Origin of the sequence: Streptomyces sp. Pv4-95 (assembly GCF_045782725.1) — a bacterium.
In the GTDB taxonomy this organism is placed as follows: Bacteria; Actinomycetota; Actinomycetes; order Streptomycetales; family Streptomycetaceae; genus Streptomyces.
In genome coordinates, this window is record NZ_CP127172.1 from 3,891,603 (window position 1) to 4,006,945 (window position 115,343).

General features: G+C 71.4%; 100 protein-coding genes, 3 tRNA genes and 1 other RNA gene (2 of these 104 cut by a window edge). 48 read left to right on the forward strand and 56 right to left on the reverse strand.

Features of this window, described 5'->3' with window-relative positions:
* The 4 genes from QOM21_RS17075 to QOM21_RS17090 form a co-directional block, all read right to left on the reverse strand.
* On the reverse strand, window positions 1–1,824 hold the 5' portion of the coding sequence (locus tag QOM21_RS17075; protein WP_407555705.1) for a hypothetical protein. It extends 225 nt beyond the left edge of the window; the window shows 1,824 of its 2,049 coding nt (coding positions 1–1,824); its start codon is at window positions 1,822–1,824; its stop codon lies off the left edge, out of view.
* 406 nt (window positions 1,825–2,230) lie between these two features.
* On the reverse strand, window positions 2,231–3,361 hold the full coding sequence (locus QOM21_RS17080) for a CapA family protein (protein WP_407551064.1): 1,131 nt from the start codon (window positions 3,359–3,361) through the stop codon (window positions 2,231–2,233).
* A gap of 141 nt (window positions 3,362–3,502) precedes the next feature.
* Window positions 3,503–4,582, reverse strand: coding sequence for a hypothetical protein (locus QOM21_RS17085; protein WP_407551066.1), 1,080 nt, complete (start codon window positions 4,580–4,582; stop codon window positions 3,503–3,505).
* A gap of 210 nt (window positions 4,583–4,792) precedes the next feature.
* Complete coding sequence (locus tag QOM21_RS17090) at window positions 4,793–5,626, reverse strand: class I SAM-dependent methyltransferase (RefSeq protein WP_407551068.1); 834 nt, start codon at window positions 5,624–5,626, stop codon at window positions 4,793–4,795.
* Between the two features lie 68 nt (window positions 5,627–5,694).
* Between QOM21_RS17090 and QOM21_RS17095 the strand changes: the two genes are divergently transcribed.
* Window positions 5,695–7,620 carry a S9 family peptidase gene (locus QOM21_RS17095; RefSeq protein WP_407551070.1) on the forward strand — a complete coding sequence of 642 codons (1,926 nt, stop codon included), beginning with the start codon at window positions 5,695–5,697 and terminating at the stop codon, window positions 7,618–7,620.
* 151 nt (window positions 7,621–7,771) lie between these two features.
* On the opposite strand, the gene QOM21_RS17100 is transcribed toward QOM21_RS17095, so the two are convergent.
* The 10 genes from QOM21_RS17100 to ffs form a co-directional block, all read right to left on the reverse strand.
* Window positions 7,772–8,614, reverse strand: a complete 843-nt coding sequence (locus QOM21_RS17100) for an SURF1 family protein (protein WP_407551072.1) — start codon at window positions 8,612–8,614, stop codon at window positions 7,772–7,774.
* Between the two features lie 88 nt (window positions 8,615–8,702).
* Window positions 8,703–9,539: a hypothetical protein gene (locus tag QOM21_RS17105; RefSeq protein ID WP_407551074.1), complete on the reverse strand. Its 837-nt coding sequence runs from the start codon at window positions 9,537–9,539 to the stop codon at window positions 8,703–8,705.
* Window positions 9,540–10,393: 854 nt separating this feature from the next.
* Complete coding sequence (locus QOM21_RS17110) at window positions 10,394–11,056, reverse strand: SigE family RNA polymerase sigma factor (RefSeq protein WP_407551076.1); 663 nt, start codon at window positions 11,054–11,056, stop codon at window positions 10,394–10,396.
* Window positions 11,057–11,428: 372 nt separating this feature from the next.
* A complete protein-coding gene (locus tag QOM21_RS17115) occupies window positions 11,429–12,544 on the reverse strand; it encodes an aspartate-semialdehyde dehydrogenase (RefSeq protein WP_407551077.1) in 1,116 nt (371 codons plus the stop codon).
* A complete protein-coding gene (locus QOM21_RS17120) occupies window positions 12,541–13,812 on the reverse strand; it encodes an aspartate kinase (protein WP_393893260.1) in 1,272 nt (423 codons plus the stop codon). Before QOM21_RS17120 ends, QOM21_RS17115 begins: the two co-directional genes overlap by 4 nt.
* A 529-nt stretch (window positions 13,813–14,341) precedes the next feature.
* The gene (locus QOM21_RS17125; RefSeq protein WP_393892868.1) at window positions 14,342–15,001 is read right to left on the reverse strand and encodes a DUF5063 domain-containing protein; all 660 of its coding nucleotides are present in this window, start codon (window positions 14,999–15,001) and stop codon (window positions 14,342–14,344) included.
* Window positions 14,994–15,593, reverse strand: a complete 600-nt coding sequence (gene recR / locus QOM21_RS17130) for a recombination mediator RecR (RefSeq protein ID WP_006604196.1) — start codon at window positions 15,591–15,593, stop codon at window positions 14,994–14,996. Before recR ends, QOM21_RS17125 begins: the two co-directional genes overlap by 8 nt.
* 51 nt (window positions 15,594–15,644) lie before the next feature.
* Window positions 15,645–16,004, reverse strand: a complete 360-nt coding sequence (locus tag QOM21_RS17135; RefSeq protein ID WP_398560500.1) for a YbaB/EbfC family nucleoid-associated protein — start codon at window positions 16,002–16,004, stop codon at window positions 15,645–15,647.
* A gap of 318 nt (window positions 16,005–16,322) precedes the next feature.
* Window positions 16,323–18,971 carry a DNA polymerase III subunit gamma and tau gene (locus QOM21_RS17140; protein WP_407551081.1) on the reverse strand — a complete coding sequence of 883 codons (2,649 nt, stop codon included), beginning with the start codon at window positions 18,969–18,971 and terminating at the stop codon, window positions 16,323–16,325.
* Window positions 18,972–19,017: 46 nt separating this feature from the next.
* Window positions 19,018–19,116, reverse strand: an RNA gene (ffs, locus tag QOM21_RS17145) — signal recognition particle sRNA small type.
* Between the two features lie 131 nt (window positions 19,117–19,247).
* Between ffs and QOM21_RS17150 the strand changes: the two genes are divergently transcribed.
* Window positions 19,248–19,332 (forward strand) — tRNA-Ser (locus QOM21_RS17150).
* A 476-nt stretch (window positions 19,333–19,808) separates the two neighbouring features.
* The gene (locus QOM21_RS17155) at window positions 19,809–21,866 is read left to right on the forward strand and encodes a TerD family protein (protein WP_407551083.1); all 2,058 of its coding nucleotides are present in this window, start codon (window positions 19,809–19,811) and stop codon (window positions 21,864–21,866) included.
* A gap of 18 nt (window positions 21,867–21,884) precedes the next feature.
* On the opposite strand, the gene QOM21_RS17160 is transcribed toward QOM21_RS17155, so the two are convergent.
* The 5 genes from QOM21_RS17160 to QOM21_RS17180 form a co-directional block, all read right to left on the reverse strand.
* Window positions 21,885–23,201, reverse strand: a complete 1,317-nt coding sequence (locus QOM21_RS17160) for an LCP family protein (RefSeq protein WP_407551085.1) — start codon at window positions 23,199–23,201, stop codon at window positions 21,885–21,887.
* A 322-nt stretch (window positions 23,202–23,523) separates the two neighbouring features.
* Entirely contained in the window at window positions 23,524–25,620 is a 2,097-nt protein-coding gene (locus QOM21_RS17165; protein ID WP_407551087.1) for a bifunctional polysaccharide deacetylase/glycosyltransferase family 2 protein, read from the reverse strand.
* Window positions 25,621–26,403: 783 nt separating this feature from the next.
* Complete coding sequence (locus QOM21_RS17170; RefSeq protein WP_407551089.1) at window positions 26,404–26,793, reverse strand: SCO5918 family protein; 390 nt, start codon at window positions 26,791–26,793, stop codon at window positions 26,404–26,406.
* A gap of 114 nt (window positions 26,794–26,907) precedes the next feature.
* Window positions 26,908–28,443, reverse strand: a complete 1,536-nt coding sequence (locus QOM21_RS17175) for a DEAD/DEAH box helicase (RefSeq protein ID WP_407551091.1) — start codon at window positions 28,441–28,443, stop codon at window positions 26,908–26,910.
* 340 nt (window positions 28,444–28,783) lie between these two features.
* On the reverse strand, window positions 28,784–28,987 hold the full coding sequence (locus QOM21_RS17180) for a cold-shock protein (protein WP_030072012.1): 204 nt from the start codon (window positions 28,985–28,987) through the stop codon (window positions 28,784–28,786).
* A gap of 1,067 nt (window positions 28,988–30,054) precedes the next feature.
* Between QOM21_RS17180 and QOM21_RS17185 the strand changes: the two genes are divergently transcribed.
* Window positions 30,055–30,414, forward strand: a complete 360-nt coding sequence (locus tag QOM21_RS17185) for a MerR family transcriptional regulator (protein WP_407551092.1) — start codon at window positions 30,055–30,057, stop codon at window positions 30,412–30,414.
* A gap of 259 nt (window positions 30,415–30,673) precedes the next feature.
* Window positions 30,674–31,090, forward strand: coding sequence for an ATP-binding protein (locus tag QOM21_RS17190; protein ID WP_407551094.1), 417 nt, complete (start codon window positions 30,674–30,676; stop codon window positions 31,088–31,090).
* Between the two features lie 82 nt (window positions 31,091–31,172).
* Here the strand turns inward: QOM21_RS17190 and QOM21_RS17195 are convergent, their stop codons facing one another.
* Window positions 31,173–32,126: a hypothetical protein gene (locus QOM21_RS17195; protein ID WP_407551096.1), complete on the reverse strand. Its 954-nt coding sequence runs from the start codon at window positions 32,124–32,126 to the stop codon at window positions 31,173–31,175.
* An 86-nt stretch (window positions 32,127–32,212) separates the two neighbouring features.
* Complete coding sequence (locus tag QOM21_RS17200; RefSeq protein ID WP_407551098.1) at window positions 32,213–33,685, reverse strand: amino acid permease; 1,473 nt, start codon at window positions 33,683–33,685, stop codon at window positions 32,213–32,215.
* 631 nt (window positions 33,686–34,316) lie between these two features.
* Between QOM21_RS17200 and QOM21_RS17205 the strand changes: the two genes are divergently transcribed.
* Window positions 34,317–35,840 (forward strand): NAD-binding protein, encoded by a 1,524-nt coding sequence (locus QOM21_RS17205; RefSeq protein ID WP_407551099.1) that lies wholly within the window; start codon window positions 34,317–34,319, stop codon window positions 35,838–35,840.
* 13 nt (window positions 35,841–35,853) lie between these two features.
* Here QOM21_RS17205 and QOM21_RS17210 read toward each other — a convergent pair whose 3' ends face one another.
* Both QOM21_RS17210 and QOM21_RS17215 read right to left on the reverse strand, forming a co-directional pair.
* A complete protein-coding gene (locus QOM21_RS17210; protein ID WP_407551101.1) occupies window positions 35,854–38,340 on the reverse strand; it encodes a SpoIIE family protein phosphatase in 2,487 nt (828 codons plus the stop codon).
* Between the two features lie 112 nt (window positions 38,341–38,452).
* A complete protein-coding gene (locus QOM21_RS17215; RefSeq protein WP_407551103.1) occupies window positions 38,453–40,090 on the reverse strand; it encodes a helix-turn-helix domain-containing protein in 1,638 nt (545 codons plus the stop codon).
* A 613-nt stretch (window positions 40,091–40,703) separates the two neighbouring features.
* Here QOM21_RS17215 and QOM21_RS17220 point away from each other — a divergent pair.
* Window positions 40,704–41,495, forward strand: a complete 792-nt coding sequence (locus QOM21_RS17220; protein ID WP_407551104.1) for a hypothetical protein — start codon at window positions 40,704–40,706, stop codon at window positions 41,493–41,495.
* Between the two features lie 42 nt (window positions 41,496–41,537).
* Here the strand turns inward: QOM21_RS17220 and QOM21_RS17225 are convergent, their stop codons facing one another.
* Window positions 41,538–42,323 (reverse strand): Fpg/Nei family DNA glycosylase, encoded by a 786-nt coding sequence (locus QOM21_RS17225; protein ID WP_407551106.1) that lies wholly within the window; start codon window positions 42,321–42,323, stop codon window positions 41,538–41,540.
* Window positions 42,324–42,496: 173 nt separating this feature from the next.
* Complete coding sequence (locus QOM21_RS17230; protein ID WP_407551107.1) at window positions 42,497–43,273, reverse strand: E3 ubiquitin ligase family protein; 777 nt, start codon at window positions 43,271–43,273, stop codon at window positions 42,497–42,499.
* A 228-nt stretch (window positions 43,274–43,501) separates the two neighbouring features.
* Here QOM21_RS17230 and QOM21_RS17235 point away from each other — a divergent pair, with 228 nt between their 5' ends.
* The gene (locus QOM21_RS17235; RefSeq protein WP_407551109.1) at window positions 43,502–44,227 is read left to right on the forward strand and encodes a flavodoxin family protein; all 726 of its coding nucleotides are present in this window, start codon (window positions 43,502–43,504) and stop codon (window positions 44,225–44,227) included.
* Between the two features lie 48 nt (window positions 44,228–44,275).
* Here QOM21_RS17235 and QOM21_RS17240 read toward each other — a convergent pair whose 3' ends face one another.
* The 3 genes from QOM21_RS17240 to QOM21_RS17250 form a co-directional block, all read right to left on the reverse strand.
* The gene (locus QOM21_RS17240) at window positions 44,276–46,525 is read right to left on the reverse strand and encodes a terpene synthase family protein (RefSeq protein WP_407551111.1); all 2,250 of its coding nucleotides are present in this window, start codon (window positions 46,523–46,525) and stop codon (window positions 44,276–44,278) included.
* A gap of 101 nt (window positions 46,526–46,626) precedes the next feature.
* Entirely contained in the window at window positions 46,627–47,541 is a 915-nt protein-coding gene (locus tag QOM21_RS17245) for a RimK family alpha-L-glutamate ligase (protein ID WP_407551113.1), read from the reverse strand.
* Window positions 47,538–48,428 (reverse strand): RimK family alpha-L-glutamate ligase, encoded by an 891-nt coding sequence (locus QOM21_RS17250; protein ID WP_407551115.1) that lies wholly within the window; start codon window positions 48,426–48,428, stop codon window positions 47,538–47,540. Before QOM21_RS17250 ends, QOM21_RS17245 begins: the two co-directional genes overlap by 4 nt.
* 527 nt (window positions 48,429–48,955) lie before the next feature.
* On the opposite strand from QOM21_RS17250, the gene QOM21_RS17255 reads away from it, so the two are divergent.
* Window positions 48,956–50,695: an amidohydrolase family protein gene (locus QOM21_RS17255; RefSeq protein ID WP_407551117.1), complete on the forward strand. Its 1,740-nt coding sequence runs from the start codon at window positions 48,956–48,958 to the stop codon at window positions 50,693–50,695.
* A 76-nt stretch (window positions 50,696–50,771) separates the two neighbouring features.
* Here the strand turns inward: QOM21_RS17255 and QOM21_RS17260 are convergent, their stop codons facing one another.
* On the reverse strand, window positions 50,772–52,415 hold the full coding sequence (locus QOM21_RS17260; RefSeq protein ID WP_407551119.1) for an MFS transporter: 1,644 nt from the start codon (window positions 52,413–52,415) through the stop codon (window positions 50,772–50,774).
* Window positions 52,415–53,197 (reverse strand): GntR family transcriptional regulator, encoded by a 783-nt coding sequence (locus tag QOM21_RS17265; protein ID WP_407551120.1) that lies wholly within the window; start codon window positions 53,195–53,197, stop codon window positions 52,415–52,417. The genes QOM21_RS17260 and QOM21_RS17265 overlap by 1 nt, the downstream gene beginning before the upstream one ends.
* A gap of 363 nt (window positions 53,198–53,560) precedes the next feature.
* On the opposite strand from QOM21_RS17265, the gene QOM21_RS17270 reads away from it, so the two are divergent.
* The 3 genes from QOM21_RS17270 to rocD all read left to right on the forward strand — a co-directional run bounded on the left by QOM21_RS17270 (window position 53,561) and on the right by rocD (window position 56,431).
* Window positions 53,561–54,067: an Lrp/AsnC family transcriptional regulator gene (locus QOM21_RS17270; RefSeq protein ID WP_407551122.1), complete on the forward strand. Its 507-nt coding sequence runs from the start codon at window positions 53,561–53,563 to the stop codon at window positions 54,065–54,067.
* Window positions 54,068–54,326: 259 nt separating this feature from the next.
* Window positions 54,327–55,169, forward strand: coding sequence for a dimethylargininase (ddaH, locus tag QOM21_RS17275; RefSeq protein WP_407551124.1), 843 nt, complete (start codon window positions 54,327–54,329; stop codon window positions 55,167–55,169).
* Window positions 55,169–56,431 carry an ornithine--oxo-acid transaminase gene (gene rocD, locus QOM21_RS17280; RefSeq protein ID WP_407551126.1) on the forward strand — a complete coding sequence of 421 codons (1,263 nt, stop codon included), beginning with the start codon at window positions 55,169–55,171 and terminating at the stop codon, window positions 56,429–56,431. Before ddaH ends, rocD begins: the two co-directional genes overlap by 1 nt.
* Window positions 56,432–56,525: 94 nt before the next feature.
* On the opposite strand, the gene QOM21_RS17285 is transcribed toward rocD, so the two are convergent.
* From QOM21_RS17285 to QOM21_RS17295, 3 genes are all read right to left on the reverse strand, one after another.
* Window positions 56,526–58,058, reverse strand: coding sequence for a SulP family inorganic anion transporter (locus QOM21_RS17285; RefSeq protein WP_407551128.1), 1,533 nt, complete (start codon window positions 58,056–58,058; stop codon window positions 56,526–56,528).
* Between the two features lie 72 nt (window positions 58,059–58,130).
* Window positions 58,131–58,739, reverse strand: coding sequence for a carbonic anhydrase (locus tag QOM21_RS17290; RefSeq protein ID WP_407551130.1), 609 nt, complete (start codon window positions 58,737–58,739; stop codon window positions 58,131–58,133).
* A 260-nt stretch (window positions 58,740–58,999) separates the two neighbouring features.
* Window positions 59,000–59,875, reverse strand: a complete 876-nt coding sequence (locus QOM21_RS17295; protein WP_407551132.1) for a helix-turn-helix domain-containing protein — start codon at window positions 59,873–59,875, stop codon at window positions 59,000–59,002.
* Between the two features lie 126 nt (window positions 59,876–60,001).
* Between QOM21_RS17295 and QOM21_RS17300 the strand changes: the two genes are divergently transcribed.
* The 3 genes from QOM21_RS17300 (at window position 60,002) to QOM21_RS17310 (ending at window position 62,665) form a co-directional block, all read left to right on the forward strand.
* Window positions 60,002–61,057 carry an NAD(P)-dependent alcohol dehydrogenase gene (locus QOM21_RS17300; protein ID WP_407551134.1) on the forward strand — a complete coding sequence of 352 codons (1,056 nt, stop codon included), beginning with the start codon at window positions 60,002–60,004 and terminating at the stop codon, window positions 61,055–61,057.
* Between the two features lie 201 nt (window positions 61,058–61,258).
* Window positions 61,259–61,429, forward strand: coding sequence for a 50S ribosomal protein L32 (gene rpmF, locus QOM21_RS17305; protein WP_398554011.1), 171 nt, complete (start codon window positions 61,259–61,261; stop codon window positions 61,427–61,429).
* Window positions 61,430–61,435: 6 nt separating this feature from the next.
* On the forward strand, window positions 61,436–62,665 hold the full coding sequence (locus tag QOM21_RS17310) for a GTP-binding protein (protein ID WP_407551137.1): 1,230 nt from the start codon (window positions 61,436–61,438) through the stop codon (window positions 62,663–62,665).
* Here QOM21_RS17310 and QOM21_RS17315 read toward each other — a convergent pair.
* Together QOM21_RS17315 and QOM21_RS17320 are read right to left on the reverse strand one after the other, a co-directional pair.
* Window positions 62,662–63,573 carry an alpha/beta fold hydrolase gene (locus QOM21_RS17315; protein WP_407551139.1) on the reverse strand — a complete coding sequence of 304 codons (912 nt, stop codon included), beginning with the start codon at window positions 63,571–63,573 and terminating at the stop codon, window positions 62,662–62,664. The two genes, QOM21_RS17310 and QOM21_RS17315, sit on opposite strands and share 4 nt — an antisense overlap.
* Window positions 63,574–63,711: 138 nt before the next feature.
* Complete coding sequence (locus tag QOM21_RS17320; RefSeq protein ID WP_407551141.1) at window positions 63,712–65,334, reverse strand: apolipoprotein N-acyltransferase; 1,623 nt, start codon at window positions 65,332–65,334, stop codon at window positions 63,712–63,714.
* Window positions 65,335–65,631: 297 nt separating this feature from the next.
* Between QOM21_RS17320 and QOM21_RS17325 the strand changes: the two genes are divergently transcribed.
* From QOM21_RS17325 to QOM21_RS17335, 3 genes are all read left to right on the forward strand, one after another.
* Window positions 65,632–66,276 (forward strand): DUF4232 domain-containing protein, encoded by a 645-nt coding sequence (locus tag QOM21_RS17325; protein WP_407551143.1) that lies wholly within the window; start codon window positions 65,632–65,634, stop codon window positions 66,274–66,276.
* A 248-nt stretch (window positions 66,277–66,524) separates the two neighbouring features.
* Window positions 66,525–66,821, forward strand: coding sequence for a type II toxin-antitoxin system VapB family antitoxin (locus tag QOM21_RS17330; RefSeq protein WP_030084955.1), 297 nt, complete (start codon window positions 66,525–66,527; stop codon window positions 66,819–66,821).
* Window positions 66,822–66,948: 127 nt separating this feature from the next.
* Window positions 66,949–67,602 carry a LytR C-terminal domain-containing protein gene (locus QOM21_RS17335; protein WP_407551145.1) on the forward strand — a complete coding sequence of 218 codons (654 nt, stop codon included), beginning with the start codon at window positions 66,949–66,951 and terminating at the stop codon, window positions 67,600–67,602.
* A 141-nt stretch (window positions 67,603–67,743) separates the two neighbouring features.
* Here the strand turns inward: QOM21_RS17335 and upp are convergent, their stop codons facing one another.
* Together upp and QOM21_RS17345 are read right to left on the reverse strand one after the other, a co-directional pair.
* The gene (upp, locus tag QOM21_RS17340) at window positions 67,744–68,379 is read right to left on the reverse strand and encodes a uracil phosphoribosyltransferase (protein ID WP_398554016.1); all 636 of its coding nucleotides are present in this window, start codon (window positions 68,377–68,379) and stop codon (window positions 67,744–67,746) included.
* A 127-nt stretch (window positions 68,380–68,506) separates the two neighbouring features.
* Complete coding sequence (locus tag QOM21_RS17345; RefSeq protein ID WP_407555706.1) at window positions 68,507–69,904, reverse strand: recombinase family protein; 1,398 nt, start codon at window positions 69,902–69,904, stop codon at window positions 68,507–68,509.
* Window positions 69,905–70,162: 258 nt separating this feature from the next.
* Here QOM21_RS17345 and QOM21_RS17350 point away from each other — a divergent pair, with 258 nt between their 5' ends.
* The 5 genes from QOM21_RS17350 to QOM21_RS17370 all read left to right on the forward strand — a co-directional run bounded on the left by QOM21_RS17350 (window position 70,163) and on the right by QOM21_RS17370 (window position 72,565).
* Window positions 70,163–70,369 carry a hypothetical protein gene (locus QOM21_RS17350; RefSeq protein WP_407556026.1) on the forward strand — a complete coding sequence of 69 codons (207 nt, stop codon included), beginning with the start codon at window positions 70,163–70,165 and terminating at the stop codon, window positions 70,367–70,369.
* 190 nt (window positions 70,370–70,559) lie between these two features.
* On the forward strand, window positions 70,560–71,108 hold the full coding sequence (locus tag QOM21_RS17355) for a hypothetical protein (RefSeq protein ID WP_407551147.1): 549 nt from the start codon (window positions 70,560–70,562) through the stop codon (window positions 71,106–71,108).
* 134 nt (window positions 71,109–71,242) lie between these two features.
* Window positions 71,243–71,743 (forward strand): tRNA adenosine(34) deaminase TadA, encoded by a 501-nt coding sequence (tadA, locus tag QOM21_RS17360; RefSeq protein WP_407551149.1) that lies wholly within the window; start codon window positions 71,243–71,245, stop codon window positions 71,741–71,743.
* A gap of 68 nt (window positions 71,744–71,811) precedes the next feature.
* Window positions 71,812–71,898 (forward strand) — tRNA-Ser (locus QOM21_RS17365).
* Window positions 71,899–72,013: 115 nt separating this feature from the next.
* Window positions 72,014–72,565 (forward strand): hypothetical protein, encoded by a 552-nt coding sequence (locus QOM21_RS17370; RefSeq protein ID WP_407551151.1) that lies wholly within the window; start codon window positions 72,014–72,016, stop codon window positions 72,563–72,565.
* Between the two features lie 54 nt (window positions 72,566–72,619).
* Here QOM21_RS17370 and QOM21_RS17375 read toward each other — a convergent pair whose 3' ends face one another.
* Complete coding sequence (locus QOM21_RS17375) at window positions 72,620–73,114, reverse strand: hypothetical protein (RefSeq protein WP_407551153.1); 495 nt, start codon at window positions 73,112–73,114, stop codon at window positions 72,620–72,622.
* 802 nt (window positions 73,115–73,916) lie between these two features.
* On the opposite strand from QOM21_RS17375, the gene QOM21_RS17380 reads away from it, so the two are divergent.
* From QOM21_RS17380 to QOM21_RS17405, 6 genes are all read left to right on the forward strand, one after another.
* Entirely contained in the window at window positions 73,917–74,081 is a 165-nt protein-coding gene (locus QOM21_RS17380) for a hypothetical protein (protein WP_393892909.1), read from the forward strand.
* 64 nt (window positions 74,082–74,145) lie between these two features.
* The gene (locus QOM21_RS17385) at window positions 74,146–74,439 is read left to right on the forward strand and encodes a Dabb family protein (RefSeq protein WP_407551155.1); all 294 of its coding nucleotides are present in this window, start codon (window positions 74,146–74,148) and stop codon (window positions 74,437–74,439) included.
* A 361-nt stretch (window positions 74,440–74,800) separates the two neighbouring features.
* A complete protein-coding gene (locus QOM21_RS17390; RefSeq protein WP_393892911.1) occupies window positions 74,801–75,610 on the forward strand; it encodes an RNA polymerase sigma factor SigF in 810 nt (269 codons plus the stop codon).
* Window positions 75,611–75,800: 190 nt separating this feature from the next.
* Entirely contained in the window at window positions 75,801–76,637 is an 837-nt protein-coding gene (locus tag QOM21_RS17395) for an RNA polymerase sigma factor SigF (protein WP_393892912.1), read from the forward strand.
* Window positions 76,638–76,764: 127 nt separating this feature from the next.
* Window positions 76,765–77,559: a hypothetical protein gene (locus QOM21_RS17400; protein WP_407551158.1), complete on the forward strand. Its 795-nt coding sequence runs from the start codon at window positions 76,765–76,767 to the stop codon at window positions 77,557–77,559.
* 126 nt (window positions 77,560–77,685) lie between these two features.
* Entirely contained in the window at window positions 77,686–78,159 is a 474-nt protein-coding gene (locus QOM21_RS17405) for a VOC family protein (protein ID WP_407551160.1), read from the forward strand.
* Window positions 78,160–78,283: 124 nt separating this feature from the next.
* Here QOM21_RS17405 and QOM21_RS17410 read toward each other — a convergent pair whose 3' ends face one another.
* Window positions 78,284–79,231 carry an endonuclease/exonuclease/phosphatase family protein gene (locus tag QOM21_RS17410; protein WP_407551161.1) on the reverse strand — a complete coding sequence of 316 codons (948 nt, stop codon included), beginning with the start codon at window positions 79,229–79,231 and terminating at the stop codon, window positions 78,284–78,286.
* 664 nt (window positions 79,232–79,895) lie between these two features.
* On the opposite strand from QOM21_RS17410, the gene QOM21_RS17415 reads away from it, so the two are divergent.
* A complete protein-coding gene (locus tag QOM21_RS17415) occupies window positions 79,896–80,246 on the forward strand; it encodes a hypothetical protein (RefSeq protein WP_407551163.1) in 351 nt (116 codons plus the stop codon).
* 316 nt (window positions 80,247–80,562) lie between these two features.
* Here QOM21_RS17415 and QOM21_RS17420 read toward each other — a convergent pair whose 3' ends face one another.
* Complete coding sequence (locus QOM21_RS17420; protein ID WP_407551164.1) at window positions 80,563–80,838, reverse strand: GntR family transcriptional regulator; 276 nt, start codon at window positions 80,836–80,838, stop codon at window positions 80,563–80,565.
* A gap of 381 nt (window positions 80,839–81,219) precedes the next feature.
* Here QOM21_RS17420 and QOM21_RS17425 point away from each other — a divergent pair, with 381 nt between their 5' ends.
* Window positions 81,220–81,498, forward strand: a complete 279-nt coding sequence (locus QOM21_RS17425) for a hypothetical protein (RefSeq protein ID WP_393892917.1) — start codon at window positions 81,220–81,222, stop codon at window positions 81,496–81,498.
* A 147-nt stretch (window positions 81,499–81,645) separates the two neighbouring features.
* Here QOM21_RS17425 and QOM21_RS17430 read toward each other — a convergent pair whose 3' ends face one another.
* The gene (locus QOM21_RS17430) at window positions 81,646–81,864 is read right to left on the reverse strand and encodes a hypothetical protein (RefSeq protein WP_407551166.1); all 219 of its coding nucleotides are present in this window, start codon (window positions 81,862–81,864) and stop codon (window positions 81,646–81,648) included.
* Window positions 81,865–82,141: 277 nt separating this feature from the next.
* On the opposite strand from QOM21_RS17430, the gene QOM21_RS17435 reads away from it, so the two are divergent.
* From QOM21_RS17435 to QOM21_RS17445, 3 genes are all read left to right on the forward strand, one after another.
* Window positions 82,142–82,615, forward strand: a complete 474-nt coding sequence (locus tag QOM21_RS17435) for a MarR family winged helix-turn-helix transcriptional regulator (protein WP_393892919.1) — start codon at window positions 82,142–82,144, stop codon at window positions 82,613–82,615.
* 11 nt (window positions 82,616–82,626) lie between these two features.
* On the forward strand, window positions 82,627–85,221 hold the full coding sequence (locus QOM21_RS17440; protein ID WP_407551168.1) for an MFS transporter: 2,595 nt from the start codon (window positions 82,627–82,629) through the stop codon (window positions 85,219–85,221).
* Window positions 85,222–85,437: 216 nt separating this feature from the next.
* Window positions 85,438–86,280, forward strand: coding sequence for a YceI family protein (locus QOM21_RS17445; protein WP_407551170.1), 843 nt, complete (start codon window positions 85,438–85,440; stop codon window positions 86,278–86,280).
* 112 nt (window positions 86,281–86,392) lie between these two features.
* Here QOM21_RS17445 and QOM21_RS17450 read toward each other — a convergent pair whose 3' ends face one another.
* The 6 genes from QOM21_RS17450 to QOM21_RS17475 all read right to left on the reverse strand — a co-directional run bounded on the left by QOM21_RS17450 (window position 86,393) and on the right by QOM21_RS17475 (window position 95,216).
* A complete protein-coding gene (locus tag QOM21_RS17450; RefSeq protein ID WP_407551171.1) occupies window positions 86,393–87,163 on the reverse strand; it encodes a TetR/AcrR family transcriptional regulator in 771 nt (256 codons plus the stop codon).
* A 70-nt stretch (window positions 87,164–87,233) separates the two neighbouring features.
* On the reverse strand, window positions 87,234–88,784 hold the full coding sequence (locus QOM21_RS17455; protein ID WP_407551173.1) for an MFS transporter: 1,551 nt from the start codon (window positions 88,782–88,784) through the stop codon (window positions 87,234–87,236).
* A 245-nt stretch (window positions 88,785–89,029) separates the two neighbouring features.
* Window positions 89,030–91,309, reverse strand: a complete 2,280-nt coding sequence (locus tag QOM21_RS17460; protein ID WP_407551175.1) for a glycosyltransferase family 39 protein — start codon at window positions 91,307–91,309, stop codon at window positions 89,030–89,032.
* Entirely contained in the window at window positions 91,306–92,658 is a 1,353-nt protein-coding gene (locus QOM21_RS17465) for a glycosyltransferase (protein ID WP_407551176.1), read from the reverse strand. Before QOM21_RS17465 ends, QOM21_RS17460 begins: the two co-directional genes overlap by 4 nt.
* Before the next feature lie 25 nt (window positions 92,659–92,683).
* On the reverse strand, window positions 92,684–94,213 hold the full coding sequence (locus QOM21_RS17470; RefSeq protein ID WP_407551178.1) for a sensor histidine kinase: 1,530 nt from the start codon (window positions 94,211–94,213) through the stop codon (window positions 92,684–92,686).
* A gap of 301 nt (window positions 94,214–94,514) precedes the next feature.
* Window positions 94,515–95,216, reverse strand: coding sequence for a response regulator transcription factor (locus QOM21_RS17475; RefSeq protein ID WP_407555707.1), 702 nt, complete (start codon window positions 95,214–95,216; stop codon window positions 94,515–94,517).
* An 843-nt stretch (window positions 95,217–96,059) separates the two neighbouring features.
* On the opposite strand from QOM21_RS17475, the gene QOM21_RS17480 reads away from it, so the two are divergent.
* Window positions 96,060–96,605, forward strand: coding sequence for an NADPH-dependent FMN reductase (locus QOM21_RS17480; protein ID WP_407551180.1), 546 nt, complete (start codon window positions 96,060–96,062; stop codon window positions 96,603–96,605).
* A 75-nt stretch (window positions 96,606–96,680) separates the two neighbouring features.
* Here QOM21_RS17480 and QOM21_RS17485 read toward each other — a convergent pair whose 3' ends face one another.
* From QOM21_RS17485 to QOM21_RS17495, 3 genes are all read right to left on the reverse strand, one after another.
* Window positions 96,681–97,556 (reverse strand): amidohydrolase family protein, encoded by an 876-nt coding sequence (locus QOM21_RS17485; RefSeq protein ID WP_407551182.1) that lies wholly within the window; start codon window positions 97,554–97,556, stop codon window positions 96,681–96,683.
* A gap of 254 nt (window positions 97,557–97,810) precedes the next feature.
* Window positions 97,811–98,797: a DUF2797 domain-containing protein gene (locus QOM21_RS17490; protein WP_407551183.1), complete on the reverse strand. Its 987-nt coding sequence runs from the start codon at window positions 98,795–98,797 to the stop codon at window positions 97,811–97,813.
* A gap of 128 nt (window positions 98,798–98,925) precedes the next feature.
* Window positions 98,926–99,987, reverse strand: a complete 1,062-nt coding sequence (locus tag QOM21_RS17495; protein WP_407551185.1) for a GlxA family transcriptional regulator — start codon at window positions 99,985–99,987, stop codon at window positions 98,926–98,928.
* A 71-nt stretch (window positions 99,988–100,058) separates the two neighbouring features.
* On the opposite strand from QOM21_RS17495, the gene QOM21_RS17500 reads away from it, so the two are divergent.
* Window positions 100,059–100,859, forward strand: a complete 801-nt coding sequence (locus QOM21_RS17500; RefSeq protein ID WP_407551186.1) for an NAD(P)H-dependent oxidoreductase — start codon at window positions 100,059–100,061, stop codon at window positions 100,857–100,859.
* A gap of 77 nt (window positions 100,860–100,936) precedes the next feature.
* Here the strand turns inward: QOM21_RS17500 and QOM21_RS17505 are convergent.
* Window positions 100,937–101,010: transfer RNA gene (locus QOM21_RS17505), tRNA-Met, on the reverse strand.
* Window positions 101,011–101,092: 82 nt separating this feature from the next.
* Here QOM21_RS17505 and QOM21_RS17510 point away from each other — a divergent pair.
* Window positions 101,093–101,593, forward strand: coding sequence for a hypothetical protein (locus QOM21_RS17510; RefSeq protein ID WP_407551189.1), 501 nt, complete (start codon window positions 101,093–101,095; stop codon window positions 101,591–101,593).
* A 64-nt stretch (window positions 101,594–101,657) separates the two neighbouring features.
* On the opposite strand, the gene QOM21_RS17515 is transcribed toward QOM21_RS17510, so the two are convergent.
* The 5 genes from QOM21_RS17515 to QOM21_RS17535 all read right to left on the reverse strand — a co-directional run bounded on the left by QOM21_RS17515 (window position 101,658) and on the right by QOM21_RS17535 (window position 106,734).
* Window positions 101,658–102,098, reverse strand: coding sequence for a GNAT family N-acetyltransferase (locus QOM21_RS17515; protein WP_407551191.1), 441 nt, complete (start codon window positions 102,096–102,098; stop codon window positions 101,658–101,660).
* A 114-nt stretch (window positions 102,099–102,212) separates the two neighbouring features.
* Window positions 102,213–103,472, reverse strand: coding sequence for a PP2C family protein-serine/threonine phosphatase (locus QOM21_RS17520; protein ID WP_407551192.1), 1,260 nt, complete (start codon window positions 103,470–103,472; stop codon window positions 102,213–102,215).
* 548 nt (window positions 103,473–104,020) lie between these two features.
* Window positions 104,021–105,016, reverse strand: a complete 996-nt coding sequence (locus tag QOM21_RS17525; RefSeq protein WP_407551194.1) for a response regulator — start codon at window positions 105,014–105,016, stop codon at window positions 104,021–104,023.
* A 3-nt stretch (window positions 105,017–105,019) separates the two neighbouring features.
* A complete protein-coding gene (locus tag QOM21_RS17530) occupies window positions 105,020–105,973 on the reverse strand; it encodes an ATP-binding protein (RefSeq protein WP_407551196.1) in 954 nt (317 codons plus the stop codon).
* 281 nt (window positions 105,974–106,254) lie between these two features.
* Entirely contained in the window at window positions 106,255–106,734 is a 480-nt protein-coding gene (locus QOM21_RS17535) for an NUDIX hydrolase (RefSeq protein ID WP_407551198.1), read from the reverse strand.
* A gap of 16 nt (window positions 106,735–106,750) precedes the next feature.
* Between QOM21_RS17535 and QOM21_RS17540 the strand changes: the two genes are divergently transcribed.
* The 11 genes from QOM21_RS17540 to QOM21_RS17590 form a co-directional block, all read left to right on the forward strand.
* Window positions 106,751–107,530: a GntR family transcriptional regulator gene (locus tag QOM21_RS17540; protein WP_407551200.1), complete on the forward strand. Its 780-nt coding sequence runs from the start codon at window positions 106,751–106,753 to the stop codon at window positions 107,528–107,530.
* Between the two features lie 460 nt (window positions 107,531–107,990).
* Entirely contained in the window at window positions 107,991–108,461 is a 471-nt protein-coding gene (locus tag QOM21_RS17545) for a transcriptional regulator (protein ID WP_407551201.1), read from the forward strand.
* An 83-nt stretch (window positions 108,462–108,544) separates the two neighbouring features.
* Window positions 108,545–108,802 (forward strand): DUF6284 family protein, encoded by a 258-nt coding sequence (locus tag QOM21_RS17550; protein ID WP_407551203.1) that lies wholly within the window; start codon window positions 108,545–108,547, stop codon window positions 108,800–108,802.
* Complete coding sequence (locus QOM21_RS17555) at window positions 108,799–109,659, forward strand: protein spdB (protein WP_407551205.1); 861 nt, start codon at window positions 108,799–108,801, stop codon at window positions 109,657–109,659. The genes QOM21_RS17550 and QOM21_RS17555 overlap by 4 nt, the downstream gene beginning before the upstream one ends.
* 53 nt (window positions 109,660–109,712) lie before the next feature.
* Complete coding sequence (locus QOM21_RS17560) at window positions 109,713–110,030, forward strand: hypothetical protein (RefSeq protein ID WP_407551207.1); 318 nt, start codon at window positions 109,713–109,715, stop codon at window positions 110,028–110,030.
* Between the two features lie 2 nt (window positions 110,031–110,032).
* A complete protein-coding gene (locus QOM21_RS17565) occupies window positions 110,033–110,194 on the forward strand; it encodes a pRL2-8 (protein ID WP_407551208.1) in 162 nt (53 codons plus the stop codon).
* Between the two features lie 144 nt (window positions 110,195–110,338).
* The gene (locus tag QOM21_RS17570) at window positions 110,339–112,456 is read left to right on the forward strand and encodes an FtsK/SpoIIIE domain-containing protein (protein WP_407551210.1); all 2,118 of its coding nucleotides are present in this window, start codon (window positions 110,339–110,341) and stop codon (window positions 112,454–112,456) included.
* A gap of 203 nt (window positions 112,457–112,659) precedes the next feature.
* Window positions 112,660–113,127 carry a hypothetical protein gene (locus QOM21_RS17575; RefSeq protein ID WP_407551212.1) on the forward strand — a complete coding sequence of 156 codons (468 nt, stop codon included), beginning with the start codon at window positions 112,660–112,662 and terminating at the stop codon, window positions 113,125–113,127.
* 17 nt (window positions 113,128–113,144) lie between these two features.
* A complete protein-coding gene (locus tag QOM21_RS17580; protein WP_407551213.1) occupies window positions 113,145–113,399 on the forward strand; it encodes a hypothetical protein in 255 nt (84 codons plus the stop codon).
* Window positions 113,400–113,488: 89 nt separating this feature from the next.
* Window positions 113,489–114,388 (forward strand): bifunctional DNA primase/polymerase, encoded by a 900-nt coding sequence (locus tag QOM21_RS17585; protein WP_407551215.1) that lies wholly within the window; start codon window positions 113,489–113,491, stop codon window positions 114,386–114,388.
* 3 nt (window positions 114,389–114,391) lie between these two features.
* On the forward strand, window positions 114,392–115,343 hold the 5' portion of the coding sequence (locus QOM21_RS17590) for an ATP-binding protein (RefSeq protein WP_407550579.1). Its footprint extends 524 nt past the window's final position; 952 of the gene's 1,476 nt are visible here — the first part of the coding sequence; it begins with the start codon at window positions 114,392–114,394; its stop codon lies off the right edge, out of view.

Genomic DNA, 115,343 nt, shown 5'->3' on the forward strand with positions numbered 1-115,343 from the left:
GTCCAGGAGGGCGGGGACGCCGTCGGCGTCGGGGGTGAGGATGGTGGCCGCGCGGACGGTGGGGAAATGCGCGCGGAAGTCGTCCTCGCTCATGCCGGTGGTGTTGGCCACCGCGTAGGGCTTCTCACTGCTGAGGTAGTCCGACACGACGCTGGAGACATCACTGATCAGCACATCGGCCTGGTTGAAGCAGGTGAAGATCGCCGGACGCGCGGTGGTGATGATGCGGTGCTCCCACTGCGGGAAAGACGCCCAGTAGGCCCCCTCCCACGCGGTGACGGCATCGGCCACCGCCGCCGCACGCCCCTCCTGCGGAGTGCCCTGCAACCGCATCCGCTCCAGCTCATCCGCGCTACGACGGAACGCCGACGTCGTCAGCGCATTGAGCTCCTCGGTACGCAGCGCCAGCTCGGCAGCGGTCTCCGGCCCCGGCAGGGCACCACTGCGGCGGGCATTGGCCTCGGCGATCATGGCCTGGATCCGGGCATTGGCCGCACCGGCCCGCGGATCGACCGAACCCGTCATCGGATGCGGCTTGTACAGCAGCCGCACACCCTCATCGGCCAGCAACGCCCGCACGATGTTCTCACCGGCCAGAATCACCGACGTGTTGCCGGGATTGCCGTCCCAGCCCTCCCACGTCGGCGCATACAACACCGAGGTGTACCGCCCGCTCGGCGGACCCTGATAGGGCTCGATCGGCGCCAGCTGAGGCCGCCCGACCTCCACCACATCCTTGTCCTCGACACCGATATCGGCCAGCTGATAGCGCTCACGAGCAGCCGGACCGGCCACCCACACCTCGTCATACGCCTTCGCATACGGATTGCACGACGACAGCTTGTCGCTCTCCCCGTGATTGGTGAACGCATGCTTGATCGACGGAATCCGCAGGATCTGCGACGTCTTCCCCGAATTCGCCGGATGCAGCAGCACCTTCAGCGTCGTGTGCTCCAACCGCATCAGATGCGCGACCTTCGGCAGACACACGATCGGAATGTCCGTCGCATCGATCTTCTGCACCATGAACCGCTCACGCAGCACAATGATCGGCTTACCGTCCAGACCGGCCAGCGTCCCCAGCCACATATTCGCCTGATACGCCGACGACGAACCCCCGGAGAAATACATCCCCACCGTCGGCTCATACGCAGCCAGCCACTCATCCAGCCACACAAGCGCCCGCTGCTCACTCATCACACGGTGCTTGGGCAGCAGCCACGTGCCCAGGTAGAGGGTGCCGCCCGCGGACAGCACCAGCGACACCGTCAGACCGATACCGCCCCAGTAGGCGTCGGTCGTGATCGCGGTCAGCATCATGCCCAGCGTGCTCGGCACCGAAAACCGCAACAGCCGACGACCCGTCTGCCGCGACAGGATCCGCGGCGGCGCATCCGACAGACCCAACGCCGACGCATCGATGTTCCGCGTCACAAACGGCAGACTCCGCGTCCTGCGCACCAGCACCGCCACCGCCTGACACACGAAATGCGTCCCGTAGAAGAGAAGGAACGCGATCAGTATCAGGGCCTGGCCGGGCAGGAGATCGAGGATGCCGGCCCGCAGAAGTCCGACCAGCGTCAGCATGTCCCGCAGCAGCTGCCGCGTCGTCACCTCGACCGCGATCTTGTCGCGGGGCACGGTGACCCCGTCCACCTGTTCCTGCCGGTAGAGGTCGACCGCCAGGCCCGCCACCGCAGTGCAGACCAGCAGCGCGATGTGCGGAAGCAGCGCCGCGAAGGACTGGGTGACGAACAGCGCCGGGAGCAACAGCGGGGCTGCACGCTGCGCGGCTCGGTGCAGAGCGGATCCGGCGGACGACACGTGGCGGGCTCCAAGCGGGAGACGTCGGGTGGGGTCGGGGAACCACACCAGGCGAGGGACACGGCGGGAATGCGATGCGGCATGAGCCGGCAGAACCAAGGTGACGCGGATGAAGCGGGATATTACTGGCTTCCACTGTGGGCCGCGCCGTGCCTGCACGAATGGCCCGGCGCGCACCACGAATCCTCGCCCACGGTCCCCGCCGGCAGGTCCGTTGTCCACAGCCGGACGACAGTGGTCGGAAAAGTTCGGACGGGCTGGGGATGAGGCCGCGAAGCCGATCGGGAAGGGTGATGAACCGTGCCGCACGGCCACTCCACGGCCCTCAGCCGGCGGCTCCCGCCCCCGGATAACGGCGGCTCCCGCAGCCGCCCGGGAAACCGGCACCCCGGACAACGAAGCACCGCTACGCGAACGCGTCCCCCACCCACTCCCGCACTGACAGCGTGCCGCCGCTCGCCAGGTCGACGCGGGCGTGGAAGTCGCGACTGATGCGGTCCAGGACCGCTCCCAGCCATGCGGAGTCCTCTCCCGAGGCGTGCCGCAGCCGCATCCGCCGGGCCTGCAGCGGGATGATCCGCAACTCGTGGAGCCGGCCGGTGGCGGGCTCCACGGAGACGAGATACAGCGGCCGCAGGTCGTCCCGGTAGTGCTCGTAGCCGGTGATGCCCTCGTAGTCGTCGATGAAGTCGCCGCACCCGTGAAGCACCGGCTTCCCCCGGTAGATCTCCAGGGGGCGCGGGTGGTGCGAGGAGTGCCCGTGCACGACGTCCACGCCGCCGTCGATCAGGGCATGTGCGAAGCGCACCTGGTCACGGGGGACGTCGTAGCCCCAGTTGGAGCCCCAGTGGACGGAGGCCACCACGACATCGCCCGGTCGCTTCACCTGGCGTACCCGGCCGACCACCTCGGCCGCGGCGCTCTGCGACGGCTCGGGCACGACGTAGACCCCTGACCGCTCCCCCGTCGCGGCCCACTCGTTCGGGATGCCACTGGACGGCATCCCGAACGAGAACACCACGACCCGGCGGCCGCCCTCGACGGGAACGATCGCGGGGCGTCGCGCCTCCGAGGCGTCCGCGCCCGCCCCTGCCGTCCGCAGCCCCGCGCCCGCCAGGGTGCCGAGCGTTTCCGCCAGGCCGCGACGGCCGAAGTCGAGGACGTGATTGTTGGCCAGGGCGCAGACGTCGGGGCGGGCGGCCGCCAGGCAGGGGACGTTCGCGGGGTTCATGCGGTAGTGGACTTCTTTGCCGGCGGCGAAGTCGTCGTTCTGCGTGACGCCGGTCTCCAGGTTGACCACGCGGACGTCCGGCGCGGCGTCGTCGAGCACCGCCAGCGCGTCGCCCCACGGCCAGGAGAAGTCCGCCGGACGAGGAACGACCCCGTTCGCCGCCTCCGCCAGCTCGACATACGCCCGGGCGTCCCGGATGTAGCCCTCCCGCAACGCCGGGTCGCCGGGATACGGGAGGATCTGGTCGACGCCGCGGCCGAGCATCACATCGCCGCAGAGGAACATCGTGACCACGTCACTGCCCACTCCTCCAGATTACGGCCGGAGGGCCGGGCACTCCGGGGCATGCGCCCCAGCCAGCCTGCCTCCTCGGTGGACCTGGCCGCCTTCCGCCGCGACGCAAACGGCCCGGGCCCCCTCAGGGACCCGGGCCGCCGGCGGTACTTGCTACTTGGCGCCGTCGGTCTCCACGCGCCAGGTGACCGGCTGCCCGCTCTCACCATGTCCCTGGAAGACGACCGCCACCGGGGGCTCGCCCTTGGCCAGCATGTGGATGGAGCACTCGGTCACGGTCGCGCCGGGCTTGACCATGTCGTCGGGCGTGGCCTCGGGGCACTGGCTCACCCCGGGACCGCCGATGTCGATCAGCACCATCTTCCGCGACTCCTGGCCGGCGGCGGTCCGCAGCACCACGCCGTCGTTCATGCTCGGAAGCACGTCGTGCTTGCCGGTGTTCTTGTACTGCATGGTCACGTAGTACGGGATGAGCTTCTTCTCGTCCGCGTCCAGGTCGAACCGGCTGAGATCGGCGATCGAGCCCGCGCGCACGCCCTTGGGCGTGATGTGCAGGGACACGGGGTGCTTGTCGCTGTCCTCCGTGGCGGAGTCCGCGGACCTGCCCGCGGGCAGAATCCCGGTGGCCCCGCCCCCCTTGCCGCCGCCGACCTGCCACAGCAGCGTCTCGCTCTCCGCGTCCTTGTAGGAGACGGTCGCCGGCTGCTGGTCCTTGCCCAGCATGAAGATCTGGCAGACGGTGGTGGTCGCGCCGGCGGCCAGCTTCTCCGCACCGCTCTCGCGGCACGCGGCGGGCAGCCCCGAGCCGGTGGCCATCGGGTTGCTCTGGAAGAGCGAGATCTGCTCGGCCGGGCGGCCGTCCGCCCCGTTGATCGAGAAGTTCCTCGCCGGGTCCACTCCGCTCACCGTGGTCTTGCCGGTGTTGGTGTAGGAGAAGGTGAGGTAGTACGGCACCATCCCCTTCAGGTCGTCGTCCAGCCTGATGTGCACGAGGTCGGATTCCGCACCGCGGGCCAGCCGCGTGGGCGTGATCCGCAGGGGGTGGACCTTGTCGTCGGTGCCCGTCCAGGTCGCCGGGTGAGGAGCGGTCTTCATGGGCAGCGGCTTGGCGGCGGCCACGGCAGCGGACGCGCCCGGCGACACCTTCTTCTGGTCCGAGCCCGCGCATCCCACCGCCAGCAGCAGGATCGCGCTCATACCCGCGGCACCGGCCAGACGTCTGCGCATCCGCATGGAAACCCCCGTGATTCTCTGCCGCGTGAGCCTCCACCCGGCAGTTGTCAGCGGCGCCCGCGAAGCGGACACCGGTCGGCCCTTCCGGCCGGAACGGTCGGAAGAGTAGCCGCCCCGGAGTACGCCGTGGGCGGCGGCCCCCGGACGGACGGGCCCGGCACCGGGCCGCTGTCCGCCTGCGCCCGCCTCGGCACGCGGTCCGTCCGGCCTTCAGCGCAGCCGCGTCGCCTTCAGCGAGTACATCAGCGGGATGCGGGGGCGGTCGGCGGGGAGGCGGTAGTAGCCGTCGCCCGCACGGCGCAGCGCGGCGAAGCGCTGGAACATCGTCATGTCGTGTTCGTGCAGGAACTCGATGTGCAGACCGGCGCCGGCCAGGGCCGAGACGACATCGCCGAGCGGGTGCTGCCATTCGATGCTGCGGTTGTGGACCGTGGGCGCGTCGAAGTCCGTGTAGCTGCCGGGGGTTTCGTCCACCCAGGCGTCCCGGTTGAAGTAGTCGTACGTGACGCGCGAGGCGGTTTCGTCGTCCAGGACATCGCTCAGCGGGTGGAACTCGGCGAGGTAGAGGAAGCCACCGGGAGCGACGAGTGCGGCGGCGGTCTCGGCCCAGCGGACCAGATCCGGGAGCCAGTTCAGGGCCCCTATACCGGTGTAGACGATGTCGTAGGACGAGTCGGGGACGGCTTCGGCGGCGTCGTAGACGTCCGCGGCGACGAACGACGCGCGGTCCTGGCCGTAGCCGAGTTCGGCGGCCGGCTCCCGCGCGGCCTCGATGGCCGGTTCGGAGAAGTCCAGGCCCACGACCTGTGCCGCGCCGCGGTGCGCCCAGGACAGCGTGTCCTGCCCGAAGTGGCACTGGAGGTGAAGGAGGCTGCGGCCGGTGACATCGCCGACCTCCGCGATCTCGAAGTCGCGGATCACGTCCCGGGCCCGGCGGAAGGCGGCCCGGTCGTAATAATCGCTCGCGGTGTGGAGGGGGACCCGTTCGTCCCACCTCGCGCGGTTGGTCTCGCGCCAGTCGTCGGGGCCGTTGGGACTTCGCATGCGGCGAAGTTATCCACAGCCTGATGGCCGCGCCAACGCTCTTGCGGCGCACGGCGCAGAATGGGCCCATGACTGACGAGACCCAAGGCACTGACCAGGCAAACGATCCGCACCACCGCCCCGACCCCGCGGCTTCCGCCGGGCCCTCCGACGCCGCCGGCGCGACCACGTCCACCGAGGCCGTGCCGGATTGGGAGAAGAGGTTCCGAGCACCGCGGATCGGACTGCCGGACTGGGCGGAGGACGCTCCGGACCGTTCCTTGTTCGTCTCGAACGCCACCGGCACCTTCGAGCTCTACGCCTGGGACCGTGCGACGGGTGGGCAGCGGCAGGCCACGGACCGTCCGAACGGCACCACGGACGGCACCCTCTCCCCTGACGGCGAGTGGATCTGGTGGTTCTCCGACACCGACGGCGACGAGTTCGGTGTCTGGATGCGGCAGCCGTTCGCGGGCGGCGCGGACGAGCCGGCGGCTCCGGGTCTTGCCGCCGCCTATCCGGCGGGGCTGGCGATCGGCCGGGACGGCACCGCGGTCGTCGGACGCTCCACGGACGACGAGGGCTCGACGGTCCATGTCGTACGGCCGGGGCAGCCGGCGGTGGAGATCTACCGCCACCGCGAGTCCGCGGGCGTCGGCGACCTCTCGCACGACGGCTCGCTGATCGCGATCGAGCACACCGAGCACGGCGACGCGATGCACTCCGCGATCCGCGTCGTGCGGGCGGACGGCTCGACGGTCGCGGAGCTGGACGACACCAACGGCGGGACCGAGGAGCTGGGCCTGTCGGTGATGGGCTTCGCGCCGGTGGACGGCGACGCCCGGCTGCTGGTGGGGCACCAGCGACGGGGCCGCTGGGAGCCGATGATCTGGGATCCGGTGACGGGCGTGGAGACGTCCCTGGAGATCGACCTGCCCGGCGATGTGGGCGCCGACTGGTATCCGGACGGCTCGGCGCTCCTGGTGGAGCACGAGTACCACGCCCGCAGCGAGCTGTGGCGCTACGAGCTGGGTGCGCCGGGCCGCGGCGCCGGTGCGGCCGCTGCCGAGGGCCGGGCACTGACACGGGTCGAGACCCCCGCCGGCACCGTGTCCGGTGCCACCGCCCGGCCCGACGGCACGGTGGAGTTCCTGTGGTCCTCGGCGGCGCAGCCCCCCGAGGTGCGCTCGACGAGCGGCAAGGTCGTGCTGGATCCGCCCGGTATGAAGGCCCCCGGGTCGGTTCCGGTGACCGATGCCTGGGTGGAGGGTCCCGGCGGCCGGATCCACGCGCTGGTGCAGAAGCCCGAGGGCGCCGGGCCTTTCCCCACGGTGTTCGACATCCACGGCGGGCCGACGTGGCACGACAGCGACGCGTTCGCCTCGTCGCCTGCGGCGTGGGTGGACCACGGCTTCGCGGTCGTCCGCGTCAACTACCGCGGCTCGACCGGCTACGGCCGCGCCTGGACGGATGCGTTGAAGCACCGGGTCGGGCTGATCGAGCTGGAGGACATCGCCGCGGTCCGCGAGTGGGCGGTGGAGTCCGGGCTGGCCGATCCGGAGCGCCTGGTGCTCGCGGGCGGATCGTGGGGCGGCTATCTGACGCTGCTGGGGCTGGGCATGCAGCCGGAGGCGTGGGCGGTGGGCCTGGCGGCGGTGCCCGTCGCCGACTACGTCACGGCCTACAACGACGAGATGGAAGCCCTCAAGGCGATGGACCGGACCCTGCTGGGCGGGACGCCGGAGGAGGTCCCGGAGCGCTTCGAGGCGTCGTCACCGCTGACGTATGTCGACGCGGTGCGGGCCCCGGTCTACCTCTCCGCCGGGGTCAACGATCCGCGCTGCCCCATTCAGCAGGTGGAGAACTACGTCCAGCGGCTGGAGCAGCGTCGCCACCCCCACGAGGTCTACCGCTACGACGCCGGGCACGGCTCGCTCGTCGTGGAGGAGCGCATCAAGCAGGTGCGCCTGGAGCTCGACTTCGCACGGCGTTACGTGGGCGGCAAGGCGAAGTGACGGGGGGACTGCGGAGGCAGTGATCTGCCGGGGGGGGGGAGTGAGAGGTGGAGCGAGGTGACGGGCTGACCGGACGGTTCCGGACCGTGTCCGCGAAGTGCAGCGGCGGGCGTGCCCGGCCAGTGGGCCGGGCGGGGCTCCGCGGACCGGTCTAGGACCCGCCAGGGGCGGCGGGTGCGGGCTCCGGCTCCGCGCCCGCGTCCTCCTCCGGCAGGATGCCCAGCGCCGCGTCCTTGGCGGTCTCGGCCTCCCGGCGGAAGAGCCGGAACCACATGAAGACGACGAAGCCCGCGAAGACGAACCACTCGCCGGTGTAGCCGAGGTTCTGGAAGGCCTTCAGGTCCAGCCCGCTGCCCTCCACCGCCACCGGCGGAACGGCGCGCAGCGGGGCCTGGGCGTCCGCGAGCGTGATCCACGCGTCGTAGACCTCGTACGGCACGATATTGACCAGCGACGCCGCGCTGATCATGCCGAGCTGTCCGCGCGGCAGGCCGCCGTCGGCCCGCACACCGTCGGTCCCCTGGTGCTCGGACGCCTGGAGCGCTCCGGTCACCGTCACCTCGCCCTTCGGCGGCCCGGGCACCTTGGCCGTATCGGCCTTGGAGTTCGCGTCGCCGGGCAGCCAGCCGCGTACGACCGGGAGGGCCTTGCCGCTGTCGGTGCGCAGCATGGTCAGGACGTAGAAGCCCTGCTGCCGGCCCTGCTTGTCCTCCAAGGTGCGGTCGGGGACGAGCAGTTGATGGCCGGTGTCGTAGCGACCACGGGTGCTTGCCTGCCGGCCGGAGGTGACCTTGTCCACCGGCAGCAGGTCGTCCAAGGGACGTGCGGCCGCTGCCTTGGCGTCGGCGGAGCGGTTCTCCTGCTGGTGGTGGGTGTCGACCCGGCCCTCGAAGCGGCTCAGCTGCCAGCTGCCCATGAAGATGCAGAAGGGAATCGCCAGTACGGCGAAGACGTTGATCCCCCACCACCGCGGGGTCAGCAGGAACCGGTACACACCACCACGGTACGGGGCCCGCACGGAGGGGCCGCACCGCCCCCTCCACGGAACGGCCCCGTCCGTGAGGACCAGGGCGGCCCGATCGCTACTCCGCCGCCAGCGCCTCGGTGCGGTAGACCGTCCCGGCGCACGCCTCGGGGATCTTGGTGTCGGCCGCCGCCGGCTCACCGGCCTCCGGCGTATGGCTGAGCACGACGGCGCCGGTCGCGCTCCCGCCGTCGCCGGTCCCGTCTTCCCCGCCCGCCTGGCCACCGTCACCCGTTGCCGACGTCGAGGTCTCCGGCGAGCCTCCCGGACCGTCGGAGGGGTCGGGGGTCGGCGAAGGGCCGGGGTTGACGCATCCCGTCGTGCCGCCGCCACCCTCGGGGATCCAGGCGAACTTGACCTCGTATGCCTCGCCCGGCTTGAGAACAAGCTGGTCAGGGGTGGTGGCCGGATCGGGCAGGCCGGTCGCGGCGTCGCCGGAGGTGTGGTCGACCACGTGGATGTTCTCGGGATTGGTGGAGCCCTGCGCGATCAGCCCGACGCTGCCGCCGCCCTCGACCGAACAGGCGGTGCCGGAGGTGTTGACCACGCGGAACGCGCCGTAGACACGGCCCTCGGAGTCCGCCGGGCCGGTCGTGCCGGTGCCCTGGCCGAGCTGTTCGCGGCCGCAGACCGGCGAGGTGACGTCCATCGTCTCGTCCGGGGCGGGGGCTCCGGCGCCTCCGCCGTGCCCCGCGCCGGTCCCCTCCGCCGCCTTGCCCTTGCCGCCCTGCTTGCTCTCGCCGACCGCCCTGCCGTCCTTGCCGTTCGCCTGCGAGTCGGCCTGCTCGGTGCCCTCGCCGTGCGCGCCACCGGTGCTGCCCTGGGTCTGCCGGCTGCTCGCGGCGTTGGCGGGGCGGTCTTCTGAGCCGTCCTGGGAGGTGGCGACATGGATCATGGCGGGGATCGCTGTGCCGCCGAGCAGAAGCGCGGCGGCAGCGCCCACGACGACGTGCCGGCGACGCTGACGGCGGGCCGGCACGGCACGCCGCAGCTGTTCCAGGGCATCCGGCGCAGGCTGCAGATCGCCGACGCGGGAGTGCAGCAGGCGCCTCAGCTCGTCCTCGCCGCCGAGACCGCCACCGGTCTCCGGACCGTCGCCCCTCCCGCCGCCGAAGCCACCACGATCGTGGCCGGAGTGGTCCCGGCCCGCGCCATCGGTCACCGCGTCCCGCCCACCGTCACGGTCGGCAGCGCGACTGTCGGTGTCACGATGGTCGAGGGCACGGCCCTCAGGATCACGAGCGCCGAAGTCACCGCGGTCGGCGTCCCTGCTGTGGACATCACCGTGGTCGACGTCACCATGACCGAGGTCACCGAGGTCAGCGCCCCGGGCACTCCCAACACCGCGCCCCGCGGCATCACTTGCCGCAGCCGCGCCACGGCTCCCGGCCTCGCCGACGCCTCCCTTGCGCGCCGGGCCTCCGACAGCGATGTCCTCGCCCGCTCCGGCGGCCTGCCGCCCGCTCTCCGGATCCGGCGTGCCGCCCTGGCCGGAATGCGCCTCTCGCGCCAGGTAGAGCCCACGCACCTCACCGCGCGGACCCGTCGCCCGCGCACCTGGACCGCTCACGCCGCCCGGTCCGAGCCTCTTCCTCACACCACGTGCCTCACGAGCTTCCCGGGCCTGCTGAGCCTCGGGGGCCCCGCCGGTTCCGCGTACCGCGTGCAGCCCTCGGCTCCCTCGCGGAGCGAACGCCTCACCACGTCGGAACGGATCGTGCGGGTCGTACGGGCCGAACGTCTTGCCACTCATGCTGGAGCCTCCATCGCGACGCGGAGCGCCGCGATGCCACGCGACCCGTACGCCTTGACCGAGCCGAGCGATATGCCCAGCGTCTCGGCGACCTGCGCCTCGGTCATGTCGGCGAAATAGCGCAGCACCAGTACTTCGCGCTGCCTGCGCTGCAACCCGCGCATCGCCTTGATCAGTTGGTCCCGCTCCAGCAGGTCGTACGCGCCTTCCTCGGCGCTCGCCATGTCGGGCATCGGCTTGGACAGCAGCTTCAGCCCGAGGATGCGGCGGCGCAGCGCGGAGCGCGAGAGGTTGACGACCGTCTGCCGGAGATAGGCGAGGGTCTTCTCCGGGTCACGCACCCGTCCGCGGGCGGAGTGCACGCGGATGAACGCTTCCTGGACGACGTCCTCGCACGAGGCGGTGTCATCCAGGAGCAGCGCGGCGAGACCGAGGAGGGAACGGTAGTGCGCGCGGTAGGTCTCGGTCAGATGGTCGACTGTTGTGCCCGCTGCCATCGCGTCGTCAGTGTCCCCACGCTGAGAAGGAAGCTGCGCGGGACCCGCGGTGGGCCAGGGGGCGATCACTGGCATGCCCCCGGACACACGGGAGCGCGGCGGGCGCACTGTCGCGCCTGCTGTCCCCCCTGGGGCGATGGTGAATCCGAGTACCTCTGCCACGCCTGTTGGACACGCTTCCCCCCACAAGGGTTGTACGCGCAAGACACCGTCTTTGACGATGCGTCAAATGCCCTCATGCGTACCAGCTCTTCCTCAATGCACCATTTATCCCGACGCATTCACCCCGTCGCCGGGGGCCCCACACAGGCCCGCGGACGCACCGAGCCACCTATGGAGGGGCGGCCACAAAGACGCTCCCCACCCAACTGCCGGTTGCAGTACGGCGGGGAGCGAATGGTCGAACAGATCGTCAGCCCAGATCAAGCGGTTGGGACCAACAATGTGCTCACAGGATCTTCACACGGTGCACAAAGTATCTCCTACGCGGCCCGGCCCGCGACGGCCAATCCCGCCAAGTCGCCCGCGGAATCGCTATCCGCGCAGCTCGCCGGCGACCAGCTCGCCGATCTGTGCCGTGTTCAGCGCCGCGCCCTTGCGCAGGTTGTCCCCGCACACGAACAGCTCCAGCGCCCGCGGATCGTCCAGCGACCGCCGCACCCGCCCGACCCAGGTCGGGTCCGTGCCGACGACATCGGAAGGAGTGGGGTACTCGCCCTCGGCCGGGTCGTCGCTGAGCACCACACCGGGCGCCGCGGCGAGGATCTCGTGCGCGCCCGCGACGGTGACCTCGTTCTCGAACCGCGCGTGCACGGCGAGCGAGTGGGTGGTGATGACCGGCACCCGTACACAGGTGACGCTGACCGGCAGGTCCGGCAGCCCGAGGATCTTGCGGGACTCGTTACGGACCTTGAGCTCCTCGGAGGACCAGCCGTCCTCCTGGAGCGAGCCGGCCCACGGCACGACGTTGAGCGCTATCGGGTCCGGGAAGGGCCCCAGCGTGTCGCCGACCGCCCGCCGCACATCGCCCGGCTTGGTGCCCAGGTCCGTGCCGGACACCGCGGAGAGCTGCGCCCGCAGCGTGTCCACGCCGGCCTTCCCCGCTCCCGATACGGCCTGGTAGGAGGAGACGACCAGCCCGCTCAGTCCGTACTCGGCGTGCAGCGCACCGAGCGCCACGATCATCGAGAGGGTCGTGCAGTTCGGGTTGGCGATGATCCCGCGAGGGCGCAGCCGCGCGGCGTGCGCGTTGACCTCGGGCACCACGAGGGGCACGTCCGGATCCATCCGGAACGAACCCGAGTTGTCCACGACCACCGCGCCCTTGGACACCGCGACCGGTGCCCACTGCGCGGAGACGTCGTCCGGGACATCGAACATCGCGACGTCGATGCCGTCGAAGGCATCCTCGGCGAGTGCGATGACCTCGGTCTCCTCGCCCCGCACGGTCAGCTTGCGGCCGGCCGAGCGGGGAGAGGCGATCAGCCGGATCTCGCCCCAGATGTCGGCCCGCTCGGACAGGATGCCGAGCAGGACCGAGCCGACGGCACCGGTGGCACCGACGACGGCGAGATGCGGCTTACGGGCCGTACGGGCGTCCGCCCCCGCGATGACGGCGTGGGACGGACGGCCCGCCTCGGCCGGAATCATCGTCCGGTGCCGCCATAGACCACGGCCTCGTCGGTCTCACTGTCGAGACCGAAGGCGGTGTGGACGGCCTGCACGGCCTCGTTGACGTCATCGGCGCGGGTGACGACCGAGATACGGATCTCGGAGGTCGAGATGAGCTCGATGTTCACACCCGCGTTGGACAGCGCCTCGAAGAACGTCGCCGTGACACCGGGATTGGTCTTCATCCCGGCGCCGACCAGCGAGATCTTGGCGATCTGGTCGTCGTAGCGCAGCGAGTCGAAACCGACCGCCGCACGGGTCTTCTCCAGGGCGGCGACGGCCTTGCGGCCCTCCGCCTTGGGGAGGGTGAACGAGATGTCGGTCAGGCCCGTGGACGCGGCCGACACGTTCTGGACGACCATGTCGATGTTGACCTCGGAGTCCGCGATCGCACGGAAGATGCGCGCGGCCTCGCCCGGCTTGTCCGGAACTCCGACGACCGTGACCTTCGCCTCGGAGGTGTCGTGTGCGACGCCCGAGATGATCGCCTGCTCCATCGGCTGGTCCCCTTGCGGTTCGTTGCTGACCCACGTGCCCTTGAGCCCCGAGAAGGAGGAGCGGACGTGGATCGGGATGTTGTATCGACGTGCGTACTCGACGCAACGGTGCAGCAGCACCTTGGAGCCGGAACTGGCCAGCTCCAGCATGTCCTCGAAGGAGATCCAGTCGATCTTCCGGGCCTTCTTCACGACCCGCGGGTCAGCGGTGAAGACGCCGTCGACATCGGTGTAGATCTCACAGACATCGGCGTTCAGGGCGGCCGCCAGCGCGACGGCGGTCGTGTCCGACCCGCCTCGCCCCAGCGTCGTGATGTCCTTCTTGTCCTGGGACACACCCTGGAAGCCGGCGACGATGGCGATATTGCCCTCGTCGACCGAGGTCTTGATGCGGCCCGGCGTGACATCGATGATCCGTGCCTTGTTGTGCACGGAATCGGTGATGACGCCGGCCTGGCTGCCGGTGAAGGACTGCGCCTCATGGCCGAGGTTTTTGATCGCCATCGCCAGCAGGGCCATGGAGATCCGCTCTCCGGCGGTCAGCAGCATGTCGAACTCGCGCCCCGACGGAATCGGGGACACTTCCTGAGCGAGATCGATCAGCTCGTCCGTCGTGTCGCCCATCGCCGAAACCACCACGACAACCTGGTTGCCGTTCTTCTTGGCTTCGACGACTCGCTTGGCAACGCGCTTGATGCCCTCGGCATCCGCAACGGATGAGCCGCCGTACTTCTGCACGACAAGGCCCACGTGCGCTCCTCGCAACTGTCTCATCGGGAGTTTCCTCCCGGACCCCCGGAAATGGGGGTACTGCGGTCGGCTCAGTCTACCGAGCAAGCGGAACCCGCCCCGCGAATACCACATCCTGAGACACGAAACTCATCGCTCGATCGCTGATTTCTCAGCCACCGGGCGCGATGATCGCCATGCCCCAGGGGCGGGATTCGCGCGGCGCACCGTTGCGCCTGCCCGGCGAGCACATGCCCGCTCCGGGCAGGAACACACGGAAACGTAACCCAGCTCACATACGCCCGTAACGCAGGTCACACGCCATGCGACACGCCGCGGTCGAGGCGGCGGGCCATCCGAACGCCCTGTCCAGGCCACCGGCCGGACCTGTCCGGGCCACCGCCGATCCGGCCTCGCGCCGCCGGATCCCGGGCCCACCGGGCCCTTCCTGGCAGCGCCTGCCCGAGGCACCCCGCCCTATGCAGCCTGCCGTGCCGCCGTATGGCGGACGTCGCGCAGCCGAACCCTGGCGCGGTCCGCCGACCGCGGCTCACACCCGCCGCAGCCCCAGCGGTCCCGCGATCTCCGCCGCCATGACCTTGCCGGCCTCCTCCGCGAGCCGGTCCTCGCCACCGTCGTCGCTGTCCGTGTCCAGACCGTTCAGCTCGTCCAGCGGCTGGTCGAGGCGTACGTGGGCGACCAGCGACTGCAGCGCGCGCAGTGCGGCCGAGGCGGTCGGGCCCCAGTTGGAGAGGTAGGAGAACTGCCACCACCAGAGGGCCTCGCTGACCCGGCCCGCGCGGTAGTGCGCCAGCCCGTGCCGGAGGTCGGTGACGATGTCGGCGAGGTCATCGGAGACCCGGCAGGGCACCGGCTCACTGCGCGGCACGTAGGGGTCGAAGACCTCGGAGTACACATCCACCGGGTCGAGCAGCGTGGCGAACCGCTCCCGCAGATCGTCGACGTCCGGCTCCGGGCCGCTGTCCGGCTCGTACCGCTCGTCGGGAACGATGTCCTCGTGGGCACCCAGCCGGCCGCCCGTGAGCAGCAGCTGGGAGATCTCCAGCAACAGGAACGGCACCGCACTGTCCGGCTCGTCGCCCTTGGCGACCTCCGTCACCGCGACGATGAAGCTCTCGATCGAGTCGGAGATCGATACGGCGAAATCATCCGGGTTCTGCGTCGCGTTGTGCAGCGTGGCATCAGACATCGAGAAGTCTCCTCCCTTCGAAGGCCCGCCCGAGCGTGACCTCGTCCGCATACTCCAGGTCGCCTCCGACCGGCAGTCCGCTGGCCAGTCGCGTCACTCTCAGCCCCATGGGTTTGATCATGCGGGCCAGATAGGTGGCCGTGGCCTCGCCCTCCAGATTCGGGTCGGTGGCCAGGATCAGCTCGGTGACGGTGCCGTCCGCCAGCCTGGCCAGCAGTTCCCTGATCCGCAGGTCGTCGGGGCCGACGCCCTCGATCGGGCTGATCGCCCCACCCAGCACGTGGTAGCGACCGCGGAACTCACGCGTCCGCTCGATCGCCACGACGTCCTTGGGCTCTTCCACCACACAGATGACCGCCGGATCGCGTCGCGGGTCCAGGCAGACCCGGCACTGCTCCTCCTGCGCGACATTGCCGCACACGCTGCAGAACCGGACCTTCGCCTTGACCTCCATCAACGCGTTGGCAAGCCGGCGGACATCGGTCGGCTCGGCCTGAAGAATGTGAAAGGCGATCCGCTGCGCGCTCTTGGGACCGACGCCGGGCAGCCTGCCCAACTCGTCGATCAGATCCTGAACCACGCCTTCATACACGGAGCGTCTTCTCTCTCTTCTGCCGTACTGCGTACGCTAGTTGGCTACTCCTCAGAAAGGGAGACCGGGGATTCCACTGCCGCCGCCCAGACCCTGGGCGAGCGGGCCGAGCTTCTGCTGCTGAAGCTGCTGGGCGCTCGCGTTCGCGTCGCGGACCGCGGCGAGCACGAGGTCGGCGATGGTCTCGGCGTTCTCCTCCGCCGAGCCGGCCTCCGGGTCGACCGCCTTGGGGTCGATGACCAGGCCCTGCAGTTCGCCTGAGCCGGTCACCGTCGCCTTGACCAGGCCGCCACCCGCGGAGCCCTCGACGGGCGTCTCCGCGAGTTCCTGCTGGGCGGCCGCGAGATCCTGCTGCATCTTCTGGGCCTGCTGAAGCAGCTGCTGCATATTGGGCTGACCACCGGGGATCACGACGTGACTCCTGCCATACGACAACTATTTGATGCGGTAGCCCGAGCCTACGTGTTTCAGGGGCGGCGCGCCCTACGCCGTACGGAGGAGCACGGATGTACGTCTGATCCGCCCACTGCCCCCGCGACACCGCCGATTCGCGGCAATCCGGGCGTACGGGGCGGGGCCACCGAAGAGTGACCCGGGGCGAGCCGATCCATGGGCGGCATGTTCATGGCACATGGCCTGGTCGTCGGCCCGCTCAGCTCCGAGGGAGCCGAGCCCGGCCCACGCTTCTGCCCGCGGATCGGTCCGCGGGCCGGTGGCCGCTCTGCCCGCTCACTCGTTGTTGTTGAACTCCTCAACCACCGTCGCGCCCAGTTCGCGCATGATCAGGTCGTGGCCGCTGAGCGCGGAGTCGACGAGATCGGGGTCGTCCTCGGCCGGCATGTCGTACTCGATGGACATCGGGGGCTCCGGCGCGTACGACTGCTCCGGCGCGGAAGCGTTCTGACCGCCCCCGGAAGCCTGCGTGGAGACGGCCTCCCGGGCCATCCGGGCACCCTGGCTGCCGCCTCCGGAGCCGCCCGGGCCACCCGAGCCGCCCGAGCCGCCGGCCTGCCCGAACTGCCCACCGGACGCCTCGGGCGCCGGGGGGCTCTGCTGCGGAGGTTGCTGAGGCGCGGGCTGCTGGGGCGCGGCGGGCGCGCCACCGTAGCCGCCGCCGAAACCGCCGCCACCGCTCCGCGGGGCGCCGCCGGCCGGTGGGTTCGTACCGCCCGAGGGGTCGACGATCGCCTCGACGCGCCACTGCACCTGGAACTTCTCGGCCAGTACCTCCTTGAGCACGTCCTCGCTCCCGCCGTTGGCGAAGCTGTCACGCGCCCCGGCGTTGGGAAAGCCGATCTGGAGGGTCGTGCCGTCGAAACCGGAGACCTGGGCGTTCTGGCTCAGGAGGATCCAGGTGAATCGCCGACGACCCTTCACCGCGTCCAGGATGTCCGGCCACATCTGCCGCACCTGCGCGGCGCCCTGCGCGCTCCCCGGCGGTGGCCCGCCCTGCGCAGGCTGCTGCCCGGGGCCGGGCTGCGAAGGCTGCGAGGGCCCGGCCGCGGCAGGTGGCCCGGCGGGCGCGCCGCCCTGCGGCCCCTGGCTTCCCTGTCCCTGGCTTCCCTGTCCCTGGCCGCCCTGTCCGGGGGCAACCGCCGAGGGCCAGCCGCCGGGCTGCCGAGCCCCGCCACCGGTGGCGGCTCCGCCGCTCCCCGGCCACGCGCCGGGCCGAGCCGCAGCACCCTCGTCACCAACAGGCCCGTCCGCCCCACCGGGACCACCAGGACCACCAGGACCGGCCTCACCGCCCGGGGCGCTCGCACCGCCGGGTGCGGATCCACTCCCCGGCCACGCGCCGGGCCGAGTGGGCGCACCCCCGCGCTCACCGCCCTGCGGACCGGATTCCTGACCGCCCTGCGGCCCGCCCGGAGAACCCGCCTCCGTCTGCGGACCGCCCTGCGACGCGCCGTGCTGCCCTGCCTGCGGCCCGGCGGAACCGGCACCGCCGTCGGCCCGCTGATGCTCCACGCCCCCACCGGGCGGCGTCCCCTCGGGTGCCCCCGATACAGCCTGTCCGGACGGGCCGGTCGCTCCTGGCCCTCCGCCGACAGCTCCGCGCACCGCGGCGCGCGCGGCCGCCGGACCGGAGGGCCCTGCGGGCGGTGCCACCGGATGCGCCTCGGGACCGGGTACGTAGCCGGCGGCGGGCCCGCCACCGGAAGAGACCACCGGCGCGCCGGCTCCGCCCCCGCCCATGGTGCCGCCCGGTGCGGCGCCGCCCACGCCCCGCTCCAGACGGTCCAGCCGCGCCTGCACAGACCGCTCGTCGTCGTACGCCGCAGGCAGCAGCACCCGGGCGCAGATCAGCTCCAGCTGCAACCGCGGCGACGTCGCCCCGCGCATCTCCGTCAGACCCGTGTTGACCAGATCGGCGGCCCGGCTCAGCTCCGCCGCGCCGAAAACGGAGGCCTGCGCGGTCATCCGCTCCACGACATCGGCCGGGGCGTCGATCAGCCCCTTCTCCCCCGCGTCCGGCACGGCCGCCAGGATCACCAGATCCCGCAGCCGCTCCAGGAGGTCCGCGACGAAACGCCGCGGATCGTTGCCGCCCTCGATGACCCGGTCCACGACCTCGAAGGCCGCCGCCCCGTCGCCCGAGGCGAACGCCTCCACGATCGAGTCCAGCAGCGAGCCGTCCGTGTAGCCCAGGAGCGCCGTCGCCATGGCGTATGTCACACCGTCGTCGCCCGCGCCGGCGAGGAGCTGGTCCATCACGGACATCGAGTCACGCACCGACCCGGCACCCGCGCGCACCACCAGGGGCAGCACCCCGTCCTCGACGGGAGCCGACTCGCGGCCGCACACCTCCGCGAGGTACTCCCGCAGGGTCCCGGGCGGCACCAGCCGGAAGGGGTAGTGGTGCGTACGCGACCGGATCGTCCCGATGACCTTCTCTGGCTCGGTCGTGGCGAAGATGAACTTCAGGTGCTCCGGTGGCTCCTCGACGACCTTCAGCAGGGCGTTGAAGCCCGCCGAGGTGACCATGTGGGCCTCGTCGATGATGTAGATCTTGTAGCGGCTGCTCGCCGGGCCGAAGAACGCCTTCTCGCGCAGCTCACGGGCGTCGTCCACGCCACCGTGCGACGCCGCGTCGATCTCGATCACATCGATCGAGCCGCGGCCGTTGCGCGCGAGGTCCACACAGGACTGGCAGGTCCCGCACGGCGTGGGAGTGGGACCTTGCTCACAGTTGAGGCAGCGCGCCAGGATCCGCGCACTGGTCGTCTTGCCGCAGCCACGCGGCCCGCTGAACAGATACGCATGGTTGACGCGGTTGTTCCGCAGCGCCTGCTGCAGCGGATCGGTCACGTGCTCTTGCCCGATGACCTCGGCGAAGGTCTCGGGTCGGTAGCGGCGGTACAGCGCAAGGGACGACACGCATACGACGATATCGGCCCGCACCGACAACCGGCCCGGCCCCGCAAACGCAAGCGCCCCCCACGCACCCGCCAGAGCCGACCTACCCTTGCTGCCTTCCGGCCCTGGGGGAGTTCAGTCAGATAGCGCCACGTGAGGGGCTGCGCACCACAGTAGCGGATTCCCCGCCCGGGAAACGACCCCGCCCCCGCCCGGACCCCCTCGCGAACCCCCACCCGGATGCCGGCTCCGGATCATGTTCGCGAGCACTCCCCAACGTCTTGTATTGTTTGCGGCGGAGGATTCGCCTAGTGGCCTAGGGCGCACGCTTGGAAAGCGTGTTGGGGGCAACCCCTCACGAGTTCGAATCTCGTATCCTCCGCCCAGCCTCACCGGGCTGAACGAAGGCCCCGACCGGGAAACCGGCCGGGGCCTTCGTCGTTGTTGCCTGCGGTCGCGTGTCGGGAGAGCACCGGCGGTCCGCGCCTTTGGCGTTGGGGCATGGCGTAGGACACACCCTTGTGGGTTCGCGTGGGGGGCGGTCGGCGGGGTGTGGGGTGTTGCGGCGGTGAGCCTGGGGCGGCGCGAAGCGCGCGAAGCGGGGGGCGGGTTCGTCGCGTGTGTGCGGTGGATGAGTTGGATGCGTGGTGCCGTGCCGGCGGGCAGGTTCGGGGGCTTGGGGGTCGTTTTCGGGGCTTGTTGGTTTCTCGTTCGGGGGTTTGTGGGATCGGCCCGCCGGGCGTCGTCGTGAGCGCTACGGTGCAGTTCCGTGCGCAGGGAGTACACGTCGCGTCACGGATCGACATGTAGTGGCTGCCCGGGCGGGTGCGGGGGTGGCCGCTCGTTGGGGGGGACTGCATGCACGAGATGACCAAGGGCTCCAACATCGACCTGGCAGCCCTGAGCGAGGACGCCGGTGCCGTCGTCGTGAGCCTGAGCTGGAGCAGCGTGGCCGGCGAGGGGGACGCGGATGTGTCCGTCCTCCTGCTGGGCGCCGGCGGCAAGGTCCGCAGCGATGCCGATTTCTTCTTCTACAACAACCCCGCTTCCGCCGACGGCAGCGTGCAGTTGCTGGGCAAGACACCGAACGGCGCGGGAAGTGAGGACCGCATCAGCCTCGATCTGACCGCGGTGGCCCCCGACGTCGAACGCATCGTGCTGGCGGCGAGCCAGTACGGCGACTCCCGCTTCGGGGAACTGGACGACCTGCGCCTGACGCTCGCCGACCGGGCCGGAGAGGCCCTGCTCGGCTACTCCATCACCGAGGCGGGCGTGGAGAGCGCGTTCCTCTTCGGCGAGCTGTACCGGCGGGGCGACGGGTGGAAGTTCCGGGCGATCGGCCAGGGCTACGAGACCGGCCTGGCGGGTCTCGCCACGGACTTCGGCATCGATGTGGACGACGAGGGCGACGACGCCGGTGCGGAGTCCGTAGTGGCGGCGGAGCCCACGGGCGAAGCGCCGCAACCGGCCGTCGCCGAGCCGGTGGTGACGGTTCCGGCCCAATCGCGTACGGCACAGGAATCGCAAACGGCGCAGGAATCACCTAAGGCGCAGGCCGACGATGTTGCTCCGGCGCCGGCTCGTGCGCGGCGGCCCCGTACCGCCAAGAAGAAGGTCACTCTGCCCAAGGCGGAGAAGAAGTCGCTCGCGGAGAACGACAGTTGGAGTTCGGCCCGCCTCTTCCCCGCGGGGGCGCTGAAGAGCGACAAGGAGCGCGAGGGGCGGGCCACTTCCCTGCTGCTTTCCGTCATGGCCGAGGTGCCCGAATTCGGGCGGCGGCTGACCGCGGCCTTCGGCGCGCCGGCCGGCCGTATGCAGACCTTCACCGAGGTCGCCCTTCCCCACGGAGAGACCCCGAAGCGCCCGGACGGCGTGATCCGGGTGGAGCGTGCGGGCAAGCTGTGGACCGCCCTGGTCGAAGTGAAGACCAATGGGAACGCCCTCAGGTCGGAACAGGTCCAGAACTACATGGACATCGCCGCGCGCCGGGGCTACGAGGCGGTCATCACCCTCTCCAACGACGTTGCCCTGGAGGGCCGTCCGCTGGTGGAGGTCAAGACGGACGGCCGCCGCAAGCACAAGGTCGCTCTCTGGCACCTGTCGTGGGCCGAGGTGGCCCATCAGGCCCAGATGCTGATCCGTCACGAGGGCGTCGGCAACGCCGCGCACGCCTGGCTGCTTCAGGAACTCCTGCACTACCTCCAGCACGACAACTCGGGCTGCCACGGCTTCCAGAACATGGGCCCGGCCTGGGTGCCGGTGCGCAGGGGCATCGACACGGAGACGCTCTGCCGGGGTGACGGGCGCGCCGTCGAGGTCGTCGAGAGCTGGGAACGGCTCATCCGGCAGGTCTGCCTGCGGCTGGGTGGAGAACTCGGCCAGAAGGCACTGCCGGTGCAGCGGGGGCGGCGCAGCGCCGATCCGCATGCCCGGCGGACAGTGCTCGCCGACCGGCTGTGCGACGAGGGCCGGTTGACCGCCGAGCTGCGTATCGACGGCGCTCCCGGCGTGCTGGCGATCACCGCTGATCTGCGTACCGGGAAGTTGCGTACCTCGGTGGAGGTGGCCGCGCCCGAGGGCAGTTACCCGCTCACCTCGGTCAAGCGCCTGCTCCGGCTGCTGGCGGCGGCGCCCGCGGATCTGCATGTCGAGACCCTGGTCGAGTCCGGTAGCGGTCCGCGCGGCACCCTGGAGCGGCTGCGTCCGGAACCGGCCGACCTGCTTCCCAAGGAGGGGGCGCGGATCACCGGTTTCCGGCTGTCGCTGTTCAAGGGCATGGGCGCCACTCGCGGCAGCGCCGAGTCCGGGTTCATCCGGAGCGTCGACGAGGCCGTGGACCAGTTCCACGCGAGTGTCGTCGCGCATCTGCCCGCGGCGGAGCGGCGCCCCGCGCGCGAGGCCGCCGGCGTGGGCTGACGCGGCCGGCGGGCCCGGTCAGGGTTTGGCGGGGAGGGTCACCGGCTGGTCGTTGCGCAGTTCGGTGAAGGTCCGCTTCGCCTGGGGGAGGTCCCACTTCACGGCGCTGCCCTTGGGGGTGGCGAAGGAGGTGTCGGACACCGGGACGTTGAGGCGCTTGCCGTTGCCGGACGTCACGTTCTTCATGGCCTGGAAGAGCGCGGTGAGGCCCGGCAGGCCCATGTCCTTGTCCACGATGATCGTGTCCAGTCCCGCGCTCATCGTCGGATAGACCTTGGCCGGGTCGAGCAGGGTGCCGGGAGTGGCCGCCTTGTTGGCGAGCGCGGCCAGGAACTTCTGCTGGTTCTGGCTGCGGCCCAGGTCGCCCTCGGCCTCCTGGTGGCGCTGGCGGACGAACGCGAGCGCGGTGCGGCCGTCGAGGACGTGGCAGCCCTTCTTGAGGTCCGCACCCGACTTCTCGTCCTTGACGTCCTTGTCGAGGCACATCTGCACGCCGCCGACCGCGTCGACGAGGCCCACGAAGCCCGCGAAGCCGATCTCCGTGTAGTGGTTGATGCGCAGGCCCGTGTTGTGCTCGATGGTCCGCACGAGGAGGTCGGGGCCGCCGAGCGAGAACGCCGCGTTGAGCTTGTTCCTCGACGCGGCGTAGTGCTTGCCGGTCTCGGGGCGGATGTACGGCGGGACGGTCACCCAGGAGTCGCGCGGCAGGCTCATCATCGTGGTGCCGTGGGCGCCGGTGTGCAGCAGGATCATCGAGTCGGTGCGGCGGCCGGCGTCGGCCGAGCCGCCGGCGTGCAGGTCCTTCTTGGCCTTTTCGGAGAGGCCCGCGCGGCTGTCGGAGCCCACGATCAGGTAGTTGGTGCCGGCGCCGGCCGCCGGACGGTCCGCGATCTTCGCGAGGTCCACGTCGCGGTTGAGCTCGGTGTCCGCCCAGACGTACGTGCCGCCCGAGGTGACCAGGAGCACGCCGGCCAGCAGGATCGCGGCCCGGGTGAGCTTGCGTCGCCGACTGGGGCGGGCCGGGGCGGACCGCCGGCTGCGGCCACCGGTGCCGGGGCCGGAGCCGCTGCCGGGGCCGGAGCCGCTGCCGGGGCCCTGGCCGCCCGGTCCTCGCACGGGACGGACGGGCGCTCCCCCGCCGGGGTGACCGCCGCGCCTGTCCGGAAGGCCCGAGGCGTACGCGTCGGGGTGGCGCGGAGGGGTGTGGGGGGACTGTGGCGGGCCCGTGTGGGACGGGTAGGCGGCGTGGCTCCACACCTGTCCGGTTCTGCGGTGCGTCGCCTCCCCGTCGCCTCGCCGGCCTCGGTCGGGTGCCCCCTCCAGCCAATCAGTCATGGGCGGCAGTCTGCCCGCCCACGTGCCCTTCACCAAACAGTCCAGAATTCTGCACGGGAGAAATGCCTGGTGAAAGGGGGTGAGGGGCTGTCGCGGTGATCCAGTTCACCTTGCGGACGCCTGCTGTCCACCGGGGGATCCGGGCAACCTTCACAAATGACCGAGCGGTCTTTCGCTGTGCGGAGGGCCGCCGCGTCCGGGGCCGATCGCGGTCGGCGGCTCCGGCGAAACGGCGAGGGCGCCCCCGTGCCCGATGGGCCGGGGACGCCCTGTCGCCGGTCGGCTCAGCCTGCCGTGCGGCGGTCGGCGGCGCGGGTGTCCGTCATCGCGAGGACAGGCTCTCGTACGCGATCGGCTGCCCGATCTCCTGTGCCGCGGTGCCCGATCGGTGCATGCGGTGCCACTTCAGGCGGGTGCCGAGCAGGAAGGCGACCACGGACTGAATGACCACCAGATACATCAACTGCCGGTAGACGAAGAGCTGGAGCGGCATCGCCCACAGCGCCCGCACCTTCTCGCCGTCGAGCCGCAACGCGTATCCGGCACAGGCCAGTTGGAGGACGAGGAAGCCGATCCACACCCCGGCCGAGAGCACCGGGCCGCGGAAGAGCGCCCCGTACAGGGCGAACACGTCGACGATCGGCGCGAGCAGCGGCAGGGCGACCTGGAAGAGCGCGAGGTAGCTCAGGCCGCGGCGGCCGAAGCGGCCGGCCGGCCCGACCTCGACGGCGGCGTGCCGGTGCTTCCACATCGCCTGGAGCGTGCCGTAGCACCACCGGTAGCGCTGCCGCCACAGCTGGCCGAGCGAGGTCGGAACCTCGGTCCAGGCGACGGCGGTCTCCTCGTAGACCACCCGCCAGCCCGCCTGCCACATGGCCATCGTCAGGTCGGTGTCCTCGGCGAGGGTGTCCTCGCTGACGCCGCCGACGCCCATCACCGCGTCCCGGCGGAACGCGCCGATGGCGCCCGGGACCGTCGGCATGCACTCCAGCACCTCGAACATCCGGCGGTCGAGATTGAAGCCGAAGACGTACTCCAGGTGCTGCCACCTGCCGAGGAGGCGGCGGCGGTTGCCGACCTTGGTGTTGCCGCTGACCGCGCCCACCGCGGGGTGGGAGAGCGGCTGGATGAGCCGGTGGACGGCGTCCGGCTCGAAGACGGTGTCGGCGTCGACCATCACCACGATGTCGTACCGGGCGTGGGCGAGACCGGTGTTGAGGGCGGCGGCCTTGCCCGCGTTGGACTGCCGGATGACCTCCACCCGCGGGTCGTCGATCCAGGTGGCGATGTCCGCCGTCGCATCCGTCGACCCGTCATCGATCACGATGATCTGCAGATGCGGATGTGTGGAGGCGAGCAGCGAGCGGACCGTCGACTCGATGCCGGCTGCCTCGTTGTAGGCCGGCACGAGGACGGTCACCGGGTCGACGACCTCCCGCAGCCAGGGCGCGCGGGGGCGGAACCGTGTGAGACGGCGGACGTGGGCACGGGCGAAGAAGATCAGGAGCACCAGCCGCAGCACGCCCAGCGCGCCGGCGATCGCCAGCACCCAGGTCATACCGCGCACGAAGGCGTTGCCGAGGGCCTTGATCCAGATCAGGGCCTTGCCCTCCCACCGCTCGGCGGTGGAGACCGGCTTCTCGGTCGAGGGCAGCCCGATGCCGGACGTCACGGTCGTGAACTTCTCGACACCGGGGTTCTTCAGCAGCCGTTCCGTATCCGCGAACGCGGTGTCGTTCTGGCTGAACTGCCGGATCGCGCCAAGCGACGGCTTGCGGAACCACTGATCGGCGGAGACCAGGGTGTAGCCCTCCGCCGTGGCGTTCCGCGCGGCCCGCCACTCTGCGCCGCACATGGTGTCCGAGGTGGTGGTCTGCGGCAGCCGGAGCAGCCCGGTGTGCACGCCCGCGGAGCCCGCGAGCGCCTTCTGGGTGAGCGACAGCTCCAGCTGGGAGCGGACGTCGGACGACGAGCCCATGGAGGCACCGGTGTAGGTGTTCGACCCGATCTCATGGCCCTCGGCGCGAATCCGCCGCACCAGGTCCGGATGCTTGGCCGCGTCGGCGCCGTGGAGGAAGAAGGTGGCGTGCGCGTGGTGCTTGCGCAGCAGGCCCAGCAGACGGGGCGTCCATACCGGGTTCGGGCCGCCGTCGTAGGTCAGCGCGACCGTCCGGGCCGGCATCTTGGCGGTCTGCACCCGGCCCTTGTCGATGTTCACGACCGGGCCACCCTTCTCCACGGCCTCGGGCACCGGGGTGGTGCAGTCCTGCCGCGTCTTCGCGGCGTCGACCTCGTGGGTGGTCCAGCCCTCGAAGAGCAGCGCTCCGAACATCACGGGGAGCACCAGGATCAGCAGCAGCCAATGCCCACGAGGATCCCGGGCCTGTGCGTGGCGTCCCCTGTTCGCGCGGCGCCTCACGTCATGACCGCGGTGCCCTCGGCGACGGGCGACCGGCGGTGTCTTTCGAGGCAGGCGATGGTGCGGGACGCGGAGCGGGAGACCTGCCGGTGGTCAGCGGTGAGCGCCCGGTGGGGGGCGCCTCCGGCCGCAACGGCGGAGCTGCGCAGGACCTTCCCGCGCCGACCCGAAGCGTCGGTGCATGGCTGATGAACGCGTATTTTCTGCCGTTTCATGATCCGGCTGGCCTCACACATGGTGGGCGAGTGTACTCATGGTCGAACAGGGGTACGCGCCGCAGGCGAGAAGCGGCCGTTCCTCGGCCGCACCGGCCGCGAGGCGCCGCCACCGGCTCCCACAAGCGCACCCCGACCGCGTTTATGCAGGTCAGATAGGTGTCCGGGCGGGCATCCGGCCTCGGGGCACGACCGCCGCGCGGCGACCCTTGGGGTGACTTTCCACTCGGCGTTGCTCCGGAAGCGACAAACGCCTGACGAGGCGCGGCGCAGAGGTGGGTAACGGAGAGTGCACGGCAGCGGGGCGGAGCTCCCCGGCCGCCGTACGCCCGCCCTGCTGCCGATCTGCTGTCCAGCGGGCCGCGTTCGGAGCCGGCTCGGCCGGCTCGGCGGCGATGGCCTCGGGGGCCGCGCCGGTCGGTGTCGATGCGATGGCATCGCGGTGTCGGTGCGCTGTCGCGGCAAGGAGCACGCGCGTGGGAAAGGTCACCCGAAGGTCTCCGCGGCCGAGGTGGCCGAGAGACGCCGAGCGCGGCCGGGAGAAGCGGTGGAGACGCGTCGCCCGGAGTCAGAAGGCGCGCGGACCGACCTCGAAGACGGCGCCGGGCTCGAAGGCCCCGTCGAGGTCGAAGACCGCCCCGTCCTCGAAGACCGCGTCCCCCTCGGCGCCCGCGCCGCCCTCGGCCGGCGGTACGTGCCGCAGTGCCGCTCCGGTGGCCGGGGCCGGGGTGGCGCGGCAGGTGAAGCCGAGGCGGGTCAGGGCCCTGGTCACCTCGCCGGCGGTGAAATCGCGGCGGTCCTGCCGCGTGATCACCTCGCCCACCTGCTTGACGGGGTACGTACGGCGGCCGATGATCACGCACTCGCCGGTGGCGGGCTCGGGCTTGATGCCCTTCATCGCTGCCTGCACCTCACTCTTGACCAGATCGAAGGGGAAGCGGGCGATGACGCAGCGCATGGTTCCTCAACAGGGTGGGAGAGAGACGGAAGGGTGCCGGCCGAACCGCACCGGCCGGCACGGGCAGGGGCGGACGGGCCCGGGCGGAACGCCGGGCCCGTCCGTCCGTGGGAGTTACGCGGCGCTGCCGAGGGTGGACTGCCCGCGCCGGCTGCCGTTCTCCTGCCGGTTCGCGCCGCCCGCGCGGCGGGCCTGTGCGGGACGGCTGCGCCGGCCCCGCGAGGAGGAGCCGGTGCGCTTGGGGCGCTCGGTGACCGGTGCGGTGATGATGACGGGGATGCCGGAGGGAGCCTGGGCGCCGGTGATGCGGCTGAGCTCGGCCTCGCCGGAGCGGACCTGGGTGGTCTGCGGGGTGATGCCGGCGTCCGCCATCAGGCGCGTCATCTCGCGGCGCTGGTTGGGCAGGACGAGGGTGACGACGCTGCCGGACTCGCCGGCGCGGGCGGTGCGGCCGCCGCGGTGCAGATAGTCCTTGTGGTCGGTGGGCGGGTCGACGTTGACGACGAGGTCGAGGTTGTCGACGTGAATGCCACGGGCCGCGACGTTGGTGGCCACCAGCACCGTCACATGACCGGACTTGAACTGCGTCAGGGTGCGGTTGCGCTGCGGCTGCGACTTGCCGCCGTGCAGGGCCGCCGCGCGCACGCCGCTGTTGAGCAGGTGCTGGGTGAGCTTGTCCACGGCGTGCTTGGTGTCCAGGAACATGATCACCCGGCCGTCACGGGCCGCGATCTCGGTGGTCGTGGCGTGCTTGTCGGCGCCGTGTACGTGGAGCAGATGGTGCTCCATCGTCGTCACCGCCCCGGCGGAGGGGTCGACGGAGTGCACCACCGGGTCGTGCAGGTAGCGGCGGACCAGGAGGTCGACGTTGCGGTCCAAGGTCGCGGAGAACAGCATCCGCTGGCCGTCCTCACGGACCTGGTTCAGCAGCTCGGTGACCTGCGGCATGAAGCCCATGTCGGCCATCTGGTCGGCCTCGTCCAGGACGGTGATCTTCACGTCGTCCAGGTGGCAGTCCCGGCGCTCGATGAGGTCCTTGAGGCGGCCGGGCGTGGCCACGACGACCTCGACGCCGCCGCGCAGCGCGCCGGCCTGGCGGCCGATGGACATGCCGCCCACGACCGTGGCCATCCGCAGGTGCAGGGCCTGGGCGTAGGGGGTGAGGGCGTCGGTGACCTGCTGGGCCAGCTCGCGGGTGGGCACCAGGACCAGCGCGAGCGGCCGGCGGGGTTCGGCGCGCTGCCCGGCGGTGCGGGCCAGCAGGGCGAGTCCGAAGGCGAGGGTCTTGCCCGATCCGGTGCGGCCGCGGCCCAGCACGTCGCGGCCGGCGAGGGAGTTGGGCAGCGTCGCCGCCTGGATCGGGAACGGCACGGTCATGCCCTCGGCGGTGAGCGCCGCAAGGAGGGGTGCCGGCATGTCCAGGTCGGCGAACGACTCGGACGCCGGCAGCGGCGGGGTGACGGTGACGGGCAGCGCGAACTCGCCCTGGAGCGCGGGACGACGCCCGCCGGAACGGCCCTGGCCCCCGGATCGGCCCGGTCCACCGGAGCGGCGCGGGGACTGCCCCTCGGCGCGGCGGTCGCGGCCGGATCCGGCGCCGCCGCCGGAGCGGGTACGGGAGTAGCGGTCGTCACGGGATGTGCGGTTCATGCGGAACCTTCCTCGAAGCGGTACGTCGAGGAATTCCCGGCAGCGCCAAGCCGCGCAGATAAGAATCACAAAGACGGACCGAAGAAAAAAGAAAACGAAGCGGGGCGAATAAATGAACCCGCCGCGTCAGAAGGGGGCCGGGATCGGCCACAAGGGCGTCAATGCGGACGCCGGATCCGAGCTGTACGGGGCTGTGCCGTGCCGCGGAATGACGGCTTGCAGGCGGACAGCGCACCCGCACCGCCCTGCGGCCGTGGCGGCCGCACCGGGAGTTACCCGGAAAGCAACGAGCTGGGGCCCGCACCCAAGGTGCGGGCCCCAGCTTCGTACGCGTCGGGCGTCAGGCGGGAACGATGTTCTCGGCCTGGGGGCCCTTCTGGCCCTGGGTGACGTCGAAGGTCACCTTCTGGCCTTCCTGCAGCTCACGGAAGCCCTGGGCGGCGATGTTGGAGTAGTGGGCGAAGACGTCGGCGCCGCCGCCCTCCTGCTCGATGAAGCCGAAGCCCTTTTCCGCGTTGAACCACTTCACGGTGCCAGTAGCCATGTCATGTCTCCTTAGGGGCAGTGCCCGGGGCGCACACTGTGCGCGCCCCGCGTCGCCGCGATGATTGCCCCGTCCGGAAACCGGAAATACAAAAGTGCTCCCGAAGGACGCGGAGTCCATCGAGGGCACTTGAAGTTTTTGGGAACCACAACTGCAACTGAAATCGACAGTAGCACGCAACCAGTGGGCGCACACGGCAGATTCCACGGGAGATATCTCCCGGGCCACGGAAAAACCCATCCCCCCGCCGCGGCTATTTCTGTAGTTGCGGCATTAGATATGCCTCCGCCGGGCGTCACGGCGTCCCGGCGGAGGCATCGGGAAGAAGCTCGGGACGGAAGCGGCCCGGGGAAGCCGGGGAGGGCCGGGCGGGACGGCGAAGGAGAGGCGTGGCCGCATCACGTACCGGGCACCCGATCCCGGTGGCGGCGATCAAGGCGCGGCCCCGCCCCTGCCGACGACGCACCGCCGACCACAGGTCTGCTCCTGCAACAGAGGGAAATCTATGGCGACGGACATAGACATTCACGGGCCTCGTGGCTAGTGTTTCTCACGTAGCCAACGAAGTCAGTCAGAGGCGGCAGAGACGACCTGCCGCACTACACGGCACGGCAGTGGAGTCGTGGGACCAGGAAGTGCACGAGGGTCCCATGGCTGACTGCCGGGTCGGGCGGCCGCGGAGCCGCCGCGCAGGAACTCGGTCGAAGTTCCGGAAGAGCCGGAAGAAGCAGTACGAGAGAGGAGAGGAGCAGACGCCATCAGGATCGCCCGAGCGAGGATCCAGTTCGCTCGGGTACCGAAGACCCCGGATTGGCAGGTGGTCCACGGTCGAGCAACCACGATCCCCGCATCCCCGTCCGCTCGGACGCGCATGCGGAAAACGAAGGCCGGCGCAGGGCGCCGGTAGATGGTGTTGAACCCCTCGGGGCCCTGGTGCGTTAGGCACCAGGGCCCCTCGATGCGTCCTCCCGGTCCGCACCGGCGAGCCCCTCACCCGCCGGTCCACAACCCCACCGCTCCACCGGTCCTCAGCCCTGTCAGCCCATCAGCCCACCAACGAGGTGCAAGTGACTTCTAAGACCCCACCGAACACCGCCGACAAGTTCGATGACGACGACTTCCCCGCGTACACCATGGGCCGCGCCGCGGAGATGATCGGCACCACGCCCGCCTTCCTGCGAGCGGTGGGCGAGGCCCGCCTGATCGTGCCGCTGCGCTCCGAGGGCGGCCACCGCCGCTACTCCCGCTACCAGCTGCGCATCGCGGCGCGCGCCCGGGAACTCGTCGACCAGGGCACCCCGATCGACGCCGCCTGCCGCATCATCATCCTTGAGGACCAGCTCCAGGAAGCCCAGCGGCTCAACGAGGAACTGCGCCGCCCGACGGCAGACAGGAACCAACCGACCGGCTCCGGCACCGGCTCCTGAGAGACCGGCCACCGCACGGATACCGGATACCCGGGACACCCGGATACCGACGAGCTGCCGAACAGGCAGCGATCGGCCACGACGCACCCGCTCCCCCACGGACATCCCGGCATCCGCATGCCCGCGAGCACGGAAACCAGGTCGCCGATGCGGTGCGGTCGTCTCATCACCCGGTCGAGGACGTTAGTAGCTCTCTCTCAGGGGCACGCGGTCCCCTGTAGGCAGTCACCACGCACCACACCACACCGGGGTGAGCCTGATGAACCGCACGTTGAGCAGCACCACCGCCACCGTCCCGGCGGCCACCACCCTTTTCCAGGGAAGGCCGGCGACGCCGGCACGAGCACGCCAGGCGGCCCGCGTCTTCCTCGACTCCATGGCTCCGGCCGTGGAGCCGGACACCGCGGAAACCGTCGTATTGGTGGTCTCGGAGCTGGTCACCAACGCGGTACGTCACGCCGGAGGTGTCTGCTCGCTGCGTCTGGTCACCCGGCCGCACGGCATCGAGATCGCGGTGGTCGACCCGAGTGCGCGCCCGCCGCACATGCGTCAGCCGGACCTGACCGGCGACACCGGGGGCTTCGGCTGGCAGATGGTGCAGCACCTGGCGCACAGCGTCAGCGTCGCGCCGCGGCGAAACGGCGGCAAGACCGTCCGAGCCCTGCTGCCGCAGTAGCAGGGCCCGCCCGGGCGGCCTTTGCTCAGGGCTCCCGGCCCGGAGGCGCGATCCTCCCCCCGTACTCCCGGCCCGTCGTTGCTCAGCTCGCCCCGCTCACCAGCCGGTTGTGCCAGTGGGAGTACGTCGTCAGAGGGTCGCCGTCGGTGTTCCAGGGCCAGGGGGTGGCGATGCCGTTGGTGGCGCGGAGGACGGTGGCGGCTTCGGCGGTGCGGGAGGCCTTCGTCAGGGCGTAGGCGAGGACATTGAGGTCGGCGCGGGACGCCGCGTGGTGCAGGAAGCCGGGGCGGGGCCAGTCCTGGGCCGCCTGATCGAGGGCCTTGGCCGCCTGGGGCCGCCGCCAGTGGTCACCGGCGCCGATCGCGGCGACGCCGCCGGCGGACACGGTGCGCTGGTAGCCGCGGACGAGGGAGATCAGTTCCAGGCCCGCGGTGGGGGCGTCGGCCGGCATGACCGAGCGCATCCCGTCGAGCAGGTCGAGGACCTGCGAGGTGGAGCCGCATTCGTCGGGCGAGAGGTAGCCCAGGGCCTGGAGGTGCGCTTCGCGGTTCCAGGGGTCGCGGGCCTTGATCTCCTGCCAGACCGCCGCGAGGTCGGCGTAGGGCCGTCGCTCCATCCGCAGGGTGGCCAGGATCAGCACCCAGGGTATGGGGTCGGCGGGCAGGAGGTCCGCCGCCGTGCGGCAGGTCTCGCGGATGTCGTTCAGGTCGCCCGACGAGCCCTGCTGCCGGGCGAGAAGGAGGTCGGACCAGGCGCGCAGCAGAAGGGCGTTCTGGTTTCGCGGGTTGTTCCGCTGCCAGATGCCCGGCAGCGCCCGTCCGGCGGACGCGGCGAGCACCTCCAGGCGGTGCGCCTTGCGGTCCCAGTCGGTGCCGGCCTCCTCGATCACCTGCCCCACCGAGGCGACGACCGCGATGTCGAGCTGCCCGCGCGACCAGCACTTCTCCAGGCGCTGCCGGACGCGGCCGAGGTCGACGTCGTCGAGTTCGGGGGCGAGGCGGGGAAGGCTGCCTTTACGGCGTCTGAAGGCGGACATCACTACGCGACCTTACGTGGTGGGTTCACGGGCGGGCGGGCGGTGTGCCCAAGCACACCGCCCGCCCATCGAACACGTCGCGCGGGTTACCGCGCCGTGACGGCCTCCTTGTCGGAATTCCCGGTGGCCGACCGGCGCAGTCGCTCGCGCACCAGCGAGATGGCGACGACGATCGCGGCCAGGAGAACCGACAGCAGCACCTGGATGCGACCGCCGCCCTCGCTGTCGTCGGTGAGCATATAGACGAGCACGAAGGAGATCATCGCGATCGTCGCCCAGGTGAGGTACGGGAAGAGCCACATCCGGACGGTGAGCTTCTCGGGGCTCTCGCGCTGGATGATGCCGCGCATCCGCAGCTGCGAGAAGCAGATGACCAGCCACACGAAGAGCGCGACCGCACCCGAGGAGTTCAGCAGGAACTGGAAGACGGTGTCCGGCCACAGGTAGTTGAAGCCCACCGCGATGAAGCCGAAGGCGACGGAGACCAGGATCGCGGCCTGCGGGACACCGCGGGAGTTCGTCCGCGAGAAGACCTTCGGGGCGTCGCCGCGCTGGCCGAGGGAGAAGGCCATGCGGGAGGCGGTGTAGAGGCCGGAGTTGAGGCAGGAGAGCACGGCGGTCAGCACGATGACGTTCATGACCTGGCCGGCGTGCGGGATGCCGATCGTGTCGAGGGCGGCGACGTAGCTGCCGTGCTTCTCGATGGAGGGGTCGTTCCAGGGCAGCAGGGAGACCACGACGAGGATCGAGCCGAGGTAGAAGACGCCGACCCGCCAGATGACGCTCTTGGTGGCCTTGGTGACCGCGCGCCGCGGGTCCTCGGACTCACCGGCGGCGAGCGTGACGATCTCACTGCCCATGAAGGAGAAGACGACCATCAGCACACCGGTGAGGATGGCGCTGGGTCCGTGTGGCAGGAATCCGCCGTGCGCCGTGAGGTTGCTGAAGCCGGTCGCGGCGTTCTCGGAGCCGGGCAGGACGCCGAAGATCGCCAGGCCGCCCAGGACGATGAAGCAGACGATGGCGACGACCTTGATGCCCGCGAACCAGAACTCGAACTCGCCGAAGGAGGCGACGGAGGCGAGGTTGGTGGCGGTGAGGACGACCATCACGAGAAGCGCCCAGGCCCACTGCGGGACGGCCGGGACCCAGCTCGTGAGGATGGCGGCGCCGGCGGTCGCCTCGACGGCGAGCACGACGACCCAGAAGAACCAGTACAGCCAGCCGATGGAGAATCCGGCCCAGCGGCCGAGCGCCCGGTCGGCGTAGGCGGAGAAGGAGCCGGAGGTCGGGTTGGCCGCGGCCATCTCGCCGAGCATCCGCATGACGAAGACGACGAGGGTGCCGACCAGGGCGTACGAGAGCAGGATGCCCGGGCCGGCGGCGGCGATACCGGAGGCGGAGCCGACGAAGAGACCGGCGCCGATGACCCCGCCGACCGCGATCATGGACAGGTGGCGGTTCTTGAGGCCGGACTGCAGACCTGACTGGTGCGGAGCCTGACTGTTCCCGGGCGGAGCGGGAGGGGGTGCCACGGGAGCAGGGGGACGTGTGGTCATCTCGACATCCATTGCGTGGTGGGAGGGGTCATGAGCGGGGTGACTGCTGAATTCGCCTCGGTAGCAGGGCGCATGTGCGGGCCGGGTCGGGGGACGGCGGCCGTGGCAATGGCCTGAGGGGTTACGAGGACGGTGAGACCACGGACCGCGGTCTTCCCATGGCGGCGCGGGCGACGTACCGGCTGTCGCGCGGTTGCGCTCTGCTCCACCTCCTTGTGAGAGGTGAGCCGCATCACCGCCGGATGAATTTGCGCCAGCGTATGAGGAAAGACATGGCGGCGTATTTGTGAAACCGCACAAACTCACGCCGGATAACTGTTCGGCCGGCCAATGCGCAACTCGGACAAACGGGATCCATCACCGGCGGGCGGACGCGGCGACCGCGTCGGAGAAGCGTGCTCGGAGCGATCTCGCGAGGGCCTCGCGCCGCCTTCTCCGCGCAGCCTACGGGTCGCGCTCCGAGGCCGGCCGGCACGGTCCCGGTGGCCCGGAAGCCCTGCTCGTACGGCCGGACAACGCCGTCGTGGACATCTTGGCCGGCGGCACAGCAGCCTCGGCCGGCCCGCGCCCTAGCGTGAGTCCGGCATCCCGGCGGCCGCCCGCACACCGGGCCTCCCCGCCGGTCGAACGCGTGCAGCAGCCCACCGACCTCGTCGAGCAAGGGAGCTCCATGGACACCACCGGCGGACCACCCCGGCCGGACGAGAACGCGCCACCGGGCGCGGTGGACGGCATGGTCGTGATCGGGGCGACCACCCTGGCACGCCGGGTCTGTGCGGCGCTGCGGGAGAGCGGGCGTCCGGTCCGGCACCTTGCCGCACCGGACGACCAGGAGCTGCGGCACGCGCTCGCCGCGCGCCCCGCAGGCGTCGCGGTGCTGGTGGGCGACGACCTGTCCGCGCTCCGCTACGCGCTCGCCGTACGGCATGTCCGCGACTCCGTCGAGATCGTCGCCACCGTCTTCGACCGCACGGTGGCACAGCAGCTGCGCTCCCTGCTCCACCACTGCGTGGCCGTCTCACCGGCCGACCTCCTCGCACCGACGCTGGCCGGTCTGTGCCTCGACGCCGGCACCCTCGCCGTACGGCAGGACGGGGACGGCGCGGTGGCCGTCCGCCGCCAGGGCGACGCGTTCGTGGAGCGGGCGTGGCGGCCGAGCGGCACCGCCCGCCGACGCGCGCTGCTGGGCCGGCTGCGCGAACAGCTGCAGCCCCACGACGCCGACGCCCGTCTGCTGCTCATCGGGCTGCTGGGGATCGCCGCGGTGCTCGCCCTGGACTGGCTGTGGCTGGTCACCGCCTTCCACGAGCCGCCCGGTACGGCCTTCCTGGAGGCGGCGCGGGTCGTCGCCGGGGTCGGCCCGGCCGCGGCGCACCCCGGCCACCCCGGGTACGAGGTGGTGTCCGGCATCGCGATGCTGGTGACGGTCGGCTTCACGGCGCTGCTCACCGCGGGCATCGTCGACCGGCTGCTCGGGCCGCGGCTGGTCGGCGTCCTCGGGCCGCGGGTCCTGCCCCGCACCGGCCACGTCCTGGTGGTGGGACTCGGCCAGGTCGGGCTGCGGCTCTGCCAGACGCTGCGGCAGCTCGGCATTCCCGTCGTCGGCGTGGAGCGGGAGCCCGCCGCCCCCAACCTCCGGCTGGCGCGGTCGATGGGGATACCCGTCGTGCTCGCCCACGGTGAGGACCGCGAAGTCCTCGCCCGGCTCGGACTGGAGCGGGCCCGGGCGCTGGTCGCGGTCGGCTCCCACGAGCTGGACAACATCGCGGTCGCGGTCGCCGCGCACGCCGTGGCACCGGAGGTACGGGTGGTGCTGCGGGCCGGCGAGGACGAGGCGATCGCGGAGACCCGCTCGCTGCTCCCGCTCGGGCTGACCCGCGACATCACCAGGACCAGCGCCGCCTACGTCACCGCCCACCTGACCGGACAGGCGACCGGCGCGGCCCCGCGCCGCGTCATCGCCGACTCCGACTGTGACTACGTCGACCTGCCCGGCCGGGGCATGGTGCGTTGGCCCGTCCCGGCGGGGGACGGCTGCGGGCACGTGGCGGGGGCGGCCGAGTCCGGGGCCGGCTCAGGGGTCCCGGTGCCTGCCGTGGATCCGGACGCGCCTCGACGAGGCGACGCGGACCGGGACGTCGTGCGCACCGGATGACCGTGCGCGGGGCTCACAGCAACCCCTCCAGCGACGGCATCGACTCGTCCGACGACGGGTCCTGCTCGGCCCAGATGATCTTTCCGGTCGAGGTGTAGCGGGTGCCCCACCGCCGGGTGAGCTGAGCGACGATCAGCAGGCCACGGCCGCCCTCGTCGGTGGTCCTCGCGTGGCGCAGGCGCGGTGAGGTGTTGCTGGCGTCGGAGACCTCACAGATCAGCGCGTCATCGCGGATCAGGCGCAGGGTGATCGGCCCGGTGGCGTGCCGGATGGCGTTGGTGACCAGCTCACTGACGATCAACTCCGTGGTGAACAGCATCGGTTCCATCCCCCACACCGCCAGCTGCCGGCCGACGAGGGTACGCGCGCTCGCGACGACCGCCGGGTCGGTCGGCAGGTCCCAGGAGGCGACCTGGTCGGCGCCCAGGGCGCGGGTGCGTGCCAGGAGCAGCGCGGCGTCGTCGGAGGGCGGGCCGGTCAGCAGCGCCGAGACGACGTCGTCACCGATCTCCCGCAGCGTCGGCCCCGGCCCCGAGAGGGCGTTGGTCAACCGGGAGAGCCCGACGCCGATGTCCCGGTCGCACGCCTCGATGAGGCCGTCGGTGTACAGGGTGATCAGGCTGCCCTCGGCCAGTTCCAGCTCGGCCGATTCGAAGGGCAGGGCGCCGAGGCCGAGCGGCGGGCCGGCGGGCAGCTCGGGGAAGTCGACGGCGCCGTCCGGGCTGACGATCGCGGGCGGGAGGTGGCTGGCCCTGGCCAGCGTGCACCGCCTGCTGACGGGGTCGTAGACGGCGTACAGGCAGGTGGCGCCCACGAACGTGGCGGCCACGCTCTCCTGCGCCACCGCCGCCGACGGCGCCTCGCCGCTCTGGGTCTCCATCAGGCCGATGACCAAGTCGTCCAGGCGGGCGAGCAGTTCGTCGGGGGCCAGATCGAGGTGGGCGAGCGTACGGACCGCCGTACGCAGCCGTCCCATCGTGGCCGCCGCGTTGATGCCGTGTCCGACCACGTCCCCGACGACCAGGGCCACTCGGGCCCCGGACAGCGGGATCACGTCGAACCAGTCGCCGCCGACGCCGCTGGGCGCGTCGGCGGGGAAGTACCACGACGCCACCTCCAGGGCGGACCCGCCGGACAGCTCGTGCGGCAGCAGATTCCGCTGCATCGCGCGGGCGGCGGTGCGTTCGCGGGTGTAGCGGCGGGCGTTGTCGACGCACACCGCGGCACGGGTGACGAGTTCCTCGGCGAGCCGTACGTCGTCCTCCTCGAACGGGCCCTGCCGCCGCGACCGGACGAAGGTGGCGGCCCCCAGCGTGACGCCGCGCGCCCGCACCGGCACCACCATCGCCGAGCGGAAGCCGTACTCGTCGATGATGGCGGCCAGCGCCGGATCGTCCGCGACCCACGCGCTGGTGGCGACATCGAGCACCGCCTCCACCAGGGTCTTGCCGTCGCGCAGGCAGCGGGCCACGGGCGAGGCCGGGGCCCGCCTGACCACCTCTCCCATGGCCAGGCTCGCCTCCGGGCAGCCCTCACGGACCGACTGCTGCCCGGAGCGGCGCAGCACCGGGGTGCCGTCGACGGGGCCGGGGTCCGGCTCCTCGCCCCTGAGGACGGAGTCCAGCAGGTCGACGGCGACGAAGTCGGCGAACGGCGGGACGGCGACATCGGCGAGTTCCTGGGCGGTCACCGTGACGTCCAGGGTGCTGCCGATACGGGCGCTGGCGTCGTTCAGCAGGGCGAGGCGTTCCTGGGCGCGCCAGCGCTCGGTGACGTCGATGACCATGTACCAGATGCCGACGCGCCGGCCGCGGGGGTCCGCAAGACCGAAGAACGACGCCGAGTAGGCGCGTTCCTGGTGCGGGTCGGAGTAGGCGGGACTGCGGAACTCGTAGTCCATCACCGACGATCCGCTCGCCAGGACCCGCTGCATCCGCTCCTCGAACGCCTCCGCCTCCCGCCTCGGCAGCACGTCCTTCACCTGCCGTCCCAGCCGCCGCTCCAGCGGAATCAGCCGCTCCAGCACGTCGTTCACCCAGACGTAGCGGAGGCTGGTGTCCAGCACGGCCATACCGACGGGGGCGTGGGCGAGAAACGGCTCCAGCATCAACTGGTTCACCCCGCCGCCCGGCAGCCGCCACTCCTCCAGGGCCAGCAGCGACCAGCGCTCCCGGCCGGTCGCGTCGAGGAGCGGCGAGACCTGGACGGCCAGTTGGAGCGGCTGTCCGTCACGGTGGCGCGCCGCCACCGATCCGCCCCAGCCGTCCCCCGCACGGCACCAGTGCGCCACGGCGGCCGCGCGCGAGGCGTCGTCGGGCTCGGCCAGGAGTTCGGCGGCGGGGTGGTTCAGGATCTCGTCCGCCGGATAGCCGAGCAGCCGCTCCGCGGCCCTCGTCCAGGCGACGACCTGCCCGGCCTCGTCCAGTTCCGCCGTTGCGGCGTCCGCGATATCGCAGGCCCGCCCCGCCCCCTCCGGCAGATCGCTCTCCGACGTCATCATCGCCAGCCCGTCACCTCAATGCCGCGTATGGCTCATTCTAGGAGGAATACGCGATATACCGCCGTGTGAAGCGGGGCCGGGGCCGGTCGTCGGCAGCGGCGGCCGGGGCGGATCAGCCGGCCGGCGGCAGACGCAGCTGGAGCATCGCGAGCAGCCGCTGATCGGGCCGGCCCAGATCGAGGCCGGTCAGCTGCTCGGCCCGGCGGATGCGATAGCGCAGCGTGTTGGGGTGCACGTGAAGCTCGGCGGCGGCCGCCCGCACGTCCCCGAAGGAATTCAGGTACGTCAGGATCGACTCGGCCAGCTGCCCCTGGTTCCTGCTGTCGTGCGCGACGACGGCGGTCAGCCGTGGATCACGCATGTCCGGCCGCGCGGCGAGCAACGCCAGCAACTCGCTGACCAGCACTTCGGCCTGGATGTCGGGCAGTGCGGCCACCGTCGTGGCGACGCCCACGCGGACCATCGCATCGAGGATCCGGTCCGCCTCCCGGCGCGACTCGGGCACCTCGTCGAGGCGGGGCACGATGCACCCCACGCTGCCGCGCAGCGCGATGCCCAGGTGCCGGCGGGCCGCGTCGGTGATCTCCTCGCCCCAGCCGCGCAGCGTGCCGGTGTCGATACTGCGCGGCAGCTGCGGCAGGAGCACGTAGATGCGGTGATCGACCTGGGCGAGCAGAGCGCTGCGGTGCCGGGCGGCGGTGTGCACCGAGATCAGGTTCGCGACCTCGGCCCGCGTCAGCTCGGGCCCGGACGCCTCTTCGGCGCCGTAGGTGAACCCCAGCACGGCGGCCGGACGGCCGATGTCCAGCCCCAGGTGGGTCGCCAGTGGCTGCGGCCCGGTGCTGCCCTCCAGCAGCCCGGCGGACAGGGTGCGGGTGAGCGTCAGATCGGCCGAGAGCTCGCGCCGGCGGCGCACCAGGTGCTGGGCGGCGACCCGGGCCGCGCCGAGCAGCGCCTGCTCCGAGCGCTCGGTGAGCGGCGTCGAGCCCTCCTGCACCCAGATGGTGCCCAGCTGGCGCTCCCCGGAGCGGATGGCCACCGCGAGCCGGCGGCGGATCCCCATCTCGGGGTGGCTGTCGATACGGATCACCTCGTCGGAGGCCCGCAGCCGCTGGAAGACACCCCACTTGCGCAGCCGCGTCAGATACGCCTCCGGGCCCTGCCAGCCCAGGATGGACAGCCGCCGCAGGTCGTCGACCTCTTCGGAGTCGCTGGAACGGGAGTAGGCCAGCACGCGGTTCGCGGTGTCCTCGATGCTGACGATGCCGCCGGTGAGGACGGCGGTGGTCTGGGCGAGGGCGAAGAGGTCCCCCTCCTCGGGCGTCTCGCCGGGCGGGCCCTGCGGAACGTCCTCCAGCGCCGCGCGCGCCAGGGCGTCCACATGCTCCCAGCGCGCCTCGCTGCGCACCGTGAGCAGGGCGATACCGGCCTCCGCGGCGGTCTCGCTGAGGGCGGCCGCCTGGGCGGGCGCATCGAGCTTGACGGCGACGGCGGCGGCTCCGTCCCGGCCGCCCGCCCGCAGCGCGGGGAACGCGGCACGGCCCCGGGCCCCGATGGCCAGAATAAGCTCCCCGGGGCGGGCCAGCGGCGGATCCTCGGGGTCGAGCAGGGCGACGCTGCGGATCTCCACATCCAGCCCGGCGGGGGCTGCCTGCAGCTCCACCAGCGGCTCCCCCAGCGCCATCAGCAGCTGGCGCAGGCTGATGCCCCTGGCGGGTGGCGGTGCCGCGGCAACGGAATCCGAATCCATGATCGACGCCTCTGCTGGGGTCGGGTGGCCTGGGCTCATATGGGGATGGCCTTCGTACAGGCACTTCCGGATGACGTCATGACCCCCGCCCGACCACGTCACGACGAGCATCCGAGGGACGCGCAAGGCAGAACCGCCGCGCGTAGGACCACGCCAACAGTACTGATGTTATCGGCCACGGCAACCGCCTGCGGCGGGGTCGCCCGCGCGGCCCCGGGCCGGGCCCCGGAGAGGGCCGCCCGCCACATCGGGCGAGACGCGTCGTATCGCCCAGCGGGCCGTTTCCGGTCACCGGCGTCCTCACGAAGGAGAGCGGCGGTCCGGCGATACGGCACTGCCCTTCCGCACCACCGGAGCTGTTGGTCATCGAAGCTGTCCAACCCATCCATATGAATCGCGAATTGGGTATCGAGAAATGCATGTGGCCGGGTCACCGCGGAAGCAACAGGCGCCGGGGAAAAGGCGATGGGCTTTCTCTTCGGCACCGTCGGCAGGGCCCCTAATATGTTCGTGAAGCCAGGGCGCCGGGCGCCCCTTCGGGCAGTGCCTTCGTGGAGTGCGCGGCAGGCTGACGTCATTCGAGGTCCGTGGGGGCCGCATGCCGGGAGGATCCGTGAACGGGCGGGAACCGCAGGTCTCCGTGGGCGGGCGTTCCTACGACGCCTCACGTGTCGAGGCGGTGCGGGCCGAGGCCGGGCTCAAGTCGGCCCGGGAGGAGACCCGTCGGCAGTCCGCGGGCAGGACCGCCTTCGACCACCCCGAGACCCGGGCCGCCTGGAAGCGGTTGCGGCGGCGGGTGCGGGGGAGTCTGACGCTCTGGACCGTGCTGTGGCTGGGTTCGTTCGTCGCGCTGAGCGTCCTGGGCGCGGCCGACCGCCTCGGCCGCCCGGACAAGGTGACCGGCCCCTACGGAGGCATCACGTTCCTGGTCTACCTCTGCTTCCTGTATCTCCGCGTCGGCTCGCTGCGCTGCCTGGGACGGATGCGGCGCGACCTGGAAACGTACGAGTGGCAGCCGGTCCCGGCCGCGCGCCGCAACCCCCATTTCAAGGACGTCGACGGCGTGGCCGTTCAGCTTCGGCTCGACGACGCGGAGGGCGAGCCGGCCGGGGCCGGGTCGCTCCGCAAAACCGCCCCGCGGAAGACCGGGCCGGCGGAAGGAGCGGCACCCGGCCGCCTGTTCGGTGGCGCCGGTGAGCGGTGGACGGGGCTGCTGTCGGCGCGGAACCCGGCGCACCGGCGGCGCTGGACCGAGGAGATGGCGGACGGTGCGTGGTACGCCGGAGACCCCCTGGCCGCCCACCCGAAGGACCTCGTCGGGAGCGGCGTCGTGAGCACCCCGGGCGGCGGCGACCTCTTCGCGCTGACGTCGACGGACCTCACCGCCAGGCCCGCCCGCCGCTGACCGGGCGCCCGCCTTCCACAACGCGCATGCCGCCGTGAGCCGTTACGGCGCCTCCGGCTGGCATCGCGGGCACCACACGGTGCCGCGTCCCGCGATCCGGCTGTGCTCCAGGGGTTCGCCGCAGCGCGGACAGGTCGCGTCCGTATCGTCGCGGTGGCCGGTGAGCCAGGACGCGAGGGACGGCACCCGGCCCGCGCTCACCGCCTCCTCCAGCGTGCCCTGCATTTCGGTGTGGAGCCGGCCGTACTCGTCGTCGGCGAGGTCGCGGGCGGGCCGTGCGGGGTGCAGCCGGGCGCGCCACAGGATCTCGTCGACGAGCAGATTGCCGAGTCCGGCCACCGTCGACTGGTCCATCAGGACGGACTTGAGGCTGCCGCGCCGCCCGGCGAGCGCCTCGTCGAAGGCGGCGCGGTCCACCGTGGCCGCGTCGGGCCCCTGATCGGCCAGTACGCGGGCGACACCGGCATCGTCGGCCAGCCACAGGCCCTTGAGTTTGCGCAGGTCGCGGTAGCGGAGCTGCCGGTCGCCCGCCACGGTGAGGACGACCCGGTCGTGGGCGTGCGGCGGGTCCTCGGGGGCGCAGCACAGCAGCTCCCCGGTCATACCGAAGTGCAGCAGCACGGTGGGGCCGTCGGTCCGGGCGAGCAGCCACTTGCCGTGCCGCTCGGGCCGGGTGAACGTCCGGCCTTCCAGGTCACGGCGCAGACGGCCCACGCTCACGTCGTGCAGCACCCCCGCGTCGCGCACCTCGACCCGCTCGATCCGCCGGTCCTGCGCACAGGACTCCAGGATCCTGCGGAACTCCTCGACATCGGGCAGCTCGGGCATGACGTCGACCGCCAATCCTCGTGCGCCGGGCGACGGCGCCACGGGCCGGGCCCGCCTCCGGGCCGGGCGTAGACGGAACCGATGTTTTCAGGTGTTTTCAGGCATACCACGGGGGATGCGGAGGAGCGATTTTTCGCGGTCGATGCGCCCGGGGAACCCCTGGCCTCCGGGCCTCACCGGACGGCTCCGATCACGATCAGCGCGGCGCCCACCACCGCCGCGAGCCCGGTCCCCAGCCCGTAGGCCAGCACCTTGTGCTTCTCGCCGCGCAGCAGTTCCCTCTCGGACTTGACCGACAGGACGAAGGCGCCGCCCTCGTCCGGTGGCACGATCGCCAGATGGCCTGCGGCGTCGGTGGCCTCGCCATGGACGTAGAAGCGGCTGCCGGGGCGGACGAGCCACTCCTCCCGCAGATAGCCCAGGGTGCCGTCGCCGCCGCCGAGGTTCAGGCTGAGCGGGCCCAGTTCGAGGCGGTTGGCGCCCGCCGCGACCGGGTCGAAGCGGTCGAGGACCTTCTCCGCGCCGACGACCTCGTGGCCGGCGGGGTGCACCGCTACCTTGCCGGTGGCGTCCGCGACGAAGAACGCGGTGGAGCTGGAGTGCTCGGAGAGCACGTCGGTGCGCGTTCTGCGCTTCCGGTTGCCGTTGCCGTCCCGGTAGATCTCCTCGTACTTACGGGAGATCTTGTGCCGGTGCCAGACGCACTCCAGCTCCTCCAGCTCGGACCGCAGCGCACCGTCCCGGTGCGGGCGCGCGTGTCCTGCGACCTCGCAGCGGTAGCGGAAGTTGCCCGGGCCCGCGGCCTGGGCCGCCGCCTCGTGCAGTGACCTCAGGTCCCGCACCGGCAGCGTCTCGGCGCTCTCCATCGAGCGGGCGCGCGCGTGTGCGGCGCGCGCGAGGTACGCGCACACCGCCGCCAGGGCCAAACCGGCGATACCTATCCAGATCACAGCAACTCCCCGGGTGGTGTACCCCCCTCGATCGCGTGACCCTACCCGGGCCCGCCGCCGGCGCGGCACCCCTGTACGAGGGCGGGCCGCCCCGCTCCCGCCCACCCCCTTCGCCCGATACCTGCCCTTTGTGTCTTCAGTCCCGTATACGGCCTGTCAGGTGGATCGCCGGGCCCTCCCGGAGCAGGCTGAGCGCACACTCCCCCGCTCGCCCGAGGAGGCCACCCGATGGCCGCGGTTCCCCCCGCTCCGTACCGCTACGACAACCTGAGCGCCCTGTTCGTCAACTGCACGCTCAAGCGCTCTCCCGAGGTCAGCAACACCGAGGGGCTGATCGACAAGAGCGCCGCCCTGATGGCGGCGAACGGCGTCACGACCAGCGTGCTGCGCGCCGTCGACCATGACATCGCCACCGGCGTCTGGCCCGACATGACCGAGCACGGATGGGAGTCCGACGCCTGGCCGCAGCTGCACCGGCAGGTCATGGCCGCGGACATCCTCGTGCTGTGCGGCCCCATCTGGCTCGGCGACAACAGCTCCGTGACCAAGCGGTTCATCGAGCGGCTCTACGCCTGCTCCAGCCTGCTCAACGACCGTGGGCAGTACGCCTATTACGGCAGGGTGGGCGGCTGTCTCGTCACCGGCAACGAGGACGGCGTCAAGCACTGCGCCATGAACATCCTCTACAGCCTCCAGCACCTCGGCTACACCATCCCTCCGCAGGCCGACGCCGGGTGGATCGGAGAGGCCGGCCCCGGCCCGTCCTATCTGGACCCGGGCTCCGGCGGCCCCGAGAACGACTTCACCAACCGCAACGCGGCCTTCATGACCTGGAACCTGCTGCACGTGGCGGCCATGCTCAAGCAGGCCGGCGGCATCCCCGCACACGGCAACCAGCGATCCCAGTGGGACGCGGGCTGCCGCTCAGACCAGCCCAATCCCGAGCACCGGTGATCCGGCCCGGCCCGCCGCCGGCGGCTCCGGCGGGCCGGGGCGCGGCCACTACCCGGCGCTCAGGGCCGACTGGAGCACGCGCGCGGCGGAGGTGCCGAGCCCGGTCAGTGCCGTGATCCTCGTCGGGGTGCCCGGAGTGTGGCGCAGGTCGGCCTCGCCGTAGCGGCGGCAGTCCCGGTGCCAGACGAGGATGCCGGACAGCCAGTTCTCCAGTTCCTTCACATACCCGTCGAGGATCTCGCGAGCCTCCGGCGAGAGGTCGAAGTCGTCGTAGACGATGGGCAGTTCGTTGGCGGCGACATGCTGGAACTCGCGCATCCGGGACTTCATCAGGTCGTGGACGATGGCCAGCGCCGTCGGGTAGTCGCAGTCGAAGAAGTTCTGCACGACGAGGATGCCGTTGTGGACCTCGCCCTCGTACTCGATCTCCTTCTGGTACGAGAAGACGTCGTTGAGCAGGGCGGCGTAGTCGGAGGCGGAGTTCTCCAGGGCCCGCATCGGGCCGGTGCGGTAGATCTCCGGCGGCACCTGGCGGCCGTGCCCCAGACGGCTGAGGCTCATCGTGAGGTCGGAGCCGAAGGTCGCGCGGCGCATCTCGATGTAGTCGACCGGGTCGGGGATACGGTTCTGCGCCTGGTCCTCCAGCTCCCAGACCCAGCTGGCCGTCATCTTGTCGATCGCGGCCCGGAAGGTGCACCGCGCGTCGGGGGACATCGGCCCCGCGGTGCGCGCCCACAGGTCCGCCAACGCCCGTTCCAGGGCGCTGACCGGCTCCGGCACGGGCGTCGAGGAGTCCAGGGGCATGAACAGCGAGAGCCGCTCGGTGCACACCTTGGCCGAGGCCAGATCACGGGCCCGGCCGAAGACCGCCGGGTAGAAATCATCGCCGTAGGTGCCCCAGGTCAGCCACTGCGAGCTGAGGTCCAGCTCCTCCAGGGTGGCGTCCGGGTGCAGGCCGGCCGCGCACAGGGGGAGGTCGTACCTCACCAGGGCATCCTCGTCCCAGACGTCGGAGAAGGGCACCCCGGGCTGGCCGACGAGCAGGCCCATGCGGTGCGACCAGCCGACGATGTTGCGCCGGGCCGCGTTCAGATGCGGGCTGTGCGCGGCGGTGAACGGCATGTCGAAGTCCGGCAGCACGGACGGGCCGACCTTCTGGTACGGCACGTGGGTGTGGCCGCGGAGGCGCTGGTCACCGGCCGTGCGCAGCGCGGTCTTCAGGTCAGCGGCCGACGTGCCGATGCCGCCGACCGAGAAGGGGGACCAGGGCACGGCCGACGGCGCCGAAGGCCCGTCGGCGGCCGAGCCGCCACCGTTCATGTAGCGGCTGGAGCGCATGTGCCACTCGTGGCCGCCGGACTGCCAGTCCTGGAGTCCCTTGGCGTAGGCGAGGACATCGGCGCAGGCGTGCGGGGCGAGGCCCTTCTCCACGAAGAGGGAGGGGAGTTCGGTGACGACGGTGTTCTCGAACTGCTGGAGCCGTGAGGTGATGAGGTCGTTGACGGCGTCCGCGGCCTCCTGGGTGGTGCAGCCAAGGAACGTCTCCAGCACCAGGACACCGTTGCTCAACTCGCCCTCGTCCTCGGTCTCCCGCTGGTAGGAGAAGAGGTCGTTGCGCAGGTGCACCCCGTCGGAGAACGTGTCCTTCAGGACCCGCAGGGGGCGGGAGTCGGCGACGGCCGCGGGGACCTCGGCGCCGGTCGCGTACTCCACCAGGCCGGCCGACCAGGGCGCGCCGCCGACCTTGCGGCGCATCTCGATGTACTCGACGGGGTTGGGCACGCGGTGGATGTTGATGTTGGACAGTTCCCACAGCGACTCGTTGAGCAGGTGCTCGGTGCTCTCGGCGAAGCGGGCCCGCCATTCCAGGGACATGGACGGCACGGTGCGCGCCCACAGATCGGCCAGCCCGGCCTCGACCGGGTTGGTCGGCTCCGGCACGGGGGTGGACAGGTCCATCGGCATGAAGGACGGCAGCCGGTCGAGGTATTCCTTGCCACCCTTGCGGTCCAGCGTCCGCTTGAACTTCTCCAGGAAGTGGTCGTCGAAGAAGAAGACCCACACGTACCAGTCGGTCACCAAGGAGAGCGCCGGCTCAGGGGCATCGGGGTGGGTGTAGGAGCAGAGCAGCGCGTAGTCGTGGGCGTCGAGGTCGCTCTCGTCCCAGATGTTCGAGCCCTCCAGCATTCCCATGCCGCGGGCCCACTCCTTCGAATGCTTACGCGCCGCTTCCAGATGCGGGTTCAAACGCGCCGGATGCGGGGTGTAGAAGGTCGGCAATTCGAATGGCTGTGTCACCGTTCCTGGCCTCTCCCGGTACGTACGGAGGCGCGGCGCATCGCGGAACGCCCCCTGGTCGCAGGAGCACTACCCGTGGCCACTTCGCGGTAGCCCACTCCTTACGAGGGCTTGCTACCGGGCCGGGATGTTGATATGAGCGGCCCGGAATCCGGGCGAGCTGCGGCTGTCCGGTCCCGCCCTTGAAGTGCCGTGCGCCGTACGGCACTTCCCTCGGCGGCGCGCAGGGCGAGGTCCGCCAGTGCCTCCGGCGCCCCGGCCTGGCCGCGGATGCCGGGGAAGGCGTTGATGTCCACGATCAGTGGTGCGCCACCGCCGGAATCCAGCAGGTCCACGCCGTAGACGTCCAGCCCGAACGTCTCGCCGACGCGGAGCACCGCCGCGGTCCATTCGGCGGGGAGGTCACCGACCGGCAGCGGCAGTGTCGGCCCGCGTCCGTCCGGCGCGAGCTCCGAGCGGCGCAGCCCGGCGAAGAGCCGGCCGTCGATCGCCCACAGCTTGTGGTCCCAGCCGCTGTTCGCGGTGAACTCCTGTACCACCACCGGCTCTTGCGGCCAGGCGTCGGCCAGCTTCCGCAGCTCCGCGGCGCCCTCGACCCGGGCCACGAGATCGTGGCGCCTGCTGTGCCGGCTCTTGACGACCAGCGGGCCCGCCGGTGCGCCGGCCTCGGCCAGCTCGGTGAGCGTGGCCGAGGCGGAGGTGGCGGCGAACGGCAGCCCGGCCCGGCGGGCCAGCTCGGCCATGGCGACCCGGTCCTGGCACAGGGCGGTCGCCGCCGCGGAGTTGAGCACCGGGGCGCCGCGCCGCTCCAGGTCGGCGGCGAGGGCCAGCGCCCGCGGCGTACGGGACTTCAGCAGGTAGACGTCCGCCGGTTCGCCGCTGCCGGGCCGCCCGCCGGGAGCAGCGTCGTACGTCTCCGGGTCCAGCCACTCGACGTGGTGGCGGGGCGTCAGCAGCGCGGTGGTGGCGGCCAGCAGGGGGTGGTCGGGGGCCGCCGTGATCAGGCAGATCCTCACCGGGCGCCGCCCACCGCCGCCGGCGCCGGGCCGGGCATCGCGAACGGGGCTGCGGGAGCGGGGATGTGGCGCCCGGTGCCGGTGCGGGCGAGCCGCAGCACGGCGGCGGACACCCGGGCGACAGCGTCGGGGACCTGGCGGAAGCTGGGGAAGTCGTTGATGTCGACGACGACGGGGCCGTCCGGGCCGAGCAGGATGTCGGCGCCGTAGAGGTCGAGGCCGAAGACCGTGCCGATCTCGGCGGCGATCCGGGCGACTTCGGGGGTGAGGGGGACCCGGCGTTCGCGGACCGCGCGGCCGGGATGCAGCGGGGAGCGGCGCTCGGTGGCGTAGAGCTCGCCGTCGACGCAGTACACCTTGAGATCCGTGCCGGAGTTGGGGACGTAGGGCTGGGCGATGAGCAGGCCGTCGCCGGCCGGTCCGGCGTCCGGGTCGCTCAGCCGGTCCGGGGTCGCGACGAGGCGGACGTCGCGCCCGGCGCTGCCGTCGGCGGGCTTCACCACGAGGGGGAAGTCCGCCTCGGGTATCGCCGCGAACTCCTCGGGACGGGCCGCGGCGTAGGTGACCGGGACGGGCAGCCCCCGGCTGCGGGCGATCACCGCGGCCAGCGCCTTGTCGCGTACGCCGCGGATGGCCCGTGCGTCGTTCACCGTGGTCAGACCGACGGAAGCGGCAGCCTCTAACAGCGTCAGCCCCGGCCCGCCGGAGACCGTCTTGAGGACCCACGCGTCATGGCTGCCGGCCCGTACCGCCTCCGACATCCGCAGCAGCGAGCGACCGGGCCGCAGGACGTCCACCCGGTGTCCCCAGGCGGTGAGTTGGCGGATCACGTCCAGCGGCATGCCGTCGTAGCGGTACTGCTCCTCCACCAGGAAGCAGAGTCTCATCGGTCCGTCCTCGTATCGCCGCACGTCCACCGCCCGTCCGGCGGATCCATGACCCTTCGCGATCCTATGCGCCGATCACCCGGAAGCTGCGGTCTGCACCTTGTTCGGCGACAAGCGGCGGAGAGGGCGGTGTGTGTGCTTCCGCGGGGGTGCGGCCGGAGTGGGCCGTGCCCGTCCGACGTGCGGGTCCCGGTGGCGCGATATGGCCCTCACCAGGCACGCGGCGCCATGTTTCCGCGAGGTTACGCCACCTCGGGCGACCCCCGGCCGGTCCGCGACCAGGGCACTTCCGCCCACCGGAAGGAGCTGCGCCACCCCCGCGTCCACCAGGTGAATCCCGTATGTCGGAAGCCTTGTTCCGTTTCTGGCCGTGGTTCTAGTGTCGGGCCACCCGGCGCGGCTGACCTCGTACACGGGTGCTTCTGGCGTCACCGCGTGCGCAGCGCACCCCGCTGCTGCTCGCGCCACGGCGCCGCAGACGAACGTGCTCAGTGGGCTGGACACAAGTACGGAAGCAGGCGAGCGGGTTGGCGAACGAACGGCACGAGCAAGGGATGCCGCACGAGCGGCGGGACCCGGCCGAGGCGCCGGGCGAGGGCCCGGACCAGGAACCGACGACGGGCTCGGGGCGGGCGGCGGGGCCGGAGACGGCGCAGGAACCCGGGCAGGATTCCGGTCCTTCGGGTCAGGAATCGGCACAGGAACCGGATCGCGCATCGGCGCACGAACGGGACGGGGCCGCGGAGGCGGCCGGGGACGAGCCGTCGGGTGAGCGCCGCGGCGGCGTCGGGCGGCGTGGATTCCTCGTCGGGGTGGGGCTGACCGGCGCCGGCGGGCTGCTCGGCGCCTCGGTGACCAGCGGTACGGGCGGGGCCGCGGCCACCGCGGCCACCCCCGGCGGTACGCCGGCGGCGGCCGGGCCGGGCGGCGGCAAAACGGCGCACGCCCCGCGGCCGGAACAGTTCGGCGGACAGAAGCAGCTGCTGGTGCCGGAGATCCTGATGCTGCCGGACGGGCCGGTCCGGGACCACGCGGTACTCGTGGAGGACGCGAAGTTCCGGGAGATCGGCCCGGCCCGCAAACTCCTCGCCCGGCACTCCGCGCTCCGCCCGGTGCGCCTCGACGGCCATCTGCTCATGCCGGGCTTCGTCGACGCCCACCACCATCTGACCCAGAGCTTCGGCAAGGCCCAGTCGTTCGGGCAGCCTTCGGAGATCTTCAAGACGGTCTGGGAGCCGCTGGAGCATGCACTGGACGAGGAGAGCGCCTACCTCTCGGCGAAACTGGCCGCGTTGGAGGCACTGCGCGGCGGCTTCACCACCGTCGCCGACGCCGGGACCCGCGCGCCGGTGGACGTCGGCGCGGTGGCCAAGGGTACCGAGGAAGCCGGCATCCGGTGCGTCCTGTCCAAGATCGTCGCTGATGGGAAGGGCGGACCCGCGCACCTCGGGCGCTGGGACGGGCATCCGCTGATCCACCCGTCCCTGGCCATCGCCGTGCCCGAGAACGCGACCGCCGAGGTGATCAAGAAGACGGCGAAGCTGTGCGGCGAGGCCGGAGCGGTCTTCCAGGTCCACGTCAACGAGCATCTCGCCTCCGTGGAACGCTCCTTGAAGAGCGTCGGGCGCCGCCCCGTCGAGTATCTGCACCACATCGGCGCCCTCGGCCCGCACACCCTGGGCGCGCACGCCACCCTGCTCACTCCCGACGAGATGCGCCTGCTGGCCGAGTCCGGCGCGGCGATCAGCTACAACCCGGTGGCCAGCGCCTGGAAGGGCAACGGCGTTGCGCACGCCACCATGCTGGCCGCCATGGGCGTGCGCTTCGGCACCGGCACCGACGGCACCCGGGGCGACGGCTTCCGGATGATCGACGCCGCCGAGACGGCCCAGCGGCTGGCGTACGGCATGAGCGCGGGCGACTCCTCCTGCGGGGCCGGGAAGCTGTGGCTGGAGCACGCGACGGCGGGCAGCGCGGACGCCCTCGGCCTGGGCCGGGTGACCGGGAAGATCGCCGTGGGCAAGGCGGCCGACTTCCTCGTCGTGGACATCGCCGTCCCCGAACTCACCCCCTCCTGGGACCTGCGCTGGGAACTCGTCCGCCTGGCGAACCGGGACCAGATCACCGCGGTCGTCGTCAACGGCCGGCTGCGCCTGTGGCAGGGCTGGCCGCCGGACTGGGACGGACCCGCGCTGGTGCGGCGGGTGGCGGAGACCGCCCCCGAGGTCGTGCGCCGGGCGAAGCTGCAACGCGTCGAGCCCGTGTAGCGACCGTGACGCGCCCCCCGGCGCCCTGCCCGGCCGGGAGGCCGCCACGGGGCACTGACCCGGGACTGACACGGAGCTACTCGCGTGGCAGCCACCGGGCGAGGAGGAGCGCCGTGAGCACGACGGCGGCGGCGAGGGCGAGGGTCGCGGTGTGCAGGCCGGCGGTGAAGGCGTCGACGACCGCGGCCCGCAGTCGCGGGTCGGACGTGCGGGCCTGCGCCGCCGCGACCGTCGTCGGGTGCCCGGGGCCCCGGAGCGCCGCCGGCAGCCGGGCCGTGAAGACAGCCGTGGTGAGCGTCCCGGTGACGGCGATACCCACGGCGCTGCCCAACTCCCTTGCCAGGCTCTGCAGTCCGGATCCGGTGCCCGCGTGGTCGGCCGGCAGGGCGGTCATCATGGCGTGCGACAGCAGCGGGGTGGCCGTGCCACAGCCGAGCGCGGTGAGGCCGGCGCCGAGGGCGTACAGCGCGTACGGGGTGCGGGCGTCGGCGGCGGAGACCGTGCACAGTCCGCAGGCCAGCACGAGCATCCCCACGACGACCGTGCCGCGACGTCCGCACACCCGCTCCAGCAGCAGGCCGCAGCGCGGCCCGGCCAGGAGCGCCGCGGCCATCGGCAGCAGCCGCAGGCCCGCGCCGAACGGCCCGAAGCCCTTGGCGTACTGCAGGTACTGGCCGTTGAGGTAGAAGAGCCCGAACATGCCGGTGAACAGGACGGCCATGCCCACCGCGCCCGCCCGGACGGCGGGGCGGGCCAGCAGCCTGGGGTCCAGCAGCGGGTGCGCGGCGCGCAGTTCGTGCCGCGTCCAGGCGGTCAGCAGCAGCACCGCGACGGCCAGGGCGCCCAGGACGGCCGGGCTCGCCCAGCCCGCCTGCGGGCCGGAGACGATGCCGTAGAGCAGGGCCAGGAAGCCGCCGGTCAACAGGATGCTGCCGAGCGGCGCCGCCGGGCGCGGGTGCCGCGCGGCAGCCGGGGCGGCAACGGCGACCAGCAGCAGGGCGACGAGCGCGAGCGGGATCAGGGCGAGGAACAGGGTGCGCCAGGTGCCGTACGCGATGGCCGCCCCGCCGCCCACGTTTCCCAGGACGGCGGCGAGCCCCGTCATGGACGCCCAGATGGCGATGGCCCTTCGTCGTGGCCGGTCCGCAAGGCCGTCCACCATCAGCGCGAGCGTGGTGGGCAGCACGGCGGCCGCGCCGACCCCGCCGATCATGCGCCCCGCGATCAGGACCGCGACATGCGGCGCGAGGGCGCAGACCACGCTGCCGAGCGCGAAGACGCCCATGCCGCACATCAGCGTGCCCTTGCGCCCGCGGCGGTCGGCGAGCGCTCCGGCGGGCACCAGGAGGCAGGCGAAGACGACGACGTAGCCGTCCACGACCCACACCACGGCCTCCGCGGAGGCGTGCAGGCTGCCGCCCGAGAGGTCCGGGATGGCCAGGTTGACCGCGGAGACCATGCCGACGACCAAGGTGACGCACAGGCACAGGGCGAAGGTGCGCGCCGGGCGCCGCGGGACCCCGGAGCGCCCGGCCGTACCCATGCCCCCGTCGCCGTCGTCGCCGGTGGGGGACGCGGGCCCGGTGGCCGTTCCGTGCTCGGCGCGGGTCGTGGATGCGGGCTCGGTGAACCCCAACGAGACCTCCAGGGCAGGGGTCGCCGCGGCACCGGCCGGCCCCGCGGGGCGGAGGCGGCGGGCCGTGCGGCCGGGTAACGGCATCACAGGAGCGGGCTGTCGGTGCTCCCGGCCCGGTCGAGCGTGGCGTGCAGGGTCAGCCGGTCGCCCCGCAGATGGATGAACTCCAGGTCGGCGGGGCGGCCGTCGGCGAGCCGGGTGAGCCGGTCGACGGCGAGCAACGCGCCGCCCTCCGGCATCGCGAGCACCTCGCAGGTCGCCGGGTCGGCGACCACCGCCCGCACCGACACCTCGGCCCTGCCGAGCGGCGCTCCGGCGGCCGTCTCGATCAGGTCGAAGACGTCGTGGTTCTCCAGCGTGTCCGGGGCGAGAGCCAGCAGCGTCTCCCCCACCTCGGGGATGAGGTAGGTGCAGTCCAGGGACAGCGGCGCGCCGTCCACCTTCCGCAGCCGTTCCAGATACACCGCCGGGCTCCCCTCGGGCAGCTCCAGGCGGCGGGCGACCGAGCGCGGCGGCCGGACGGTGCGGGCCGCGCGCACCTCGTTGACGACCGTCCCGTGCCGTTGGAGCACCTCGGCCAGGCCGGACAGCTCCCCCAGCGGGTGCTGGTAGGTCCGCCCGACGACGACCGTTCCCACGCCCCGGCGGCGCACCACCAACCCCTCGTCACGCAGGAGCCCCAGCGCCTCCCGGACGGTGTTGCGGGAGGTGTCGAACTCGGCCACCAGGTCCCGCTCGTCGGGCAGCACGCCCGAGGGGAAGGCACCCCGCAGCACCTGGCCGCGCAGGACATGGGCCACCCGCCGGGCCCGGTCGGCCCGCGTCAGCCCGTCCCCGGGCGCGCCGCCCGGCATCGGATCCTCCATGGCCCCTCCTCGCTCCTACGGCTCGCGGAGCCGACGGCCCCAACGGCCCGTCGACCGCAGACGCTAGGCGAGCCATGTTGCCGCGAGGTTACGCCACCCCATGTGACCTGCATCGATTGCTGACCTGGCGGTTCGCGGCGGGCAGGGGTGGTTGCGCCGCCCAGCCGCCGCCCACCCCGCGCCCGCCCGGCGGCCGCGGCGGCCCTCGGCACGGGAGCCGGGGAGCCACCGCGCCCGTCCCCCGCCCGCGCGTTGCGGCCCGCGGGCGCCGTGCCGGATATCGCTACCGTGGGGCGACTCCGGACCGATGGCGCTCGGCGCGAAGAGCCCACGCTCGCGGAGCGGGAACAGGAGGGTCGCCGGATGACCAACAAGACCGCGCCGTTCGACGCGCTGGACCGCAAGATCGTTGCGGCACTGATCGAGAACGGCCGGACGAGCTTCGCGGAGATCGGCGCGGCCATCGGCCTGTCGGCCACCGCCGTCAAACGCCGGGTCGACCGGATGCGCGAGAACAACGTCATCACGGGGTTCACCGCCACCGTCCGGCCCGCCGCGCTCGGCTGGCTCACCGAGGCGTACGTCGAGGTGTACTGCGACAGCGCCGCCCCACCCCGCCGCCTCGCCGAGGTCGTGCGCAACCATCCGGAGATCGCGGCCGCGATGACCGTGACCGGCGGCGCCGACGCGCTGCTGCACGTCCGGGCCACCGATGTGGAGCACTTCGAAGAGGTGCTGGAGCGCATCAGGGCCGAGCCGTTCATCCGCAAGACCATCAGCTACATGGTCCTGTCCCACCTGCTGCCGGAGAGCCCGGAGGCGGGTGCGGGCCAGCCCTCCGCTTCGAGTGGCGCAGCAAACCTGCTCTGAGGGGCCGAACTGCGCAGGATTCCTGCGCCTGCGCGCAGCGTTTGTCGCTTGTCCGGCGGCTTCGTCGATCTTTACCGTGGACCACGTGCCGGATACCTCCGGTCACCACCGGTCACCACCGCCGACCCCGGTGCGCTCGACCGGTGCCGGTGCGCCCGCCCCGGTATCCGGCCGAACCCGGCACCCTCCGCGCGCACCGCCCCACCGCCGGAACCGAAGGGATCCTTCCTTGCCGACGAGCCTTTCGACGACGCCCCGCGTGGCACGCCCGGGGCGCTATCTGCTCTGCGAGCCCCGGCACTTCGCCGTGCACTACGCCATCAACCCGTGGATGCGGCCGGACGCGCAGGTCGACACCGCACTCGCGGGGCGCCAGTGGGAGGCCCTGGTCCGCGCCTACCGCGAGCACGGCCACACGGTGGAGACGGTGCCACCGGTCGCCGGCCTGCCCGACATGGTCTTCGCCGCGAACTCGGCCCTGGTCCTGGCCGGCCGGGTCTTCGGCTCGCGGTTCCACGCCCCCGAGCGTCGTCCGGAGTCCACGGAGTACGAGACGTGGTTCAAGGCGGCGGGGTACGACGTCTACCGTCCCGAGGAGCTGTGCGAGGGCGAGGGCGACCTCGCGCCGGCCGGTCCCTTCCTCCTCGCCGGGACGGGCTTTCGCACCACCCGGGCGGCCCATGCCGAGGTGCAGGAGTTCTTCGGCGTACCGACGATCGGCCTCCAGCTGGTGGACCCGTACTTCTACCACCTGGACACCGCGCTGTTCGTCCTCGACGACCCGGGCGCGGGCGGGCCCCGCGACGAGGCCGGCGGTCCGCGTCCCGCGGCGAACATCGCCTACTACCCGGGGGCCTTCTCCTCCGGCAGCCGCGAGGTGCTGCGCCGGCTGTTCCCGGACGCGGTGATCGCCACCCGCGAGGACGCGATGGCCTTCGGCCTCAACTCCGTCTCCGACGGCCGCCATGTCTTCATCGCCCCGGCCGCGGTCGGCCTCATCGACCAGCTCACCGACCGCGGCTACGTCCCCGTCCCCGTCGACCTGTCGGAGTTCCACAAGGCCGGCGGCGGCATCAAGTGCTGCACCCAGGAGATCCGCTGATGACCGCTCCCACCGAGACCGTCACCTCCGCCGCCACCGGCGGGCCCGGTGCCTCCGGCACGCCCCGCTCGTCGGCGGAGGTGATCCGCGCGGAGGCACCCGTCCTCGCGCACAACTACCACCCGCTGCCGGTGGTCGTCGCCCGCGCGGAAGGCGTCTGGGTCGAGGATGTCGAGGGACGCCGCTACCTCGACATGCTGGCCGGCTACTCCGCCCTCAACTTCGGCCACCGCCACCCCGCGCTGATCGAGGCCGCGCACCGCCAGCTCGATCAGCTCACGCTCACCTCGCGCGCCTTCCACCACGACCGCCTCGCCGGCTTCGCCGAGGACCTCGCCGAACTCACCGGCCTGGACATGGTGCTGCCGATGAACACCGGCGCCGAAGCGGTGGAGAGCGGCATCAAGGTCGCCCGCAAGTGGGCGTACGACGTCAAGGGCGTGCCCGCCGACCGGGCCACGATCGTGGTGGCCGCGGACAACTTCCACGGCCGGACCACCACCATCGTCGGCTTCTCCAACGACGAGACCGCGCGTGCCGGCTTCGGCCCCTTCGCGCCGGGCTTTCGCGTGGTGCCCTACAACGACCTCGCCGCGCTGGAGGCGGCCGTGGACGAGACCACGGCCGCGGTCCTGATCGAGCCCATCCAGGGCGAGGCCGGGGTGGTCATCCCCGACGACGGCTACCTCAGCGGCGTACGCGAGGTGACGCGGCGTGCCGGGTGCCTGTTCATCGCGGACGAGATCCAGTCCGGCCTCGGGCGGACCGGTCGCACGCTGGCCGTCGACCACGAGTCGGTGGTCCCGGACGTGCTGCTGCTGGGCAAGGCGCTCGGCGGCGGCATCGTCCCCGTCTCCGCGGTCGTCGCCCGCCGCGAGGTGCTCGGTGTCCTCGGCCCCGGCCAGCACGGCTCCACCTTCGGCGGCAACCCGCTGGCGGCGGCGGTCGGTTCCGCGGTCATCGAGCTGCTGGCCACCGGCGAGTTCCAGCGCCGGGCGACCGAGCTCGGCGAGGTGCTCCGCACCGGGCTGACCGCGCTGACCGGCAAGGGCGTCACGGGCTTCCGCGCACGCGGCCTGTGGGCCGGCGTCGACATCGACCCGGCGCTCGGCACCGGCCGCGAGATCAGTGAACGGCTGCTTCGCGAAGGGATCCTGGCCAAGGACACCCACGGGTCCACGATCCGCCTCGCGCCGCCGCTGACCATCACCCGCGAGGAGCTGGAGTCGGCGCTGGGCGGGCTGGAGCGGGCCCTGAACTGACCTCGTGCTGTGTGCGGCGGCCGGGAAGGCCGCCGCACACGGCCGGGAGGCCGGCGCGCTCCGGAGCGCAGGACCACTCCGGGGCCGGCTCCGGCTACCCGGCGGCGCGGCCCGCCCCCGCCGTGGCCACCGGGGCCGCGGGCACCGGCTCGGCGCCGTTGTGCTGCGCGGCCCAGCCGTCCAGGGCGGTACGGCAGGCATGGTCCAGGTGCCGCAGCTCCGTCAGGTCCAGTTCGACGGGCTTGTCCCGGGGCAACTCCTCCAGCGCGTCCAGGATCTTGGGCAGTCGCAGGAACGTCGCATTGCCGGTGAGCGCGACGATGATCCGCCCGCCGGTCAACTCCCGTACGTCCACCTGCACATGGGAGGTCTCCCAGGCGGTCTTGACGACGGCGAGCAGCAGCCCGAGGAGCACGCCCTCGAACATGTTGGCGACGACGATGGCGCCCGTGGTGATCACGAGGATCACCGCCTCTCCGCGATGCTCCCGCCACATCGACACCAGCTGTCGGCCCGGCACCAGCTTCACCCCGGCGTGCACCAGCACGGCCGCGAGCGCCGCGAGCGGGACGACGCCGAGCGCGGCCGGCAGCAGCGCCGCGAACAGCAGCAGCCAGACACCGTGCAGGATGCGCGAGAGCTTGGTGCGGGCACCGGCCTGGACGTTGGTGGCACTGCGCACGATCACCGCGGTCATCGGCAGCGCGCCGAGCACACCGCAGAGGGCGTTGCCCGCACCCTGCGCCATCAGCTCCTTGTCGTAGTCGGTCCGCGCCCCGTCGGTCATCCGGTCCACCGCGGCGGCGCTGAAGAGGCTCTCGGCGGAGGCGATGAGGGTGAAGGCGAGCACCGTGCCGAGGATGGACAGCCCGGCGAGACCGCCGAGTTCGCCGAGCCCCGGCGGCTGGATGGACTCCAGCAGACCGTGCACCTCCACCTTCGCGATCGGCAGTCCGAACACGGCCGTCACGGCGGTGGCGACGGCGATGGCGGCCAGCGGGCCCGGCACCTTGCGGACCTTCTCGGGCATCCACTTCCACAGCAGGAGCAGGCCGAGGGTGCCGGCCCCGACGGCGAACGCGGTGGCCGCCTGCGGGCTGCTGACCAGCTCGGCGGCGAGCCCGGGGAGCCCGGCGATCTTCGCCGGTCCGCTGCCGGGCTGCGCGACGTCGGCCATGGCGTAGACCTGGCCGAAGACGAGGATGAGGCCGATACCGGCCAGCATCCCCTGCACCACGGCGACGGATATCGCCCGGAACCACCGGCCGAAGCGCAGCGCCCCGAGGGCGATCTGCAGCACACCCGCGGCGAGCACGATGGCACCGAGCGACGCGAGCCCGTACTGCTGCACGGCCTCGTGGACAAGGACGGTCAGTCCGGCCGCGGGCCCGCTGACCTGGAAGGAACTGCCCGGCAGCGCGCCGACGACGAGACCGCCGACGATGCCGGTGATCAGCCCGAGTTCGGCGGGTACGCCGGACGCGACGGCGACACCCACACACAGCGGGACGGCGACGAGGAAGACGACGAGCGAGGCGAGGACATCACGCCGCAGCGTGTCGGGGCTGGGCGGGGAGAACTTCGGCAGGGAGAACTTCGGTATGGGGGTCTTACCTGAGGCGATCATGGAAACTCCGGTTCCTCCGGGACGGTGAGGGGGCGGATCGGGGCGGCGCGCCGCAGGCGGGCGCGGCCGCCGCTACAGCGGCTGAAAGGCCCCCGTCTCCGGCCGGTGGCTGCGCACGGCACCCGTGTGCACCTCGTAGAACCAGACGTCCAGCGTCAGCCGCCCGGCGTCCATCGCCTCCCGTACGCACGGGTAGGCCCGCAGCCGTTCGCCCTGCGCAACGGCGTGCCGCTGGACGGCCTCGGCGAGATCGGGCCCGGCACCCGCCCACCCGGCGCCCGCGTCGCGCAGCTGCTCCGGAGCGGCACTGTCGAGCCAGCCCCGGATCGCCGGCGCGCCGCTGAGGTCGTCGCCGCGCACCACGGCGCCGACCGCACCGCAGTGGGAGTGGCCGCAGACGATGATGTGCCGCACGCCCAGGACACGCACCGCGTACTCGATGGTCGCCGTCTCGCCCGCGGGGCGCTGTTCGCTGTACTCGGGGACGATGTTGCCCGCGGTGCGCAGCTCGAAGAGGTCGCCGGGGCCCGCCCCGGTGATCAGTGCGGGCACGACACGGCTGTCGGAGCACGTGATGAACAGGGCCTGCGGTGACTGCCCCGCTTCGAACCTCTCGAAGTCCTCGCGGCGCTCGGCGCAGCGGCGCTCGAACGTACGGGCGTGGGCGGTGAGTTGCTGCATGGTGGTGGCCTGCCTCCTACTCGCCCTGACGGGCGCGTGGTGTGGTCGGGTCAAGGGGTGGCACGGCCGCCACGTCGACGCTGACGGGGCGATGCCACACCCGGCGCGGGGTACTCCCGCGGCCGTCAGGCGCTCGGCGAGCACCTGTGGTCACCATGACGTAGTGATCCTTAAGCGAAGCTGAAGACGGCTTCCCCCACGGCCGCCCCTCCCCCTCCCGGACCCGGCCGGCACGGCGGCGTGACCCCCGCCTTTTCCCGTCAGACCCGGGCCGTGGCCCCGGACGGCGCCGCCGCAAGCCGCCGCAGCGCCGCGGCCGACGGCGACGCCGGCTGGGCGTGATAGGTGAACAGCTGCTGACCGGGGTCGGCGGGCAGCGCCAGGACCTCGTACGCCAGCGTCAGCCGTCCGACCAGCGGATGGTGGAGCACCTTGACGCCAAAGCCCTTGTCCCGGACCTCGTGCGCGGCCCACAGCCGACGGAACTCGCCGCTCCTGAGCGACAGTTCGGCGATCAGCGAGGCCAGTTCGGGGTCCTCGGGACAGCGCCCCGCGTCCCGCCGCAGATAGCCGACGACGTCGGCGGCCTTGGCCGCCCAGTCGTCGTACAGATAGCGCGCGGCGGGATCGAGGAAGACGTGCCGGGCCAGGTTGGGCCGGTCCCGCGGCAGCGCGGAGAAGTCACCGAGGAGTGCGAGGGAGAGCCGGTTCCAGCCGAGGACGTCCAGCCGCGGGCCGACGACGCAGGCCGGGACGCCCTCCATCGCGTCGATGAGCTGCTGCACGGCGGGCCGCACCCGGACCGTGGCACCGCCGCAGCCACCCCCGGACCTGCCGGACGGCCGCACCCGCCGCGAGACCGGGCGGGCCAGGTGAGTGAGGTGGTCACGCTCGGCGCCGGTCAGCCGCAGCGCGGTGCCGACGGCGTCCAGGACGGCGGCCGAGACGTTTCGGCCGCGGCCCTGTTCCAGGCGGATGTAATACGCGACACTCACCCCGGCGAGCTGCGCCAGCTCCTCGCGCCGCAGTCCCGGCACCCGGCGCCGCCCGCCGTGCTCCGGCAGCCCGACGTCCGCGGGCCGCAACCGGGCCCGCCGGGAGCGCAGGAACTCGCTCAATTCGGTGCTCCGGTCCATGACGGCAGTATGCGTCCGGCAGCGCGGAACGGGCTTCGCCAGGGTGGTCCTGGCAGTGGTAGGAACGCCGTGCATAGGTACAACGGGGCCTTGGCCGGGCCTGTGACCTGCCGCATTCTCGATGGCATGACCCACACCTCTGTCGCCGCGTACGCCGCACCCGCCCCGAAGGCACCGCTGGAGCGGACCACGATTCCGCGCCGCGAGCTGGGTGCCCACGACATCCTGATCGACATCAAGTACGCCGGTATCTGCCATTCCGACATCCACACCGTGCGGGCCGAGTGGGGAGACGGCGGCACCTTCCCGATCGTCCCCGGACACGAGATCGCCGGCATGGTCGCCGAGGTCGGCCCCGAGGTCACCCGCTACCGCACCGGTGACCGGGTCGGCGTCGGCTGCTTCGTCGACTCCTGCCGCGAATGCGAGAACTGCCTGGCCGGCATGGAGCAGTACTGCACCGGCGAACTCGGCAACGTCGGCACGTACGCCGCCACCGGCCGCGACGGCGAGCAAACCCACGGCGGCTACTCCACCCACCTCGTCGTCGACGAGAACTACGCCCTGCGGATCCCCGAGAACATCCCGCTGGACGCCGCCGCCCCGCTGCTCTGCGCCGGCATCACCCTGTACTCCCCGCTCGCCCACTGGAAGGCCGGCCCCGGCAAGAAGGTCGCCGTCGTCGGCCTGGGCGGCCTCGGCCACATGGGCGTCAAGATCGCGCACGCGATGGGCGCGGAGGTCACCGTGCTGAGCCAGTCGCTGCGCAAGAAGGACGACGGCCTGCGCCTGGGCGCCGACCACTACCACGCCACCTCCGACCCGGCCACCTTCGAGGCGCTGGCCGGATCCTTCGACCTGATCGTCAACACGGTCTCCGCCGACCTGGACCTGAACGCCTACCTCGGTCTGCTCGCGACGGACGGCACGCTGGTCCAGCTCGGCGCCCCGGAGAAGCCGCTGCAGATCGCGCCGTTCGCACTGATCCCCCGGCGCAGGTCGTTCGCCGGCTCGATGATCGGCGGCATCCGCGAGACGCAGGAGATGCTCGACTTCTGCGGCGAGCACGGGCTGGCCGCGGACATCGAGGTCATCGACGCGACGCAGATCAACGAGGCGTACGAGCGGGTGCTCGCCAGTGACGTGCGCTACCGCTTCGTGATCGACACCTCGACGATCTGACGAGCGGCGCGGGGCACCGCCGCCCGGACACCTGATCCTCCGGCGACACCCCGCTCCACCTCTCCCCGGCACCACTGCGCCCGGGGCGGCCCCTGCCGGGCCGCCCCGGGCGTTCGCCTTCACGTCCCCCCACTTGGAAATGGAATCCATTTTCATATAGCCTTCGGACGACCGCCCGTCCCGAAGGAGGCCCGGACCACCATGGCCGTACCCAAGCGCAAGCTCTCCCGCAGCAACACCCGCCACCGCCGCGCCCAGTGGAAGGCCACCGTCCCCGCGCTGGTGCCCGTCACGGTCGACGGCTCGGTGTACCAGGTGCCGCGCCGCCTGGTGAAGGCCGTCCGGCTCGGCCTGATCGACCCGAGGGACTGACCGGCCGTGGCGCACTCCCGGCTGCCCGTCACCGTGCTTTCCGGATTCCTGGGCGCGGGCAAGACCACCCTGCTCAACCACATCCTGGGCAACCGCGAAGGTCTGCGCGTGGCCGTCATCGTCAACGACATGAGCGAGGTCAACATCGACGCCGCGCTCGTCCGCGGCGGCGGCGCGGCGCTCTCCCGCACCGAGGAGCGGCTGGTCGAGATGACCAACGGGTGCATCTGCTGCACCCTGCGCGACGACCTGCTGGAGGAGGTCGCACGGCTGGCCCGCGAAGGCCGCTTCGACTACCTGCTGATCGAGTCCAGCGGCGTCTCCGAGCCGATGCCGGTCGCCGCCACCTTCGCCTTTCCCCGCGACGACGGCGCCACCCTCGGCGATCTCGCCCGGCTCGACACCATGGTCACCGTCGTCGACGCCGCCGGCTTCCTTCCCGAACTGACCGGCGGCGACGGGCTGGCCGAGCGCGGCCTGGGCCAGTACGAGGACGACACCCGCACGGTCAGCGATCTCCTCGTGGACCAGATCGAGTTCGCCGATGTCATCGTGCTCAACAAGACCGACCTGGTCGACACCGAAACCCTCCTGCGCCTGCGGGCCGCCCTCACCCGCCTCAACCCGGCCGCGCGCGTCATCCGCGCCCGGCGGGGCCGGGTGGCGCCCGACGAGGTGCTCGGCACCGGCCGGTTCGACCTGGAGAGGGCCCAGGAGGCGCCCGGCTGGGTCAGGGAACTCAACGGCGACCATGTGCCCGAGACCGAGGAGTACGGCATCTCCAGCACCGTCTTCCGGGCCGGCCGCCCCTTCCACCCGGGCCGCCTCTGGCACTTCGTCACCGAGGAGCTGGACAGCGGCCGCCACGGCGACATCCTGCGCTCCAAGGGCTTCTTCCGCCTCGCCACCCGCCCCGGGATCGCCGGGCTGTGGTCCCAGGCCGGCGCGGTCGCCCGCTTCGAGCCCTCGGGCATGGCGGACGCGGACGGCGAGCCCGGTGCGGACACCGCGGAGGAGCCCCGGTACGGCCAGGAACTGGTCTTCATCGGCACCCGACTGCGGCCGGAGTCCCTGCACGCCGCCCTGACGGCCTGTCTCCTCACGGCCGACGAGCCGGTCCCCGCGGCCTCCGGCGACCCGTTCCCCGCATGGGCGGTGCACGACGGGCCGGACGAGGTCTGCGAGCACGACGAGGGCGGCCTGCCGATCGCACAGCGGGCCGCCCTCATCGCCTAGTCGAGGCCGCCGCCGACGGCGTCGGGGGAGGTGTGCCGGAGGATCGCACCGGCGAGCTCCTCGTGCACCTCGGGCGGAAGGGTGTGCCCCATGCCCTCGACGGCGAGGAAGCCGGCCCCGGGAATCGCCTCGGCGATCAGCCGCCCGTGCCCCGGTTTGACCGGCTCCTCGGTCCCCTCGACGATCAGCGCCGGGGCCCGTACCCCGCCCAGGGCGCCGGTCGGCTCGAACCCGGGGTCGGCGGCCCAGGCGAGCCGGTGGTTGCCCGACGCGGCCGGATCGGCCGCCCGGTCCCACAGCAGTTCCTCGAACCGGCGCTGGGCGTCCTCGTCGAACGGCAGCACCGTCCCATGGAGCATCCGGGCCATCTCCACCTGGAAGTCGATCAGTCCGGCCCGTCCCTCGGGCGGCGGGCCCACCGCCGCCTTCGCGAACAGCTCGACGAAGGCGGGCGCGGGCCCGGGCAGACTGCCCGCCGGCTGCGGCTCGCCGGTCAGCGCCCGCATCAGCACCTGCCCCTCGCCCCCGCCCAGCGGTGACGACGCGATCGCGGTGAGCGTGGCCACCCGCTCAGGGTGCTCGACCGCGATCCACTGGGCCAGCAGTCCGCCCGCCGAGTGCCCCACGACATGCGCCCGCTCGATCCCGAGGGCGTCCAGCAGGCCCACCACATCGTCCTTGACCGCGTGCCAGGTGTAGGGGTGCGCGGCGAAGTCCCGCGAGGTCGAGCGTCCGACGTCCCGGTGGTCGTAGCGGATGACCCGGCGCCCGCCCGCCACCAGCAGACCGATGAACTCCTCCGGCCAGAGCAGCCCTTGCGACATCGAGCCCATGACGAGCAGTACGGGCGGATCCGCCGGATCGCCGAACTCCTCCGTCCACAACGTGATCTCGCCCACTGAAACCATGCGTTCCGCGCGCTGCATAGCGTCCTTCCCCCTTGTGACGGTGCTGCGGTCTCCGGGACTGTATCCACCCGTGCGGCCCGGCGCCCCGGCCCCGGACGGCACGCGTACGGATGCGGGACGGGAGGGGGCCGACGCCTGTCATTTCAGGACGTCGCGCTCTCCGGTCCCGCTCTCCTCGGAGCGCCGCCCCCGCCGCCACAGCAGCCCGAAGCCCACGACGGCCACCGACCCGGCGACGCACAGCACCGCGAACACCGCACCGGTCTCGCCGTAGAGGGTCTGCGTCCGCCGCTGCACCGGCACTTCGGCGACGAGCGTCTGCCGGCCGGCGGTGAAGTAGTCCGCCATGCCCAGGACCCGGCCCTGCGGATTTACCGCGGTGGCGACCCCGTTGACCGACTGCCGGACCATCGCATAGCCGTACTCCACGGACCGGAAGACCGCCCGCTGGGCGTGCAGCGACTCGAAACCCACCCAGTCGTTGGCCGGCACCAGCATCATGCCGGCACCCTTGTCCGCCGCCTGCCGCATCAGCTCCGGGTAGTCGGCGTCGTAGCAGATCACCGTGGCCAGCCGCCCGTAAGGCGAGTCCGCCACCGGGACGTTGCCGCTGCCCGGCGTCATCGTCTCCATGGGCGTCGGATGCGCCTTGTCGTACGTCCAGGCCACCTTGCCCTCCGGGGTGAGAAGGACGGAGAGGTTCCGCACGTACGGGGCCTGCCGGAGGTAGAGGCCGTAGGCCGCGTTGACGTACACCCGGCGTTCGCGGGCGATCGCCGCCACCCGCCCGAGCAGCCGCCGCTGATCGCCCTCCAGCACCCCGGCCTGCGTCTCCGGCCACACCACGATCCGCGCGCCGGCCCGCGCCTCACGGTCGGTGGCCGCCACCAGATCGTCGGCCACCGGCGCCAGCGCCTTCCGCACCCGCTCCGGAGCGGCCCCGACGGCCGACCGCGGCCGCCATCCCTCGGGGTCGATCCGGTCCAGCGCCCGGCGCGTGTCCCGCTCCGCGGCCCGCCCCGCGCTGACCCCCGCGACCCGTACGGTGTCCGTCACCGGCGCGAAGAACAGCAGGCGCACACCACCGGCACCCAGCACCACGGCCAGCACACCGGCCCACACCAGCACCCCGCGCCGCACACGCGGCCGGGGCAGCCCGCCCTGCCACACCCAGTGCGCCATGGACGCCGTCCACGCCACGACGAAGCTCACGCCGTGGACACCGGTGACGGAGGCGAGTTGGATCAGCGGCAGAAAGCCGTGCTGGGTGAAGCCCAGCACACCGAAGTCCCCGAAGTCGGCCAGCTCGGCGAACAGATACTCGCCCCCGACCAGCACCGTCGGGAAGACCAGCGTCGTCAGCACCGACCTGCTGCGCACCCCGATCAGCCGGTCGGCGACGAACGGCAGCGTCTGCAGCACGGCGAGCACCGCGAACACACCCACCACGGTCGGCACGAACACCATGCCCGTGGAGACCAGCCAGAGCAGCGTCGCCGACGCGGACGCCCAGCCGATACGGAGCAGCCCGTACCGGGCCGGGCGCAGCCGCGCGTAGCGCAGCAGGAAGACCGGGAAGAGCCAGGCGGCAAGCGCCACATGCCAGTTGCTGTGCAGGGCGAGGACCAGCAGCGCGGTGCCGGCCACCCACAGCCACCGGCCCGGCGGACGCCCCCGCGGCACCCCGTCGCCCCCGTCGCCCTCCGGCGCCACCCCGCGTGGCCGGCTCTCGTCCTTCTTCCGTTCCCGCAGTCCGAGCACGGTGCACTCCCCTCCTGTGCCGCGTCCGCATCGGTCGATGCGGGTCGGAACGCTAGGGACACCGGGGCACCCGGCACCGCTGCCGTTCGACAGGACCGACCCCCGACTTTCGTCAGGTCCGCCGGGCGGGTACGGGGCGGAGCAAGGCCCCGGGAGCCCCAGGAGCCCGCCCGTGCCGCTCCGTCCGCGTTAGCCACGCGTTAGCCGATCACCAGTGCCACCGCCGACCATCGTCCCCACCCACCGCCCCGCACCTCCGCCGCGGGCCGGGCCCGCCGTACGTCCCCGGGGGACCCCATGCGAACCGCCCTCGCCGCCACCGCCCGCCGCCTGGCCGCCGCCGCACTTCTCGCCGCGGCCGCACTGCCGCTCACCGCATGCCACGGCCACGGCAAACCCGTCGACGCGGCCCCCGCCACCGCCTCCTCACCCGCGGAAGGGAGCCGGAGCGAGCCCGCCGCCTCCCGGCCCGGCGTCTCCGCCACGGGCCCCACCCCCACCGGCTCCGGACCCGGCGACCGGCGGGCCTGCACCCCCGACATGCTGGCCTTCCACGCGGGCGGGGTCCGCCGGCCGTCCGGCCACATGGTGCTGGCCGTCACCAACCTCTCCGACCGCACCTGCACCTTCGCCGCCCAGCCGTACCCGATCCTGCGGTTCCACGACGAACAGCGCACCGCCACCCCGGTGATCAAGGCCAGCAAACCGCGGGCCGTCGTCTCCCTGGCTCCCGACCGGACCGCGTACGCCGCGATCACCACCACCGCCGCCGACGGCACCGGCGGCGAGGGCAAGAAGATCTCCCAGTTCGGCGTCGCCCTGGCAGCCCGCACCGACCCCGCCCAGGTCGGTCTGGACAGCGGCCCCCCGGTGTACGTCAACCACAACACCGCCCGCGTCACGTACTGGCAGTCGCGCCGCGCCGACGCCCTCAAGTGGTAACAACCGGGCGCGGACAGGGCGTCCGCGCCCGGCGCGTGCGACACGCGCCTGTACGACACGCGGTAACTCGTTCGTGTCACTGCCCCCTCGGGCCGCCGCACCGGCGGCGAACGCGGCCCGACGAGCCGTCACCACGGCCGGAAACAGGGCCCGCCCTCACCCACCGTTCCCGCTTTGCTCCACTTCTCCCGCTTTGCAGTCCTGCGGCATGGCTGCGCCCGGTGCCGCTTGCCCGGTAGGCTTTCCGTGTGATCTTCAAGCGCATCGGAAATGGGCGGCCGTACCCGGACCACGGCCGGGAGAGCACCCGCCAGTGGGCGGACGTCGCCCCGCGCCCGGTACGCCTCGACCAATTGGTGACGACCAAACAGCAGCTCGACCTCGAGACGCTGCTCGCCGAGGACTCCACCTTCTACGGCGACCTCTTCGCGCACGTCGTGAAGTGGGAGGGCGACCTCTACCTGGAGGACGGGCTGCACCGTGCCGTCCGCGCCGCCCTCCAGCAGCGCCAGGTCCTGCACGCCCGCGTACTCGAACTGGGCTGACGCCCCAACCGTCCCACCGCCCTCACCAGGCCCTCCCCTGCCCAAAATTGATCCTTTTGGGTGGGGTCTTACGCCACGCATTGATCATTTAGTAGGCACGGCCCCTCGCCCGCACTACGCTGCGGCCATGAGCATGCTGACGCCCCCAGGCATGGGCGGTAAGAAGTACCGCATCACGGGCGACAGGTACCCGCGGATGCGCCGTCCCCGACACCGCCGCAGGATCGTCCTGACCCTCGTGGCCACGGTCTGCGTCCTCGGCCTGACCGGCTGGGGGTCCCTACAGCTCATCGATGTCTTCGGCGGCAAGAGCAGCACCGCCCAGGCCGCCCAGGGCAAGGAGAAGTGCCCCACCGCCGACTCCGCGAAGGGCCCGCACGCCAAGCCCGCCGCCGTCAGACCGCTGCCCGAGCCCTCCGCGCTGACGGTCAACGTCTTCAACGCCACACCGCGCAGCGGTCTCGCCAAGAGCACCGCCGACGAGCTGAAGAAGCGCGGCTTCAAGATCGGCAAGGTGGGCAACGCCCCGGCGGCCTACGACAAGAAAATCAAGGGCTCCGCGATACTGCTCGGCCCGAAGTCCGCGGTCGACGGCCCCCTGAAGGTACTGGCCACCCAGCTCACGGGCGTCGAACAGAAGACCGACGACCGCAAGGGCACCGAACTCGATCTCCTCATCGGCGACGGCTTCAAGGAGCTGGCCAAGCCCCAGGAGGCCGAGAAGTCGCTGGCCCTGCTCACCCAGCCGTCCCCCCGGCCCTCGAAGGCCGACAAGTGCTGACACCGCACCGGCCGCCCCGCCCGCGCCGCCCCGCGCACCACGCGGCGCACTGACGGGTCCCGCCCGCACCACGCAACCGGGCCCCTCGCCGATCAACGGCGAGGGGCCCTGGCTGTGGCTTGAGAGAAGCGGCGCGGGGCCTCAGCCCGCGGTGCCGTACATCCGGTCGCCCGCGTCACCGAGCCCCGGCACGATGTAGCGGTCGCCGTTCAGCCGCTCGTCGACCGCCGCGGTGACCACCGTGACCGGCGAGCCGGCCAGCTCCCGCTCCATGACCTCGACGCCCTCCGGCGCGGCCAGCAGGCAGATGGCGGTGACATCGTCCGCGCCACGCTTGATCAGCTCGCGGATCGCGGCGACCAGCGTGCCGCCGGTGGCGAGCATCGGGTCCACGACGTACACCTGGCGGCCCGAGAGATCGTCGGGCATCCGCGTCGCGTACGTGTGCGCCTCGTAGGTCTCCTCGTTGCGCACCATGCCCATGAAGCCGACCTCGGCGGTGGGCAGCAGCCGGACCATGCCATCCAGCATGCCGAGACCGGCCCGCAGGATCGGGACGACCAACGGCCGGGGGTGCGAGAGCCGCACGCCGGTGGTCGCCGTCACCGGGGTCTCGATGTCGACCTGCTCGGTGCGCACATCACGCGTGGCCTCGTAGGCGAGCAGGGTGACCAGCTCGTCGGCGAGCCGCCGGAAAGTCGGGGAGTCGGTGCGCTTGTCGCGCAGTGTGGTGAGTTTGTGCGCCACCAGCGGGTGATCGACGACATGCAAACGCACTAAATCCTCCAAGGGGTCTGTTCTGCCACAACGGCCGCAGAAGCGACCCGCAACCAACCAGGCTACCGGTGCCCTGCGTCAACGGCGCCCGAGCGGGCGACCTCCCTGAGGCACCCGGCCAGGCGCCTCACAGCTGCCTATCCGATCTCGCCCACCGGGAGGCCGTCCAAGGCCGGTCCGCCCCCTCCGGCACCGCTTCCTTGATCCACCTCTGGACCTTCGCGTCCTGCTCTTGCGTCAGGTTCAACCGCTGGAGGCCCCCCAGGACGTCCGGCCCGGGCTCAACGGCCATCGCCCCGGGCGCACCGGAGAGGTCTCCCCACCAGATGAAGGCGGCGCGCTGCTTGGGGACCTGGCCTGAGCGCCACGCCCCGATGATGACGTTGTGGGCGATCAGATGCTCGCGCTGCTCCTCACTCGTCATCCCCTCCCACTTCTGCTTCAAGGTGCGCCCTGTCGGCTCGCGGGTCACGGTCGCGGCGATCACGGGCTTGGCCTGAAGGTCCTTGATGTGCTCGAGGATGTTGCGCCGCTTCTTCAGGTACGAGTCGCGGTGGTCGTCGTACCACCCTTGTTCGTCTTCCTTCTCGAGCCGGTCGAGACGCGCGCGGTACCGCTCCAGCTCCGCCGTGTGATCTTCCCCCGCGTGCTTGACGATGCGGATCTCTTCCCGGGAGCCGAGTTCCCGCGACAGGAAGGTGTCCAGAAGTGCGTCCAGCGTCTCCTTCTCGATGTACGCGGGCTCATCACACTGCTTCGCGGTCGTTGTCGAGGCGCACCGGTAGCGCTCGTAGGTGACCGGCCCGTTCTTGAGCTGGTGCGTCACTCGGTTCATCGTCATGCGCTGACGGCAGGTTCCACACCGCGCGACACCGCTCAGTCGGGCAACGGAACGGCGTGCACGCTGAGGCTTGCCGGCCCGCTCGCCGATGCGGACGAGGACAGCTTCCCGCTCCTCACGCGTCAGGATCGGTTCCTCGGTGAACATGACGGGGTCCCCGTTGTCCTGCTCGGCGGTGCGTAGCTTCCCGAACTCCTTGTCCTGGTACTGCACCTGGCCGATGCACGAGAGCTTCCGGAACTGCCGGCCGATCACGGAAGGGTGCCACGCGACGCCCTTGGCACCCTTGGGCTCCCGCCCTTCAGGACCGGGCAGCGTCCTCAAGTAGCCGTTTCGTCGCAGGTAGTCACGCGAGTCCACGGCGCGCTTGCGGATGCGTGTCAGTTCCGCCGCGGCCTGGGTCGCCTTCGCGTAGGCGATGAGCCGACCCGTCTCGGTGGTGACGTCGAACGAAGGATCGTCGTGAACGAGGATGGTCTTCCGCCAGTCGAGCAGGTCCTTGACGAACGCCATGAAGTGAAGGTCATCGCGGCCCAAGCGGTCCTGAGTGCTCACCCACACCGCATCCCACCGGTCGCGCTTGCCGTCGGCGAGCCAGGGTCCCAGCTCGGGGCGCTCCTTCAGGGCGACGGCCCCGGGATACCGAGCGGTCCTCGGTGACGTGCACGAGCGCGCAATGAGGATGGGCGTGGAGCCAGTCCTTCAGCATCAAACTTTTTGTGCCCTACCGAATTGTTGGCTCATCAACGACATGGAGCATGATCAATTCGAGGCAGCAGCCGAGCCCTCGGGCCCCGACGCCCGCTCGGGGCTGCCCGGTGGTCGGATCGGCTCCGCGGTTTCGCTGGCATCAAACCACCGAAACGAGGGAAAGTGGGCACGTACGCTCGATTTGTCAGCTCGGCATCGGGCGAGGACCTCCTCCAGGGGTGGTGGGTACGCGTGCCGGACCGTAAGCGGAGCGACGACACGAAGGACGCCATGTCCACCGCCCACGGCGTCGAGAACGACGCGGCGCGCCGAAGGCGCCGGGCACAGTTCCTGCGTGAACTGCACGAGGCCAAGGAGCTGCGCGACCGCGTACAGCCGCGTCGCGCACGGGCCGCGCGGATGCGACAGGCCATGCGGATGCGCACATTCCGCTGGTGACCCGAGCCTCCGCGCCCCCGTCCGCGCTCCTGCACGTGAGCGACATCTCGCAGAACCGCCGCACGACGCAGCGCCGAAGACCCCGCGCGAGCGCGCACTTTCTGCCACGATTCCGAAGGGGCGGGACCCGCGGCGCACCAGGCGCCGCCCCGCCCGGCCCGGCACGCTAATGACCAGTGGGAGAGTCACGGTGTATTTCGCCGCACTGCTCGCGCGCACCGAAGACGGGTGGGAAGCGAGCGATACAGAGCTCGACAATGTGGAGACCCTGTCCGATCTGGCCGATCTGGCCCGAGAGGCAGCGGTCGACGACGACACAGTGGTGGCGTTCATCGAGCAGGAGGACGCCTGGTTCGGCGTCATCCGGGTGGACGGCGAGGAAGACCCTCGGATCTTCCTCTCCAACGCCGCCGCCGCTGCCCGAAGCTCGTACGGAGCGATGCTGACCGACGAGCTCCTCGGCCGAGATGAGGACGATCTGGCCGACCTCGACACCCTCGACCTCGATGGCACGGAGGACGGCGAACCCGAATCGGACGACAGCGCTGACAACAGCGACCCCCAAGACGCGGTGAGCGAATCGGGCGGCCTCGTACCGCCACCCGGCCCGCTCGGCGACTCCGAGCTCCTGGCCGACCTCGGTGTCGAGGAGAAGGATCTGCTCGCCCTCGACGGCGACGCCCTCTCCACCATCGCCGACTCCCTGGGCTGCACGGATGTCCTGGAAGCCGTGCGCTGACGGCAGCCGGGCCGCGCGCCCGCCCTCCGCCGGGCCCCGGTCTCCGACACCGGGCCCGGCACCCCTCCTCATCCGGACCGGCCGCCCGGCAGGCACCGGTCACCACGCCGGGTCCCGTCCCTGACACTGGGGACATGACCCGGCCCCCATCCGCCTCTTCTCACTCCCCCGCCCCCGACCCGCTGCGCGATCCCTGGATCGCACCGATGCGGCAGGCGCTGGACGAGGCCGCGCGCGCCCCCGGAACCGGTGACGTCCCGGTGGGTGCGGTCGTGCTGTCCGCGGACGGCACGGTGCTCGGCACCGGCCACAACGAACGCGAGGTGACCGGCGACCCGACCGCGCACGCCGAGGTCCTCGCGCTGCGCGCCGCCGCCCGCACGGTCGGGGAGTGGCGGCTGACCGGCTGCACCCTGCTGGTCACCCTCGAACCGTGCACGATGTGCGCGGGCGCGATCGTGCTGTCCCGGGTCGACCGGGTCGTCTACGGCGCCCGCGACGCCAAGGCGGGCGCGGTCGGCTCCCTGTGGGACGTCGTCCGCGACCGTCGCCTCAACCACCGTCCCGAGGTCATCACCGGCGTCCTCGAAACCGACTGCGCCGCCCTGCTCACCGCCTTCTTCCGCGGCCGCTGAGGCCCGCGGTCACCGCTGCCCGGAATCCGATTTCGGAGCACGGCCCCCTGTGGGCTAAGCTCTCTCTCGGTAGCGTGTCCGAGCGGCCGAAGGAGCACGCCTCGAAAGCGTGTGAGGGGGCAACTCCTCCGTGGGTTCAAATCCCACCGCTACCGCTCTGAAGGTGAAGGCCCCGATCCCCTGCGGATCGGGGCCTTCGTCGTACCCGGTCGCAGCCGCCGCCCCGGCGTGGAGTCGCGGGGACCGGCAAACCGGCTGACCCTTGAGTGCATGAGCGAACGGAGTCCGGGGCAGGGCCCCGAGCCGGACCGGGAGGGGCGGGGCCGGGGCTGGGGACCCCGTCGGCCCGTCCCGCCGCGCCAGCGGGGCTGGGGCCCGCCCGCCGATGGGCCTCCCCCGTACGGAGCACCGCCGGGCGGGTCGGGGCAGCCGCGGAAGCGGGCGTGGCCGTGGGTGGTGCTGGGGCTCTGTCTGCTGCTGGTCGGTGGCTGCGCCGCCGCCGTCGCGGTGATGGTGTCCGACGTCACGGACGAGATCACCAAGACGGTGCAGGTCAGCTACAAGGTCACGGGAGACGCGAAGGATGTCGCCGTCACCTACTCGACCTGGCGTGGCGATGACATGTCCACAAGTCAGGAAACGGCGCGCACCCTGCCGTGGGTGAAGGAGATGCAGGGCGAGGGTCTGGTGAAGGGCGGCGCGCTCACCCTCACGCTCGGCGCGGGCGGCGGAACCGCGACCTGCTCGGTGTCCGTGGACGGCGCGCAGGCGAAGACGGCCACGGCCACCGGCCCGAACGCGACGGCCTCCTGCGGTTACTGAAGCCGCGGCCGGCGGGGGCCGCGGGGCGTGCCCGCGGCCCCCGGTGCGGGCCTGTCAGCCGTTGCGCCCGCGTACCGCGCGGCGGACGGTGCGGACGGCCAGCCAGATCAGGAGGATCAGGAGGCCGATGAAGACGACGCCCACCACCAGGGCGATGATGCCGCCCTTTTTGAAGAACTTGAAGAAGCCGCGGGTGCTCGACCTCCCCTTGGATTTCTTGGACCCCTTGGATCCCTTGGACTTGAAGACCGTCCGAGCGTGCGTTGTGTGATGCCCGGACGAGGAGCGGTGGGAGGAGGTGAGGGAGGCCGCTCGTGCCGTGCCCGCGGCGGAGGTGGCCGGGCGTGCGTCCACGGTGGCGTGCCGGACGGCCGGCGCGGTGCGGGGTGCGGTCTCGGCGTGACCCGCGGCCGCGGCCGGTGCGGCGGCCGCGGCGAACAGGCCGAGCAGCAGCGCCAGGACGGCGGCCGGGCGGCGGCGCGGCAGGCGTCCGGTGGATCGCTGCGCTTCGGCGCGTGGTGAATCCGTATGCCGGTGTGTGGAGTTCATGGTGAAGGTTCCTTCCCCCTCGGATGCCCGGTCAGCCGCGACGGGCCGGTGCGAAGCGCTCCGGTGGAGGGCTGGGCCTCCGGGTGCGGAGCGCTGTGCCGTCCGTGTCGTGAACCGCTCGGCTGCCGCGCAGCCCGAACAGCCGTTTGTCGAGCGCGATATGGGCGTGGCGAGCGTTGGGGCGCGCGAACCGGGCCGGCCGGTGTCTTGCCGGGCGGCGTCACGGCGCATGCGGTGCCGTGGGCGGGTGTGGCTGCGCGAATCCCTGTCGAGCTTCATCGTCGGGCCGCGTGCCCCCTTCGTCCCGTCGGCTCCGCGTCGCGCCCGGCTCGCTGCCGTACCGCCACGCCTGAATCTGTCGCGTACATGATGCCTTTGAAGGCGTCGTGCGGGGTGGGAGACGCGGGGTGCCGCGGGGGCGGTTGCAGAGGGGTGCCCTTTCGGGCGGGGGAGACGGCGCGCGTGAGCGGGCCATCTCCCCCGGGTGGACGGGCCTCCAGCCCGCGCCGTACTCGGGGCGCGGCGCGGACCCCGCAGTGAGGCCGGTCCCGGGGCCTGCGGACTCCTGCCAGGTCCGTCGGCCACCTCTTCCATCGTGCCCGCCGCCCCTTTCCCAACAGGCAGTCGAAAGGCCCCGCTTGGCGGGACTTTGGTCCCGTCTCCGCCGGGAGCCGGCGGCGGGGCGGCCCACGGCCCCGGAGCGGGAGGAGATGGCCGGGCCTGCCACGATCGAACACCTGTGGTTACACTCGCCCGACTGCATTCGGGAACTGCAGGTACTGCCGCAGGGGAGACGGGACTGATGGTGCAAGCGAAGAAGATCGCGCTGTATTTGGTCATCGTCTTTGTGCTCTACACGATCATCACGTCCCCGGGACGGGCCGCGGATCTCGTCCAGATAGGCTTCGAGGGCATCTCGTCCGCTGCTCAGGGCGTCGGCGAGTTCATGACCCAGCTGGTCGCCTGACCTGCTGGGCGCCCCAGCCGGCCGGCCGGTCCGGCTGCGCATCGTCCGCCGCACGGAGGCCCCAGTGATCCGCCACCTGGTCCTGTTCAAGCTCAACGAAGGTGTCTCCCGCGACGAGGAGCGGGTGCAGGCCGGCGTCCGCGCGTTCGCGGAACTTGAGGGCCTGATCCCGGAGCTGCAGTTCTGGGAGTGCGCCTGGAACATCACCGACCGCCCGATCGCCTACGACTTCGCGATCAACTCGGCGGTGGCCGACACCGACGCCCTCAAGCGCTACGTGGAGCACCCGGCCCATCAGGCGGCCGCCGGACAGTGGCGCGAGTTCGCCACCTGGGTGATCGCCGACTACGAGTTCTGAGCGCGGTCGCTCCGCACGCCGAGCCCCTCGCCCCTACGGGCGCGGGGCTTTGTCATGTCCACCGGCCCGCCGTCGAGACGGCGCATCCACCCTGCGGCGCGCCCCCCTGCGGCCCGCACGCGCCCTGGCGGCGCGCTCACCCCGCCCGCCTCCGGAATGACCGCGCGAAGCGCTCCTGCGGCACCCCACGCGTCACCCAGCCCCCACCGGCCTCCGTGGCGCGCCGCACCTGCAACAACGCACACCTTCCGCACCCTCCAACTCGTCAGTCAACACGGAGTTATGGGGTGCTTGCACACAGTGCACATGTCTTGTGATGCTATGACCGCTTTTGCCGGATACATGCACTGTGAAGGGTGGCGTGAACGTGACGGCCCGTACTGCGCCAAAGGCTCCATCCCGCGAGAGCCGAAGCGCGGACACGCGGGCGCTCACGCAGGTGCTGTTCGCGGAACTGACGGGCCTCGAACCGGGCACCCCTGAGCACACCCGGGTCCGCGCCGCGCTGATCGAAGCGAACCTGCCGCTCGTCCGCTATGCCGCGGCCCGCTTCCGCAGTCGCAACGAGCCGATGGAGGACGTCGTCCAGGTCGGCACGATCGGACTGATCAACGCCATCGACCGGTTCGACCCGCACCGCGGCGTGCAGTTCCCGACGTTCGCGATGCCGACCGTCGTCGGCGAGATCAAACGCTACTTTCGAGACAATGTCCGCACCGTGCATGTGCCGCGCCGTCTCCACGAGCTGTGGGTGCAGGTCAACGGGGCCACCGAGGACCTGACCGTGCTGCACGGCCGGTCCCCCACCACCGCCGAGATCGCCGAGCGCCTCAAGATCGGCGAGGACGAGGTCCTGGCCTGCCTGGAGGCGGGCCGGTCCTATCACGCGACCTCACTGGAGGCCGCCCAGGAAGGCGACGGCCTGCCGGGCCTGCTGGACCGCCTCGGATACGAGGACCCCGAACTGGCCGGCGTCGAGCACCGGGACCTCGTACGCCATCTCCTGGTCCAGTTGCCCGAACGCGAACAGCGAATCCTCCTGCTGCGCTACTACAACAATCTGACGCAGTCACAGATCAGCGCGGAGCTGGGGGTGTCGCAGATGCATGTCTCGCGGCTACTGTCGCGGAGCTTCGCCAGGCTGCGATCCGCAAACAGGATCGAAGCCTAACCGGGACGAGCGACCCTCCCCGCGCAGATATGTCGACTTGGCGCTACAGCGTGTTGCCGACATGTGACATTCTGCAGGAACCGCGTTTGCCGTGGCGCTGCCTCCGGTATTCAGGTGGAGGCATCACTCCTCGGTCCGCCTCGGTCCGGGGACGCTGCAGCGACCCGACCCGCGACCTCAAGGGGGTGGCATGTCCGTAGAACTGGGCAGCTCGAAGGTGCTTCCCGCGATTCCCGCGCCAGCACCGCACGTGCACGACGACGACGCCATCAACACCCGCACGCTCTCCCGCTCCCTCTTCCTGCGGCTGGCCACGCTCGACAAGGACTGCGCGGAGCGGACCTACGTCCGCGACACCCTGATCGAACTGAACCTCCCGCTCGTCCGCTACGCCGCGGCCCGCTTCCGCAGCCGCAACGAGCCGATGGAGGACATCGTCCAGGTCGGCACGATCGGCCTGATCAAGGCGATCGACCGTTTCGACTGCGAACGCGGCGTGGAATTCCCGACGTTCGCGATGCCGACCGTGGTCGGTGAGATCAAGCGCTTCTTCCGCGACACGTCGTGGTCGGTGCGGGTGCCCCGCCGGCTGCAGGAGCTCCGGCTCGCCCTCACCAAGGCCAGCGACGAACTCGCGCAGAAGCTCGACCGGTCCCCGACCGTCCCCGAACTCGCCCTGGCACTCGGGGTGTCGGAGGAGGACGTCGTCGACGGCCTGGCGGTCGGCAACGCCTACACCGCCTCCTCCCTCGACTCCCCCTCCCCCGAGGACGACGGCGGCGAGGGCTCCCTCGCCGACCGCCTCGGCTACGAGGACACCGCGCTGGAGGGCGTGGAATACCGCGAGTCCCTCAAGCCGCTGCTGGCCAAACTCCCGCCCCGGGAGCGCCAGATCATCATGCTGCGCTTCTTCGCCAACATGACGCAGTCCCAGATCGGCGAGGAGGTCGGCATCTCCCAGATGCACGTCTCCCGGCTTCTCACCCGCACCCTGGCGCAGCTGCGCGAAGGGCTCATCGCCGACTGAGGTCAGGTCCGCCGGGGGGACGGCTCCTCGCGCCGCTCGGCGGACAGCTGAAGACGGCCGTACGGCATGCCCACGGGACGCCGTACGACGTCTGTACACCTGACGGCTCGTCAGCAACACTGGCCCGATGCGACGGACGATGACTGTTGCCTCCGCCTCGGCGGCCTTGCTGTGCCTGGGAGTTCTGCTCACCGGCTGCGGGAGCGCGGCCGAGGAGGGCTATGCCGCGGTGGGCGCGGCAGGTCCCGCGGACGAACGGGCGCCGACGAAGGCCGTACCGCCGGATGCCGGGGTAGAGCTGACTCCCCTGGACGGCGACGGTGACCGCGCACCGCGCACGGGGCCGGGATCGCGCACCGGCGCGGACTCCCGCGACGCCCACGACCGCCCCGAAGGCACCCCCGGCGCCTCTTCCTCCTCTCCCAACCCTTCCTCGAAGGACACCGGTGGCAGGGGCGGCGACTCGCCCTCTGCTCCGCCCGGCTCCTCGCCCCCGCCGCAGGACTCCGGCCCGGCCGGCCCCTCCGACGACGCGGGCGACCCTCCGGACTCCCCCGGAGACGGCTCCCCCGCGCCCGAGCCGCCCTCGCCGGCCCTCCCGGCCGGACCCGGTGCCCCCGCGGGCCTGCTGATCGGTGCGAAGGACCTGGCCGGTACGGACGTCCGCTGGTGCGAGAAGGTCACCCTGGACTTCCTCAACGCCGGCAAGCGCCCGGTGACCTCGGGCAGCGTCTCCTTCGGCACCCATGTCATCGGCGGCCTCGGCGTCGACTGGGCCACCCTCCGCTCCACCCAACGCCTCCCGCTGCCCCTCGACCCCGGCGAGAAGAAGACCGGCAGCTGGCGGGTGTGCGTGGACGCCTGGCGGGTGCCGCTCGGCATGCACATCGACACCCGGGACGTGAGCTTCACCTGGAAGTGACCCGGGCCCCGGGGCGCGCGGCACCCGGCACCCGGCGAAGTCGTCGCCCGGCTGGCGATGACTTTCGGTCGGTGCGACCGTCAGAACTGGTGACGGCACACCGGCCGACGACACCAGGAGAGTGCCATGCCCAAGATCACGCCCAATCTCTGGTTCGACACCCAGGGCAAGGAAGCCGCCGAGTTCTACGTCTCGGTGTTCCCCAATTCCCGGATCAAGGACATCACCTACTTCGGCGAGGCGGGCCCGCGCGAGGCCGGCATGGTGCTGACCGTCGACTTCCTGCTCGACGGCCAGGAGTACACCGCGATCAACGGCGGCCCGGATTTCACCTTCGACGAGTCGATCTCGCTGTTGATCAACTGCGCCGACCAGGACGAGATCGACTACTACTGGGAGAAGCTCTCCGAGGGCGGCGAAGAGGGGCCCTGCGGATGGCTGAAGGACAAGTACGGCCTGTCCTGGCAGGTCGCCCCCGTCGTGATGATGGAGCTGCTGACGGGCTCGGACCAGGAGCGCGGCCAGCGCGCCATGAAGGCGATGCTCGGCATGAAGAAGATCGACATCGCCGCACTCCTGGCCGCCGCCGACCGGGCCTAGAGGCCACCCGCCGGCCTGGCGGAGTGCGTCCGGCATCGTGTCGCGAGTCCGGGGCCGCGAGGGGAATCGCGGCCCCGGGGCGGGCGGATGCGCCGGCCTCCGCGCGCAGGCGGCTACGGGCGGCTCAGAAGGTGAAGGTGGTGACGACGGCCAGGTGGTCGGAGGGCCAGTCCGAGCCGCCTCCGTAGGTCCGGGAGGTGCCGGGCTTGAGCGAGCCACCCCTGTGCAGGACGAAGTCGATGCGGTCCTGCGGCTCCGGCTTGTTGCCGTAGTCGCTGTTCTCCTTGGTCACGGGGGACCAGGTGTTGCCGGGGTCCTTGGCAGGGTCCGGGTGCAGTTCGCGGTAGGAGTCCTTGAACCCCTTGTCCGCGAACGCCTTGGTCGCGGGCCATTCGACCGCCGAGTTGCAGTGCTTGTCCTTGGTCGCAGCGGTCCAGTCCAGGTGGGACGGCGTGTTGAAGTCGCCGGCGACGATCGCGGGCGACGACCCGGTCCACTGCGCGATGGCCTTGGCCTGCGCCTTGCGGCCGGCCTCGTCCGCGTAGATCTTCTCGTAGCTGTCCTGGTCGAAACAGGCGTTGTACGGGCCGTACTTGGTGTAGTCGAGGTGTATCGAGTACACCCAGACGCCCTGGATCTTGGCGGCGATCGCCTTCGCGCCGGAGGACTCCTGCGAGAACCAGTCGGTCTTCTCGATCGGCTCACGGCTCAAGAGGTCGACGTCCGAGCCGCTGGCCGTGTGGTACTTCCACCCCAGGTTGCCGGCGATCTTCTCGGCGACGTCACTGGAGGACTCCTGGAGCGCGACGACGTCGGCGCCGGACGCCTTGATCTGCTTCGTGATCTTGTTGACCCCGTCCGGGACCTTTGCGCCGCCGTGCCACGTGTTCAGGCTCATCACCTTCAGGGACTTCGCCGACGAGCCCCCTTCCTCGGCGGCGGCTCCGCCGGTGGCGGCCACCGCGGTCGCCGCCACCGCCAGCGTCGCCACGCCGCCGACCAGGCCGAAGGCCAGGCGCCGCTTGACCTTGGGGGTCTTCGAGTCGTCCGAGGGCATCGCACTGTTGCTCACGTAAGGCTCTCTTCTCTCGTACGCCGGGAAGAACCGGCAGTCGTGTGGGGGGCAGCAGCCGGGGATGGCAGGCCATCGCCCGGCCCTTCCTGTCCGTCGCCTCTTGCCGAGGGCCGGAGCCCCAAACTCCATTCCTTGCCCCGCGAGGGTGTCTGTTGCAGGGCCGTGACAGGGGGCATACCTAATGAACATGTCTGAACAAGTTGGGTGCGTCAAGGCGTCCGGGCGAGACCGGCGGAAGTGAGCCGCGTCCGTTGCGCGTTGCGAGATGCGGCGGCAGTAGGAAACGCCAAGAACCCGGCGAGTCGGCTTTGTTGCAGGTAGGCGGCGTGTGGTGCAGTCGTCGGGGGATGCTACGAGGGGTGAACGGAGACCCGGCATCGGGGTGCGGCGCCTACGCGGGCCGGCCCTCGGGCCGCGAAGCGCTTCCGGGAGAAGCCGGATCGGCAGATGCGCTGTGCACAGATTCAGGGCGGGACGCAGCGGCGCCCAGCAGGGTCCGGCGTCGCCCCGGGTCGCGTCCGACCGGGCGTTACGCGGCGGCGAGCGGAGCTCCCGGCTCACGGGTCGTCGCCCGTGGCGCCTGAAGTCCCAGGTGATGTCGAGCCCGGATGGCAGTTTCGTTCAACGGAACCGGAGCGGGCGGCGGATCGTCATGCAGAGCATGCCTTCTGCTCTCATTGTCGGTTTCGACCCGCACGCCGTGCCCGGTATGGACGGGGACGCCATGCGCGCGGTCCTGGACAGGGAAATGGCCCGCTTTCGCGAACATGGCGTCGAAGCCTCCATGGCGCTGATCGCGCCGGACGAATCGGCCGAGTCCATGGTGGTCGCGGCGCTGTCCGAACGAGACTGGGACGTCGTCGTCATCGGGGGCGGGATCCGCAAGCCGGAACCTCTGCTGACGTTCTTCGAGCAGGTCGTGAACCTGGTCCGGCAGCACGCACCAAGGGCAGCGATCGCCTTCAACACCAGCATCGGCGACAGCGTGGAGGCAGCCGTGCGGTGGCTGTGAGGCCCGGCCCGGCAGAGAGCAACTGGGGGCAGCCGGGCGCGGTGCTGCTCGCGCCGCCCGACGAGAAGCAGCACGTCGAGCTGAAGTGGCCTGACGGCGGCGCCCCCTGGACCAGCCCGGCGCCACCCGTCCGAGCACCCCGCCAACCGGTCAACGCCCCTGACCCCACGGCCACCACTTCATGCTGTGCGCCGGAGACGGCAGTTCAGGGGCGCGGCGACCCGGTCCTGCCGCGGCCGACCGACGACGTCAGGCGGTGCCGTTCGGCTCCTGCGGTCGGCGCTTCGCCACGAAGGACCCCGCCGGGCTGCTTGCTCTAGGCGTCGCCCGGGTTCTCGCCGGACTCGTGCCGGCCCGCCGGAAGGTTCTTCGAGACGAACGAGCCCATACCGGGTTCGGTGTAGATCAGCCCTTCCGCCCGCAGCCCACGGTGCACCTTCTGACCCGTGGTGGTGGCGATGCCGAATTCCTCCAGCATTTCGACCACGGACGGGACGCGAGTACCGGGCGGGTAGGTGCCGTCTGCGATGCGCTGACGGATCACGTCGGCGACCCGGCGCCATCGCGGCCGGTCCGGGGCAAATTCGATCACCTGACCAAGGTAGGCACGGCATCGCATGGCAGGCGAGAGGTACCAAGGGGTACCAGAGTGCACTAGAGTGAGTTGCGCGAAGACCCCGGCGACCGCTGGAACGGTCCCGGGGCATGGCCAACGCCACCCAAGGAGCGTCGACATGCAGAACCTTATGCGTAGCCTCATCGCCCGATTAAGGGGAAGGTCCACAAGCCCGGCCGCCGCCCACCCGCCTCGGGACTCTCGGCCGGCCCGGCTTGCGCGACCGGCCGGACGCACCCGCCCCGAATCCCCCCTCGACGGCGACGCCACCCCCCTCGTGCGCCCCTACCTCGTGGCCTTCGCATACGCGGAGGCCAGGCGCGAGCGGGCCTTCCTGCGCGAGATGGCGGTGTCCTCATGAGCGAGGGGATGCGTCTGCTGCCGTGGGCGGGGCCGGACGGACAGCGGTGCTACGTGGTCGGCGGCGAGGGCGACGGCTATGTGTCGCAGCTGGCGGACCACCTGGAGGAAGTACAGCTCGACACGGGGGCGGAGCTGCTCGGGCATGCCGCCGATCTGGTCGCCGCGGGCCGGGGGGCCACCGTCGACGAACTGCGCTTCTGCGTCCACCGATTGCGCGAGGCGCTGCGGGATGCGTTGCGGGTGGCCGAGAGCCGCGGGATGCGGATCGGCTGAGGCGCGGAACGACTGACGCGCGACGGCTCGTGGTGCGCGCCGGGGCGCCCGTGGGGAGCAATCAGGGCCCGGTGAGGGGTGTCACCGGGCCCTGTCCGTACGGGGTGGCATGTGCGGGGGCGGGCCGTTCACGGGCCCGCCGTGGCGTTACGACAGCGCCAGCCAGGCGGCTCCGGCCACGACCAGGATCGCGACGATCACGCCGACGATGAGGCCCACGCGCGGACCGCCCTGCGCCTGCTGCGGGGCCGCGGCGCGGCTGCCCGCTTGCGGGACCCCGCCCTCGTCCACGAAGGCGCGGAACATCTGGGTGCTGCCCGCCGGATCGTAGTTGCCTTCGGGCTGGTTCTGCGGGTTGGTCGCCATGGAGAAGGACCCTAGCGAACCAGGCCCTCGGGGGCACCCCTGGGGCGCGCACCGTGCACCGCTCGGACACGTGGCCGACACGCGGCGCTCACGGATCGCGCCCCATCCACCCCTTACGCCCCTGACCTGCACCTTTACGGAGCGCCGCGCGGCCTTTGACCGGCGACAGGCGGAGTCTTTTCGCTCCCTTTACTCCTGAAGGCCGGAAACAGTTTGCCTTCAGCAACCAACTGAGCCTATGGTTGCCCTAAGCAACAAAACATGCGTGGAGGAGCCCATGGCCGCTCGAAGTCAGTACGAAGAGCTGGCCAGGCAACTCAGTGCCATCGGTGCCGTCAAGCGTGAAATGGGCCGGATCCTCCCCCAGGACTGCCCGCCCGCCTCGGCAGGTGTGCTCACCCTTCTCGACCGGCACGGCGAGATGCGGATGAGCCAGCTCGCCGAGCTGCTGGCCATCGACATGTCGGTGACCAGCCGGCACGTCGCCCATGTCGCCGACCGCGGCTGGATCGCGCGCGAGCCGGATCCGGCGGACAAGCGGTCGCGGCTGCTGCGCCTGACACCGAGCGGCAAGGAACTCCTGACGGAGCTCTCCGAGCGTTACACCCAATCGCTCGCCCGGTATCTGGACGACTGGTCCGACGCCGACGTCGGACAGCTCGTCGAGCTGCTCGCCAGGCTCCGCACGAGCTTCGGCGACTGCCGCACCCGGGCGCACCACGACTCCACCACCCGTACACCCGCAGGATGAAAAGGAACTACATGGCTACGACCACACCAGCCGGTGTGCGGGGCGGCCACGCCAAGCATGGGGGCGGCTCCGCTTCCAACGGGGCGCCCATGACGCACCGTCAGATCATGGAGGCGCTGTCCGGGCTGCTGCTCGGCATGTTCGTCGCCATCCTCTCGTCGACGATCGTCTCCAACGCGCTGCCCGAGATCATTCACGACCTCGACGGCGGCCAGAGCGCCTACACCTGGGTCGTGACGGCGTCGCTGCTGGCGATGACCGCGACCACCCCGCTGTGGGGCAAGCTCTCGGACCTGTTCAGCAAGAAGCTGCTGGTCCAGGTCTCCCTGGTCATCTACGTCGCGGGCTCGGTCGTGGCCGGCCTCTCGCAGAACACCGGCATGCTGATCGCCTGCCGTGTGGTGCAGGGCATAGGCGTGGGCGGTCTGTCCGCCCTGGCCCAGATCGTGATGGCCGCGATGATCTCGCCGCGTGAGCGCGGGCGCTACAGCGGCTACCTCGGCGCCACCTTCGCCGTCGCCACCGTCGGCGGTCCGCTGCTCGGCGGCGTCATCACCGACACCGACTGGCTCGGCTGGCGCTGGTGCTTCTACGTCGGCGTGCCGTTCGCGATCATCGCGCTGATCGTGCTGCAGAAGACCCTGAAGCTGCCCGTCATCAAGCGTGAGGGCGTCAAGGTCGACTGGGCGGGCGCCTTCTTCATCAGCGCGGCGGTCTCGCTGCTGCTGGTGTGGGTGACGCTGGCCGGCGACAAGTACGACTGGATGTCGTGGCAGACCGCCGCGATGGTCGGCGGCGCGGTCGTGCTCGGCGCGATCTTCGTCTTCGTCGAGTCCAAGGCCAAGGAGCCGATCATCCCGTTGCGGCTGTTCCGCAACAAGACGATCACCCTGGCGTCGCTGGCCTCGCTGTTCGTCGGTATCGCGATGTTCTCCGGCACCGTCTTCTTCAGCCAGTACTTCCAGCTGGCGCGCGACAAGTCGCCGACGATGTCCGGTGTCATGACGATCCCGATGATCGGTGGCCTGTTCATCTCCTCGACGGTCTCCGGCCAGATCATCACCAAGACCGGTAAGTGGAAGGCCTGGCTGGTCGCCGGCGGTGTGCTGGTGACCGCGGGCCTGGGCCTGCTGGGCACCATCCGCTACGACACCGAGTACTGGCACATCGCGATCTTCATGGCCCTGATGGGCCTGGGCATCGGCATGATGATGCAGAACCTGGTCCTGTGCACGCAGAACCAGGTCGCGCCCGAGGACCTCGGCTCCGCCTCGTCCGTCGTCACCTTCTTCCGCTCCCTCGGTGGTGCGGTGGGCGTCTCGGCGCTCGGTGCGGTGCTCGCCAACCGCGTCACCCACTACGTCAAGGACGGCCTGACCGAACTCGGCCCCAAGGGCGCGCAGGCGGCCGCCAAGGCCGGCAGCAGCGGCGGCGGCATCCCGGACCTGGACTCCCTCCCGGCCCCGATCCGCACGGTCATGGAGAGCGCCTACGGACACGGCGTCGCCGACGTCTTCCTCTACGCGGCGCCCTGCGCGCTGCTCGCCTTCCTCTTCACCCTGTTCATCAAGGAGGTCGCGTTGAAGACCCGCGGCGGACTGGCCCAGAGCGCGTCCGACGAGGACGGCGCGGGCACCCCGGCCGCGGCGCCGGCCTCGGCCGCTGCGGCGCAGGCCGAGGAGCGGGAGCCCGCCCTGGTCGGCGCCCCGTCGCTCGGCTCCGACCCCTCCGACAGCGACGGCCGCACGCCGTCCTGGGCACAGCCCGCCACCGCGGCGGCCACCCAGCCCCTGGCGGCGTTCGCGTCCGCCGGCGGTGACACCACCCCGGCCGGCTCCGCGATCCACGGCTTCGTGCGCAACGCGGAGGGCAACCCCGTGCCGCGCTCGGCGGTCACCCTGATCTCGCTCGGCGGGCGTCAGCTGGGCCGCTCGGTGGCCCAGGCCAACGGCTCGTACGTGCTGAACGCCCCCGGCGCCGGCTCGTACGTGCTGATCGCGGCGGCCGACGGCCACCAGCCGCAGGCGTCCACGGTCGTCGTCGGCGACGAGCCGTACGGCTACGACATCCTGCTCAGCGGTACCAGCGGCCTCGGCGGCCAGGTCCGCAGCGCGGTCACCGGCGAGCCGGTGGACGGCGCGATGGTCGTCGTCACCGACGTCCGCGGCGAGGTCATCGCCACCGGAAAGACCGGCGAGCAGGGCCACTTCACCTTCGACGAGCTGACCACCGGGACCTTCACCGTCGCGGTGAACGCCGCCAACTACCGGCCGACCGCACTGCCGGTCGAGGTCGGCGGCCAGGGCACGACCCGGATCGAGGTCGAGCTGCTGTCGGGCGCGCGGGTGCAGGGCATCGTGCGGGCGGGCAGCCCGAGCGGCGCCCGCCGCCCGCTGCCCGACGCCCGGGTGACGCTGGTGGACGCGGCGGGCAACGTCGTGGCCACCTCGACCACCGGCGAGGACGGCGCGTACGCCTTCACCGACCTCGACGCCGGCGACTACACGGTCATCGCGAGCGGCTACCCGCCGGTCGCCAGCGGCCTTGCGGTCGACGCACGCGGGGTCGACGGCTACGACGTCGAACTCGCCCACCCCGGGGACTGACCCGGCCCCGGGTGCACCACCCGGGATGCGAAACCCCGGGCACGGGGCGCGCGTTGAGCGGAGACGCGCCCCGCGCCCGGACCCCAGGGCTCCGGCGGCGGCCGTGCGCACAGGCAGGGGACGGCCTGCACGCCGCCGTCCGGAGCCCGACATTCCCCCGAGCTCCCGACACTTCTCGCGAGCACGGGGACCCATCAGGCAACAACGGGAGAGGTAATGACTTCGACGGGCGCGGGAGCTGCGGGACTACGGGCGCAGGTCCGCACACGGGACGGCTGGGCGGTTCAGCACGCCGTACTGACCGTCACCGATATGACGGGCGCACAGGTACTGCGCGAGGCAGCGGACGAGGAAGGCGCCGTCCGCAGTGAACAGCCGCTGCCCGCGGGCCCGTACACGGTCATCGCGACGGCCGTCGGCTACGCCCCGGCCGCCTCCACCGCGATCGTGACGGCGAGCGGCCGGATGGACGTCGGCACGGTGGTGCTGGCGCGGCAGGGCGGCGCGGAACTGCCGCCGCCCGGGACGTGGACGATCGACCCGATGCACTCGACGGTGGCCGCGGTCGCCCAGCACCTGGGCATCTCCAGCGTGCACGGCCGGTTCACCGCGTTCAGCGGCCGGATCGAGATCGCCGAGGACCTGGAGAAGTCCACCGTCGAGGCGGTCATCGACGCCACGACCGTCGACACCGGCAACGGGATGCGCGACGGGCACCTGCGCTCCGAGGACTTCCTGAACGTGGAGCAGTACCCGCAGATCAGCTACCGCAGCAACGGTCTCGCACCGGCCGGCCCCGACCGCTGGACGGTGCACGGCGAGCTGTCCCTGCACGGTGTCGTACGGCCCGTCGACCTGGGCCTGAGCTACCTCGGCACCGGTCCCGACCCGTGGGGCGGGGTGCGTGCGGCGTTCCGCGCCACCGCGGAGCTGCGCCGTGAGGACTTCAAGATGAACTACAACCAGGTCGTGGCGGCCGGTATCGCCGCGATCGGCACCACCTTGAAGGTGGAGCTGGACATCCAGGCGGTCCAGGGCGAGAGCCTGCCGACCGGCTGAGACCCCCGGGGATCATGGAGCGGTCCCCGGGCCCGGCCAGCATGAGCGGCCGGCCGGGCGGGAGCGGTGACGCGGACGGCGGTCCGCGTCACCGCTCCTTTTCCGTCGGACGTCAGTCCCCGGGCCGGTCCCGCATCGCCTCGATCCCCGCGATCTGCAGATCGAGCGCGAACGCGAAGTCCCGGTCCAGCATGTCGAGAGCGCTGCGGCCCTCGCCGGCGTACGCGGCCCGGGTGGACAGCTCCATCGTCTCGGCGAACTCCGGGCGGTCCGAGATCGCGGCGACGACCAGCTCGAAGTAGTCGTCCAGCGCGACCCCGGCGGCCCGGCAGCGCGCCTCGTGCAGCGCCCGGATCGTCGAGAAGCCGTAGACGAAGTGGAAGACGGACGCCAGCGCGCCGGACGTCCGCTCCACGCTCAGACCACTGCGGGCCATCACCCGCAGGGTGGCGTTGGAGAAGGCCGTCGAGCGCGGGCCGACGTTGAGGAACTCCCCCAGCAGCCGCGCCGCCCAGGGGTGGCGCAGCAGCATGTCGCGGTAGCCGGTGGCGAGGACGCGCAGCTGGTCACGCCAGTCGGCGTCGGCGGGCGACTCGTCCGGCAGGGTCATCTCGCCGGCCACCGCGTCCATGGCCAGCTCCAGCAGGTCGTCCTTGGTGTCGACGTACCAGTAGACCGACATGGCCGTGACGCCGAGTTCGGCGGCCAGCCGGCGCATCGAGAACTTCGCCAGGCCCTCGGAGTCCAGCAGCCGGACCGTGGCCGCGACGATCTTGTCGAGGTCCAGGCCGGCCGGCTGGCCCGCCTTCCGGGTGAGCGGGGGGCGCTCGGTCAGCCAGACGCTGTGCGGCCGCTTCCCGGCGCCGCCGTCCGTCGCTGCCATGGCGCCCCTTCCTTTTCGCTGCCTCGCGGTTCGTGCCGTACCGGGTCGTACGGATCACTCACCGCCGATGCTATTCCGCCGCCGCGACGGCGGGTTCGGATCCGGCTGCCGTCCGGCCCGCCTCGCCGGTGCGTTCCGCCCGGCGCAGCATCACCGCGGCGAGCAGCCCACCGGCGAACACGGCGGCGGCACCGACCAGCTGGCTGGTGCCGATGCCCGCCGCGAAGGCGTCGTGGACGGCGGCGCGGTCGGCGTCGCTGCGGACTTCGGCGAGTGCGGCGGGCAGCGACCCGGCGCCCGCGGCGACGGCCGGCAGCAGCGCCACGAAGCGGGAGTTGAGGACCGCGCCGAGGACGGCGACGCCCAGACCTTGGCCGAATTCCATCAGCGTGCCGTTGACTCCCGCGCCCACGCCGGCCTTGGCGGGCGGGATCGCGGACATGATGGCGTTCGCCATCGTCGGCATGGCGAAGGCGACGCCGACGCCCATCACGATCAGCCCGGTCAGCATGCCGCCGTAGCTCGCGCCGCCGAGAGTGGAGACGGCGGCGAGGCCCGCGGCGAGCAGCGTCATGCCGGAGACGATCATCCCGGGGGTGCCGAGGCGGGGCGTCAGGCGGGCGCCGAGTCCGGTGAAGTTGACGAGGATGACGGTGACGGCGAGCGGCGCCATCCGCAGTCCGGCGTCCAACGGGCCGTAGCCGAGGACGAGTTGCAGATGCTGGGTCAGCAGGAACATCGAGCCGCCCATCCCGAAGGCGACGAGGATGCCGCCGGAGACGGCACCGATGAAGCGGCGGTTGCGAAAGAAGTGCATGTCCAGCATCGGGTGCGGGATCCGCAGCTCCCAGAGGGCGAAGACGGCCAGGCCGACGAGGCCGACGGCGGCGGAGATCAGCACCCGCTCCGAGAGCCAGCCGGACACCGGACCGGAGATGATCGCGAAGACCACCCCGACCATGCCGATCATGGACAGCAGCGCGCCGAGCGGGTCCGGGCGCTCGCCGAGGGGGTTCTTGGACTCGGGGACGAGCGTGACCACGGCGACCAGGGCGATCACCGCGACGGGCAGGTTGATCAGGAACAGCGAGCCCCACCAGAAGTGGTCGAGCAGCGCGCCCCCGATCAGCGGGCCCGCGGCGAAGCCCAGGGAGTTGACGGAGCTCCAGATGCCGATGGCCTTGGGCCGCTCCGCGTCGTCGAAGATCTGCATGACGACGGCGAGCGTGGTCGTCACCAGGAGGGCGCCGCCGACGCCCATGCCGGCGCGGGCGGCGATCAGCTGACCCGGCGACTGGGCGAGCGTGGCGCCGAGCGAGGCGATGCCGAACAGCACCAGGCCGACGGCGAGCATCTTCCTGCGGCCGTAGCGGTCGGCGGCGTTGCCCGCGGTGAGCAGCAGGCCCGACTGCACCAGGGAGTAGGCGTTGATCATCCATTGGACGTCGGCAGTGGTCGCGCCCATCTCCTCGGTGAGGGAGGGCACGGCGACGTTCAGCACGGTGTTGTCGAGGACGACGGTGAGCTGGGCGACGCAGATGACGGCCAGGATCAGCCAGCGGGTGGCGGGCCGGCCGGGCGGGCCGAGGGTGGCGGTGGCGTCGGCGGCCACGGGGGACATACGGGGCTCCCTGTACGGTGCGAGCGGCGAGGCTTACACCGTACAGGGAGCCGTTATACGCCGTACATTGCATTCCGGCCGGGCGACTCCTCGGGGGCCCGGCCTGCGAGGATCCCCATGGCCTTCGCGGGACGGCCTTCGCGGGACGGCCTTCGCGGGACGGCCTTCGCGGGACGGCCTTCGCGGGACGGCTTTCGCGGGACGGCTTTCGCGGGGCCGAGCCGGGTGGCCCGGCCCGGTCGCCGTCAGACCTCGTGCGTCAGGTCGTAGAAGGTCGCGCCGCCGACGGTGACCTTCTTGAAGGTCTTCTCGATCCACGACGTGATCTTCGAGGAGCTGCCCTGGCCGCCGCCGGGACCGCCCTGCTGACCGGCGATGAAGTAGTGGATCTTCCCCTCCGCCACGTACTCCTTGAACTGGCCCAGGGTCGGCGAGGGGTCACTGCCGTTGAAGCCGCCGATCGCCATCACCGGCTTCTCCGTGGCGAGTTGGTAGCTCGCGGCATTCTGGGAGCCGATGGCGGCGGCGGCCCAGGTGTAGTCCTCGGCGTCCTTCTCCAGCAGCGCCTTCGCCTTGTCGCCGACCTTGCTGCCGTTGAGCAGACCGCCCATACCGCCGCCCATCCTGCCGCCGCGCTCCGCGGAGCCGGCCATCCGACCGGGGAAGCCCTGCTTGCCGGTCCGGCCCTGCCCCTGACCGGCACCCGGCGCGGGGAACTGCCCCTGCGCCCGGCCCTGCTTCTGGCCCGGCCCGGCGCCCTGACCGGGTGCGGCCTGGCCCTGGCCACCGGGGGCCTGGCCGCCGCCCGGACCGCCCGGCATCGCGCCGCCCCCGGGCCGGCCGCCCCCGGGGAAGCCACCGCCGCCAGGACCGCCGCGGCCGCCCTGCACCGAAGGCCCGGCCGTGATGATCGAACCGCTCTTCGGGGTGTCGACCGTGGTCAGCGTGTACGCCACCGGGCCGGCCAGCGCGGTCGCCACCCCCAGCCCGGCCGCCAGCAGCGCGAACCGGCGACCCGCCCGCGCCCCGAACAGCAGACCCAGCACCGTCAGCGCGCCGAGCGCCAAGACCGTCCAGCGCAGCCACGGCAGCCAGTCCGGCGAGCGGTTCAACAGGACGTACGACCAGCCGGCCGTCGCCGCGACCGTCACCGCGAGGACGACCGAGGCGAACCGCCCCCCGCTCCGCCACAGCAGCGTCGCCCCCATGCCGACCAGCGCCGCGATGTAGGGCGCCAGCGCGATGTTGTAGTACTGGTGGAAGATCCCGGACATGAAGCTGAAGGTCGCGAAGGTCATCAGCAGCGCGCCGCCCCAGACGAGGAACTCCGCCCGCTGACCGGCCCGTTCGGCGTCCACGGCCCGCCGGGCCCGGCGCAGCACCCACACACCGGCGACCAGCAGGATCAGCGCAGCAGGCAGCAGCCACGAGATCTGGCCTCCCATGTCGGAGGAGAACAACCGGGTGACACCGGTCTCGCCCCAGCCACCGCCACCGCCGCCCCGGCCGCCGCCTCCGCCGCCGACACTGCCGGTCTCGTTGCCGGTGATCCGGCCGAAGCCGTTGTAGCCGAAGGTCAGTTCAAGGAAGCTGTTGTTCTGCGAACCGCCGATGTACGGGCGCGAGGACGCCGGCCACAGCTCGACGATCGCCACCCACCAGCCGCCGGACACCACGACGGCAAGGCCGGCCAGCAGCACCTGCCCGAACCTGCGGCGCAGCGCGACCGGCGCGCAGCACAGATAGGCCAGGGCCAACGGCGGCAGGATCAGCCACGCCTGGAGCGTCTTGGTCAGAAAGCCGAGGCCGAAGCAGAGGCCGGCGATCAGCAGCCACTTCGTCCGCCCGTCCTCCAGGGCACGCAGCACGGCGGCGATCGCGCCGACCATCAGCAGGCACAGCAGCGCGTCGGGATTGTTGAACCGGAACATCAGGGCCGCGACCGGCGTCAACGCCAGCGCCGCGCCCGCCAGCAGCCCCGCCCCGGCGCCGAACCTGCGCCGCACGGCGGAGTGGAGCACCCCGACCGTCGCGACCCCCATCAGGGCCTCGGGCACCAGGACCGCCCACGAGTTCAGCCCGAAGAGCCGCACGGACAGGGCCATCGGCCACAGCGCGGCCGGCGGCTTGTCCACGGTGATGGCGTTGGCCGCGTCGGAGGAGCCGAAGAAGAACGCCTTCCAGCTCTCACTGCCCGCCTGTACGGCGGCCGAGTAGAACTGGTTGGCGTAACCGGACGCCGAGAGGTTCCACAGGTAGAGCGCGGCCGTGACCACCAGCAGTGCCAGCAGGGCGGGACGCGCCCAGCGCGTGTCCTCCGGACGGCCGCGCACGATCCGCTCGGGCAGCCCGCGCGGCCCCGGGCGGGGCTCGTAGCGGCGGACGGGCGGGGCGGCGGGCTCGGGCGGGGAGCCCGGAGCTTCCGGCCCGGCACCGGCGTCACCGGCGACGGGCGTCAGCGCTCTCACCGGGTGCTGCGGTGGGAAGGACGGCTGGGCCGGCGTGCCGGCCTGGGGCGGGGTCATCGGGTGCTCCTGGTGAGGTCGTTCAGGCCGGACTGCGCGTACGGCGCGCCGGGGGCGTTCAGTTCGGTCCTGGCGTCGGGCGCGGTCAGCTCGTCGCGGCGCTCGGGGTCGGGAAAGACCCAGGCGCGAAAGAGCAGGAACCGCAGCACCGTCGCCGCGAGGTTGGCGGCCACCAGCACGGCGAGTTCGGTGCCGTGCGAGGGATGACCGGTGGCGGCGTCGAGCGCCGCGAGGGAACCGCTGGTCAGGGCGAGTCCGATGGCGAAGACCACCAGCCCCTGGGCCTGGTGGCGGACCGCACGGTCCCGGCCCCGGACGCCGAAGGTCAGCCGGCGGTTGGCGGCCGTGTTGCCGATCGCCGACACCAACAGCGCGGCCGCGTTGGCGCCCTGCGGCCCCATGCCGAGGCGGAAGAGGGAGTACAGGCCGAGGTAGAGCAGGGTGCTCAGGGCACCGACCGCACAGAACCCGACGAGCTGACGGGCCAGCCCGCCCGGCACACCCGGCACCTCTCGGTCGCGCGGATCGTCGCCGAAGGGCCGGGCGAGCCGGTCCAGCGGCAGCCCGCCGGTCGCCAGCGCCCGCCCCACCCGCCACACACCCTTGAGGTCATCGGTCGCCGTCCGTACGAGGTGCACGGTGCTGTTGGGGTCATCGACCCAGTCGACGGGCACCTCGTGGATCCGCAGCCCGGCCCGCTCCGCCAGCACCAGCATCTCGGTGTCGAAGAACCAGCCGGTGTCCTCCACCATCGGCAGCAGCCGCTCGGCGACGTCACCGCGCACCGCCTTGAAGCCGCACTGCGCGTCGGAGAACCGGGCGGCGAGCGAACCGCGCAGGATGAGGTTGTACATCCGCGAGATGAACTCCCGCTTGGGGCCGCGCACCACCCGCGAGCTGCGCGCCAGCCGCGAGCCGATCGCCAGATCGGAGTGCCCGGAGATCAGCGGCGCCACCAGCGGCAGCAGGGCATTGAGGTCGGTCGAGAGATCGACGTCCATATAGGCCAGCACCGGCGCATCGGAGTGCGTCCACACGGTGCGCAGGGCACGGCCGCGCCCCTTCTGCTCCAGCCGCACGGCCGTGACCTCGTCGATCGCGTCGTCGAGCAGGGCGGCGACCTCGGGGGTGCGGTCGGTGCTCGCGTTGTCGGCGATGGTGATCCGGAAGCCGTACGGAAAGGTGCGGGTGAGGTGTTGGTGAAGCCGTCGCACGCAGGGTTCGAGGTCGCTCTCCTCGTTGTAGACGGGGATCACGACATCGAGAACCGTCTCGATCTGACCGAGGCGCAGATGCTCGCGTGGCGGCAGGGAGCCCAGTGGGGTGCGGGCCGGCTGTGTCGTCGTCATGCGACGACACTCGCCAACCCCGCTGTCACGTCGGTGTGCTGAGCCTGTGGCCGGGCTGTGAGTGGTGCGCAGCGGCCGCGACGGCCGGGCGCACGGCGGCGCGGGCCGCGGGAAGGGCGACCGCGAAGACCGTCCGGCCCGGCGCGCTGTCCACGGTGACGGTGCCGCCGTGCGCGGCGACCACCGCCTGCACGATGGCCAGGCCCAGCCCGGTGCTCCCCGCGGCCCGCGAGCGGGAGGCGTCGCCGCGCGCGAACCGCTCGAAGACGTGCGGCAGGAGGGCGGGCGGAATGCCGGGCCCGTCGTCCGCCACCTCCAGGCGGGCGGTGGGTCCACCGCCCGCGGCACACAGACGCGCGGTGACGGTTGTCCCCTCCGGCGTGTGTGTACGGGCGTTGGCCAGCAGGTTCACCAGGATCTGCTGGAGCCGGCCACCGTCGCCGTGCACCAGCACGGGCTCCTCCGGCAGCTCCAGCCGCCACCCGTGACCGGGTCCGGCGGCCCGCGCGTCGCTCACGGCGTCCACGACCAGCGCCGAGAGATCAGTGCTCTCGTACGAGAGCGGGCGCCCGGAATCGAGCCGGGCCAGCAGCAGCAGGTCTTCCACCAGCCCCGTCATCCGCTCCGCCTCGGACTCGATACGGCCCAGGGCGTGCCGGGTCTCGGGGCCGGGCTGCTCCCTCCCGCGCCGGGTCAGCTCGGCGTAGCCCCGGATGGACGCGAGCGGTGTGCGCAGCTCGTGGCTGGCATCGGCGACGAAGCGCCGCACCCGCATCTCGCTCTCCTGACGTGCGGAAAGCGCCGAACCGACGTGCCCCAGCATCCTGTTGAGCGCGGCACCGACCTGCCCGACCTCCGTCCGCGCGTCCGCCTCGGACGCCGGTACCCGGACGTGCAGCGCCACCTCTCCTTGGTGCAGGGGGAGTTCGGAGACCCGGGTGGCGGTGGCGGCGACCCGGCGCAGCGGCCGCAGGGCGATGCCGACCATGGCGGCGCCCGCGATCCCGGCCGCGACCAGCCCCGCGACCGTCACAAATGCCTCGACGGCGACCAGCCTGCCGACGGTCTGCTGGACGTCGCCGAGCGGCATGCCGACCACGAGGGCGCCGTCTTTGGAGGACTCCACGCGGTAGTCGCCCAGTCCGGGCAGCTCGGTGGTGTGCGGGGAGCCGTCCCGCGGCACGGCGTTGAGCGCCGCCGCCTGCCCCGCGGTCAGCGCTTCCATGCGCTCCGTGGGCAGGCGGCCGGCGGAGCGGTTGCTCTTGGCGCCGTCCTCGATCGTGCCGCCGGGCCCGACGCGCGCGCCGACCGTCCCGAAGGGCTGGCCGCCCATGGCGACGAAATCGAGGCTCGACGAGTGCAGCGGGTCGTGCGGCCGGGGCGCCTGGGCGCGGACGACGGAGTCCCGCACCTTTTCGTCCAACTGGCCCTGGAGGTAGGAGTGCAGCGCGATGGTGGTGACCGTCCCGATGACGGCCCCGACGACGGCGATCAGCGCGACCGCCGAAACGGCCAGCCGGGTACGCAGGGACCAGCGACGGCGAGCAGGGCGCATCGGGCGCGTGGGGCGCACCGGGCGGGTGGGGCTCGTCGGGCGGGGGTGGCTGAGCGGTGGGGCGGAGGCCGAGGAGGGGGGCGGGGGACGATCGGACCTGGTCGGCGAGTCGGACGGCGTGGTCGGGTCGCGCGGGTCGGACGGGTTGAGCGAGTCGGACGGGTCGCGCAGGGCCGAGGGATCGCGCGGGGCCGAGGGATCGCGCGGGTACGGCGGGCCGGATGGGCCGGATGGGCCGGATGGGCCGGATGGGCCGGAACTCCCTGAAGGGGTGGTGGTGTCCGGGGGGACCATCGGCTCGCTACCCGCCCGGCTTGATCAGATAGCCCGCGCCACGCCGCGTGTGGATCATCGGGGCCCGACCCGCGTCGATCTTCCGCCGCAGATACGAGATGTACAGCTCCACGACGTTGGCCTGTCCGCCGAAGTCATAGCTCCACACCCGGTCGAGTATCTGCGTCTTGCTCAGCACCCGGCGCGGATTGCGCATCAGATACCGCAGCAGCTCGAATTCGGTGGCCGTCAGGTGGATCTCCCGGCCCTCCCGCCACACCTCGTGGCTGTCCTCGTCGAGCACCAGATCGCCCACCGTGAGCAGGGACTCGCTGCGCGCCGCGGCCGCGCCCGCCCGGCGGAGCAGCCCACGCAACCGCGCCACCACCTCTTCCAGGCTGAACGGCTTGGTGACGTAGTCGTCGCCGCCCGCCGTGAGCCCGGCGATGCGGTCCTCCACGGCGTCCTTCGCGGTCAGGAAGAGCACCGGGACGTCGGGCAGCTCGCGGCGCAGCCGTCCGAGGACCGTCAGCCCGTCCATGTCCGGCAGCATCACATCGAGCAGCACCGCATCGGGACGCCAGCTGCGGGCCACGCGCAGCGCGCCCGCTCCGTCGCCCTCCGACCGGATGTCCCAGCCTTCGTAGCGCAGCGCGAGCGACAGCAGGTCGGCGAGCGAGGATTCGTCGTCCACGACCAGCACCCGCACCGGGCTGCCGTCGGCCCGCAGCAGCTCCGGCTGCTTCCCGGGCGCCCGCGCCGGCGCACCGTTCGCGGCGGCGGCCCGGGTGGTGGCCGAGCGGCCGCCGCCCGCGGCCCTGGTGGGCCTGGGCGGGGCGGGAGCCTCGGGCGAGGTGGCCACGGCCCCGGTGGGCACTGTGGACGCCGCGGATGCCGCAGGCGCCGTGGCGGACAGGGCGGCGGACGACACTGGGGACGACGGAGTGGCGGTCATGCCCTTGAGCGTGACCAGCCCCCGTGAGAGCACCCTTGCGGGTTTCTGTGAATTACCTGAGAAAAGCCGCTGGGGTGGGCCCGGGGGGCCTGGGGTGGGCCCGGGGGGGGGCTCCCCTCCCCCTCCCCCGACCCCCCTCACTCCCCCAAGCCACCCGACTCCGCGCCCCCAACCCCGCGCCCACATCCCGCACTCAGCGCCCGCACCGCCCCCTACCTGCGCGCACCTACAACCACCCGGCCCCGCCCCACCCCGGCACTCCCCCCGATCCCCCTATCCCATGGCCCCGCATCCCCGTCCCGCCGGATGCCCTGCCCCGGCAGACCCCCCAGCAGCCTCTCCCCCCAGCAGTCCCACCCCACCGGCCCCGCCCCCCACCCGGGCCGGCTGCGCAACCGGCCCGAGCCCGCGCGCAATCGGACGGGTCCCCCTGTGCAACCGACCTGTGCAACCGGCCTGGGCCGCCCCCCGAGCGGTCCAGCCCGATCAGCACACCCTCAGGATGACACCCACCACTGACAATCGCCCTGACCAGCAACTACGCACCGCGAGAGCGCACTTGCCGCCGCTCTCGGCCTTCTCGCCACGCCGCTGCCGTCACCGTCGTACCGTCACGGCATGAAGCTCCTCGCACTCTCCGGCAGCCTCCGCGCCCGCTCCTCCAACAGCGCTGTACTGCGCTCCGCCCTCGACTTCTTCGACGGTGCCGCCACCACCGCGGACATCGGCGCGCTCCCGCACTTCAACCCCGACCTGGACGGCGAGGACGCCGTGCCGCCCGCTCCCGTGGCCGCGCTCCGGGCCGCCGTCGGCGCCGCGGATGCCGTACTCGTCGTCAGCCCGGAGTACGCGCACGGCGTCCCCGGAGTCCTGAAGAACGCCCTCGACTGGCTGGTCAGCAGCGGCGAATGCGTCCACAAGCCGATCGCCGTGATCACCGCCTCGCCGTTCCCCACCGGCGGTGACCACGCCAACGCCCAACTCCGCGAGACCTTGCGGATGATGACGGGCTCGATCGTCACCGCGGCCTGCCGCGAGATCCCGGCCGTCGGGCCGCTGATCGACCCCGCGACGGACCGCGTCAAGGACGAGGCGACCCTCGCCGACCTCCGCACGGCCATGTCCCACCTGACCGCAGCCGCCACCGCTGCCGCCACACCCTGATCACCCGGTCACCCCGGCCACTCAGTCCCCCCGGGCCCCAGTCCCCCCGGGCCCCACGCCGCCGCCCCCAACCCCTCAGATCCCGAACAACCGCGCCCCGTTCCCGTAACAAACCCCCCGAAGCCAGTCGTCGCCCAACTCCAGCCGGAGCAGGACCTCCAGGGCATGGGCGTACCCGTAGGGGATGTTGGGGAAGTCGCTGCCGAACAGCACCCGGTCGCCGAGTTCCGCGAGCCGGGCGCGTTCGGCGTGCGGGAAGGGGGCGATCCGATCGGCGAAGTCGGTGAACGCCATCGTCGTGTCGAGGTGCACACCCGGGTAGCGCTGCGCCAGGTCCAGGAAATCGGTGTACTCGGGCATGCCCAGGTGCGCGATGATCAGGCGCAGCCTGGGATGGCGGGCCAGCAGCCGGCCGATCGGCTCGGGGCCGGTGTACTTGCCAGGCGCCGGGCCCGACCCGCAGTGGATGACGACCGGCGTCCCGGCCTCCGCCAGGGCTCCCCACACCGGGTCGAGCAGCGCATCGCCCGGGTCGTATCCGCCGACCTGCACATGGGCCTTGAACACCCGTGCTCCGTCGGCGAGTTCCGCCCGTACGTACTCGGCCGCGCCGTCCTCGGGGAAGAACGTCGCCGTCCGCAGGCAGTCCGGCGTCCGGGCCGCGAAGTCCGCCGCCCAGCTGTTCAGCCATCGCGCCATGCCGGGCTTGTGCGGATAGATCATCGACGTGAAGGCGCGTACGCCGAACCCGCGCAGCACCGCCAGCCGTTCGTCCTCCTCGAACCGGTAGCTGATCGGCCATGGCCGGCCGACCAGCGGTCCGGCGGCGTCGAAGTACGCCCAGACCTTCGCCATCACCCGCTCGGGCATGAAGTGCGTGTGCACATCGATCAGGCCCGGCAGCCCCAGCTCCCGCCAGAAGGCGCCGACCCGCTCATCGCCGTCCGCCATGCCCGGCCCCTCCCGCAGTTCGCGACCACCGGGCAGTGCGACTGCCCGGCACCGACCCGTGACTCCGGCCTGTCCGGCGTCCACCACCCGACGCCTCCTCCGCTCTCGCCGGAGGCGATCCGTGCCGCCCACACCTATCAGAGAAAGCCCTGAGGGAAAACGCCCCCACAGGTCAGCGCCCCCGGCACACGCGCCGCCCGGCCTTCCCCCTTACTCCCCTGCGCTCCCCAACGCCCCTCTTCTCTTCCCCCTCCTCAGAACAGCCCCTCCTGGCCGCCGCCCCGCTCTTCCTCCCGCCGCCCCGGACCGCGCCGCGCCGCCGAGCCGTACGCGGCGGCGCGTACGGGCACCGTCGTCACCCGCCCCTCTGCCGGGCCCAGCACCCACCCGGACAGCATCCGGGCGTCCAGCACAGCCACCACACCGTGCTCCCCGTCCCCGGCTCCCGCCGCCTCGCCGTCCTCCGCCAGCCGCAGATACACATCGGCTCCGACCCCGGCCAGCACCTCACCCACGATTTCGGCGCCCGGCAGCAGGCCCGCCAGCTCCGGCGCCTCCGCGGGAATCCGGTCCAGCCCGAACAGCTCGTCGTGATCATCACAGCGGAACGCCACCGGCTCCAGCGTCTCCGGCCATCCGGTCAACGCCGTCGCGGTGGTGTGGAGTTGGGCGAGTTCGGCGGCTCGTTCGGCCGGTGGCGGCAGCGCCCCGCGCGCCGCCCGCTTCGCCGCCTTCCCGAACCTGTCCGGGATACCCAACGCGCTCCCCAGCAGCGCCTCCGCGCGCCGCGCGGCCATCAGGGGCCCGCGCCCCAGCCATGCGTACGCCACCGCGCCCTGCTCCACCAGACGCGCCGGGCCCCGCTCTGCGGCCGTGATCCCCACCTTGAGCAGCCCGGGACCGAAGTACGCGAGATAGACCCCGTAGGGGCGCCTGTCGTCGGCCATGGTGTCCGCGGCCACCGAACGCGACCGGTCGAGCTGCGCACACCGCGCGCACTGGTCCTTCGCGCTCGCCCCGTCGAGCACCGCCGCATACGGGCAGACGAGCCACCGGCCGGCCCGCCACACACCCAGGCACCGCCGCTCACCCCGTGCCGCGAACGCCAGAGCCTTGCCCGCAGGGAGCATGCTGACGCGCTCTTCGCCGCGCTCGGCGCCGTACCAGCCGAGACGCTGCGCGTACCGTCCCGCCGCCCCTGCTCCACCGCCGGACCAGCGCGGTCCCGTACATCGCCACACGCCGCCAGCCTACGGCCCGCGACCGGCCGGCCGAGCCCCCGAAAGGCGGCCCCGCCTCGGCCCGAGTCGCCCCGGCGCCCCGCCCACGCGGCCGAAGCCGCCCCGCAGCGCCCGGCCGAAAGCGCCCCCTACCGCACCAGCCGCAGCTCCGGCCCCCGGAACGTGCTGCGGTACGCCCGAGGGGAGACCCCTAGAGCCGACTGCAGATGCTGGCGCAGCGAGGCCGCCGTGCCGAAGCCGGCCTCCGCCGCGATCCGGTCCACGGTCAGATCGGTCTCCTCCAGCAACTGCCGTGCCCGCTCGATCCGTTGCTGCGTCAGCCACTGCAACGGCGAGATCCCGACCTCCTCCCGGAACCGCCTGGTGAAGGTGCGGACGCTCATCGCCTCCCGCGACGCCAGCTCCCGCAGGCTCAGCGGCCGGTCCAGGTTCTGCAGCGCCCAGGCCCGCGCCGCCCCCGTCGAGGACAGCTGGGGCTCGGGGACCGGCCGCCGGATGAACTGCGCCTGGCCGCCCTCCCGGTGCGGCGGCACCACCGTGCGGCGGGCCACGTCGTTGGCCACGGCCGCCCCGTGATCACGGCGGATCATGTGCAGGCACAGATCCAGCCCCGAGGCGACGCCCGCCGCCGTCAGCACATCGCCCTCGTCCGTGTACAGGACGTCCGCGTCCAGCTCGACCGACGGGAACAGCCGGCGGAAGTCGGCCACCGACCGCCAGTGGGTGGTCGCCCGCCGCCCGTCCAGCAGCCCGGCCGCCGCCAGGACGAAAGCCCCCGTGCAGATCGAGGCGAGCCGCGTCCCCGGCCGGATGTGCGCCAGGGCATCGGCCATCGCCGGGCTCAGCCGGCCGGCGCTCCGCTCCGTCCCCGGGGCGTAGTCCACCCCCGAGGCCGGTACGACGACGGTGTCCGCCTCCGCGAGCACCTGCGGCCCGTGCGCGACATTCACCGTGAAGTCCGTGTCCGTGCGCACCTCGCCCGGCTCCGGCGCACAGGTCACCAGCTCATAGAGCCGCTCCCCGGCCGCCGATCTGGCCTCCCCGAAGATGCGGTGCACGATCCCCACCTCGATCGGCAGCATCCCGTCCCGCACCAGCACCGCGACCCGGTGCCGCCCGTCCGGGGAAAACGCCCGCGTCCCGCCCCCGGAAGACGCCCGTCCGCTCCGACCACTCTCCATGACTCCCATGGCCCGATCCTTGCACACTATGGCCATCGGGCCACTCGTTCGCGCCGCCGCCCCGTCGGACAGTGGACGGCATGAAGGTCCTCTGGCTGTTCGCCCACCCCGATCACCGCTCGCTCAGCGGCGCCCTCAAGACCGAGGGGCTGCGGACCCTCGACGCACACGGCCACCGGCACGAGGTCTCCGACCTCCACGCCATGAAGTGGAACCCGGTCGTCGACGCCGACGACTACGCCCACGACCCGGACGACCGCCTCCGTATCGGTGACGCCTCCGAACGCGCCTACGCAGAAGGCCGGTTGAGCCCCGACATCCGCGCCGAGCAGGAGAAACTCGCCTGGGCGGACACGCTCGTCGTCCAGTTCCCGCTCTGGTGGTACGGCATGCCCGCCATCCTCAAGGGCTGGTTCGACCGGGTCTTCGTCAAGGGCTTCGCCTTCGGCCTCACCGACCCCGCGACCGGCCGCCCTCGGCGCTACGGCGACGGCAAGCTGGCCGGAAAGCGCGCCATGGTCGTGGTCACCGCCGGGGCCCGCGCCGCCACCCTCGGCCCCCGCGGCGTCAACGGCGACCTCAACGACCTCCTGTTCCCCCTCCAGCACGGCACCCTCTGGTACACCGGCATGTCCGTCGTCCCCCCGCTGCTCATCCCGAGCGCGGACCGCGCCACGGGCGAGGACTACGAGACGGCCGCCCTCCGCCTGCGCGAGCGCCTGCGCACTCTCCCCACCACCGAGCCGCTGCCCTTCCGCCACCAGAACACCGGCGACTACGACGACGAACTCCTCCTCCACCCGCACCTGGCCGGCGGCCACCAGGGCCCGGCCGCCCACTACACGACCCCGCCCCCACCGTCACACGCCGAGCCGAGCTGACCAACGGGAACAGCCCTCCCAGAACAGCAAAAAAGCCGTAGGCCCGGTGGAAGAATCCACCGGGCCTACGGCGTCAGTAGCGGGGACAGGATTTGAACCTGCGACCTCTGGGTTATGAGCCCAGCGAGCTACCGAGCTGCTCCACCCCGCGTCGGTAGGTCAGACACTACGCGACCCGCCGCCCAACGCCTAATCCTTTCTTCAGCCCCCGTCCGCCCCGCCCAGGAGACCGCATGCCGCACCCCGCCCCGGACCCCGCCAGGACCACAACCGACGAGCACCGCCACTCACCCCTCGGACTGCACGCCGACCCCGGTCCCGAGCCGCTGCCGGTTCCCCACTTCGTGCGGTTCCAAGGCACCACACGCCACCCCCGCGGCCACTTCCCCGGCGTCTTCGCCCTGGTCAACACCCTTGCCAAGAACGGCAAGCTCACCCCCGACCAGGAGCGCTTCCGACGTACCCACAACGACTGGTACGACGCGAACTACCCCGACCCCACGACCGTCGACCCCACCGTCTACGACCCGGCCGTCAACCCGGGCGCCGTGGCCTGGTTCAAGTCGACGTCCCTCGAACTGATCGGCCGCGTCGACGGCTACCTGACGATCCTCGCCGCCCACGACATCCCCTGCCGCCGCGTCCACTCCACACGCCCCGGCCGCATCGTCTACGAGGACATCCACCAGGTTGTCGTCACCCCGTGGCCCACCGACCCCTCCACAACCATCTGACACATGGCAGACCCCGCCCGGTTCGCCCGGGCGGGGCGGCAATGACTCCGCAGGCGGGCAGAACTCACGCCAGCCGCAACGTGAACCAGGGCACCTCGTCCCCCGGCAGCACATACCGTTCGACGTCGACGAACCCCTGCTTCCGCGCGAACCGCAGCCCCTCCGTGTTGGCGCCCCACACCACCGTCTCGATCACCCCGACGCCGAACCCGCGCGCCTGCCCCAGCCCCCGCGCGTACAGCGCTCCCCCGAACCCTCGCCCCCGGTGCTCGGACAGCACCCGAGCGATCACCGTGGCCGCCGGCTCGTCACTCGTGGGCGGACGCACCGTCGTGCAGCCCACCACCACGTCATCGAGGTACGCGACGTCCAGCTGATACCGCCCGGCCCGCTCGCGCACCTCGTCGAGGGACAGCGCGGCACTGGGAACGATCAGGTTGTGGACGTACTGCCAGTCCTTGAGCGCGGCCTCGCCATCCACCGCTTCGACACGAAGTTTCGACACCGCCACAGCGAACCCCGCACCCCGTGGGCCGTCAACCGCATAAAAACCCGCCGAAGTTGATGCCGACCGCCTCCACCTCCGCGCGGACATCGAGGTGCGGACGGCTCCACCGGCTCAACCGAGGAGGGGCGGCGTGCCGTCGGACCATCCGGGGCCGGCCCAGTCCAGGCAGAGCACTGTGGCGTCGTCTCGTGGATCGTGGTCGCTGGCCCTCAGAACGAACTGCGTGAAGATGCGGGTCGCTTCACGAGGATGCAGAGCGCCTGTCTCCTCGATGAGGCGCCGCAGCTCCAGATCGTGCCCGTGCGGCTCCAGCATGCCGTCGGTGAGCAGGACGAGACGGTCGCCGAGGCGCATGTCCAGGCTCTGGACGTGGTACTCGGCGTGGGGTGCGATGCCGAACGGCAGGTCGACGACCGGAGTGATCTCTTCGACCCGGCCGTCCCGCAGGAGAAGGGGCCAGACGTGGCCCGCGTTGATGAACTCGGTGCGTCCGGTGTCGAACGCGGCCCACAGCAGTTGTCCGGTGACCATCGCCTGGGCGCCGTGCTCGGCCAGCGCATGGGCCACCTGAGCGGTCTCGTCGAGCACCGCGCGGTGCTCGCTCACGGCGTGTTCCAGCACCGCCCTGTTGGCGGCGTCCGCCTGTGCGGCGAGACCGAGACCCGCGCGGCGGGCGTTGCGCAGGGCACCGACGACCACAGTGGCCAGCAGAGCGGCCCGCACGTCGTGGCCCATGGCATCGGTCAGGGACAGGTTGAGGCCGTGACCGTTGAGGGTGTAGTCGAAGGTATCCCCGCCGACATCGGCCGCCGGCTCCAGGGACCCCGCGACGATGAACGGTCCGGCGTCGCAGGTGAAGGACTCCGGCAGCAGACGGTGCTGGATCTCCGACGCCAGGGACAGCCGAGTGGTCCGCCTCCCCCACTCGTACAGATCGGTGAAGCGCCTGTTGACGACGACGGCATACGCCAGCACACGGGCGGCCTCGGTGATCTCCTCCAGCGTCTCCCGGTCGGGGTGGGCGGGAAGGGTCAGCTCCAGGACCCCGATCGCGTCCCCCCGGTCGGTCACCGGCGCGACCACCCGGGGACTACGCCGCCCGGCCTCGCCTTCCGCCGGCTCCGCGCTCACCCACAGCTGCTGCGAGCGGATCACACCCTCATAGACCGTGCCGGCCAGGGCGAGCGGCTCGGGCGCGACGGCGCCGCCCTCCTCCCGCGACCCCGTCAGCCGGACCACGGCACTGCCCCCGCGATCGGTGATGAGGAAGGAGACCTCCTCGGCGGAGAACTGCTCCTGCAAGACCCTCGCCAGCACGGCGACCGACTTCACCGGTTGCGCGGACTGCACCGCCGCGAGCAGGTCGCTCACCCAACCCCTACGGTCCGCCACGCGCTGCCCTTCCCAACGACGGCAAGGCGTCGGCCTGTCCAGGTGCGCCTGTCCGGCTGCCCGAAACGGCAAGGAAAGCCTCCGCTCCTGACAAGGATGTGCCGCTCCCGGCTCCTGCCGCCATCCTGAATGGCCTGTCGGGGTGAGTCGCGGCCGGGCACGCAAAGCCGTCCAGTGGCCCGGCTCACATACAGCGCCTCGGATCGCGACCCCGCCACATCCAGCGCGCCACCCGAACGCCCGCACGAGAGCCGCAGATCAACCTGCACTCCGACGGGCCGACTCCCGAGCCCCTCAGCGGCACGACAAAGCCCCCGCCCGGATTACCCGGCGGGGGCTTTGATCTGCTGTGCGCTCGGCAGGATTCGAACCTGCAACCTTCTGATCCGTAGGCGGGTGCCGCACCCGGAGCTGCCGTGGCTACCTGGGCTGCGGGAGCCGCCGCACTGGCAAACCCGTGTGCTGGAGTCTCCCGGCGTGCGTCCCTGTTGATGTCAGGCATTGATGTCAGCTGGAAGGTTCCCGTGCTAGCTAGGCGGGCGGATCAACCCAGTCGCAATCGTCGCGCTCGTACCATCACGGTAGTAGTCAACCTGTTGGGTGGCATATGCACCACCAAAGGAAAGGACGATCAGCGGCTCGAAGTTCCCCTGTTCGCAACAGGTGCAAGACTTTTCCACAACCAGTCGGAGTCGCTTATATGCCGGGGCGCACTGGATGTGCCGCGACTTCACATAGTTAACTTCAGGGTCCGAAGTTTCCTCGGGCAGGCGATACGTAACCTCCTCGGTCTCAGTTACGGCCACTTCAGAGGTCCTCGTTTTCTTCACGGCTCTAGTAACCGCAGATTCAACACTCGCGGACAGCTTTGCATTTTTAGAAAGCTCCCCAGCAAGACCCCCTTTAGCCTTCGCAGCGTACTGGCGCGAATCCTCCACGATGAAAGTATCTTTAACACTTACGCTGTAAGTACATTTCCTTTCCTGGCCAGCATTAATCTGCTGCACAGTACTCCAACTGTCAGGAACCACATAAGCATCATCGAGAACCTCCAGAGCCACTAGCCGATACTGGATTCGATCCCCGAAAAGCAGAAATCTCCGACGCCCCACCTCCAGAATCTCAAAACCGCCAGATGCCGCATCGGCGGCGGAATCAATTTCGTACTGGCAGTACCATTTAAGTACAACCTCGGGAAGCTTACTCACCTCCCCCTTCTGCACGTAGTCAGAAAAACCTAACGTCAAGGCCTGGCCAACTTCGCTCGAACTCGCCTCACCTGTCACCATAACGGCCTTCACTTCTGGAGCTATTTGCCGGATGTCCGAATAGAGCGCAGTTCCACTTCGCAACGGCATACGCTGATCCAGCAGTGCAACCCGAATTGGGTACTCCTGTACGGCAACGAGCGCTTCTTCAGGGGTATGGCACGCAAGCACTTGAAGGCCCGTGCGTAGCTTAATAAGCTCGGCGAGTTGATCTGCCATGCTGGCAGAATCGTCGACCACTATAACCGCGTACACGAATTACCTCCGCCCAGGAAGCGACACAGTGAAAACGGCACGCCCATCAACTACCTCGAAACCTATAGCCCCGCCAGCAAATTCTTCGATCAGCCCCTTACTGACCGATAGGCCTACACCTTGATGATCCTCCTTAGTTGTATACCCTCGCTCGAAGATGACCTCCCCAATATCCCCCCCTCCATGGTCGTTAACCAAGACAAATTTCACAAATTCACCACCGGCAGAGAAAGATAGAGCAATGCTTCCACGATCCGGTACCGCCTCGACGGAATTCTCAACCAAGGGCAAGAGTGCGGCGATGATGAAATCATTCGCGTACCCTGCCACTTCGTCCGGGATTCCATCGAACTCGATTTGCGGAAATTTGGACACGCTTTCAGCATAGAAAGAGATTGCAGACATCAGCATTTTCGAAATCGAATCGGGGGACCAGCCGCTGGCTCCCCCTTGCACTCTCCCGTGATTCCGATAGGCGCTAATGAAGCACTTGCAGATATCAACGCCTTGCCGAATCCGCTGCAATGACTCGCCGCCTTCACCAAGACCCTGGGTTTCGAGGGAAAGCGCGGCAGCTTCGATCTGCGCCAACGGCGTCCGAAGCGAGTGAGCAATCTCTTGAGTTAGACGGAGCTTCTCCGCACCTAGCTCGACGCTATGCAGATGTAGATCACGCCCTACGTTCGTGACTTGCGCAACTGATCCAGCAATTTCGCCCGCGACGCGCGAAAAGGTCTCTTCGGGGATTCTCTCAATCAGTTCAGGCAAAAGCGCGCGAAACCGCTCTGCCTCCGAGCTGTTTCGCGTCTGCTCGTACATCAACCGTTCAAACCCATGCGAAATTTCGATCGTGGTCCGCCGGTTGCGATAAACAACTCGAAACGTAATTACCATCGATGTCAGGCTACCCACGAGGGCTGCGAGGCCACCCAGAACTGCCGCAGTCGAAGAATCCATGATTACCCCCAAGCTGAGTGTGTGCTAATTATCTCAGCGCATGTAGGCCTGCCATCTTGATGAATTATCCACGGATGCCGAGCGATATCCAGAAAGCCAGTACAGCCTGGTCTGTAGCTACGTTCGAACCTGCCGCAGCGGACAACGACTGATGCTCTTGCTGCAAGAACGCGCTTCATAGGTACCGCACCAGCCCCTCCCCCAGGCCCGACAACTCCAACGGTTGGTGTCACGGACTCACGCTATCGCTCGGCTTCCAATGCGCCTACAACGTAAGGGAGTTAGATCGCCGAAGGATCCGATCTCAGCAAGTGGCGCCCGTCATGAGCACGCACCTGGGGCGCCCCGACATCGAGCGCGTCAAGAACGCGCACCGCGTACGCCTCAACCATGTGGCTCTCGACCTCGTCGCGAGTAAACCAGCGAACGTCCTGGGACTCGTCTGACGTATGCGCCTCGCCGCCGACCGGCCGGCAGCGGAAGACCAGGGCGATGACGCCTCGGGTCATGTTCTTGTAGACGCCGGTCAGACGCTCCGTCTCGACCTTGATGCCGGTCTCTTCGAGGACCTCTCGGCAGGCACCGTCCTCGGGGCGTTCGTCCAGTTCGAGGACGCCGCCCGGGGCCTCCCAAGCGCCGTTGTCGGCACGCTTGATCACGAGAACGCGGCCGTCCTCGCGGACCACCACCCCAGCCACCGAAACCGAGTGAAGCGACATTGACCGGCCTTCCCGGTTAGCGTTACTCATGTACAGGAGCATAGGAGGACTGAAGGACATGGGCACAGCAGCCTCTAGAAACTCAGGTCAGCCACGGTACCTACAGATCGCGGAAGACCTGGCGCAGCAGATCAGGTCCGGAGTCCTCGCCCCTGGAACCAAGGTTCCCAGCGAGTCGGAGCTCATGGCTCGCTACTCCGTCTCCCAGGGCACGGCGCGCAAGGCCGTGGCAGAGCTCCGGCCTACCGGCTTGATCGACACCCACCACGGCAAGGGCTCGTTTGTGAAGAGCCAACCGCCGGTACGCCGTAAGTCGTCGGATCGCTTCCGGCGGTCCCACCGCAAGGCCGGCAAGGCCGCCTACCTCGCGGAGTCCGAGCAGGCCGGGAAGACCGCAGGCGTGACCGTGCTGTACATCGGCCCCACGGAAGCACCAGCCGAGATCGCCGAGCGCCTGGACGTACCCGCCGGCACCAAGGTGCTGGCTCGCCGACGTCTGTACTTCAGCAACGGGACGCCCACGGAAGAGGCGACGTCGTACCTCCCCTGGGACATCGCGGAGGCCATCCCCGAGCTGCTTGCGGAGAACCCCGGGGGCGGCGGTATCTACGCGCGCCTCGAGGAGAACGGGCACATGCTCAAGGAGTTCACTGAGACTGTCCGCGCCCGGCTCGCCACGAAGCAGGAGAGCGGCGCCCTGAGCCTGAGCCCGGGCTCACCCGTGATCCACCTGATCAGGAATGCGGAGAGCGAGGACGACCGGGTGGTCGAGGTCTGCGACACCGTCATGGCGGCTGACCAGTTCGTTCTCGACTACCGCATCCCCGCCGGAGACTGACGACGCCTCACCTCTTCCAGCCCGCCGCGAAGAAAGCTCTCGCGGCGGGTTGACTCATGTGCAGGAGTTGGGCATTCTCATGGCAGCAACTCCTGCACATAAGTACATGAGTGCAGGAGTTCAGGAGGTCTCGACCTCCGTGCATTGCCTGCCCGGGCGCCTCGTCGGCGCCCAGGTTCACCACCCAGGAGCCCCGCAGCGGACGGGGGGAGGCGGCCCGGCGCCTTGTCATTCACCGGAGGGCTTAGACCGAAAGGTCATGTCTCCATACGCCTTCGCCAGGCACAGCGGCTCTACCTCGTACGGGAGTTGCTGGCCTGAAGGAGACACACACCACCACGCCTTCCCGCTGCGCTCTGTTGCGGCGGGCCGGCTGCCTCCTCCGCCCGTCCGGCTCGCTGCCGTACGGGCGGGGCTGAGGGGAGCCGGACAGTCCGGATCTATCTCCGAAGGGACCTCGATGTCCGCTACTGCTTTCGCCGCCGTGTTCGTCGCCCTGTACGTCGCTCACAGCGTGGGTGATCACTGGGTGCAGACCTCCTGCCAGTCCGCAGTCAAGGGTCGCCCCGGATGGGTCGGCCGCCTGGCCGGCGCGCGGCACGTCGCCACCCTGACCGCCACCAAGCTCGCGTTACTGCTGCCCGTCGCCGCCCTGCTGGGTCTGAACCTCTCCGCCGTCGGACTGGTGGCCGGCATCGGCGTGGATGCGGTGACGCACTGGTGGGCCGACCGTCGGAGCACGCTGGCGTGGCTGGCCAAGGTCACCGGCAAGGCCGAGTTCTACAGCCTCGGCACCGCCACCCACCCCGCGCATCCCGTCACCGCCAAGGGCGGCCCGGCCGCCCACCTCGGTACCGGCGCCTACGCGCTGGACCAGTCCTTCCACCACCTGTGGCTGCTGGTCGCCGCGCTCATCATCGCCACCGTCTGAATCCACCCCACACGACGGCGCGGCTCCGGTGCTGGAACACCGGAGCCGCTGTTGGGCCGTCACTTCGAGAGGAACCACGACCCATGAAGCTCATTCTCCCCACCCAGGATCTCTTCACCGCCACGGCAATCGATCTGGAGCCGTCCGACGCCGAGCTCGACCGGATCGAGCGGGAGTTGCCGGTCATCTCCGCCGAGGTCGAGTTGCTGGACGCCCAGATCATGACGCTCGACCGCACGCCGAACGAGCTGGACGCCCGCCGCATTCGGCGGGCCCGGCGCAAGGTGCTCGCCGCTCGCCGTGAGCTGGCCAACCAGGCCGGGACGGGGGACGCGGCATGAAAGCCAAGACCGTCCTGCCCGCCGTCGCGATGACGGCGGTGTCCATGGTGCTGACCCTGGCCGTGGTCATGATGTGGCTCGGGGACTCGATGCCCTGGGGCGTCGCCCTGGTCGTCGGTCTCGGGATCGACGGGGGATGGCTGGCCACCCTCGCCTACGAACGCCGCCTGGCCGCCCAAGGCGACCACAACCGCGCGGTCACCGCCGTCGGCTGGTGCTTCGGCCTGCTCGCCGCCGGCGTCCTGGTGGCGCACGCACTCACCGCCGAAGCATCCGCCGGCGCGTGGCTGGCCGTGGCGTGGCTGCCGATCGCGGCGAAGGCCCTGTGGCTGGTGCACAGTCTGTGGGAGCGGACCGCGCTCACCCCGGGCGCGCTTGGAGCGATCCGGGGCATCCAGCAAGAGGCTCGGGACGAAGCGGCCGTGGCCCGCGCGCGGCTGCGGGCCACGGCGGTCACTGAGGAGACCCGGCTGACGGCCGTGACGGCGGCCGGCGCACGCGTCGCACGCGTCCAGGCAAAGACCGCCCACAGCCTCTCGCGGGCATGGTCGACGCTGGCGACGGCACGGGACGGCGAGGACACCGGACCGGCGTTGACCAGCGTGACGGCCCCCGTCACACCCGGCGTCACGCCCCGCTGGGAACTGCCCGTCTGGGGCCCCACCGAGCCGGTCCCCGCACTCCCGGAGGCGGCACCTGGCCTCACCGACGAAGCCCTCGACGCGCTCGTCGACCAGATCCGGTACAGCGAGACACCCGCCCTGTCCTACCGCGAGATGGCCGTCCGCTTCCGCGCCGCCGGCCACTCCGCCTCCGAGGTCCGCCTGCGGGCCGCATGGAAGCGCGTCGCCGCGTGACGCGGCTCGGCCTGGCCGCCTCCCCTCATCGAATTCCCTGAGGAGCACCTGAGATGGGCAACTCCGACCTCCGCCGCCTGGACCGCGAGATCCAGGCGACCACGAAGAAGCTGGAAGCGGTCCGACGGGGCGAGTCGTGGCCGATGAACGGCAGCGAGCGCCGGGCCATGGCCCGCGCCCTGGCCGGCGGCTCCTACCGCGCCGCCCGGGGCCGAAGCACCGCCCGCGCTGAGGAACAGATCGACTCTCTCGGCAGCGCTGCCGAGATGCGGCTGAACGCGGAACTGACCGCCCTGCACGGCGAGCGTCAGCGGCTCATCACCGAGGCCGCCCGCGACAAGGCGGCCAAGAAGTCGTCGGGGTGGTGGTGACCATGAAGGACACGCCTCCCGGCGAGTGCCCGCAGTGCTGGCAGCACGCCCACGACCGGAGCGTTCACCGCAAGCTCGGGCCCCGCGAGGACTGCCCACAGTGCGTTGACCACATGGTCAACGGCCACCCCCAGCTCGTGCCCAAGAAGTCCCGCTGGTGGTGACCGCGCCCGCCGGCGCACTGCCCGCCGCGTGACGCTCACCGCCCGTCTCTGCTGCCCGGGGTGGCCGTCCCTGCCACGGACCCGGCCGCCCCGGCTCTCTCCCTAACTCCGGCCCCTTATGGGGCAGTCAGGAGCGCTTCCAGCATGTCTGAGAACGTCGTCCACCTCCACAAGCCCACCGACCCCCCGGCCGCCGACACCGCCCCCACCGTGCTCACCGTCGTGCCCGACGCCCCGCCCGCGCGGCCCGTGCCACTGTGGGTGCGCTCCGGCCGCGCCGTGAAGCACGCGGTCACTCACGACACCACCAAGACCGCCGCGCGCTCCGTGACGCGGCACAGCCTCTACACGTTCAACGGGGGCCGGATCGTGGCCCGCCGCACGTGGGACGGCCGCACCGGGTCCCGCTACGAGCGCATGATCCGGGCCGCCGAAGCCGCGGGAAACCTGGAGATGGCCCACGAGTGGGAAGAGAAGCTGCAGCGCTTCCGCGCCGCCCGCCACCACCGCCGCATGGACCTGCTCCACTCGCCCATGGACGCCGCCAAGGGCGTGGCCGTCGGCGCCGGCGTGAGCATCGGCGTGCTGGTCGCCCTCGGCGTCGTGATGGCCATCAACACCAAGGACGTCGGTGACGTCATCACGCCGCTGGGCGCGACGATCGACTTCATCGCGCTGCTGATCCGGATCGTGCAGGTCGTATGGGGCCCGGCCCTGTCCATCGGCCCCTTCCTGGCCCTGTTCGCGCTGTGGTCAGTGGGCCGCAAGCAGCAGGCCGCCCCGAACTGGGCGCTCCCGGTCAACGCGCGGTCCGACGAGGGCGAGCCGATCACCCCGTCCATCGTGGTCAAGGCCCTGCGCGACCTCGGAGTCCCCGCCCTGGCCCGGGCCATCAAGGAGATGGGCGACGCCGGCGCCTCCATGCTGGGGCCCATCCGGATCGCCGGATGCGGCGTGGAAGTCGACGTCACCCTCCCCTCCGGGGTGTCGACCAACGAGGTGCAGAGCAAGCGCCGCAAGCTCGCCGAAAACCTCACCCGCCACGAACACGAAGTGTTCATCACCATCCCCCAGGCCGCCCGCACGGTCCGGCTGTGGGTGGCCGACTCCGGGGCGCTAGATGAGCCGATCGGCCCGTCGCCGCTGGTCACCGACGAGTCGATGACCGCCGACTACGCCAAGGGAAAGGCGCCTTGGGGCCAGGACCTGCGCGGGGATGCTGCCGCGCTGAGCCTGTACCAGCGCCACCTGCTCATCACGGGCCTGTCCAACCAGGGCAAGACCGTTGCCCTGCGCTCCCTGGCCCTGTGGCTCGCGCTGGACAAGTCGGTGCAGTTCCTCATGGGCGACCTCAAGGGCGTGGGCGACTGGGCCATGTTCGACGGTCTCGCCAAGACCTTGATCCAGGGTCCGACGGATGAGCACGTGATCCAGGTGACCGAGATGGTCGAAGGCGCGGTGCACGAGATGAACCGCCGTATCCAGGCCCCGCCCGGCACCGTGTTTCCGCCGCTGATCGTGCTGGTCGACGAAGCGCAGGTGGCGTTCATGTGTCCCGCCAAGGACGCCGAGAAGCGCCCGTACGGTGGGTCGAAGGCCAACTCCCGGTACTTCATGGCCGTCCGGAAAATCCACAACCAGGGACGGGCCGTGAACGTGCTGATGTGGCAGGGCACCCAGGACCCGACCAACGAGAACCTTCCCAAGCTGGTCCGCGAGGGCGCCCACACCCGCGCCTCCCTCGCCCTCGGTACGGAGTCGCAGGCCCGCATGGCCCTGGGAGACAAGGCCGTTGACGGCGGCGCTGCACCCAACCTGCTACGCCCCGGCCTGGACCAGGGAACCCTGGTGCTGGCCTCCAGCGGCATCGACATCCCGGCCGGGCAGTCGTCCATCACGGTGCGCACGCACTACATCGACGACGACGCAGCCGAAGCCCTCACCGACCGGGCCAAGGCCTTGCGCGACGGCGTCACCACCCGGCACGCCATCGAGAGCGAAGAAGCGCACGACTCTCTTGCCGACATTGCCGCCGTCGTTGGCGACGCGCCCCGCGTGCGGACCAAGGACGTCCTCGCCCGGCTCGCGACGCGCAATCCGGAGGCGTACGGCGGTTGGTCATTCATCGACCTCAAGCGCGTCCTGGACGACGCCGGCGCCGGACCCTACAAGTCCGACGGCGTCATGGTCGTCGCCCGCGACCGCATCGTCCGCGCCCTCGCCGACCGCGACTCGGGCGGTTCCGCTTCCGCCGCCGGATGACAGGGAGCGCGCCGCCGACGGGTCAGGGAGGCAGGGAGAACTCCCTAACCGCCTCCCTGACCCGCATCCCTGGCTCTGACCTGGACAAATGATCGTTCAGGGAGTCAGGGAGGCACGCAGGTCAGACCCCCGAATACCCCTCCACAACGCCCCCGGCAGGGGGTGTCTGTGCCTCCCTGGCCACGCGCCGGAAGGGATTCCACATGTACCCCGACCACGCCCCGCACGTGCCCGTACAGCGGGCCGTGGAAGTCCACCAGCCCACCCCATACCCGCCCGTCGCCCCCGCCCCGGCGCCGATCGTGCCGGTACAGCCGAGCGCCGTTCCGGCGGTGGCGAGCATCGTCCTCCCGGACGGCCGCGTCGTCACCGGCTACGCCATCGAACCCGCCCGCCCGGAGCCCGTCGCGGTCAAGCCGGCCGTCTCCCGTACGGCCGTGAACGTCGCCCTCGGAGGCGTCGGCTTCCTCGCCGTGTGCGGCGGGCTGCTCCTGCTCACCTCGTTCATCGCAGCGCTCACCGCGTTCATCACCCAACTGATCATCCTGGCCGCCGTCATCTTCGGCGGATGGATCGCCGTGCAGCTCTTCAGCGCGAGCGGCCACCAGAGCGGCGGCACCACGGTCAACATCCGCCGGGCCGTCATCAAGCGCAACAAGTTCTACGGCTGACAGGAGACCAATCACCCATGCTCCGACTCCGCATCAAGGCCATCGGCTGGACCCATCGGGTGCTGGCCCTGACCAACACGCCCCGCCCCGACTGCCCCGACTGCCAGGGCGACGGCGGCACCGCCCATGACTACGGCGACCACACCGGCGAGTACGCCGGCACCGAGTGGGATCCCTGCCCGTGCTGGACCCAGTGGGCCGTGATCCTGCTGCCCCTGCCTCGCTGGCCGCGCCGAACCCCGCCCGGCTACAGCGACCAACCCCCCTTCTAGCTACGCCAAGGGCGGCCCCACCGTCTCGCCAAAGCCGCGGGGCCGCCCTTGCCAGCCAGAACCAACCAAGGAACTGGAGATACCCCAGCATGACGCAACCCACCACCATCCGGCGAGAGCCGCACATCGTCCCCGGCCTGAGCAGCGGGCCCGAGGCGGCGCCCCTCCTGCGCACCGCGCTGAGCCTCGCGGCGTCCGGCGTGCCCGTGCTGCCCCTGCGCCGGGGCAAGGTGCCGTTCGGCAACTGCCGCACCTGCGCGGGCAACGCCTGCGGTGGCCGGCCGAACATGAAGACCCCGGGCCCCTGCACCTGCCCGCACCCGTGCCACGGCTGGGCCGCCGCCACCACCGATCCCGCTGTCATCAACTCGACGGCGTGGGCCCGAGCGTGGCGGGAAGCGGCTGGGGTGGCCTACCACCCCGGCGGCGCCGGTCTCACCGTCGTCGACCTGGACGACGCCGAAGCCATCGCATGGGCCCGCGAGACCCTGCCCGCCACACGGACCGTGCCGACGACCCGGGGAGAGCACTGGCTCTACCAGGGTGCGATGCAGTCCGCGAACGACGTGCGGCCCGGCGTCGACATTAAGTCCACGATGGCCTACGCCCGGTGGTTGGGACCCGGCACCGGCAGCATGACCGACCTGCCGGACGTGGTGCGCGCGCTGACCGTGAAGGAGCCGACCACAGTCCGCCCGGCGGCCGTCACCGTGCCCGCACTGGCCGGGGGCGGGGAGTGCCCTCACCGCACGCCCACGTACCTGGAACGTGGCATCGCCATGGCGGAGCAGCGCATCACCGAAGCCTCCGGCGCGGTGCACGCCACCGTCTACCGGACCTTCCTCGCCGTGCTGTCCAGGCACGGCCGGTGTGGCTGCCTCACCGACGCCCACGTCGCGCGGCTGTTCACCGCCGCGCATGCCAAGGGCGAATCGCCCCGCCACTGCACCGACGCGTGGACCAACGCCCGCACCGCACTGGGGATGTGAGTCATGTCCGAGGACGAGAAGACTCCCGCCCGCGAGGTCATCGCGGACTACGCGCAATCGCACTTCCGGTACTTCCGCACCGCTGACGGGACGGTGTACGCGCAGAAGAACGGCCACCCCGTGGCCCGTCCGATCCGCTCCCAGGGCACGACGGGCAGCCATCGCCAGGAACTCATGGTCGGCCTGTTCAAGGACGGGATCGGCGTATTCAACGGGTCTGCGCTCAAAGAGGCGTTGGATCTGATCGAAGCGCTGGCGCTGTCCGAGGACGTGCAGCCCGTGAACATCCGCGTCGCTCCCGGCTTCGACGGGGCGACGTGGCTGGACCTGGGGCGTACCGATGGGCAGTCCGTCCGCATCCACCCCTCCGGCTGGGAGATCCTCACGCCCGACCCGCGTGAGGTCTGCTGGCGGCGCACCCAGCTCACCGGGGAACTCCCCCAGCCGGCCAAGGACACCGATGGCAAGGGCATCGACCTGCTGATGCAGCTGTGCAACTTCGCCAACGCTGAGACCGAATGCCTGGCCATTGCGTGGCTGATCGGCTGCCTGGGGCCGTCCGTGCCGGTTCCGGCGCCGTTCCTCACCGGGCCGCAGGGCGCGGGGAAGTCCACCGGCGGGCGGATGCTCGTGCGGATCATCGAGGGCATGAGCGGGGACCTGCGCCGCGCTCCGAAGGATGAGGAGAACCTGATCGCGGCCGTGGCGGCGGGATGGGTCACCGCCCTGGACAATCTCTCCCACATGACGCCGGACCTGTCCGACGCCGTGTGCTGCGTCGTCACCGGCGCTGAGAACGTCAAGCGCGCCCTGTTCACCGACGGGGACGTGTTCCGCGTCGGCTACCGCCGGCCCCTGCTGCTGACCGGTATCGACGTGGGAGTCATCCGGGCCGACTTGGCGGAACGGCTCCTGCCGCTGCGGTTGGAGCGGCCCCGCGTCCGGCGCACCGAGG

Coding starts and splice junctions, on each gene's coding strand:
- QOM21_RS17435 (WP_393892919.1), top strand. CDS start 82,142: ATGGCCGCTCGAAGTCAGTACGAAGAGCTGGCCAGGCAACTCAGTGCC.
- QOM21_RS17480 (WP_407551180.1), top strand. CDS start 96,060: ATGAAGCTCCTCGCACTCTCCGGCAGCCTCCGCGCCCGCTCCTCCAAC.
- QOM21_RS17115 (WP_407551077.1), bottom strand. CDS start 12,544: ATGATTCCGGCCGAGGCGGGCCGTCCGTCCCACGCCGTCATCGCGGGG.
- QOM21_RS17540 (WP_407551200.1), top strand. CDS start 106,751: ATGGGCACAGCAGCCTCTAGAAACTCAGGTCAGCCACGGTACCTACAG.
- QOM21_RS17380 (WP_393892909.1), top strand. CDS start 73,917: ATGGTGCAAGCGAAGAAGATCGCGCTGTATTTGGTCATCGTCTTTGTG.
- QOM21_RS17295 (WP_407551132.1), bottom strand. CDS start 59,875: ATGGACCGGAGCACCGAATTGAGCGAGTTCCTGCGCTCCCGGCGGGCC.
- QOM21_RS17170 (WP_407551089.1), bottom strand. CDS start 26,793: ATGCGCTGCGTCATCGCCCGCTTCCCCTTCGATCTGGTCAAGAGTGAG.
- QOM21_RS17285 (WP_407551128.1), bottom strand. CDS start 58,058: ATGATCGCCTCAGGTAAGACCCCCATACCGAAGTTCTCCCTGCCGAAG.
- QOM21_RS17585 (WP_407551215.1), top strand. CDS start 113,489: ATGACGCAACCCACCACCATCCGGCGAGAGCCGCACATCGTCCCCGGC.
- QOM21_RS17445 (WP_407551170.1), top strand. CDS start 85,438: ATGACTTCGACGGGCGCGGGAGCTGCGGGACTACGGGCGCAGGTCCGC.
- QOM21_RS17290 (WP_407551130.1), bottom strand. CDS start 58,739: ATGCAGCAACTCACCGCCCACGCCCGTACGTTCGAGCGCCGCTGCGCC.
- QOM21_RS17485 (WP_407551182.1), bottom strand. CDS start 97,556: ATGGCGGACGGCGATGAGCGGGTCGGCGCCTTCTGGCGGGAGCTGGGG.
- QOM21_RS17430 (WP_407551166.1), bottom strand. CDS start 81,864: ATGGCGACCAACCCGCAGAACCAGCCCGAAGGCAACTACGATCCGGCG.
- QOM21_RS17500 (WP_407551186.1), top strand. CDS start 100,059: ATGAAGGTCCTCTGGCTGTTCGCCCACCCCGATCACCGCTCGCTCAGC.
- QOM21_RS17550 (WP_407551203.1), top strand. CDS start 108,545: ATGAAGCTCATTCTCCCCACCCAGGATCTCTTCACCGCCACGGCAATC.
- QOM21_RS17235 (WP_407551109.1), top strand. CDS start 43,502: ATGGCCGCGGTTCCCCCCGCTCCGTACCGCTACGACAACCTGAGCGCC.
- QOM21_RS17370 (WP_407551151.1), top strand. CDS start 72,014: ATGAGCGAACGGAGTCCGGGGCAGGGCCCCGAGCCGGACCGGGAGGGG.
- QOM21_RS17215 (WP_407551103.1), bottom strand. CDS start 40,090: ATGGATTCGGATTCCGTTGCCGCGGCACCGCCACCCGCCAGGGGCATC.
- QOM21_RS17315 (WP_407551139.1), bottom strand. CDS start 63,573: ATGGTTTCAGTGGGCGAGATCACGTTGTGGACGGAGGAGTTCGGCGAT.
- QOM21_RS17175 (WP_407551091.1), bottom strand. CDS start 28,443: ATGAACCGCACATCCCGTGACGACCGCTACTCCCGTACCCGCTCCGGC.
- QOM21_RS17415 (WP_407551163.1), top strand. CDS start 79,896: ATGCCTTCTGCTCTCATTGTCGGTTTCGACCCGCACGCCGTGCCCGGT.
- QOM21_RS17460 (WP_407551175.1), bottom strand. CDS start 91,309: ATGACCCCGCCCCAGGCCGGCACGCCGGCCCAGCCGTCCTTCCCACCG.
- rocD (WP_407551126.1), top strand. CDS start 55,169: ATGACCGCTCCCACCGAGACCGTCACCTCCGCCGCCACCGGCGGGCCC.
- QOM21_RS17125 (WP_393892868.1), bottom strand. CDS start 15,001: ATGTCTGATGCCACGCTGCACAACGCGACGCAGAACCCGGATGATTTC.
- QOM21_RS17395 (WP_393892912.1), top strand. CDS start 75,801: ATGTCCGTAGAACTGGGCAGCTCGAAGGTGCTTCCCGCGATTCCCGCG.
- QOM21_RS17425 (WP_393892917.1), top strand. CDS start 81,220: ATGAGCGAGGGGATGCGTCTGCTGCCGTGGGCGGGGCCGGACGGACAG.
- QOM21_RS17580 (WP_407551213.1), top strand. CDS start 113,145: ATGCTCCGACTCCGCATCAAGGCCATCGGCTGGACCCATCGGGTGCTG.
- QOM21_RS17565 (WP_407551208.1), top strand. CDS start 110,033: ATGAAGGACACGCCTCCCGGCGAGTGCCCGCAGTGCTGGCAGCACGCC.
- QOM21_RS17455 (WP_407551173.1), bottom strand. CDS start 88,784: ATGTCCCCCGTGGCCGCCGACGCCACCGCCACCCTCGGCCCGCCCGGC.
- QOM21_RS17250 (WP_407551115.1), bottom strand. CDS start 48,428: ATGAGACTCTGCTTCCTGGTGGAGGAGCAGTACCGCTACGACGGCATG.
- QOM21_RS17300 (WP_407551134.1), top strand. CDS start 60,002: ATGACCCACACCTCTGTCGCCGCGTACGCCGCACCCGCCCCGAAGGCA.
- QOM21_RS17530 (WP_407551196.1), bottom strand. CDS start 105,973: ATGGATTCTTCGACTGCGGCAGTTCTGGGTGGCCTCGCAGCCCTCGTG.
- QOM21_RS17270 (WP_407551122.1), top strand. CDS start 53,561: ATGACCAACAAGACCGCGCCGTTCGACGCGCTGGACCGCAAGATCGTT.
- QOM21_RS17325 (WP_407551143.1), top strand. CDS start 65,632: ATGCGAACCGCCCTCGCCGCCACCGCCCGCCGCCTGGCCGCCGCCGCA.
- QOM21_RS17225 (WP_407551106.1), bottom strand. CDS start 42,323: ATGCCCGAGCTGCCCGATGTCGAGGAGTTCCGCAGGATCCTGGAGTCC.
- QOM21_RS17090 (WP_407551068.1), bottom strand. CDS start 5,626: ATGCGAAGTCCCAACGGCCCCGACGACTGGCGCGAGACCAACCGCGCG.
- QOM21_RS17180 (WP_030072012.1), bottom strand. CDS start 28,987: ATGGCTACTGGCACCGTGAAGTGGTTCAACGCGGAAAAGGGCTTCGGC.
- QOM21_RS17265 (WP_407551120.1), bottom strand. CDS start 53,197: ATGGAGGATCCGATGCCGGGCGGCGCGCCCGGGGACGGGCTGACGCGG.
- QOM21_RS17260 (WP_407551119.1), bottom strand. CDS start 52,415: ATGCCGTTACCCGGCCGCACGGCCCGCCGCCTCCGCCCCGCGGGGCCG.
- QOM21_RS17465 (WP_407551176.1), bottom strand. CDS start 92,658: ATGACGACGACACAGCCGGCCCGCACCCCACTGGGCTCCCTGCCGCCA.
- QOM21_RS17335 (WP_407551145.1), top strand. CDS start 66,949: ATGAGCATGCTGACGCCCCCAGGCATGGGCGGTAAGAAGTACCGCATC.
- QOM21_RS17160 (WP_407551085.1), bottom strand. CDS start 23,201: ATGACTGATTGGCTGGAGGGGGCACCCGACCGAGGCCGGCGAGGCGAC.
- QOM21_RS17200 (WP_407551098.1), bottom strand. CDS start 33,685: ATGACCACACGTCCCCCTGCTCCCGTGGCACCCCCTCCCGCTCCGCCC.
- QOM21_RS17450 (WP_407551171.1), bottom strand. CDS start 87,163: ATGGCAGCGACGGACGGCGGCGCCGGGAAGCGGCCGCACAGCGTCTGG.
- QOM21_RS17375 (WP_407551153.1), bottom strand. CDS start 73,114: ATGAACTCCACACACCGGCATACGGATTCACCACGCGCCGAAGCGCAG.
- QOM21_RS17195 (WP_407551096.1), bottom strand. CDS start 32,126: ATGTCCGCCTTCAGACGCCGTAAAGGCAGCCTTCCCCGCCTCGCCCCC.
- QOM21_RS17545 (WP_407551201.1), top strand. CDS start 107,991: ATGTCCGCTACTGCTTTCGCCGCCGTGTTCGTCGCCCTGTACGTCGCT.
- QOM21_RS17560 (WP_407551207.1), top strand. CDS start 109,713: ATGGGCAACTCCGACCTCCGCCGCCTGGACCGCGAGATCCAGGCGACC.
- QOM21_RS17400 (WP_407551158.1), top strand. CDS start 76,765: ATGCGACGGACGATGACTGTTGCCTCCGCCTCGGCGGCCTTGCTGTGC.
- tadA (WP_407551149.1), top strand. CDS start 71,243: ATGACCCGGCCCCCATCCGCCTCTTCTCACTCCCCCGCCCCCGACCCG.
- QOM21_RS17510 (WP_407551189.1), top strand. CDS start 101,093: ATGCCGCACCCCGCCCCGGACCCCGCCAGGACCACAACCGACGAGCAC.
- QOM21_RS17555 (WP_407551205.1), top strand. CDS start 108,799: ATGAAAGCCAAGACCGTCCTGCCCGCCGTCGCGATGACGGCGGTGTCC.
- QOM21_RS17155 (WP_407551083.1), top strand. CDS start 19,809: ATGCACGAGATGACCAAGGGCTCCAACATCGACCTGGCAGCCCTGAGC.
- QOM21_RS17405 (WP_407551160.1), top strand. CDS start 77,686: ATGCCCAAGATCACGCCCAATCTCTGGTTCGACACCCAGGGCAAGGAA.
- QOM21_RS17440 (WP_407551168.1), top strand. CDS start 82,627: ATGGCTACGACCACACCAGCCGGTGTGCGGGGCGGCCACGCCAAGCAT.
- QOM21_RS17535 (WP_407551198.1), bottom strand. CDS start 106,734: ATGCTCCTGTACATGAGTAACGCTAACCGGGAAGGCCGGTCAATGTCG.
- QOM21_RS17105 (WP_407551074.1), bottom strand. CDS start 9,539: ATGATCCATGTCGCCACCTCCCAGGACGGCTCAGAAGACCGCCCCGCC.
- QOM21_RS17575 (WP_407551212.1), top strand. CDS start 112,660: ATGTACCCCGACCACGCCCCGCACGTGCCCGTACAGCGGGCCGTGGAA.
- QOM21_RS17190 (WP_407551094.1), top strand. CDS start 30,674: ATGAACCGCACGTTGAGCAGCACCACCGCCACCGTCCCGGCGGCCACC.
- QOM21_RS17495 (WP_407551185.1), bottom strand. CDS start 99,987: ATGGGAGTCATGGAGAGTGGTCGGAGCGGACGGGCGTCTTCCGGGGGC.
- QOM21_RS17470 (WP_407551178.1), bottom strand. CDS start 94,213: ATGCGCCCTGCTCGCCGTCGCTGGTCCCTGCGTACCCGGCTGGCCGTT.
- rpmF (WP_398554011.1), top strand. CDS start 61,259: ATGGCCGTACCCAAGCGCAAGCTCTCCCGCAGCAACACCCGCCACCGC.
- QOM21_RS17095 (WP_407551070.1), top strand. CDS start 5,695: ATGACTGACGAGACCCAAGGCACTGACCAGGCAAACGATCCGCACCAC.
- QOM21_RS17085 (WP_407551066.1), bottom strand. CDS start 4,582: ATGCGGATGCGCAGACGTCTGGCCGGTGCCGCGGGTATGAGCGCGATC.
- QOM21_RS17570 (WP_407551210.1), top strand. CDS start 110,339: ATGTCTGAGAACGTCGTCCACCTCCACAAGCCCACCGACCCCCCGGCC.
- QOM21_RS17210 (WP_407551101.1), bottom strand. CDS start 38,340: ATGATGACGTCGGAGAGCGATCTGCCGGAGGGGGCGGGGCGGGCCTGC.